99 protein-coding genes (1 of these 99 only partly in view) are annotated in these 114,945 nt (G+C 66.0%); 67 read left to right on the top strand and 32 right to left on the bottom strand.

Features of this window, described 5'->3' with window-relative positions:
• From DFP89_RS07645 to DFP89_RS07635, 3 genes are all read left to right on the top strand, one after another.
• Positions 1-130 carry the 3' end of an ABC transporter ATP-binding protein gene (locus tag DFP89_RS07645; RefSeq protein ID WP_114348836.1) on the top strand. It extends 905 nt beyond the left edge of the window, so the window shows 130 of its 1,035 coding nt (coding positions 906-1,035); the start codon falls outside the window, past its left edge; the stop codon is at positions 128-130.
• A gap of 164 nt (positions 131-294) precedes the next feature.
• On the top strand, positions 295-2,232 hold the full coding sequence (locus tag DFP89_RS07640) for a Hint domain-containing protein (protein WP_114348835.1): 1,938 nt from the start codon (positions 295-297) through the stop codon (positions 2,230-2,232).
• 176 nt (positions 2,233-2,408) lie between these two features.
• The gene (locus DFP89_RS07635) at positions 2,409-4,019 is read left to right on the top strand and encodes a calcium-binding protein (protein WP_114348834.1); all 1,611 of its coding nucleotides are present in this window, start codon (positions 2,409-2,411) and stop codon (positions 4,017-4,019) included.
• A gap of 119 nt (positions 4,020-4,138) precedes the next feature.
• On the opposite strand, the gene DFP89_RS07630 is transcribed toward DFP89_RS07635, so the two are convergent.
• On the bottom strand, positions 4,139-4,912 hold the full coding sequence (locus tag DFP89_RS07630) for a WecB/TagA/CpsF family glycosyltransferase (protein WP_114348833.1): 774 nt from the start codon (positions 4,910-4,912) through the stop codon (positions 4,139-4,141).
• Between the two features lie 115 nt (positions 4,913-5,027).
• On the opposite strand from DFP89_RS07630, the gene DFP89_RS07625 reads away from it, so the two are divergent.
• From DFP89_RS07625 to DFP89_RS07605, 5 genes are all read left to right on the top strand, one after another.
• Positions 5,028-6,449 carry a hypothetical protein gene (locus DFP89_RS07625; protein ID WP_114348832.1) on the top strand — a complete coding sequence of 474 codons (1,422 nt, stop codon included), beginning with the start codon at positions 5,028-5,030 and terminating at the stop codon, positions 6,447-6,449.
• A gap of 98 nt (positions 6,450-6,547) precedes the next feature.
• Entirely contained in the window at positions 6,548-12,850 is a 6,303-nt protein-coding gene (locus DFP89_RS07620; RefSeq protein ID WP_114348831.1) for a type I polyketide synthase, read from the top strand.
• Positions 12,851-12,870: 20 nt separating this feature from the next.
• The gene (locus DFP89_RS07615) at positions 12,871-13,896 is read left to right on the top strand and encodes a glycosyltransferase (protein WP_114348919.1); all 1,026 of its coding nucleotides are present in this window, start codon (positions 12,871-12,873) and stop codon (positions 13,894-13,896) included.
• Complete coding sequence (locus DFP89_RS07610; RefSeq protein ID WP_114348830.1) at positions 13,893-18,575, top strand: MupA/Atu3671 family FMN-dependent luciferase-like monooxygenase; 4,683 nt, start codon at positions 13,893-13,895, stop codon at positions 18,573-18,575. Before DFP89_RS07615 ends, DFP89_RS07610 begins: the two co-directional genes overlap by 4 nt.
• Positions 18,572-19,198: a 4'-phosphopantetheinyl transferase family protein gene (locus tag DFP89_RS07605; RefSeq protein ID WP_114348829.1), complete on the top strand. Its 627-nt coding sequence runs from the start codon at positions 18,572-18,574 to the stop codon at positions 19,196-19,198. Before DFP89_RS07610 ends, DFP89_RS07605 begins: the two co-directional genes overlap by 4 nt.
• Here the strand turns inward: DFP89_RS07605 and DFP89_RS07600 are convergent.
• The 3 genes from DFP89_RS07600 to DFP89_RS07585 all read right to left on the bottom strand — a co-directional run bounded on the left by DFP89_RS07600 (position 19,179) and on the right by DFP89_RS07585 (position 22,726).
• The gene (locus DFP89_RS07600) at positions 19,179-20,384 is read right to left on the bottom strand and encodes a glycosyltransferase (protein ID WP_114348918.1); all 1,206 of its coding nucleotides are present in this window, start codon (positions 20,382-20,384) and stop codon (positions 19,179-19,181) included. The two genes, DFP89_RS07605 and DFP89_RS07600, sit on opposite strands and share 20 nt — an antisense overlap.
• A 388-nt stretch (positions 20,385-20,772) precedes the next feature.
• Entirely contained in the window at positions 20,773-21,483 is a 711-nt protein-coding gene (locus DFP89_RS07590) for a sugar transferase (RefSeq protein WP_245948619.1), read from the bottom strand.
• 415 nt (positions 21,484-21,898) lie between these two features.
• Complete coding sequence (locus DFP89_RS07585; RefSeq protein ID WP_114348827.1) at positions 21,899-22,726, bottom strand: glycosyltransferase family 2 protein; 828 nt, start codon at positions 22,724-22,726, stop codon at positions 21,899-21,901.
• A gap of 212 nt (positions 22,727-22,938) precedes the next feature.
• Here DFP89_RS07585 and DFP89_RS07580 point away from each other — a divergent pair, with 212 nt between their 5' ends.
• The 4 genes from DFP89_RS07580 (at position 22,939) to DFP89_RS07565 (ending at position 28,940) form a co-directional block, all read left to right on the top strand.
• Positions 22,939-23,676, top strand: a complete 738-nt coding sequence (locus DFP89_RS07580; protein ID WP_114348826.1) for a P-loop NTPase family protein — start codon at positions 22,939-22,941, stop codon at positions 23,674-23,676.
• A gap of 58 nt (positions 23,677-23,734) precedes the next feature.
• Positions 23,735-25,201, top strand: coding sequence for a GumC family protein (locus tag DFP89_RS07575; protein ID WP_114348825.1), 1,467 nt, complete (start codon positions 23,735-23,737; stop codon positions 25,199-25,201).
• A 1-nt stretch (position 25,202) separates the two neighbouring features.
• Positions 25,203-26,573 (top strand): oligosaccharide flippase family protein, encoded by a 1,371-nt coding sequence (locus tag DFP89_RS07570; protein ID WP_114348824.1) that lies wholly within the window; start codon positions 25,203-25,205, stop codon positions 26,571-26,573.
• A gap of 84 nt (positions 26,574-26,657) precedes the next feature.
• On the top strand, positions 26,658-28,940 hold the full coding sequence (locus tag DFP89_RS07565) for an NADP-dependent malic enzyme (RefSeq protein ID WP_114348823.1): 2,283 nt from the start codon (positions 26,658-26,660) through the stop codon (positions 28,938-28,940).
• Here DFP89_RS07565 and DFP89_RS07560 read toward each other — a convergent pair.
• The 3 genes from DFP89_RS07560 to DFP89_RS07550 are packed head-to-tail and all read right to left on the bottom strand — an operon-like array spanning position 28,933 to position 32,321.
• Positions 28,933-29,781 (bottom strand): hypothetical protein, encoded by an 849-nt coding sequence (locus DFP89_RS07560; protein WP_114348822.1) that lies wholly within the window; start codon positions 29,779-29,781, stop codon positions 28,933-28,935. The two genes, DFP89_RS07565 and DFP89_RS07560, sit on opposite strands and share 8 nt — an antisense overlap.
• Complete coding sequence (gene trhO / locus DFP89_RS07555; RefSeq protein WP_114348821.1) at positions 29,778-30,680, bottom strand: oxygen-dependent tRNA uridine(34) hydroxylase TrhO; 903 nt, start codon at positions 30,678-30,680, stop codon at positions 29,778-29,780. The genes DFP89_RS07560 and trhO overlap by 4 nt, the downstream gene beginning before the upstream one ends.
• A gap of 36 nt (positions 30,681-30,716) precedes the next feature.
• Entirely contained in the window at positions 30,717-32,321 is a 1,605-nt protein-coding gene (locus DFP89_RS07550) for an SLC13 family permease (protein WP_220269822.1), read from the bottom strand.
• Between the two features lie 148 nt (positions 32,322-32,469).
• Here DFP89_RS07550 and pncA point away from each other — a divergent pair, with 148 nt between their 5' ends.
• Positions 32,470-33,066 (top strand): bifunctional nicotinamidase/pyrazinamidase, encoded by a 597-nt coding sequence (pncA, locus tag DFP89_RS07545; protein WP_114348820.1) that lies wholly within the window; start codon positions 32,470-32,472, stop codon positions 33,064-33,066.
• A complete protein-coding gene (pncB, locus tag DFP89_RS07540) occupies positions 33,063-34,373 on the top strand; it encodes a nicotinate phosphoribosyltransferase (protein WP_181870282.1) in 1,311 nt (436 codons plus the stop codon). Before pncA ends, pncB begins: the two co-directional genes overlap by 4 nt.
• A 61-nt stretch (positions 34,374-34,434) precedes the next feature.
• On the opposite strand, the gene DFP89_RS07535 is transcribed toward pncB, so the two are convergent.
• A complete protein-coding gene (locus DFP89_RS07535) occupies positions 34,435-35,571 on the bottom strand; it encodes a Hint domain-containing protein (protein ID WP_114348819.1) in 1,137 nt (378 codons plus the stop codon).
• Positions 35,572-35,868: 297 nt separating this feature from the next.
• Positions 35,869-37,539: an NAD+ synthase gene (locus DFP89_RS07530; protein ID WP_114348818.1), complete on the bottom strand. Its 1,671-nt coding sequence runs from the start codon at positions 37,537-37,539 to the stop codon at positions 35,869-35,871.
• 130 nt (positions 37,540-37,669) lie between these two features.
• Between DFP89_RS07530 and DFP89_RS07525 the strand changes: the two genes are divergently transcribed.
• Positions 37,670-39,127 carry an MORN repeat-containing protein gene (locus tag DFP89_RS07525; RefSeq protein ID WP_114348817.1) on the top strand — a complete coding sequence of 486 codons (1,458 nt, stop codon included), beginning with the start codon at positions 37,670-37,672 and terminating at the stop codon, positions 39,125-39,127.
• Positions 39,128-39,251: 124 nt separating this feature from the next.
• Here DFP89_RS07525 and DFP89_RS07520 read toward each other — a convergent pair whose 3' ends face one another.
• The 4 genes from DFP89_RS07520 to DFP89_RS07505 all read right to left on the bottom strand — a co-directional run bounded on the left by DFP89_RS07520 (position 39,252) and on the right by DFP89_RS07505 (position 42,319).
• Positions 39,252-40,325, bottom strand: a complete 1,074-nt coding sequence (locus DFP89_RS07520; protein WP_114348816.1) for an RES family NAD+ phosphorylase — start codon at positions 40,323-40,325, stop codon at positions 39,252-39,254.
• Between the two features lie 148 nt (positions 40,326-40,473).
• Positions 40,474-41,343: a carbon-nitrogen hydrolase family protein gene (locus tag DFP89_RS07515; RefSeq protein WP_114348815.1), complete on the bottom strand. Its 870-nt coding sequence runs from the start codon at positions 41,341-41,343 to the stop codon at positions 40,474-40,476.
• Complete coding sequence (locus tag DFP89_RS07510) at positions 41,340-41,921, bottom strand: GNAT family N-acetyltransferase (protein WP_114348814.1); 582 nt, start codon at positions 41,919-41,921, stop codon at positions 41,340-41,342. The genes DFP89_RS07515 and DFP89_RS07510 overlap by 4 nt, the downstream gene beginning before the upstream one ends.
• Positions 41,918-42,319 (bottom strand): ketosteroid isomerase-related protein, encoded by a 402-nt coding sequence (locus DFP89_RS07505; protein WP_114348813.1) that lies wholly within the window; start codon positions 42,317-42,319, stop codon positions 41,918-41,920. Before DFP89_RS07505 ends, DFP89_RS07510 begins: the two co-directional genes overlap by 4 nt.
• A 150-nt stretch (positions 42,320-42,469) precedes the next feature.
• Between DFP89_RS07505 and DFP89_RS07500 the strand changes: the two genes are divergently transcribed.
• Both DFP89_RS07500 and DFP89_RS07495 read left to right on the top strand, forming a co-directional pair.
• Positions 42,470-43,864, top strand: coding sequence for a phosphohexomutase domain-containing protein (locus DFP89_RS07500; protein WP_281271201.1), 1,395 nt, complete (start codon positions 42,470-42,472; stop codon positions 43,862-43,864).
• A 98-nt stretch (positions 43,865-43,962) separates the two neighbouring features.
• Positions 43,963-44,142, top strand: a complete 180-nt coding sequence (locus DFP89_RS07495) for a hypothetical protein (protein WP_114348812.1) — start codon at positions 43,963-43,965, stop codon at positions 44,140-44,142.
• A gap of 2 nt (positions 44,143-44,144) precedes the next feature.
• Here the strand turns inward: DFP89_RS07495 and DFP89_RS07490 are convergent, their stop codons facing one another.
• Together DFP89_RS07490 and DFP89_RS07485 are read right to left on the bottom strand one after the other, a co-directional pair.
• Positions 44,145-44,822 (bottom strand): ABC transporter ATP-binding protein, encoded by a 678-nt coding sequence (locus tag DFP89_RS07490; protein ID WP_114348811.1) that lies wholly within the window; start codon positions 44,820-44,822, stop codon positions 44,145-44,147.
• A 3-nt stretch (positions 44,823-44,825) separates the two neighbouring features.
• Positions 44,826-46,394 (bottom strand): KpsE/RkpR family capsule polysaccharide export protein, encoded by a 1,569-nt coding sequence (locus tag DFP89_RS07485; protein ID WP_114348810.1) that lies wholly within the window; start codon positions 46,392-46,394, stop codon positions 44,826-44,828.
• Positions 46,395-46,541: 147 nt separating this feature from the next.
• Between DFP89_RS07485 and DFP89_RS07480 the strand changes: the two genes are divergently transcribed.
• From DFP89_RS07480 to DFP89_RS07450, 7 genes are all read left to right on the top strand, one after another.
• Entirely contained in the window at positions 46,542-47,294 is a 753-nt protein-coding gene (locus tag DFP89_RS07480) for an ABC transporter permease (RefSeq protein ID WP_114348809.1), read from the top strand.
• A gap of 247 nt (positions 47,295-47,541) precedes the next feature.
• Entirely contained in the window at positions 47,542-49,170 is a 1,629-nt protein-coding gene (locus DFP89_RS07475) for an ABC transporter ATP-binding protein/permease (RefSeq protein ID WP_181870281.1), read from the top strand.
• The gene (locus DFP89_RS07470) at positions 49,170-50,732 is read left to right on the top strand and encodes an amino acid ABC transporter ATP-binding/permease protein (protein ID WP_114348807.1); all 1,563 of its coding nucleotides are present in this window, start codon (positions 49,170-49,172) and stop codon (positions 50,730-50,732) included. The genes DFP89_RS07475 and DFP89_RS07470 overlap by 1 nt, the downstream gene beginning before the upstream one ends.
• A gap of 30 nt (positions 50,733-50,762) precedes the next feature.
• The gene (locus tag DFP89_RS07465) at positions 50,763-52,358 is read left to right on the top strand and encodes a cytochrome ubiquinol oxidase subunit I (protein ID WP_114348806.1); all 1,596 of its coding nucleotides are present in this window, start codon (positions 50,763-50,765) and stop codon (positions 52,356-52,358) included.
• Positions 52,355-53,518, top strand: a complete 1,164-nt coding sequence (gene cydB / locus DFP89_RS07460) for a cytochrome d ubiquinol oxidase subunit II (protein ID WP_114348805.1) — start codon at positions 52,355-52,357, stop codon at positions 53,516-53,518. The genes DFP89_RS07465 and cydB overlap by 4 nt, the downstream gene beginning before the upstream one ends.
• A 12-nt stretch (positions 53,519-53,530) precedes the next feature.
• Positions 53,531-53,653 carry a cytochrome bd-I oxidase subunit CydX gene (cydX, locus tag DFP89_RS07455; protein ID WP_114348804.1) on the top strand — a complete coding sequence of 41 codons (123 nt, stop codon included), beginning with the start codon at positions 53,531-53,533 and terminating at the stop codon, positions 53,651-53,653.
• Between the two features lie 57 nt (positions 53,654-53,710).
• Positions 53,711-54,814, top strand: a complete 1,104-nt coding sequence (locus tag DFP89_RS07450; RefSeq protein WP_114348913.1) for a pyridoxal phosphate-dependent aminotransferase — start codon at positions 53,711-53,713, stop codon at positions 54,812-54,814.
• 51 nt (positions 54,815-54,865) lie between these two features.
• On the opposite strand, the gene DFP89_RS07445 is transcribed toward DFP89_RS07450, so the two are convergent.
• Entirely contained in the window at positions 54,866-55,348 is a 483-nt protein-coding gene (locus DFP89_RS07445; RefSeq protein WP_114348803.1) for an Lrp/AsnC family transcriptional regulator, read from the bottom strand.
• A 123-nt stretch (positions 55,349-55,471) separates the two neighbouring features.
• On the opposite strand from DFP89_RS07445, the gene DFP89_RS07440 reads away from it, so the two are divergent.
• The 7 genes from DFP89_RS07440 to ggt all read left to right on the top strand — a co-directional run bounded on the left by DFP89_RS07440 (position 55,472) and on the right by ggt (position 63,982).
• Positions 55,472-55,801, top strand: coding sequence for a DUF2849 domain-containing protein (locus DFP89_RS07440; protein ID WP_114348802.1), 330 nt, complete (start codon positions 55,472-55,474; stop codon positions 55,799-55,801).
• Positions 55,794-57,449, top strand: a complete 1,656-nt coding sequence (locus tag DFP89_RS07435; protein ID WP_114348801.1) for a nitrite/sulfite reductase — start codon at positions 55,794-55,796, stop codon at positions 57,447-57,449. The genes DFP89_RS07440 and DFP89_RS07435 overlap by 8 nt, the downstream gene beginning before the upstream one ends.
• Positions 57,442-58,173: a phosphoadenylyl-sulfate reductase gene (locus tag DFP89_RS07430; RefSeq protein ID WP_114348800.1), complete on the top strand. Its 732-nt coding sequence runs from the start codon at positions 57,442-57,444 to the stop codon at positions 58,171-58,173. The genes DFP89_RS07435 and DFP89_RS07430 overlap by 8 nt, the downstream gene beginning before the upstream one ends.
• On the top strand, positions 58,170-58,541 hold the full coding sequence (locus DFP89_RS07425; protein WP_114348799.1) for a DUF934 domain-containing protein: 372 nt from the start codon (positions 58,170-58,172) through the stop codon (positions 58,539-58,541). Before DFP89_RS07430 ends, DFP89_RS07425 begins: the two co-directional genes overlap by 4 nt.
• A 63-nt stretch (positions 58,542-58,604) precedes the next feature.
• Positions 58,605-59,444 carry a ferredoxin--NADP reductase gene (locus DFP89_RS07420; protein ID WP_114348798.1) on the top strand — a complete coding sequence of 280 codons (840 nt, stop codon included), beginning with the start codon at positions 58,605-58,607 and terminating at the stop codon, positions 59,442-59,444.
• Between the two features lie 126 nt (positions 59,445-59,570).
• Positions 59,571-62,171: a type I DNA topoisomerase gene (gene topA / locus DFP89_RS07415; protein ID WP_114348797.1), complete on the top strand. Its 2,601-nt coding sequence runs from the start codon at positions 59,571-59,573 to the stop codon at positions 62,169-62,171.
• A 74-nt stretch (positions 62,172-62,245) separates the two neighbouring features.
• A complete protein-coding gene (gene ggt, locus DFP89_RS07410; protein WP_220269821.1) occupies positions 62,246-63,982 on the top strand; it encodes a gamma-glutamyltransferase in 1,737 nt (578 codons plus the stop codon).
• Here the strand turns inward: ggt and DFP89_RS07405 are convergent.
• Entirely contained in the window at positions 63,976-64,326 is a 351-nt protein-coding gene (locus DFP89_RS07405) for a DUF488 domain-containing protein (RefSeq protein ID WP_181870280.1), read from the bottom strand. The genes ggt and DFP89_RS07405 overlap by 7 nt on opposite strands.
• 111 nt (positions 64,327-64,437) lie before the next feature.
• Here DFP89_RS07405 and DFP89_RS07400 point away from each other — a divergent pair, with 111 nt between their 5' ends.
• The 13 genes from DFP89_RS07400 to DFP89_RS07340 all read left to right on the top strand — a co-directional run bounded on the left by DFP89_RS07400 (position 64,438) and on the right by DFP89_RS07340 (position 76,599).
• Complete coding sequence (locus DFP89_RS07400; RefSeq protein ID WP_114348794.1) at positions 64,438-65,142, top strand: CoA transferase subunit A; 705 nt, start codon at positions 64,438-64,440, stop codon at positions 65,140-65,142.
• 3 nt (positions 65,143-65,145) lie between these two features.
• The gene (locus DFP89_RS07395; RefSeq protein WP_114348793.1) at positions 65,146-65,775 is read left to right on the top strand and encodes a CoA transferase subunit B; all 630 of its coding nucleotides are present in this window, start codon (positions 65,146-65,148) and stop codon (positions 65,773-65,775) included.
• A gap of 74 nt (positions 65,776-65,849) precedes the next feature.
• Entirely contained in the window at positions 65,850-66,440 is a 591-nt protein-coding gene (locus DFP89_RS07390; RefSeq protein ID WP_114348792.1) for a hypothetical protein, read from the top strand.
• Between the two features lie 99 nt (positions 66,441-66,539).
• Positions 66,540-66,944, top strand: a complete 405-nt coding sequence (gene ybgC / locus DFP89_RS07385) for a tol-pal system-associated acyl-CoA thioesterase (protein WP_114348791.1) — start codon at positions 66,540-66,542, stop codon at positions 66,942-66,944.
• 102 nt (positions 66,945-67,046) lie between these two features.
• Complete coding sequence (gene tolQ / locus DFP89_RS07380) at positions 67,047-67,742, top strand: protein TolQ (protein ID WP_114348790.1); 696 nt, start codon at positions 67,047-67,049, stop codon at positions 67,740-67,742.
• Positions 67,743-68,201 carry an ExbD/TolR family protein gene (locus DFP89_RS07375; protein ID WP_114348789.1) on the top strand — a complete coding sequence of 153 codons (459 nt, stop codon included), beginning with the start codon at positions 67,743-67,745 and terminating at the stop codon, positions 68,199-68,201.
• 3 nt (positions 68,202-68,204) lie between these two features.
• Positions 68,205-69,758 carry a protein TolA gene (locus DFP89_RS07370; protein ID WP_114348788.1) on the top strand — a complete coding sequence of 518 codons (1,554 nt, stop codon included), beginning with the start codon at positions 68,205-68,207 and terminating at the stop codon, positions 69,756-69,758.
• An 83-nt stretch (positions 69,759-69,841) separates the two neighbouring features.
• Positions 69,842-71,146: a Tol-Pal system beta propeller repeat protein TolB gene (tolB, locus tag DFP89_RS07365; RefSeq protein WP_425452649.1), complete on the top strand. Its 1,305-nt coding sequence runs from the start codon at positions 69,842-69,844 to the stop codon at positions 71,144-71,146.
• A 27-nt stretch (positions 71,147-71,173) separates the two neighbouring features.
• The gene (pal, locus tag DFP89_RS07360; protein ID WP_114348786.1) at positions 71,174-71,683 is read left to right on the top strand and encodes a peptidoglycan-associated lipoprotein Pal; all 510 of its coding nucleotides are present in this window, start codon (positions 71,174-71,176) and stop codon (positions 71,681-71,683) included.
• Positions 71,683-72,630, top strand: a complete 948-nt coding sequence (locus tag DFP89_RS07355; RefSeq protein ID WP_114348785.1) for a tol-pal system YbgF family protein — start codon at positions 71,683-71,685, stop codon at positions 72,628-72,630. Before pal ends, DFP89_RS07355 begins: the two co-directional genes overlap by 1 nt.
• On the top strand, positions 72,620-73,888 hold the full coding sequence (gene tilS / locus DFP89_RS07350) for a tRNA lysidine(34) synthetase TilS (protein ID WP_114348784.1): 1,269 nt from the start codon (positions 72,620-72,622) through the stop codon (positions 73,886-73,888). Before DFP89_RS07355 ends, tilS begins: the two co-directional genes overlap by 11 nt.
• A 58-nt stretch (positions 73,889-73,946) precedes the next feature.
• Positions 73,947-75,845, top strand: coding sequence for an ATP-dependent zinc metalloprotease FtsH (gene ftsH / locus DFP89_RS07345; protein ID WP_114348783.1), 1,899 nt, complete (start codon positions 73,947-73,949; stop codon positions 75,843-75,845).
• 436 nt (positions 75,846-76,281) lie between these two features.
• Positions 76,282-76,599, top strand: a complete 318-nt coding sequence (locus DFP89_RS07340; protein ID WP_114348912.1) for a chorismate mutase — start codon at positions 76,282-76,284, stop codon at positions 76,597-76,599.
• Between the two features lie 171 nt (positions 76,600-76,770).
• Here DFP89_RS07340 and DFP89_RS07335 read toward each other — a convergent pair whose 3' ends face one another.
• The 5 genes from DFP89_RS07335 to ruvC are packed head-to-tail and all read right to left on the bottom strand — an operon-like array spanning position 76,771 to position 80,240.
• On the bottom strand, positions 76,771-77,181 hold the full coding sequence (locus tag DFP89_RS07335; RefSeq protein WP_114348782.1) for a PaaI family thioesterase: 411 nt from the start codon (positions 77,179-77,181) through the stop codon (positions 76,771-76,773).
• Positions 77,174-78,199, bottom strand: coding sequence for a Holliday junction branch migration DNA helicase RuvB (ruvB, locus tag DFP89_RS07330; protein WP_114348781.1), 1,026 nt, complete (start codon positions 78,197-78,199; stop codon positions 77,174-77,176). Before ruvB ends, DFP89_RS07335 begins: the two co-directional genes overlap by 8 nt.
• Positions 78,196-79,059: a zinc metalloprotease HtpX gene (gene htpX / locus DFP89_RS07325; RefSeq protein ID WP_114348780.1), complete on the bottom strand. Its 864-nt coding sequence runs from the start codon at positions 79,057-79,059 to the stop codon at positions 78,196-78,198. Before htpX ends, ruvB begins: the two co-directional genes overlap by 4 nt.
• 4 nt (positions 79,060-79,063) lie before the next feature.
• Positions 79,064-79,735: a Holliday junction branch migration protein RuvA gene (ruvA, locus tag DFP89_RS07320; RefSeq protein WP_114348779.1), complete on the bottom strand. Its 672-nt coding sequence runs from the start codon at positions 79,733-79,735 to the stop codon at positions 79,064-79,066.
• A gap of 10 nt (positions 79,736-79,745) precedes the next feature.
• On the bottom strand, positions 79,746-80,240 hold the full coding sequence (gene ruvC / locus DFP89_RS07315) for a crossover junction endodeoxyribonuclease RuvC (protein ID WP_114348778.1): 495 nt from the start codon (positions 80,238-80,240) through the stop codon (positions 79,746-79,748).
• Between the two features lie 121 nt (positions 80,241-80,361).
• On the opposite strand from ruvC, the gene DFP89_RS07310 reads away from it, so the two are divergent.
• From DFP89_RS07310 to DFP89_RS21010, 8 genes are read left to right on the top strand one after another with little or no spacing between them, the layout of a single operon-like run.
• Positions 80,362-83,205 carry a monovalent cation/H+ antiporter subunit A gene (locus DFP89_RS07310; RefSeq protein WP_114348777.1) on the top strand — a complete coding sequence of 948 codons (2,844 nt, stop codon included), beginning with the start codon at positions 80,362-80,364 and terminating at the stop codon, positions 83,203-83,205.
• Entirely contained in the window at positions 83,205-83,570 is a 366-nt protein-coding gene (locus DFP89_RS07305) for a Na+/H+ antiporter subunit C (protein ID WP_114348776.1), read from the top strand. Before DFP89_RS07310 ends, DFP89_RS07305 begins: the two co-directional genes overlap by 1 nt.
• Positions 83,567-85,159, top strand: coding sequence for a monovalent cation/H+ antiporter subunit D (locus DFP89_RS07300; protein ID WP_114348775.1), 1,593 nt, complete (start codon positions 83,567-83,569; stop codon positions 85,157-85,159). Before DFP89_RS07305 ends, DFP89_RS07300 begins: the two co-directional genes overlap by 4 nt.
• On the top strand, positions 85,156-85,647 hold the full coding sequence (locus DFP89_RS07295; protein WP_114348774.1) for a Na+/H+ antiporter subunit E: 492 nt from the start codon (positions 85,156-85,158) through the stop codon (positions 85,645-85,647). Before DFP89_RS07300 ends, DFP89_RS07295 begins: the two co-directional genes overlap by 4 nt.
• On the top strand, positions 85,644-85,913 hold the full coding sequence (locus DFP89_RS07290) for a K+/H+ antiporter subunit F (protein WP_114348773.1): 270 nt from the start codon (positions 85,644-85,646) through the stop codon (positions 85,911-85,913). The genes DFP89_RS07295 and DFP89_RS07290 overlap by 4 nt, the downstream gene beginning before the upstream one ends.
• A 28-nt stretch (positions 85,914-85,941) precedes the next feature.
• Positions 85,942-86,334 carry a Na+/H+ antiporter subunit G gene (locus DFP89_RS07285; protein ID WP_114348911.1) on the top strand — a complete coding sequence of 131 codons (393 nt, stop codon included), beginning with the start codon at positions 85,942-85,944 and terminating at the stop codon, positions 86,332-86,334.
• Between the two features lie 6 nt (positions 86,335-86,340).
• Positions 86,341-86,619 (top strand): hypothetical protein, encoded by a 279-nt coding sequence (locus DFP89_RS07280; protein ID WP_147273284.1) that lies wholly within the window; start codon positions 86,341-86,343, stop codon positions 86,617-86,619.
• Positions 86,601-86,735: a hypothetical protein gene (locus tag DFP89_RS21010; protein ID WP_281271200.1), complete on the top strand. Its 135-nt coding sequence runs from the start codon at positions 86,601-86,603 to the stop codon at positions 86,733-86,735. The genes DFP89_RS07280 and DFP89_RS21010 overlap by 19 nt, the downstream gene beginning before the upstream one ends.
• Positions 86,736-86,778: 43 nt before the next feature.
• Here DFP89_RS21010 and dapA read toward each other — a convergent pair whose 3' ends face one another.
• Positions 86,779-87,654, bottom strand: coding sequence for a 4-hydroxy-tetrahydrodipicolinate synthase (gene dapA, locus DFP89_RS07275; RefSeq protein WP_114348771.1), 876 nt, complete (start codon positions 87,652-87,654; stop codon positions 86,779-86,781).
• A 104-nt stretch (positions 87,655-87,758) separates the two neighbouring features.
• On the opposite strand from dapA, the gene DFP89_RS07270 reads away from it, so the two are divergent.
• Positions 87,759-89,942 (top strand): lytic transglycosylase domain-containing protein, encoded by a 2,184-nt coding sequence (locus DFP89_RS07270; RefSeq protein ID WP_114348770.1) that lies wholly within the window; start codon positions 87,759-87,761, stop codon positions 89,940-89,942.
• On the opposite strand, the gene DFP89_RS07265 is transcribed toward DFP89_RS07270, so the two are convergent.
• The 4 genes from DFP89_RS07265 to DFP89_RS07250 form a co-directional block, all read right to left on the bottom strand.
• Positions 89,896-90,858 carry a DMT family transporter gene (locus DFP89_RS07265; RefSeq protein WP_114348769.1) on the bottom strand — a complete coding sequence of 321 codons (963 nt, stop codon included), beginning with the start codon at positions 90,856-90,858 and terminating at the stop codon, positions 89,896-89,898. The two genes, DFP89_RS07270 and DFP89_RS07265, sit on opposite strands and share 47 nt — an antisense overlap.
• 61 nt (positions 90,859-90,919) lie before the next feature.
• Positions 90,920-91,708, bottom strand: a complete 789-nt coding sequence (locus DFP89_RS07260; RefSeq protein WP_114348768.1) for an inositol monophosphatase family protein — start codon at positions 91,706-91,708, stop codon at positions 90,920-90,922.
• A 62-nt stretch (positions 91,709-91,770) separates the two neighbouring features.
• Positions 91,771-92,478 carry a histidine utilization transcriptional repressor HutC gene (locus DFP89_RS07255; RefSeq protein ID WP_114348767.1) on the bottom strand — a complete coding sequence of 236 codons (708 nt, stop codon included), beginning with the start codon at positions 92,476-92,478 and terminating at the stop codon, positions 91,771-91,773.
• Complete coding sequence (locus DFP89_RS07250) at positions 92,475-93,836, bottom strand: formimidoylglutamate deiminase (RefSeq protein ID WP_114348766.1); 1,362 nt, start codon at positions 93,834-93,836, stop codon at positions 92,475-92,477. The genes DFP89_RS07255 and DFP89_RS07250 overlap by 4 nt, the downstream gene beginning before the upstream one ends.
• 95 nt (positions 93,837-93,931) lie before the next feature.
• Between DFP89_RS07250 and hutI the strand changes: the two genes are divergently transcribed.
• The 11 genes from hutI to DFP89_RS07195 all read left to right on the top strand — a co-directional run bounded on the left by hutI (position 93,932) and on the right by DFP89_RS07195 (position 105,661).
• Complete coding sequence (gene hutI / locus DFP89_RS07245; RefSeq protein ID WP_114348765.1) at positions 93,932-95,134, top strand: imidazolonepropionase; 1,203 nt, start codon at positions 93,932-93,934, stop codon at positions 95,132-95,134.
• Positions 95,103-96,668 (top strand): histidine ammonia-lyase, encoded by a 1,566-nt coding sequence (hutH, locus tag DFP89_RS07240; protein ID WP_220269820.1) that lies wholly within the window; start codon positions 95,103-95,105, stop codon positions 96,666-96,668. Before hutI ends, hutH begins: the two co-directional genes overlap by 32 nt.
• Positions 96,665-97,456: an N-formylglutamate deformylase gene (hutG, locus tag DFP89_RS07235; protein ID WP_114348764.1), complete on the top strand. Its 792-nt coding sequence runs from the start codon at positions 96,665-96,667 to the stop codon at positions 97,454-97,456. The genes hutH and hutG overlap by 4 nt, the downstream gene beginning before the upstream one ends.
• A complete protein-coding gene (locus DFP89_RS07230; protein ID WP_114348763.1) occupies positions 97,453-98,601 on the top strand; it encodes a CaiB/BaiF CoA transferase family protein in 1,149 nt (382 codons plus the stop codon). Before hutG ends, DFP89_RS07230 begins: the two co-directional genes overlap by 4 nt.
• Positions 98,598-99,755, top strand: a complete 1,158-nt coding sequence (locus tag DFP89_RS07225) for an acyl-CoA dehydrogenase family protein (protein WP_114348762.1) — start codon at positions 98,598-98,600, stop codon at positions 99,753-99,755. Before DFP89_RS07230 ends, DFP89_RS07225 begins: the two co-directional genes overlap by 4 nt.
• A 12-nt stretch (positions 99,756-99,767) precedes the next feature.
• A complete protein-coding gene (hutU, locus tag DFP89_RS07220; RefSeq protein ID WP_114348761.1) occupies positions 99,768-101,444 on the top strand; it encodes a urocanate hydratase in 1,677 nt (558 codons plus the stop codon).
• A 71-nt stretch (positions 101,445-101,515) separates the two neighbouring features.
• Complete coding sequence (locus tag DFP89_RS07215) at positions 101,516-102,334, top strand: transporter substrate-binding domain-containing protein (protein ID WP_114348760.1); 819 nt, start codon at positions 101,516-101,518, stop codon at positions 102,332-102,334.
• Positions 102,335-102,406: 72 nt separating this feature from the next.
• Positions 102,407-103,054: an amino acid ABC transporter permease gene (locus DFP89_RS07210; RefSeq protein ID WP_114348759.1), complete on the top strand. Its 648-nt coding sequence runs from the start codon at positions 102,407-102,409 to the stop codon at positions 103,052-103,054.
• Positions 103,054-103,719 carry an amino acid ABC transporter permease gene (locus DFP89_RS07205; protein WP_114348758.1) on the top strand — a complete coding sequence of 222 codons (666 nt, stop codon included), beginning with the start codon at positions 103,054-103,056 and terminating at the stop codon, positions 103,717-103,719. Before DFP89_RS07210 ends, DFP89_RS07205 begins: the two co-directional genes overlap by 1 nt.
• A gap of 2 nt (positions 103,720-103,721) precedes the next feature.
• Positions 103,722-104,492, top strand: a complete 771-nt coding sequence (locus DFP89_RS07200) for an amino acid ABC transporter ATP-binding protein (protein ID WP_114348757.1) — start codon at positions 103,722-103,724, stop codon at positions 104,490-104,492.
• A gap of 62 nt (positions 104,493-104,554) precedes the next feature.
• Complete coding sequence (locus tag DFP89_RS07195) at positions 104,555-105,661, top strand: NADH:flavin oxidoreductase/NADH oxidase (protein ID WP_114348756.1); 1,107 nt, start codon at positions 104,555-104,557, stop codon at positions 105,659-105,661.
• Between the two features lie 50 nt (positions 105,662-105,711).
• Here the strand turns inward: DFP89_RS07195 and DFP89_RS07190 are convergent, their stop codons facing one another.
• On the bottom strand, positions 105,712-106,860 hold the full coding sequence (locus DFP89_RS07190) for a DUF3734 domain-containing protein (protein WP_114348755.1): 1,149 nt from the start codon (positions 106,858-106,860) through the stop codon (positions 105,712-105,714).
• A 300-nt stretch (positions 106,861-107,160) separates the two neighbouring features.
• On the opposite strand from DFP89_RS07190, the gene DFP89_RS07185 reads away from it, so the two are divergent.
• Positions 107,161-108,438, top strand: a complete 1,278-nt coding sequence (locus DFP89_RS07185) for a hemolysin family protein (RefSeq protein ID WP_114348754.1) — start codon at positions 107,161-107,163, stop codon at positions 108,436-108,438.
• Positions 108,439-108,474: 36 nt separating this feature from the next.
• Here DFP89_RS07185 and DFP89_RS20295 read toward each other — a convergent pair whose 3' ends face one another.
• From DFP89_RS20295 to DFP89_RS07160, 4 genes are all read right to left on the bottom strand, one after another.
• Positions 108,475-109,347, bottom strand: a complete 873-nt coding sequence (locus DFP89_RS20295; protein ID WP_181870279.1) for an energy transducer TonB — start codon at positions 109,345-109,347, stop codon at positions 108,475-108,477.
• Entirely contained in the window at positions 109,344-109,844 is a 501-nt protein-coding gene (gene exbD, locus DFP89_RS07170; protein WP_114348752.1) for a TonB system transport protein ExbD, read from the bottom strand. Before exbD ends, DFP89_RS20295 begins: the two co-directional genes overlap by 4 nt.
• A gap of 3 nt (positions 109,845-109,847) precedes the next feature.
• Entirely contained in the window at positions 109,848-110,846 is a 999-nt protein-coding gene (gene exbB, locus DFP89_RS07165; RefSeq protein WP_114348751.1) for a tonB-system energizer ExbB, read from the bottom strand.
• Between the two features lie 189 nt (positions 110,847-111,035).
• Entirely contained in the window at positions 111,036-112,208 is a 1,173-nt protein-coding gene (locus DFP89_RS07160) for a pyridoxal-phosphate-dependent aminotransferase family protein (protein ID WP_114348750.1), read from the bottom strand.
• A gap of 136 nt (positions 112,209-112,344) precedes the next feature.
• Between DFP89_RS07160 and DFP89_RS07155 the strand changes: the two genes are divergently transcribed.
• Positions 112,345-114,084 carry an ABC transporter ATP-binding protein gene (locus DFP89_RS07155; protein ID WP_114348909.1) on the top strand — a complete coding sequence of 580 codons (1,740 nt, stop codon included), beginning with the start codon at positions 112,345-112,347 and terminating at the stop codon, positions 114,082-114,084.
• Positions 114,084-114,803: a CAF17-like 4Fe-4S cluster assembly/insertion protein YgfZ gene (gene ygfZ / locus DFP89_RS07150; protein ID WP_114348749.1), complete on the top strand. Its 720-nt coding sequence runs from the start codon at positions 114,084-114,086 to the stop codon at positions 114,801-114,803. The genes DFP89_RS07155 and ygfZ overlap by 1 nt, the downstream gene beginning before the upstream one ends.
• Positions 114,804-114,945 lie beyond the last annotated feature (142 nt).

The raw sequence follows: 114,945 nt of genomic DNA, 5'->3' as shown, positions 1-114,945 counted from the left end.
GCGCGCGCGCGTGGACGGGGCCGAGGTGGTGCTTGATCGTTTCAACGCCCCGGGCGAGGAATTGCCGCGTCCCGGCGCCCGCGTCCATCTGGCGGCGGCGCGTGCAAGCTGGCTGGTGTTGCCCGAATAACGCAACCCGGCCGCCCTTTGGCGCATTGACCTGTCCAAAAGAACATCTGACCCCTAACCCATACATTCGCTTAAATCGGCGACAACCCGCCGATTCGGTTTGTGGCCATGTGCGGAGTTCCGCGCGAGTCGTCGCGCAAAGGTGTTTGTTAAACAGGGGTGATCATGGCGACGATACCCGGGGGCGTAGGCAACGATACGCTGAACGGCACGAGCGATCCGGACCTAATTACAGGTGACGCCGGCAATGATGTGCTGAACGGAGGCGCCGGCGCCGATACGGTCGAAGGCGGCGCGGGTGCCGATGTCCTGCTGTGGGATGCCGACTCGACCGCCACCGGCGTGCATGATGTCTATCATGGCGGCGCGGGTGACGAGGGTTTCAATTCCAGCGCCTATTCGCAAAGCGGCGGCGACACGCTTGGTCTGGGTCTGGGCGGATCGGCGACGGACGGGTTCAATGTCGTCCTGAGCGCATCGAACAGCGGCTCGGCCACGGATGCCTATGGCAATACCCTGTCCTTTGACGGGGTCGAGCGGTTGCGGACCGGCGATGGCGCCGATTCGATCGATGCTTCGGGTGCGGTGCCGGTCGACGGCGAGGGCATCCGCCTCCATACCGGCGGCGGCGCAGACTCGATCACCGGCAGCGCTGCGACCGATTATCTTCATTCCGGTGACGGCAATGACGTGATCCATGCCGGTGACGGCAATGACGTGATCGAAGCCGGGTCCGGCAATGACACCGTCTATGGCGAAGGTGGCAATGACGGGATCCGCTGGGGCGACGGCGGCTATGACGGCGCCATCGGCAATGATGTCTATTATGGCGGCAGCGGCTTCAACACGTTGAACGCGTGGCAGAATGATTCCGCCGGGCATGGCGTGAACATGGTGCTGACCGGCGCGGACAGCGGCACCGTCGACGCGCTTGGCGGCACCGCCAGCGGCCATCTGGAGTTTCATCAGTTCCAGAATCTTCTGACCGGCGGCGGCGATGACACGATCGACGGCCGGGGCGCGGGGGCAAGCGGTTTCCGCCTTTATGCGAACTGGGGCGATGACTCGATCCTTGGCAGCATCGGCAACGACCAGCTCGAGGGCGGCTTCGGGGCCGACACGATCGATGCCGGCGCCGGCAATGATGCGATTTCGATGACCGGGGATCTGTATTCGTCGGGTCACGCCTGGCCGGATACGGAATCCGATCTTCTGGTGCTGCGGGACGGCTTCGGCCAGGACACCGTGCGCGCCTTCAACATCACGCCATATACCGACGAATGGGGCAATATCTTCCCGACGGATCGGCTGGATGTCAGCGGTTTGCATGATGCCGACGGCAACCCGATCCGTCTGAGTGACGTGACCGTCGGCACATTCACCGATCAGAATGGCAATCCGCATGCCCAGCTGACCTTCCCGAATGGCGAGACGCTGATCCTCTGGGGGGTCGACCCCGCCGATCTGGATCGCGGCACTTTGTATGAAATGGGGATCCCCTGCTTCTGCCGGGGCACGCTGATCGCGACAAATCGCGGTGAGATCCCGGTTGAACAACTTAAGGTCGATGACCTCGTGGTCACTCGCGACCACGGATTGAGCCCCGTCCGCTGGATCGGCAGCCGCCTTCTGGATGCGGTCGATCTGGCCGCGGCGCCCCGGTTGCGGCCGATCCGCATCCGCGCCGGCGCGCTGGGTCCCGGCCTGCCGCGGCTTGATCTTCTGGTTTCGCCCCAGCACCGGATTCTGGTGCGCTCGACCATCGCGCAGCGCATGTTCGGCTGTCCCGAGGTTCTGGTCGCAGCAAAGCAATTGCTGGCAATTGACGGGTTCGATCAGGTCGACAGCCCGGAAGTCGAGTATTTCCACATCCTGTTCGACCAGCATGAGATCGTGCGCTCGAACGGTGCGGAAACCGAGTCGCTTTACACCGGGGCACAGGCTCTGAAGGCGGTTGGTGCGGCCGCGCGGGAAGAAATCCTGACGATTTTTCCGCAACTGCGCGACGCCCCCGCCGAGGCTGCCCGGCCCCTGATTCCCGCTGCGCGTGGACGGCAACTTGCCCAGCGTCACGCCCGAAACAGAAAGGATCTCGTCTGCTGATTTAACAACCACAAGCTGAAATCCAGATAAATAGCCGGCTGTTCTCTGCCCGAAAGGACAGGTAACAGTGCGTTAACCATTTTCCTTTAATCCCGGCCGATGAGTCGACTAGATTCGGACGGGCTGTCATGCAGTGCGCCCCGGAGGCTAGTCAGATAGCAATTCGAGGGACTGTAATGGCCTTATTTTCTGGAACCGCAGGCGCCAACAACCTGCAGGGAACAACCAGTCGTGACACGCTTGCGGGATATTCCGGGGATGACTGGATCGACGGGCACCGTGGTGCCGATGTGGCGGTCGGAGGTCCTGGTGCCGATACCTTCATCTGGGACGAAGATCGCAACGCGGGCCGCCCGACGCTGGATATCTACAGCGGCAGCGACTGGGGCGACAATTACGACAGCAACATCTATGGCGATCTCTCGGGCGGCGACAAGCTGATCCTGGGCGCGGCATCGGGTGCTGGCGGCTTCCGCGTCTTTTTCACCGACACGGAATCGGGCGCGGCCATTGATGCCTATGGCAACAAGGTGAGTTTCTCGGGGATCGAGCGGCTCGAGTCCGGCTCGGGCGATGATTACATCAACGGTTCGGGGGCCACGGTCCTGCCCGGGCGCCACGCAGGCACCGCGCACCATGTTCCGACGCATGGACTGACCGCGCTGGGCGGCGGCGGCAATGACACCGTCATCGGCACCAGAACGGTCGACGTTCTCGATGGCGGCGAAGGGGACGATCACGTCTATGGCGGTGCCGGGAACGACCTGCTGATGTCCTCGGCAGGCAGTGATTACGGCCATGCCGGCGCCGGTGACGACAATGTGCGCTGGGGCAACAATGGCGGCACCGCGCCGATCTACGATATCGGCCATGACACGCTGATCGGTGGCGACGGTTCGGATCTGATAAATCTCTGGGGCAAGGGCGACGGCGACAACAGCATCGGCACCGTGGTGAATTTCTACACCGCCAGCTCGGGTTACGCGACCTTTGCGCGCGACAACGGCAGCGTTGTCTTCAGCGAGTTCGAACAGTTCTGGACCCATGAGGGCAAGGACACGGTCAGCGCCGCCAATGCCGATGTTGCCGTGAACGGCGGCGGCATCAACTTCAACACCCGCTGGGGCGACGACCTTCTGACCGGCAGCAATGGCCGCGATACGCTGGAAGGCGGCAACCACGCGGACACCATCAATGGCGGTCAGGGCGACGACATCATCTCGATGTTCGAAGAGGCCTATCACGCCGATGGTTCCGGGGTGCTGCCGGACGACTATCGCGACGTTCTGGTGCTCGAGGACAATTTCGGCACCGACCGCGTGCGTGCCTTCCAGGTCGGCAATGACAGCGGACGTCCGGCCGACCGGCTGAACGTCGCGAACCTGCATGACCAATACGGCAACAGCGTTGACGTGAACGACGTCGTGGTCAGCTCGCAGGGCAGCAATGCCATGCTGATCTTCCCGAATGGCGAGCGTCTTATTCTGGAGGGTGTCAGCCCGTCCAGCCTGACCGAGGCGACGCTGATCGGGATGGGCATTCCCGCCTCGGGCGCGCAATCGACCGGGCAGGCCGTTCGCGCGGCGGACAGCTCGGAAAGCACCTCCAGCACCGCGACCGCCGTGGCGGCAAGCGACGCTTCGGCGGCGGTTTCGGCCGATGCGGATGCGGCGACCGACTCGGGTCGTGTGCTGCTGGGCATCTACTCGTCGGAGACCTTTGCCGCCAACGCGGCCGCGGATGATGCCAGCTTTGCCGGCAGCTTCATGGACGTCTTTCTGGGCTGATCCGACGGCGTGGTGATACGGCCGGAAAACCAATACGGCGCCCGCAACTTCTGGTTGCGGGCGCCGTTCTGTAACGACCCGGTCCCGCGTGAGCGGTCGCGGGATGAATGGCCGGGCGATCAGCCGCGCCGGGGGCGGTCGCCGGCGCGAATCGCCATCGCCTTGCGGATATGGCCGGGCAGAATGGTGAACCCCTTGGCGTAGCGCATGAACAGGCGGCGCGGATTCGACAGCATCCGCCAGGCCCATTCCATCTTGATCTGCCGCACAAGCTGCGGCGCGCGGCGCTGATGCCCGGACAGGAAGTCGAGCCCCGCCCCGATCGAGGTAAACCCGACATTGCCCAGCGCATCGCGGGCATGGATGGCGAAACGCTCTTGCCGGGGGGCACCCAGCGCCAGAAAGCACAGCCGCGCCCCGCTTTCGCGGATGCGGCTGATGATCTGCGCCGCCTCGTCACCGACCGGATCAAAGGGAAAGCCCGGCGCATGGGTCAGCGCGACCGTCAGGCCCGGCACGCGGGCGCGCATGCTGTCGGCGGCCAGCGCCAGCGAGGCCTCGCTGCTGCCGATCAGAGCCACCGGCAGCTCCTGTGCCGCCGCCTCGGCGGCCAAGGGCAGGACCAGATCCGAGCCCGGCGCCAGCGCCACCGGCCGTCCGGCGATCCGCGAAAGCCAGACGATCGGATTGCCGTCGGCACAGACCAGGTCATGCGCGGCATAGGCGCGGCGGAACTCGGCTTCTTCGGCCAGCCGTTGCAGGTGATCGACATTGATCGTGGCGATGGCAAAGCCGCGCCCATCCCGCAGGCGCTGCCGGACCTCGGCCAGCAGTGCTGCGGAATCGTGACAATTGATGCGGACAGCATTGCCGTCCGGAAAGCTGAAATGCATGATACGCCTCGGTCCGGCCGGGTTTGTGGCAGGATGGGTTGATGGCCCGGGGATTGCAACCGCCCCTTCCGGGTCGGTTGGCAGGCGGATGCGCCGCGAGACAGGAGTCACGGCATTGCCGATATTCGCGCTGTTGGTTTTGTTGTCCTGGCCGGTGGTGGTCGCCGTGCTGTTTTCGCGGCTCGATCCGCAACGGGCGCTGATCTGGTCGATCCTGGCGGGTTATCTGCTGTTGCCGCCCGTGGTCGAGATCGATCTGCCGGTCTTTCCCGGCCTGAACAAGGCGATGGTGCCGGCATTGGCGGCGGCCGTGATGGTCTATTTCGTGATCCGCGACCGTGACGCGGCGACCCCGCCGCCGATGGGGGCATTTGTCTCGTTCCTGCTGGCGGTCAATTTCATCTCGCCGATGGCGACGGCGCTGACCAATCCCGATCCGCTGATCGACGGCGTCAACTATCGCCCGGGCATGAACTTTGCCGAAGGGTTTTCCAACGTCATGCTGCAAGGCATGCAGATCCTGCCCTTTCTTCTGGGATACAAGCTGTTGTGGAATGTCGAGGGGGCGCGGGTCTGGATGCGGGCCCTGGTGCTGGGGGTGCTGTGCTATACCGTCCCGATGCTGATCGAGCTGCGGATGAGCCCGCAAATCAACGTCTGGGTCTACGGCTATTTCCAGCACGACTTCATCCAGACCATTCGCTATGGCGGCTATCGTCCCATCGTTTTCTTGCAGCATCCGCTTTGGGTGGCGCTGATAGCGATGATGGCTTTTCTTGCGGCTATCGCCATCGCGCGCAATGACCGCACCCGCCGCAATATCCTGATCGCGGTCTATCTTGGCGTGATCGTGGTGCTGTGCAAATCGGCCGGGGCGCTGTTGCAAGCGATGATGGCTGCGCCGCTGGTGCTGCTCGCGCGGCCGCGCCAGATGGTGCTGGCGGCGGTTCTGGTCGCGACCTTCGCCTTTTCCTATCCGACGCTGCGCACCACCAGCTGGATGCCCCTGCAGGGGATCGTCGATCTGGCCATGTCGATCTCGCCCGAGCGGGGGCGGTCGCTGGAATTCCGGCTGATGAACGAAGAGCTTCTGGTCGAACGCGCGCTGGAGCGGCCGGTCTTTGGCTGGGGCAATTGGGGGCGCTCGCTGTTTTATGATCCTTATGATGGCCGAATGTCCGCGGTGCCGGACGGGCAATGGGTGATCTGGGTCGGCGCGCGCGGGATCGTGGGCTATCTGGGGTATTTCCTGCTGCTGCTGACGCCGATCTTTGCGCTGTGGCGTGTCATGCCAAAGGGGCGTGATGCCGCCGCACAAAGCCCCGCACTGGTCGCGCTGGGGACGATGGCGCTGATGCTGGCGATGAATCTGCTGGATCTGATCCCCAATGCGACGGTGACACCGCTGACCTGGCTGATGGCCGGATCGCTGCTGGGGAATGCCAACAGGTTGCGAAATAACGTCCCGGATACCGGCGACAGACCCGAAACCGCCGAAGTTCTGCCGAAAAAGGCAGGCATTCAAACGGTTTTATAGGTTGGTCCGACAGGCCGGATTCGCTATGCCGAATGTGCCTGCATGTTGTTAAATTATTGAACCCCCCCGGGTATTATTCCAGTTGAAGAGGGATCGTCATGGCCTTCGACCTGAACGACGTTGAAGATACCGATATCGCCATCGTGGGCATGGCGGCTCAGCTGCCGGGTGCTGCCGGCGTGGCGCAATATTGGGACAATCTGTGTCGCGGTGTCGAATCGATCCAGCCGGTTCCGCAAGCCGATCTGATCGCGCGGGGCGAGTCGCGGGCGCGGCTTGCCGATCCGAATTACGTTCCCTCGGCCGCGATCTTGCAGCAATTCGATGAATTCGATGCCGAGTTCTTTGGCCTGTCGCCGAAAGAGGCGGCGATCATGGACCCCCAGCACCGCAAGTTCATGGAAACCTGCTGGCACGCGCTGGAGGATGCCGCCCATCCGCCGGAACGCTTTGACGGCAATATCGGCGTCTGGGCCGGTTGCGGCATGGGCAGCTATTTCTATTGGAATGTCTGCTCGAACCGCGATCTGGTCGATGGCGTCGGGCATTTCCTGCTGCGCCATACCGGCAATGACAAGGATTTCCTGTCCACCCGCGTCAGCCATGTCTTTGATCTGAAAGGCCCCAGCGTCAATGTGCAGACGGCCTGTTCGACCTCGCTGGTGGCGATCCACATGGCCTGCCAGTCGCTGCAATCGCGCGAATGCGACATGGCGCTGGCCGGTGGCGTGACCATCGAGATGCCGCATGGCGTCGGCTATCTTTACAAGGAAAACGAGATCCTGTCGCCGGACGGGCATTGCCATGCCTTCGACCATCGCGCGCAGGGCACGGTCTTTGGCAGCGGCGCGGCGGTGGTGGCGCTGCGGCGATTGAAGGACGCGATTGCGGATGGCGACCATATCTGGGCGGTGATCAAGGGCTCGGCCATCAACAATGACGGCGCCGCCAAGGCCGGCTATCTGGCCCCCAGCGTCGAGGGGCAGGCCCAGGCCGTGGCCGAGGCGCTGGTCATGGCCGGCGTCAGCCCCGACGATATGGGCTATGTCGAATGCCACGGCACCGGCACGGCGCTGGGCGATCCGATCGAGGTCGCGGCGCTGAACCAGGCCTATGCGCGCCTGTCCGAAGGCACGCGTCAGGGGCCTTGCCGCATCGGCTCGGTCAAGACCAATATCGGCCATCTGGATACGGCGGCGGGCAGCGCCGGGCTGATCAAATCGGCGCTGGCTGTGCATCACGGCCAGATCCCGCCCAGCCTTGGCTATGAAAAACCGAACCCGGCCATCGATTTCGAGGGCGGGCCGTTTCAGGTCAATGACCGGCTGGGCGGTTGGCCCGTGCCGGGGCCGCGTCTGGCAGGCGTGAACTCGCTGGGCGTGGGCGGCACTAATGCGCATGTTATCCTGCAGCAGCCGCTGGCGCTGCCGGGGGCCGAGGATTCCGACTGGCCGTTCCATATCCTGACCGTGTCCGGGCGCAGCAAGGCGGCGCTGGACGCCAATAGCGCGGCGCTGGCCGAATGGCTGCGCGCGCATCCCGATGTGGATATGGCCGATCTCAGTTTCACGCTGACGCAGGGGCGGCGGCAGTTCGACCGGCGCCGGGTGCTGGTCGCGGGCGATGCCGCGCAGGCGGCCGAATTGCTGTCGCATCCCGATCCGCTGCTGGTCTTTGACCACCAGCCGGTGGGCGATCCGGCGGATGCGGTCTTCATGCTGCCCGGCGGCGGCGCGCAATATGCCGGTATGGCGCGCGGGCTTTACCAGACCGAGCCGGTCTTCCGCGAATGGATGGATCGGGGCCTGGATCACATGGCGCAGGCGCATGGCACCGAGTTGCGCGCGCTGTGGCTGCCCGAGCCGGGCACTGAGGCCGAGGCCGACAAGCGCCTGTTGCAGCCCTCGTTGCAATTGCCGCTGCTGATGATCACCGAATATGCGCTGGCGCAGCTTTGGATCAGTTGGGGCGTGCGGCCCGCCGCGCTGATCGGGCATTCGATGGGCGAAAACACCGCCGCCTGCATCGCCGGGGTCATGTCCTTTGAGGATTGCATCGGCCTTGTGCGGCTGCGCGGGCTCTTGATGGACCGCGTGCCTGCGGGCGGCATGCTCAGCGTGCCGCTGGAGCCGCATGAATTTGAAATCGAACTGACCGAGCTGGGGCTGGATCTGGCCGCCGTCAACGGGCCTTCGATGTCGGTGGTCTCTGGCCCTGATGCGGTTCTGGACCAGTTCGCCGCCCGCATGAAGGCGCGCGAGATCGAATGCCAGCGCATCGCCATCTCCATCGCCGCGCATTCGCGGCTGCTGGATGGGATCATGGCCGAGTTCCGCGCCTATCTGGCCAGCATCGCGCTGCATGCGCCGCAGATCCCGATCATCTCGAACCGGACCGGCCAGCCGATGACGGCGGATCAGGCGACCAGCCCGGACTATTGGACCGCCCATCTGCGCGGCACCGTGCGCTTTGCCGATGGCATCGCATGGCTGGCGCAGCAACCGGGGCGGGTCTTTCTTGAGGTCGGGCCGGGCCGCGCCATGCAGGCCATGGCCAAGGCCAATCCGGGTGTCGCGGCGCATCAGGTTGTCTCGACCCTGCGCCATCGCGACCATGCGACCGGGGATGACACCTATTTCATGGCCGCGCTTGGCCGTTTCTGGGCCTGTGGCGGGCAGATCGACTGGGATCAGATCTGGGGCGGCGTGACACGCCGGCGCCTGTCGCTGCCCGGCTATGCCTTTCAGCGCAAACGCTACTTCATCGAACGCTCGGCCAGCATTGCGACCGAGGCGGCGGATGAACTGGCCCGGATCGAAGAGCCCGCAGAATGGGGCTGGCGTCCAGCATGGCGTCTGGCCTCGCCCGCGATCGAGATCGGCCCGAACGGCCCGGTCACGGGTGCGGCGCAGAACTGGTTGATCTTTGCCGACGATCTGGGGCTGGGCGCGCGTCTGGCCGACAGGCTGCGGGGTCTTGGCCAAAGCGTGGCCTTGGTCACGCCGGGCGACACTTTCGCCGACAAGGGGCAGGGCCAGTTCACCCTGCCGCTGGAATCCGACCGCGAGGGGTATGAAATCCTGCTGGCGGCACTGGCCGGGCAGAACATGGTGCCGCGCCGCATCCTGCATCTGTGGTCGGTCACGCAGGGCGCGCAGTTCCGCGCCGGCTCCAGTCTTTTGAACAGCCAGCTTGAACGCGGTTTCTTTGGCCTGTTGCATCTGGCGCAGGCCATCGGCGCCGAAATCCCCGACGCGGCGCTTGAGGTGATCGCGGTCTGCAATGACGCGCTGCGCATCGCCGATGAACCCGCGCCGGTGCCGGAAAAGGCCACCGCCGCCGGTCCGATCCGCGTCATGCCGCATGAAATGCCCAATGTCACCGCCCGGCTGGTCGATATCCGCGTGCCCGAGGGGCGCGCCAAAAATCTGGACGCGCTGGCCGCGAACCTGCTGGAGGAGGCGCTGGCGCCCTCGGGTGCGGCCATTGCCGCATGGCGCGACGGCCGCCGCTTTGAACAGGGGCTTGAGCGGGTGGCACTGGCGGATGACGGCATGGCCGCGATCCCGCAGGGCGCGGTCTGCCTGATCACCGGCGGCTTTGGCGGCATCGGTCAGGCCATCGCGCGCGAACTGGCGCAGCGCGGCGGCGCGAAACTGGCGCTGACCACGCGCGGGCGGGTGGATGCGCCCGGCATTCTGGCCTCGATCCGGCAGCTTGAATCGCTGGGGGCCGAGGTGCTGCCCCTGCGCGCCGACGTGACAAGCCCCGAGGACATGGCCCGCGCCGTCGCGGATGTGCGCGCCCGCTTTGGCGGCATCGACGTGGTCCTGCATGCGGCGGGCGTCATCCGCGACAGCCTGATCGCGGCCAAGACCGATGACGACGCCTGGGACGTGCTGGCGCCGAAACTGCTGGGCACGCGCGCCCTGATCGAGGCGCTGGCACCCAATCCCGCCGGGCTGACGGTGCTGTTTGCCTCGACCTCATCGGTGATCGCGCCGGCGGGGCAGGCCGATTATGTCGCGGCCAACGAATATCTGAACGCGGTGGCGCGCAGTGCGCCCGCCGCGCTTGGCCGGGTGGTCGCGGTGAACTGGGGCGTCTGGGCCGATGCCGGCATGGCCGCGCGGGCCATGGGGCTGGACACCGCCTCGGCCATCGCCACGCCCGAGGGGCGGCCTTTGCTGAACGAAAGCCTGCCCATGCCGGGCGGGCGCGAATTCCGCAGCGCGCTCAGCACCGCCGACTGGATCATCGGCGGCCACCGCACCGCCGCCGGTCAGGCGCTGATGCCGGGCACCGGCTGGATCGAACTGATCGCCGAGGCGGCGATGGAATCGGGCCTGAGCCTGCCCTTTGTCATCCGCGAGCTGGAATTCCAGCGCCCGCTTCTGATCAATGACACCGCGCTGGTCACCACCCGCATCGGTCCCGAGGGGGACGCGATGCGCGTCCAGATCCTTGACGACCCGCAGGGCGAGGGCAATGTCTCGGCGCTGGTCGCGCCCTTGCAGGAACCCGCGCCCGCGCCCCTCAGGCTGTCGGGTGGCTGGGATCAGGACGGGCAGGGCGCGGCGCTGGCCTCGGCGCAGGAACGCCAGATGGATTTCGGCCCGCGCTGGAAGGTGCTGCGGCGCTTCCGCATCGCCGGGGATGAGGGCGTGGCGGAACTGTCGTTGCCCCCCGAATTCGGCCCCGATCTGGATCAGGGTTGGCTGACGCACCCCGCGCTTCTGGACATTGCGACCGGCTGGGCCATGGCGCTGATCCGGGGCTGGACCCCGGACAATCTGTGGGTGCCGATGGGCTACCGCTCGATCCGGATCTACCGTCCGCTGCCGGCGCAGATCGTCAGCCGCATCCGCAATGCCGGCGACAACAGCGATGCGCAGGGCATGGCGCAGTTCGACATCACGCTGGCCGCGCCCGATGGCACGGTCTGCGCTGAAATCCGCGGATTTGCGCTGCGCAAGCTGCAGGCCGCGATCTCGGCCAAGCCGCAGGGCCGGGTGCAACCCCCTCGCAGCCTGTCCCCGGCCGAGCGTCGCCTGCATCACAATATCAGCCAGGGCATCCCCGCCGCCATCGGTCCGGCGATGATGTCGCGGGCCATCTCGACCGGGTTGGCGCAGGTCTATGTCTCGTCGCTGGATCTGAAATCGCTGATTGCCGAGGCCGGTGCCGTCGAGGATGCCGCCCCTGCCGAAGGCGGCTTCGAGCGGCCCGATCTGGACAGCGATTTCGTCGAGCCGGCGCCGGGCACGCAGGCCGAACTTGCCGCGATCTGGTCGGAGCTGCTGGGCATTGCGCAGGTCGGCGCGGCGGACAGCTTTTTTGATCTGGGTGGGCATTCGCTGATCGCGGTGCGCATGTTCGGGCAGGTGCGCAAGAAATTCGGCGCCGACCTGCCGATCTCGACCCTGTTCGAGGCGCCGACCATCGCCGAGCTGGCCGCCCTGATCGAGGAACGCACCGGCCCGCGCGAAATCGCCGCCGCCGAGAATATCCGCACCCTGCCGGGCACTGATCGTCCCAAGCGTCGCTTTATCGTCGATATGGGCGGGCGCGGCGACGGCACGCCCTTCTTCATGGTCGCGGGCATGTTCGGCAACGTGATGAACCTGCGCCAGCTGGCGCAGCGGCTGGGCGGCGACCGCCGCTTCTATGGCATTCAGGCGCGCGGATTGCTGGGCGATGACGTCCCGCATGAAACCTTCACTGATGCCGCCCGCGACTATATCGAGGAGCTGCGCGAGGTGCAGCCCGAGGGGCCCTACCTGCTGGGCGGTTTCTCGGGGGGTGGGTTGACCGCCTATGAGATGGCGCGGCAATTGCGCGCCGAAGGGCAAGAGGTGGCGATGCTGGTCATGCTCGACACGCCCTTGCCGCTGCGCGAGCCGGTCAGCCGTCAGGACCGGCTGATGATCCGGCTTGGCGAATTGCGCGAGGGCGGGCCGGGCTTTGCCTGGAAATGGTTGCGCGACCGCGTCGGCTATGAGTTCCAGCGCCGCAGCAAAGCCAAGGCCGTCGAGGCCGAGGTTGCCGCCGAGGCGACCGGCGCCTTCCACGATCTGGCAATCGAGGCGGCTTTCTATGCCGCGCTGCCCAGTCTGGAACTGTCGGTCTGGGACGGGCCGGTGGCGATGTTCCGCCCGCCCTTGGACAAGCGCTGGAAGGCGACGGGCGGGCGCTGGATCAATTCCGGCCGCGATTATGTCGTTGCCGACAATGGCTGGACGCCGTGGATGCCGAAATTGCAGGTGATCGAGGTGCCGGGCGACCACGATTCGATGGTGCTTGAGCCGAACGTGCGGCGGCTGACCTCGATCCTGCGGGAAATCCTGCGCGAGGCGGACGCCGAAAACGACGCCCCCGCGCGGGTCAAGGCGGCCGAGTGACGATGACGGGGACTGCGCATATGACTGCCCCCGCCAATGGCTCCGTGATCGGCCCCGAAACCGGCGCCGCGCCCAGCATCAACGTGATCTTGCTGAACTGGCGCACGCCGGACATGACCCTTGAGGCCGCCGAGGCGGCGCTTGCCGAAATGGCGGGTCTCGATGCCGGGCTGACCATCGTCGACAACGATTCCGGCGATGGCTCGTTCGAAAAGCTCAGCGCGGCGGCGCAAAAGCGGGGCTGGCTGGACACGGGCCGTGTCGCGGTGGTGCAGTCGGGCTGGAATGGCGGCTTCGGGGCCGGCAACAATTACGGCATCCGGCAGGGGATGCCCGACGGGCGCCGGGCCGATCTGGTCTATCTGCTGAATTCGGACGCGCTGCCGCAGCCCGGTTCGATCCGGGCACTGGCTGATTATCTGGGCGCGCATGCGCAGGTGGGCATCGCCTGTTCGCGCCTGCGCGGCACCGATGACGTGCCCCACAGCACCGCCTTTCGCTTTCCCGGCATCGCCAGCGAATTCGAGCAGACCAGCCGCACCGGCCCGGTCACGAAGCTTTTGCGCAAATATGTGGTGGCGCTGCCCCAGCCCGTGACATCGGGTCGCGTGGACTGGTCGGCCGGGGCCTCCATGATGATCCGCATGGATGTTCTGGACCGGATCGGCCTCTTCGACGAAGGATTCTTCCTCTATTACGAGGAAACGGACCTGTGCCGTCGCGCCGCCGATGCGGGCTGGCAGACCCATTACATCGTCGAAAGTCTGGTGCTGCATATCGGCTCGGTCAGCACCGGGATGAAGGGTTGGAAGCGGCCGCCGGATTACTGGTATGACAGCCGGCGGCGCTATTACGAAAAACACCACGGCCGGATCGGTGCGCTGCTGGCGACTGCGGCCCATCTGGGGGGCGCGGGGCTGTTTCAGCTGCGCTGCCTGCTTGCGCGGCGCAAATCCGACATGCCGCCGGGCCATCTTTCATATCTGACCCGCCATGCGCTACGTGCGCAGCCGGGTCCTGTTCATGTTGAAAAGGGTAAGCCATGACGCAGTTCTCCGCGATTCTGGTGGGCAATGAATCCTTGCTGCGCCACGCGGCGCAGACCTTGATGACGCGCGGGCACCGGATCACCGCCATCGTGACCCGCAACCCGGAACTGCGCGACTGGGCGCAGGGCGCGGGCCTGACGGTCGAGGATCAGGACGCGCCGATCCCCGCAGATGCGCCGGTGGCGGACTGGCTGTTCAGCGTGGCAAACCTGTCGATCCTGTCGCCGGCGATGCTGGCGCGCGGGCAAAAGGGCGCGATCAATTTCCATGACGGCCCGCTGCCCAAGCTGGCCGGGCTGAACGCGCCGGTCTGGGCGATCATCGGCGGTGAGCCTCAGCACGGCATCAGCTGGCACATGATCGAGGGCGGCGTCGATGAGGGCGACATCCTGACCCAGCGCCTGTTCGAGATCCGCCCCGACGACACCGCGCTGACGCTGAACGCGCGCTGCTTTGCGCGCGGCGCCGAAAGCTTTGCAGATGTCGTGGCGCAACTTGAAGCTGGCGGCCCGCAGCGGGTCAAGCAGGACCTGAGCCTGCGCAGCTATGTCGGCAAGGACAAGCGCCCCGAGGCGGCCTCGGTTCTGGATTTCACCCAATCCGCGGCGCAGATCGGTGCGCTGGTGCGCGGTCTGGACCATGGCGGTTATTGGAACCCGCTGGCGGCGCCCAAGGTCGTGTCGGGGGATCGCCTGCTGACCGTCCTGGCCTATCTGGGCAGCGAAGCCGCGCAGGCCGCGCCCGGCACTGTGCTGTCCCATGACGGCGATACCGCGCTGATCGCCGCGACGGATGCGGCGGTCCGGCTGCAATTTCTGGGCGAATTGCCGCTGGTCGGCACGGTGATCGCGGCGCTTTCGGCGCAGGATCGCGCGCGGCTGACCGGGCTTGCCGACGGGGCCGCGAAGCATGACGGCTGGTGGCGCAAGCGTCTGGCGGCGATGAACCCGGCGGTTCTGCCGGGCGAGGGCTCGGGCGAAAGCCTGCGCGTGCAGCTGATCCCCGGCGCCGCGCCGGAACGGATCGCGCTGGCGGCATCCTTGCTGGCGCGGCTGGCGGGGCAGGTCGAGTTCGATCTGGCCCTGCGCCCGGCCGGACAGCCGGAACTGGCCGGGCTTGCGGCGGGGATCATCGCCGACTGGCAGCCGCTGGCGATTGACGCGCGCAGCGACCGCAGCCTGTCGGATCTGGGCACCGAGCTGGCCGCGCGGATCGAGGCGCAGGCGAAACGCGGGACCTTTACGCAGGACCTGATCCATCGCGCCCCCGAACTGCGCGAGGCGGCGACCCCCGATCTGGCGATCAGCCTTGCGCCGCGCGGCCCGGTTCCGGGTGCGGCGCTGACCGTGACCCTGACCGATGGCGGGGCCTATCTGGACCATGATCCGGCGCGGATCAGCGCCGCGCAGGCGCAACGTCTGGCCCGTGCGCTGGACGGCGGCTTGGCGCTGTCGGGAACGGTGCTGCTGCGCGACATCCCCCTGATGGACGCCGCCGAGCGCGAGGAACTGCTGGTCGCCCGCAACGCCACCCGGTCCGATTTCCCGCAGAGCTGCATCCATGACCTGATCGCCGATATGGCGGCCGAAAACCCCGATGCCGTGGCGCTGGCCTTTGAGGATCGCAGCCTGACCCGCGCGCAACTGGACCGCGCCGCGAATGCATTGGCGGCGAAGCTGGCGCAGATGGGCGTCGGGCCGGACCAGCCGGTCGGGCTGTTCGCCAAGCGCTCGCCCGAGCTGGTCATCGGCGCGCTGGCGATCTGGAAGGCGGGCGGCGCCTATGTGCCCTTGGACCCCGATTATCCCGCCGACCGGATCGAGCTTTACATTCAGGACAGCGGCGCGAAAATCGTGCTGGTCCAAGACGGTCTGGCCGATCGGCTGCCCGCGCATCAGGCGCAGGTCGTGACCATCCCGACCGATCTGCCTCATGGGCTGGTCGCGGGGCCCGATAGCCATGTCGCGCCGGAGAATCTGGCCTATCTGATCTATACCTCGGGTTCGACCGGGCGGCCCAAGGGGGTCATGGTCGAACATCGCAATGTCGCCAATTTCTTTGCCGGCATGGATGCGGTGATCCCGTATCAACAGGGCGACGCCTGGCTTGCGGTCACCAGCCTGTCCTTTGACATCTCGGTTCTGGAAATCTTCTGGTCGCTGGCGCGCGGCGTGACGCTGGTCATCGCTGGCGAGGAATCGCGGCTTGCCGTCTCAAGCACGCCGACGGCAACCGCCCCGCGCCGCGAGGTTCAGGGGGGCATGCAGTTCAGCCTGTTCTATTGGGGCAATGACGACGGCCCCGGCCCGCGGAAATACCAGCTTTTGCTGGAGGGCGCGCGCTTTGCCGACCAGAACGGTTTTGTCGCCGTCTATACGCCGGAACGCCATTTCCACGCCTTTGGCGGCCCCTATCCGAACCCTTCGGTTTCGGGTGCTGCCGTGGCGGCGGTCACCAAGAACATCTCGGTCCGCGCCGGCAGTTGCGTGCTGCCCCTGCACCATCCCGCCCGCGTGGCCGAGGAATGGGCGATGATCGACAACCTGACGGCGGGGCGTGCCGGGCTGGCCATCGCCTCGGGCTGGCAGCCGGATGATTTCGTGCTGCGCCCCGAAAACGCGCCGCCCAACAACAAGACGGCGATGATCGCGGGCATCGACCAGTTGCGCCGGCTGTGGCGCGGCGAAAAGGTCGATCTCCCCCGCGCGGGGGGCGGCAGCTTTGGCGTCGTGACCCAGCCGCGCCCGGTGCAAAAGGAACTGCCGCTGTGGATGACCGTCGCCGGCAATCCCGACACCTGGGTCGAGGCCGGGCGTCTGGGCATGAACGTGCTGACCCATCTTCTGGGCCAGAGCATCGACGTGGTCGAACAGCGCATCAAGGAATATCACGCGGCGCTGCGCTCGGTCGGGCATGACCCGGCGCATTTCACCGTCACGCTGATGCTGCATACCTGTCTGGCCGAGGACCGCGAGACCGCGCGCGAGATCGCCCGCGAGCCGATGAAGAACTACCTGCGCAGCGCGGCCGCGCTGGTCAAGCAATATGCCTGGGATTTCCCGGCCTTCCGCCGTCCTGCCGGCATGACCAATCCGATGGCCATCGACCTTGGTTCGCTGTCCGAGGAAGAGCTGGACGGCATCCTTGAATTCGCCTTCCTGCGCTATTTCGAGGATTCGGGCCTGTTCGGCACCGTTGCCGATGGGATCGCCCGGGTCGAGCATCTCAAGACCATTGGCGTGGGCGAGATTGCCTGCCTGATCGATTACGGCATCGCGCCCGAACAGGTCATGGCCGGCTTCCCGCTGCTGGCGCGGCTGCGGGCCGAGGTGAACCCCCATTCCGAGGCGCCCGAGGACGGCGATTTCTCGATTGCGGCGCAGATCCGGCGCTGGGGCGTCACCCATCTGCAATGCACGCCCAGCATGGGGCGGATTCTGGTCTCGGACCCGCAGGTGGCCTCGGCCATGGCCGGGCTGAAATGCGTGATGCTGGGCGGCGAGGCGCTGCCGCCCTCGCTTCTGGCGGAAATCAGGGCGGTCACGCGGGCCAAGGTCCTGAACATGTATGGCCCGACCGAGACCACGATCTGGTCCACCATCGCCGATCTTTCGGACGGGGGTGAGGTCACTCTGGGTCGGCCCATCGCCAATACGCAGGTCTATGTTCTGGACGCCGACGGCATTCCCGTGCCCCCCGGCGCGCAGGGCGAGCTGTGGATCGGCGGCCATGGCGTCACGCGCGGCTATTGGCAGCGCGAGGACCTGACCGCTGCGGCCTTCCGCCCCGATCCTTTCGTCCCGGCGGATCGCGCCGCGCCCTGGGGCGCGCGCATGTACCGGACCGGCGATCTGGTGCGCTGGCGCGAGGATGGCGGGCTGGACTATATCGGCCGCGCCGATCACCAGATCAAGCTGCGCGGCTTCCGCATCGAGCTGGGCGAGATCGAGGCGGCGCTGGCCAATGAACCCGGCGTGCGCGAGGCGGTCGCCTTGGTGCGCGAGGATGCGCCCGGCGACAAGCGGCTGGTCGGCTATGTGACCGGCACGCCGGACCTGTGCGAAAAGAAACTGCGCGAGGCGCTGCTGGCGCATCTGCCGGCGCATATGGTGCCGGGCCGCATTTTGCGGCTGGACCACATGCCGCTGACCCCGAACCGCAAGATCGACCGCAAGCAATTGCCGGTCCCAGGCGCGGTGGTCATGGCGGCGGTGACGACGCTGGGCGGGGCCGCGGCGGCACCGGCCATCGAGGCCGGCCCCGCCGCCTCGGCCGCTGCGCCGACCGAGGATCTGGCGCAGGCGGTGCAAGCGCTTTGGTCCGAGGTTCTGGGCGTCCAGCAGATCGCCCCGCGCGACAATTTCTTCGCGCTTGGCGGGCATTCGCTGCTGGCGATCCAGCTGCACCGGACCATGCGCGACCGGCTGGCGCTGCCGCGTCTGGGGGTGACGGATATCTTCCGCTTCCCGGTCATGGCCGATTTCCTGAAACATGTCGCGACCCTGGCACCAGCGGGGGCTAGCCCCGCGCCAGTTGCCGCCGCCCCCACAGCCGCCCCGGCCGCGCCCCGCCCGGCTACTCAGGTTGCGACAGCCCCGGCTGCTGCTGCGGCGCAGGCGGATGACGCCATGGCCAAGCGCCGCGCGCTCCGCGCACAGCTTCGCGGCGGGAAATGAGTTCAGACGCTCAGGCGCTGCGCGATCTTGCGCGGCGCCTGCTGCCGCCCGGCCATGGCTGCGCGGTGCTGCCCATGACGCAGGACCCCGCGCCGCTCCTCCCCGAGGAGGAGATCGCGATTGAGCGCGCCGTCCCCAAGCGGCGGCGTGAATTCGCCCTTGGCCGCATGGCGCTGCGCGCCGCAATCCGCGAGGCCGGGCATGACCTTTCGGAGGCGCAGCCGATTGCCGCGCGACCTGACCGGCAGCCGGACCTGCCGCCGGGCCTCCATGCCAGCCTGTCCCATAGCGGCGATTATTGCATTGCCGTCGCCAGTCCGCCCGGCGGCGCCAGCATCGGCGTCGATCTGGAGCCGGTGACGCGCCCGCTGCCTGACGGCTTGGCCGAGACGGTGATGCCCTTTCGCCTGCTGGGTCCGGGCGACCCGCTGCTGGCCTTTTGCGTCAAAGAGGCGATGTTCAAGGCGCAATATCCACTGACCCGGCGCATGCTGGATTTCAGCGCCGTGCCTGCCGTGATCGGCCCGGCACGGTTTCGCGGCTGCCTTGGCCCCCGCCTGATCAGCGGTCGTTGGGGGCAGATGGTAGGGTATTACCTTGCAATCAGCCTGTGGCGCGGCTGAACAGCGCCTTGAGCTTTTGGGCGGAAACGCGGATGTCGTGGCGCGCGGTGACGCGGGCGCGGGCCGATGCGCTCATGCGGGCCAGTGTCTCAGCGTCGGTCGCGGCAGCGGCCAGCATGGTTTCGGCCAGCGCATCGGCGTCGCCCGCGGGGATCAGCCAACCCTCTTGCCCGGGACGGACCAGCTCGGGGATGCCGGCGATATAGGTGGCGATGACGGGCCGGGCGCAGGCCATGGCCTCCATGATCACCACCGGCAGCCCTTCGGCAAAGCTGGGGGTGACCAGCGCATGGGCGGCATTCATCGCCGCGCGGACGCCGGATTCGTCCTGCCAGCCCAGCAGGTTCACGGCATTCTCCATACCCTCGGCGGCAACCAGCGCCTCGATCTGCGGGCGTAACTCGCCGTCGCCGACCAGTGACAGGCGCAGGCTCGGGTCACGGCGCCAGGCCTTGGCAAAGGCGCGGATCAGCAGGCCAAAGCCCTTTTGCTCGGCGAAACGGCCGACCGCGACCATATGGAACGGGCCTTGGGGCAGGGGGGCAGACGTGTCCCAACGGCTGAGGTCCAGCCCGCAATGCACGACCTGCACCTTGTCCCAATCGCCCGTTTGGGCCCAGCGGCACATCTGCGAGCGGCCATAGCTGCTGACCGTGGCGCAGAATTCGGCCCCGGCCAGCTTGCCGCCCAGATCCAGCGCGGCGGTATTGTCGAACTCCTCGGGGCCGTGAACGGTAAAGCTGAAGCGCGGGCCACCCATCAGGCGCGCATAGGCGGCGACGCGGGTCGAATTGGTGCCGAAATGCGCGTGGATATGGTCGATCTGCAAGTCGCGGGCGCGGGCGGCGATATGCGCACCCTCGGCAAGATAGATGATCTGCCGGGCCAGACTGGATTCGCCGGCGGCGGCGCGGCGGCGGGCCAATTGCAAGGCAGCCGCGAATTGTCGTGGCTTCGCGGCCCCTTGGCGAAGAAGGCCGATCAGGAGCCGCCGGCCGCCAGCATTCAGAACATGCTCGGTGCGGGCATCTTCGGCCAGGTCTGCCGGATCAGACAGCTCTGCCCGGTTGCTGCGCATGGCGAAGCGATGGATTTCGACCCCCTCGGCCTCAAGCGCGGCGATCTCGCGGCGGATGAAACTGTGTGACGGACGTGGGTAAGTATTGACCAGATAGCCGATTCGCAGGGTCTTGCTCCGTAAATTCAACAAAATCTGTAAGACTTAGTGGTGTCATACTACCTTTTCGGCTGGTTTACGCTTACTTTATGGATAAGAATGGGCGGATAAGCAGCGGATATCGATTCAACCGAAAAGTTTAAGTAGCGATTCGTTAATTCTTCGGCACCAATGTGAGTAACACCAAAGGGATTGAGGAGGCACTCTCTGACCGGGATTCTGTCCATAGGCATTGTCGTCGCAGCCAGCTGTGCGGCTTTCGGGGTGATTGCCCTGGATTTGTCGCTGTGGTTTGGGTTGCTGCTCTACTCGCTCAGCGGGACGGCCGCCACGCTTTTCATCGCATGGCGGCGCTATCGCTGTATGTTGCATCACGAGATGCAAGGGGCGAGCTAGTTCAGTAGCCGGTGCACCGCAGGACGACGCCAATCGTTTTGGCGACGATCTTGGCGTCTTCGTGCAGGCTGAGATCCTTCGCATAGCTCGCGTCGAACGTCGCCCGGGCAGCGAAGCTGCTGTCGTTGCGGTCCGAAATCTGCCAGAGGCCGGTGACGCCGGGACGCAAATGGTAATAGTCCGATCCCGGATATAGCGTTTGCTGATCCAGCATCATGGGCCGGGGGCCGACCAGGCTCATATCTCCGCGCAAGACATTCCAGAGCTGCGGCAACTCATCCAGTGATGTCTTGCGCAGGAACGTTCCGGTCGAGGTGATCCGAGGATCCTTCTTCAGTTTCTGGGTCAGGTCCCATTCGGCCTTCGCCTCGGGATTCGAGGCAAGGTAGTCTGCGAGGCAAGCATCCGCATTCGCGACCATCGTACGCAGTTTCCACAGGCGGAAGCTGCGGCCAGAGCGGCCGACGCGAAGCTGGGTGTAGAACGGCTTGTCGCCATTGTACCAAATCACCAACGCCAGAACGAGAACCACCGGCAGCACGAACGGTGCCGCCATGACGACCAGCAGGACATCCAGCGGACGCTTCACGAAGCGCGCATAGAAGGACTTGATACCGGCGGGGCTATTGTTGGTTTCGTCCTTTGACGCTTGCAGCACCGAGACCATCGTGTCGATGTCGAAATCAGTGATGTGCCGCATTTCAAAACCCATTCTAATCATTACTTCGCCAGTATAGCTTTGCATTTGAATAAAACTAGAACGAATCCACAGACTGCCGAAAAGTATAGGTTTCAATGTTATCAACAAGTTGCCAGCCGAAATCGGGCCTTGAAATTGGGCGCAGAGCAGGTTTGCAGGATCGAGATAGAGGCGTCCGGTTGACCGCTTGACGTAGAGACAACCTAGAGTTGTTTAAAATGAGCTTGAAAATCAAGGCTCGTCTTCTGGAATAATAGCGAAAGCAATCTCGGGTTGAAAAACTGATCCGTTTATTACATCAAAAACAGAAGATCCAGCGGCGATATCCAATAGCGCGGATCTGCCACACCCTCGGCCATGATCGGTGCAGTCCAGAGGGGGTGAGAGCCGCCGATTCCGGGCGATCCGGTACGGAATCGGTGTCGGATCAGCGCCCGCGCGCCCATTCCTGCGTGTTCCTGCCGGTGCGCACGGCCAGCGCCACCGCCGCATAGGCGGCAAAGCCGATCGGGTCGCGGGCCGCAAGCCGCATGAGCTCGCGGCGATCCGGCCGGACCTGTCCCTGACGCTGCGGAAGCTCGGGGTAAAGCCGCGCGATCTCGGCCACGCCCTGATCCTGCCTGCGGCGCACCCGGACCAGAGGCGAGAAGCCCTCGACCAGCGGCCATTCATAGGGGGCGTCGACCAGAAAACGTTCGTTTTCATCGAATTGCAGCCGCACGAAGGTGTCATCCGAGATCACCTGCGGAAAATCCCCCCAGCGCGCGCGCCCCGCCGCGTTCACGGCAAACAGTCCGGCGCCGGTGACGCCCCGCGCGACGAAGGGCAGTTTTTGCCAGAAGCGCGCATAGGCCCGCGAGACGGGGCTGCGGGCCGGGGCGACGACCAGCTTGCCGCCGGCATAGCGCGGTTTTTCGGTTTCCAGCACGCGGACCAGGCCCGACAGCAGGTGCGGGCTCATCCGGATATCGGCGTCCAGATAGATGCGGATGCCGTGGCTGGCGCAACGATCGCCGTGGTTCAGCGCGCCGATCTTGCCGCCCTGGGCCAGGTCCTCGACCCGCAGCACCCAGCCGCGTGCCGCAAAGGCCGGCGCGTGCGCGCGTGCACGGTCAGCGGTGTCATCGCTGCAACCATTGGCGATCAGGACGATTTCGGCCGGGCCGGCATGGTCCTGGGCCAGGATCGTCTCCAGACAGGCATCGATATAGTCGGCCTCGTCATGGGCGGGAATGAGAATGCTGCAGGGCGTCATCTGACAAAGGGACAGGTTGCGGAACGCGCGCGATGCGCTACGAAGGATTGGAACCGCAGCACAGGGAAATGCGGCGCATTGTCAGTATTCGGCCTGTTTTCGGTTGTCGCAATCATGGCCGTGACGCTAGCATGCCGGCGCCGGACAAGTCATTGGCAATTGGCTGCCCCGCGGGGCGGCACGATTTAAGCAGAGGCAGAGAGGCCACAGGTTTGAAGCCCGCAACGGCAAAGGAACCGGACAAGAATCCGGGAGACAAGGTTGCGCCCGACAAGGTCCGCGGCAACGTTTCAAGCAAGTTCATCCGGCGTGAGGCGGCCTATGCGGCCGAGGATGCCGAACACGCGCAGACCATCACGCAGCGCTTTTCGCTGCTGCGGACGCGCATCCTGCGCGAGATGCGCGGCCGCGACTGGACGAAGCTGGCGGTTGTGCCGGTGACGCCAGGTGCCGGCGGCACATTCACCGCCGTCAACCTGTCGCTTGCGCTGGCGCGTCAGCCGCATACGCGCGTGATGCTGATCGATCTGGATCTGGGCAAGCCCTCGGTCGCCGAGCGTCTTGCCGTGCCCGGATGCGGCAGGGTTTCGACCGTGCTGCGCGAGCAGGGGGATCTGGACCGGCTGGTGGTCACTGTCAGCGAGGCGCCCAATCTGTCGGTACTGGCCCCCGCGCATGCCGAGCCGGCGGCGGCCGAGCTGCTGCAGGACCGTGTCTTCGTGGCTGCGATGGACGCGCTGCATAAGGCGCATTCGGCCGAGATCGCGATCCTCGATACCGCCGCGCTGCTGGGGCAGGATTCGGCGCTGGCCACCCTGCCGCTGGCCGACGCCATTTTGCTGGTGGCGGATGCGCGCGCCGGGACGGCGGCCCATATGGCCGAATGCGAGCGCCTTTTGATCGGCATGCCGCCGGTCATGGGCGTGATCCTGAACAAATCCGAAGACTGAGCAACAAGGCAGGGTTCAACAGTTGGGGCCGATCCAATCCTTTCAAGACCTGATAAGCATGATCTGGCGGCGCCTGCCGCTGGTCATGACGATCGGCGTCCTTGGCGTACTGATTTCATTTTATCTGATCGTTTCCGAGCCGCGCAGCTACGAGGCTTCGGCGGTGATCCAGCTGGACATGCCGGCGGCGATCGATCCGGCCAGCGACAGCTCTTTGCCGGCGTCGCGCCGGGTGCAACTGATCGAACAGCGCCTGATGGCGCGCCAGAACCTGAATGACGTCATCGAGCGGCTGGATCTTTTCGCCGATACGCCCGGGCTCAGCGAAAGCCAGAAACAGGTCGCGCTGCGCAGCTCGACCCGGATCGAAAGCATCTCGGCGCCCGGTGTCTCGGTCGATTCCCGCCTGTCTCTGGCCGCCATCGTCATCACCTCGCGCGCCGAGACGGCGGCGACCGCCGCCGCCATAGCCAATGATTTCGCCGACAGTCTGGTCAACCGCGACCGCGACAACCGCGAATTGCGGATCAGGGAAACCCGCGACTTCCTGACCGAGGAAGAGGGTCGCCTGAGCGAGGCCCTGTCCGTGCAGGAACGCAAGGTGGTCGAGTTCAGCGCCCGGAACGAGGATTCGCTGCCGACCTCGCAAGAGTTCCTGCAGACCGAACTTGGCCAGCTGACCGAGATGGAAACCGCGCTGGACCGCGACATCATGACCTTGCAGCGCGACCGGCTGGCGCTTGAGGCGGGGGGGGCGGCGGATATGCGGCCCTCGGCCTCGCTGGTCCAGCAGATCCGCGCCGCCGAGGTCGAACTGGCGCAGGCGCGCCGGACGCTGGATCCCGAGCACCCCGAGATCAAGCGGCTTGAAGATGAGCTCATAAGGTTGAACAGCGGCGGTGGCAGCGGTGGCTCTGACGTGGTTCGCCGCCAGATCGAGCTGATCAACGCCCAGCTCAAGCAGCTTGATCAGGAAAAGCTGACGCTGGACAGCCGGCGGGCGGAAATCGGCCGGTCCCGGGCCCGCGCCCCGCAGGTCGCGCGCGAACTTGAGGAGATGACCCGCGAGCAGACCCGGATGCGGGACCGCTACAGCGAGATCTCGCGCCAGCTGGCGCAGGTCGAGGCCCAGCAGCTGCTGATGGACAATGATCAGGCGGAGCGCTTCGTCCTGCTGGAGAGCGCAGTGGCGCCGGAATATCCGGTGCTGTCGAATCGCAAGAAAAGCGCCGTTCTGGGGGTGGGCATCAGCGGTGCGCTGGCCCTGTTGGTCGCCTTCGTGCTGGAGCTGATGAACCCGATCCTGCGCAACAGCAAGCAATTCGCGCGGGCGACGAAGACGCTTCCGGTGATTTCGCTGCCCTATCGCCTGACACCGCAGGATCTGGCCCGCCGCCGCCGGCGCAACATCTATCTGGTCTGCCTGCTGCTGGTCGGCGCCTTGGTGGCGATGTGGCTGGTGGGCATGATCCCCGGCATGCCATCGCCGGGTGTTGTGGCCGCGCCCACCGACGGAATGGGCTGACATGAACGACGAACAGGTCGAAGAGACGGGCAAGGCGCCGCAAAAGGGCCTTGCCTCGCGGGCCTTGGGCAGCGGTGCCCTGTCGATGGTCAATTTCGGTCTGGGCCAGACCATGCGGCTGGCCTCAAACCTGATCCTGACCCGCATCCTCAGCCCCGAGGATTTCGGGTTGATGACGCTGGTCACCAGCTTCCTGATCGGCCTGACCATGTTCAGCGACATGGGCTTTGGCCCCTCGATCATGCAAAGCAAGCGCGGCGACGATCCGGTCTTTCTGGACACGATCTGGACGCTGAAGATCATGCGCGGCTTCGTGATCTTCTTCGTGGCGCTGGCGATGTCCTGGCCGCTGTCGGTCTTCTACGACGCGCCGCAATTCGCCTGGGTGTTCCCGGTCGCGGCCAGCTCGCTGTTGATCGGCGGCTTTTTCCCGACCCGGATCGACTCGGCCGCGCGGCATCTGCAACTGGGCCGCCTGACCGTCATCGAGCTGTGCAACCAGCTGATCGGCGTTCTCATCACCATTGCCGCCGCGCTGATCCTGCAATCGGTCTGGGCGCTGGTCTGGGGCAATGTGCTGGGCGCGGTGATGCAATTGCTGATGTTCCGCTTTTTCCTGCCCGGCCATCGCAACCACCTGCGGATGGAGCCCGCGGCCCGCGCCGAGGTGATGAAATTCGGCAAATGGATCTTTTTCAGCACCATCTGCGGCTTTTTGCTGTTTCAGGGCGACCGGATCATCCTCGGCCGGGTGCTGACGCTGGACCAGCTGGGCATCTACAATATCGGGCTGTTCCTGGCCACGGTGCCGATGATGCTGGGCAATTCCATCGCGGTGCGGCTTTTCATTCCGATGTATCGCCAGCACCCGCCGGGCAACAGTGCCGAGGATCGCCGCATCCTTGCCCGGACGCGGGCGGGGCTGACCGCGCTGTTGCTGGCGGCGGCGGTGACGCTGGCCTGGGCCGGCCCGCCCTTGGTCGAGGCGCTTTACGATCCGCGCTATTCCACGGCGGGCGGGATTCTGGTGGTGATCGCCTGCATCCAGATGATTCAGGTCATTCCCATCAGCTATGAATATTCGGCGCTGGCCGCGTCGGATTCGCGCGGTTTCTTCATCATGCAATCCACCCGCGCCGTCATCTATACGCTGCTGGTGACGCTGGGCGCGTGGTTTTACGGGCTGGCGGGGCTGCTGGCCGGGCAGGCGCTGTCGCAGGTCCTGTGCTATCCGGTGACGGTCTGGCTGGCGCGCCAGCACCAGGCCTGGGACCCGCGCCATGACCTGATCGCCGCGGTTCTCGCGCTGACCGCCGCCGGCTTCTCGTTCACGCTGCACGGCGACGCGATCCGCGCGGCCCTGCTGCCCTAGGTGCCGGGGCCTGCGTTTTTCCCCTTTCGATCCCACTCCGCATGGTTCTATCCATAGGGGTAGGATCGGAGGGAGCGAAACGACATGAGCGACGACAACACACCCCGCAAATCCCGCATCACGCGCGAAGAGGCACTGGCCTATCATCTTGAGCCGCGACCCGGGAAATATGACATCGTGGCCTCGACCCCCATGGCGACCCAGCGCGACCTGTCGCTGGCCTATTCGCCCGGCGTGGCGGTGCCGGTCGAAGCCATCGCCGAGCGCCCCGAGACCGCCTATGACTATACCGTCAAGGGCAACATGGTCGCCGTGATCTCGAACGGGACGGCGATTCTGGGCTTGGGCAATCTGGGGGCGCTGGCCTCCAAGCCGGTGATGGAGGGCAAGGCGGTGCTCTTCAAGCGCTTCGCCGATGTGAACGCCATCGATATCGAGCTGGACACCGAGGACCCCGAGGAAATCATCAACGCCGTCAAGCTGATGGGCCCGACCTTTGGCGGCATCAACCTTGAGGACATCAAGGCCCCGGAATGCTTCATCATCGAGCAGCGGCTGAAAGAGCTGATGGATATTCCGGTCTTTCACGACGACCAGCACGGCACGGCGGTGATCTGCGCCGCCGGTCTGATCAACGCGCTGGAGCTGTCGGGCAAGAAGATCGAGGATGTCCGCATCGTCCTGAACGGCGCCGGTGCGGCCGGCATCGCCTGTCTGGAACTGCTCAAATCCATGGGCGCGCGGCATGAAAACTGCATCATGTGCGACACCAAGGGCGTGATCTATCAGGGCCGCACCGAGGGCATGAACCAGTGGAAATCGGCCCATGCGGTGAAAACCGACCTGCGCACGCTGGAAGAGGCGATGAAGGGCTGCGACGTTTTCCTGGGCGTCTCGGCCAAGGGGGCGGTGACGCAGGCCATGGTGATGGGCATGGCCGAGAACCCGGTCATCTTCGCCATGGCCAACCCCGACCCCGAAATCACCCCCGAGGATGCCCATGCCGTCCGCCCCGACGCCATCGTCGCCACCGGCCGCAGCGATTATCCCAATCAGGTCAACAACGTCCTGGGCTTTCCCTATCTGTTCCGGGGCGCGCTGGATATCCACGCCCGCGCCATCAATGACGAGATGAAGATCGCCTGCGCCAATGCGCTGGCGGAACTTGCGCGCGAGGACGTGCCCGACGAGGTTGCCGTGGCTTACGGGCGCAAGCTGCAATTCGGCCGCGACTACATCATTCCGACGCCGTTCGACCCGCGCCTGATCCATGTCATCCCGCCCGCCGTGGCCAAGGCGGGCATGGATACCGGCGTTGCCCGCCGCCCGATCATCGACATGGAGGGCTATGTCCAGTCGCTGAAGGCGCGCATGGACCCGACCGCCGCCATCCTGCAGGGCATCCATGCCCGCGCCCGTCAGGCGCAGGCCCGGATGATCTTTGCCGAGGGGGACGATCTGCGCGTGTTGCGTGCCGCCGTGGCGTGGCAGCGCGGCGGCATGGGCCAGTCGCTGGTCGTCGGCCGCGAGGCCGAGGTCAAGGAGGCGCTGGAATCCGCCGGTCTGGGCGATGCGGTGCGCGAGTTGACCGTGGTCAATTCCAGCAACAGCCGGCATCTGGAGACCTATCAGAACGCGCTTTACGCGCGGTTGCAGCGCAAGGGTTTCGACCGCGACGACGCCTTCAAGCTGGCGGCGCGCGACCGCCACGTCTTTGCGGCGCTGATGCTGATGCATGGCCATGGCGACGGGCTGGTGACCGGGGCCACGCGCAAGAACGCGCCGACGCTCTCGCAGATCGGCAAGGTCTTTGACGTGACCCCGGCGGATGGCGCCGTGGGCCTGACGGCGGTTCTGCACAATGGCCGCATCATCGTCATCGGCGACACGCTGGTCCATGAATGGCCCGAGGCCGAGGATCTGGCCGATATCGCCACCCGCGGCGCCCATGTCGCCCGCGGGCTGGGGCTTGAGCCGCGCGTGGCCTTCCTGTCGTTTTCGAACTTCGGCTATCCGCTGAGCGAGCGGGCGGTGAAGATGGCCCATGCGACCGAGGTTCTGGACGCGCGCGGCGTCGACTTCGAATATGAGGGCGAGATGACGGTGGACGTGGCGCTGAACCCGGTTCAGGCGGCGAAATACCCGTTCTCGCGCCTGACGGGGCCGGCGAATGTGCTGGTGGTGCCGGCGCGGCATTCGGCCTCGATCTCGGTCAAGCTGCTGCAAGAGGTGGCGGGCGCGACGGTGATCGGTCCGATCCTGACCGGGGTGCCGCAGGCGATCCAGATCTGTTCGACCAACTCGACGGTGAACGACATCCTGAACATGGCCGCCATCGCGGCGGGCCGTCTGGGGCAGGTCAAGTAGCGGCCCGCGCCGAAGGCTCTGGCAGCGGCAACCCCGTTGCCGGGGCCGTGGTCGGATCGATTCCGTGCCGCTCTGCCATGCGGGCAAGCCAGCTTCCCGGTGGCGGCTGGCCGTGCCAATGGCCTGCCAGGACCCGCTTGGTAAAGCCGAAGATATGGACCGAGAGGGTTTCGGGCGAGGGCGCGACCTCATCGGCCAGCCAGGGCGTCCATAGCCGCCCAAGCGCATGCTGCATCAGCGGATAGAACACCGCTTGCGGCTGGGCATGGCGATCCTCGCCGCTCTGGCGCAGGGCATGGGTCAGAAGCTTTGGGCCGGTATCGCCCCAGGACAGATCGGCGGGCCCGAGCATGCCCATCTGTCCCCGCCGTTCGATCCAGACCGGGCTGGCCCAGGGCGGCTCAAGCCGGTCATGGGCCAGGAATTCGGCCATCCAGCGCAGCGCCGGCGAGTCTTGCGGCAGCGCCAGAATGCCGGACAGGATATTGTCCGAGACGCTTGTGCCGAAAACGTATCCGCCCGGGAAATCATAGGGGCGCAGGCAATAGGCATCCAGATCCGCCCAGATCACCCGGCGCCGGGTCAGCAGGCGAATGCGGAACAGATCGGACCAGACCGCAAGCTGCTTGCGCGTGGGTGCCTCGCCCGCAAAGGCCGGGCGGGGCATGATCTCGGCAGCGTCGCGCACCGGCGTGCCGTCGGGAATGCCGCCGACCGGATGGCCCAGATACAGAGTGAAATCGCAGCCCTGATCCAGATATGAGCGGATCACCATCTGTTCGACAAAGGACAGGTCCTCGCCCGCCCAGAAGCTTGCGACGGGATGGGACCAGCGGCTCATCCGCCGAAATGTTCCTCGCCGCGCGCGGCGGCCAGCTCGGTCTGGTGCTGGCGTTCGCGAAAGCGGGCGCGGTCGGCATCGGAATATTCGCCCGCGCAGCGGTGGCAGGCGACGCCCGGCTCATATTCGGGGCGCGCGCGGTCCTCGGGGGCAAGGGGGCGGCGGCAGGCGTGGCACAGGTCGTAATGCCCTTGCCGCAGCCCGTGGCCAAGGCTGACGCGCTTGTCAAAGACGAAGCATTCGCCCTGCCACAGGCTTTCCGCCTCGGGGATGTCCTCGAGGTATTTCAGGATGCCGCCTTGCAGGTGAAAGACATTCTCGACGCCCTCGCCCAGCAGGAAGTTCGTCGATTTCTCGCAGCGGATGCCGCCGGTGCAGAACATGGCGATGCGTTTGTTGTGGAAGCGATGCGCGTTCTCGCGCCACCATGCCGGAAAGTCGCGAAAGCTGCGCGTTTCTGGATCGACGGCGCCGGCGAAGGTGCCGATCTGGACCTCGTAATCGTTGCGGGTGTCGATCACCGCGACATCGGGGGCCGAGATCAGCGCGTTCCAGTCGGTCGGCGCGACATAGCGCCCGACAGCGGCGGTCGGATCGACATCGGGCTGGCCCATGGTGACGATCTCGCGTTTCAGGCGCACCTTCATGCGGCCAAAGGGCATGGTCTCGGCGGTGCTTTCCTTCCAGATCAGGTCGGCGCAGCCGGGCAGGGCGCGGATATGGGCCAGCACCGCGTCGATCCCCGCGCGTGGTCCGGCGATGGTGCCGTTGATCCCCTCGCGCGCCAGCAAAAGCGTGCCGCGCACGCCATGGGCGCAGGCGACACTGGCCAGCGGGCCCTTCAGCGCCTGAGGGTCGGGAAAGGGGGTAAAGTGGTAAAGCGCGGCGACGGTCAGCATGTCTTGGCCATAGCCGCCGCGCGGAGTGCCGTCAAATCATCCGAAGGTGATCCCCAGCGCGATCCCCCCCAGAAGATAGATGAACATGGTGATCAGGACGATACCGACAAGGTTCAGCACGAACCCGCCCCGCGCCATCTGCCCGATGGTGACGGCCCCGGTGCCAAAGACGATGGCATTCGGCGGCGTGCCCACCGGCAGCATGAAGGCGCAGGTCGCCGCGAAGGCTGCCGGGATCAGCAGCGCCATCGGATCGGCGCCGATCCCCAGCGCCACCCCGCCCAGAATCGGGATGAAGGTTGCCGCCGTCGCGGTGTTCGAGGTGATTTCGGTCAGGAACAGGATCAGCGTCGTCACCGCCATGATCAGCAGGATCGGCGGCAGCGCGCCAAGGCCCTGCACCTGCTGGCCGAACCAATCGTCCAGCCCGCTGGCCGCGACCGCGCCCGCAAGGCTGAGCCCGCCCCCGAACAGCAAAAGCACCCCCCATGGCAGCCCGTCCTCGGCATCTTTCCAGTTCAGGACCATGGTGGTGCGGCCCTGACCGGGCAGGATGAACAGCGCGATGCCGGCGGAAATGGCGATGGCGGTATCGTCAAGGCTGCCCAGAAAGCCCAGCTCGGACCCGGTGACGCTGGTCAGCAGACCCGGCACCACCCATAGAAACGCGGCCGAGCCAAAGACGATCATCACCATCCGCTCGCCCTGACTGACCGGGCCAAGCTCGGCGATCTGCTCGTCGATCATGCGCTTGCCGCCGGGCACCTCGCTGAGGTCAAAGCGAAAGATGACCCGGGTCATCAGGAACCATGCAACCAGAATGAAGACCAGGGACAGCGGCAGGCCGATCATCATCCATTCCAGAAAGCCGATCTTGCGCCCCAGCTCGTCCGAGACATAGCCCGCGACAATGGCATTGGGCGGGCTGCCCAGAAGCGTGCCCAGGCCTCCGATGGTCGCGGACCAGGCAATCGACAGGATCAGGCAGATGCCGAAACGCTTGATGTTCTCGTCATGGACGACCTCGCTGATCTTGCCGCCGGCCGCCAGATCTTCGGCGGCATGACCGTCGCCGGGGCGGTGGCTGCGTTCGATCACAAGGGTCAGGATCGACAGGCCGATGGGCAGCATCATCAGCGTGGTGGCGGTGTTCGAGACCCACATCGACAGAAAGCCCGTGGCCAGCATCATGCCCAGCACGATGCGCCTTGGCTCGACCCCGACCCGTTGCAGGGTCAACAGCGCGATGCGGCGATGCAGGTTCCATTTTTCCATGGCGATGGCGATCAGGAAACCGCCAAGGAACAGAAACACGATGGAACTGGCATAGGGGGCGGTGGCCTCGCTGACGGTGCGCTCGGTCAACATCGGGATCAGGACGATGGGCAAGAGCGAGGTGGCCGAGAGCGGGATCGACTCGCTCATCCACCAGATCGCCATCAGCGTGCCGATGGCGGCGACGGCGCGGGCGTCCGGGGACAGTCCCTCGGAACTGCCCAGAAGCAGCCAGACGGTGCCTGCGGCGATCAGCCCTGTGGCGCGCAGGCCCCAGACCATGGCCGCCGAACGGCCCGGCCCGCTGTCATATTCATCATACTCGCCCTGCTGGCGTGGTTCGATCGGCAGGTTCTCCTGTGCCATGGTCGTGCGCCTCCCCTCGCAATGATTACCTTGGGTCAGCCTAAACGCAGGCCGCGTTTTGTCGCAATAGACTGCCGGCATTGACGCTTGTGCGGCCCCGTCCTAGCGTTAGCGCCAGCAACCTGCCCCAAGCACCCCGAGGCCCAACATGGCTCGTGCCCTGATCGTCATCGACATGCAGCCGGATTTCTGCCCCGGCGGCGCTCTGCCCGTCGCCGGCGGGGATGAAATCGTCGGTCCGATCAATGACATGATGGCGGAATTTGACGCGGTGGTGCTGACGCAGGACTGGCACCCGCCCGGGCATATGAGCTTTGCCGAGAACCATCCCGGCGCCGTGGCATTTTCGGAGATCCAGATGCCATACGGCCCGCAGGTTCTTTGGCCCGCCCATTGCGTGATCGGGACGGCGGGGGCGGAATTTCACCCGAATCTGGCCGTCGACCGCGCCGACCTGGTGATCCGCAAGGGCTTTCGGCCCCAGATCGACAGCTATTCGGCCTTTTACGAGAACGACCACCAGACGCCCACCGGCCTTGCCGGCTATCTGCGCGACCGCGGCCTGTCGGACCTGACCTTTGTCGGGCTGGCGCATGATTTCTGCGTGGCATGGTCGGCCATCGACGCCGCCAATCTGGGCTTTCGCGCCACCGTCATCGAGACGGCGACGCGGGCCATCGACCTGAACGGCTCGCGCGAGGGCGCCCGCCAGTCCATGCGCACGTCAGGAGTGATACTGGCATGATGATCCCGACCGTCGATATCGCGGCCCGCGTCTATAACCACAAATGGAAGATCGACCCGATCGTGCGCTCGCTGATCGACACCGACTTCTACAAGCTGCTGATGTGCCAGTCGGTGTTCCGCAACCGCCCCGACACGCAGGTGGCCTTCAGCCTGATCAACCGCACCTCCCGCATCCGTCTGGCCGACCTGATCGACGAGGGCGAGCTGCGCGAGCAGCTTGACCATGTGCGCGGCCTGACGCTGGCGCGCGGCGAAAGCACCTGGCTGCGCGGCAATACGTTTTACGGCAAGCGGCAGATGTTCCGCCCGGATTTCATGGAGTTTCTCGAGAATCTGCGGCTGCCCGCCTATCATCTGGAAAAGCGCGACGGCCAGTATGAGCTGATCTTTGAAGGCCGCTGGCCCGAGGTCATGATGTGGGAAATCCCGGCTTTGGCGATCATCATGGAGCTGCGCTCGCGCGCTGTCTTGAAGGACATGGGCCGGTTCGAATTGCAGGTGCTCTATGCCCGCGCCATGGCCCGGCTTTGGGAAAAGATCGAAGGCCTGCGCGAGCTTGGCCCCGACCTGCGCATGGCCGATTTCGGCACCCGGCGACGGCACAGCTTTCTGTGGCAGGACTGGTGCGTGCAGGCCCTGGTCGAGGGGCTGGGGGATGAGCGCTTCATCGGCACCTCGAACTGCCTGATCGCCATGCGCCGCGACATCGAGGCCATCGGCACCAATGCCCATGAGCTACCGATGGTCTATGCCGCGCTGGCCGATACGGATGAGGAGCTGCGCCAAGCCCCCTATCGCGTCCTTGCCGACTGGCAAGAGGAACACGAAGGGATGCTGCGCATCATCCTGCCCGACACCTATGGCAGCAAGGGGTTTCTGGACCACGCGCCGGACTGGCTGGCGGGCTGGACCGGCATCCGCGTGGACAGCGGCGATCCCGCCGAGGGCGCCGAAATGGCGATCCGCTGGTGGCAGGACCGGGGCGAGGATCCGCGCGACAAGCTGATCATCTTTTCCGACGGGCTGGATGTCGCCAAGGTCGGCGAGCTGTTCGCCCGCTTTCACGGAAGGGTCAAGGTCAGCTTCGGCTGGGGGACATTGCTGACCAATGATTTCCGCGGCCTGGTGCCGGGCGACGGGCTGGCGCCATTTTCGCTGGTCTGCAAGGCGGTGGCAGCGAATGGCCGCCCGACGGTCAAGCTGTCCGACAATCCTGAAAAGGCGACCGGCCCCAAGGATGAAATCGCGCGTTACCGCCGCGTGTTCGGGGTGGGTCAGCAGGATCGGTTCGAGGTCGTGGTCTGACGGCTGCCGCGCCGGGCGGGAAAATCAGGCCCCGGCATGTGGTGGTCCGGGGCCTGAAGCTTCAGCGCATTTGCGCCATTTGCAGCTCGTGTCGGTTTTGCGAATGGCGCTTCGCGAGCTGCCGTCCCACGCGTCCGGTGCCGATCGGGCGCGCCGGTTCGGGCGCGTCATCTGCGGCAAGGAGTTCGGGGAACAGCGCCATGATTTCCGCCCGTGCGGCCGGATCGACGGATTTCAAGGCCTCGGGGCCGGTGAACAGGGATTCCGTCTGTGCGCCTTCGGAGCAGATGATTTCGTGGCGGTCGAACAGAAGGTGGAAATAGTCCAGCGACTCGCGGCTGTCGTCGATCTCGATCCCCTCGATCCCGGTCAGATGCTTGGCGGCGACAAGGATCTCGGGGGTGCCGAACATGCGCTGCGCGATCTTCGAGTCGATCAGGATGCGATGCTGCTGCGAGACATAGAGGTCGCGTTCCGGCAGGTTGCGGCCCAGCACACCGGCGCGGATGCGGACCGGGCGCAGCGTGTCGAAGGCCTGCAGCAGCGTCTCGTCGATCTGTTTCGAGCCGATCCAGCGCAGGGGCTGCGGGCCGTGGTCGCGGGTGATGACCATGTCGCCGGGGCGCAGATCCTCGACCGCGACATTGCCGCGTTCGGTCAGGATCAGCGTGCCGTTGCGGAAACAGATGAAGGTCGGCGCGTCCTGAAGCCCGTAGCGCGAGCTGTTGAGCGAGCCGAAATTGTTCTGCAGGACGCCGTTCAGGGTGATCGACTGAATCGGCCGCGTGGTCAGCGCGCTGATTTCCAGCGTCGATGCGCCGGAGGGCGGCGGCACCAGCACCAGATTACCGGACGTGTCCTGCAACACGCGCAGCGGAATACCGGTCGCCGTGGTGCCGTCCATATAGGTGATCGAGCCGGTATAGAGAACGCCGGAATCCAGATAGTGTGCTGTTCCGTCGATGCTGGCATATTCGCCCGCCGGACTGCCGTTCGGGCCGTTGAACGCGATACTGCCGTTGTCATTGCCGTCGCGCAGCGTGGACGAAAAGATATTGCGGGCCAGCGGATTGTCGGCACTGCCGAACGTGGTTCCCACCAGCTCGCCCGCGCGCTCGGCGCCCAGCTGGAATTCGTTGTTGTCGAGATCGCGATGGGATCCCAGAGCGATGGCGCGGACATTCGTCAATGTTGGCATACAGAAGACCCCAGTTACTCAAGACCCTGTGGCCAGGGCAGCGGACGTGACAGCGAAGCGCGACCAGTGAGATGATTGCAGCCACGCGGCCCCCCAGTCAGAATCGCAAACAGAAGAGGCTGACAATTTAGACAAATAGATAGGTCTTTTTCAATGGTTTTTGAACCTATCTAAAACGACAGGTTTGTGGACATCTTTATCATATTTTTCATTTTGAATCATTAAGATGTATTAAACTGCCGCGCCCGAAAATTGCGCGCGGAAAGGACGATTCATCCTACGCGATTTGCCCGCTCCCTAAAGTTGATCGCGCCAGCGGTTGACCAGCGGATAGCGGCGGTCCAGCCAGAATGCCTTGGTCGAGATGCGCGGGCCGGGCGCGGCCTGATAACGCTTCCATTCACTGCCATAAAGCAGGCGCTCGACATGCTTGACGGTTTCGACGTCAAAACCCTGCGCGACCAGATCCTTAAGGGCCAGGTCCTTTTCGACCAGCCCCTCGAGGATGGCGTCCAGCACCTCATAGGGGGGCAGGCTGTCCTGATCCTTCTGGTTGGGGCGCAGCTCGGCCGAGGGGGGCTTGGTGATGATCTGGGGCGGGATCACCTCGCCCGCCGGGCCCATCATCCAGTCGCGGTGATTCTGGTTGCGCCAGCGGCAGGTCTGAAACACCCGGGTTTTATACAGGTCCTTGATCGGGTTATAGCCGCCCGCCATGTCGCCATAGATCGTGGCATAGCCGACCGCGACCTCGGATTTGTTGCCGGTGGTCAGCAGCAGCTCGCCGAACTTGTTGGAAATCGCCATCAGCATGACGCCGCGCAGGCGGGACTGGATGTTTTCCTCGGTGGTGTCGGGCTTGGTGCCCTCCATCAGATGCGCGAGCGCTTTGGTCACCGCGTCGCGCGGGCCTTCGATGCCCACGGTATCCAGCCGCGTGCCCAGCCGAGCCGCACAATCGGCGGCATCGTCCAGACTGGCCTGCGAGGTATATTCGCTGGGCAGCATCACGCAGCGCACGTTTTCGGGGCCGATCGCATCGTTGGCGATGGTGGCGACCAGCGCGGAATCGATGCCGCCCGACAGGCCCAGCACCACCTTCTTGAAGCCTGACTTGCGCATATAGTCGCGCAAGCCCTCGGTCATGGCGCGGTAATCCTGTTCCCATTCGTCGGGCTGATCGGCCATCACGCCGGGCGCCGCGCGCCAGCCATCGGGCGTGCGCTGGAAATCGACATGCACGACCGCCTCGTCAAAGGGCGGCAGTTGCACGACCTTGGTCGCGCCGCCGGTCTCGCCGGGGTTCAGCACGAAACTGGCGCCGTCGTAAAGCTGGTCATCCTGCCCACCGACCGAGTTCAGATAGACCGCCGGCAGGCCGGTCTCGACCACGCGGGCGACCATATGGCCCATGCGCAGGTCCAGCTTGTGGCGGTGATAGGGGCTGCCATTGGGGACGATCAGGATTTCGGCGCCGCTTTCGGCCAGCGTCTCGGCCACGTCCGGCCACCAGGCATCCTCGCAGATCGGGCTGCCGATGCGGATGCCGTTCACGCTATAGGGGCCCTGCAATGGCCCCTGATCGAACAGCCGCAATTCGTCGAAAAGCTGCTTGTGCGGCAGATCGTGTTTCAGCACCCGGGTCAGCACCTTGCCGTGCTGCAGGATCCAGAAGGCGTTATAAAGCTTCTTGCCCTCGGCATAGGGGCCGCCGATGCCGATCACGGGGCCGTCCGCGCAATCCTGCGCCAGCTTTTCGATCTCGGCCATGGCGTCCTCGGTAAAGGCGCGCTTCAGCACCAGATCCTGCGTCTGATAGCCGGTGACGAACATTTCCGGCAGCACCAGCATCGCCGCGCCCGCATCGCGCGCCTCATCCCATGCGGCGCGCGCCTTGGCGGCATTGCCGGGCAGGTCGCCGACCGTGGGGTTCAACTGGGCAAGGGTGATGCGGAAAGTCTCGGGCATTGCGCGCTCCTTCACGAATGTCGCCCAAGTGATAGGCGAGGATGGGGCCAAGGGAAAGTCGGGCTTTGCGCAAGACCGGGTGTTGCGGTAAACCCTAGGCAAAAGAATTACGAGGCAGGGGGCAGGACCCATGAAAGCAGCCATTTTCGCTTGTGCGCTCGTCATGGCCGGCGCGGGCATGGCCGGGGCTCAGGCCGTCGTGACCAAGCAATATGACGATGGCGGGGTCTATGAAGGGACATTCCGCAACGGCAAGCAGCATGGCCGCGGCACCTACAGGCTGCCCTCGGGCTATGAGTATACCGGCGACTGGGTCGAAGGCGAAATCCTGGGCCAGGGCGTGGCGAAATTCCCCAATGGCTCGGTCTATGAGGGGGCCTTCGCCAAGGGCAAGCCCAGCGGCAAGGGCAAGATCACCTATGCCGATGGCGGCACCTATGAGGGGGACTGGCTGGACGGCCAGATCACCGGGCAGGGCGTCGCGCATTACGCCAATGGCTCGGTCTATGAGGGGGGCTTCCTGAATGCGCTGCATGACGGCAAGGGCCTGCTGACCCAGCCCAACGGCTATCGCTATGAGGGCGGCTGGAAACAGGGCGTCAAGGACGGTGCCGGCAAGATCACCTATCCCGATGGCGCCGCCTATGACGGCCAGATGAAGGACAACCAGCGCGCCGGGCAGGGCAAGCTGACCATGCCGGACGGGCTGACCTATGAGGGCGGCTGGGCCGCCGGGCAGATGTCGGGGCAGGGCAAGCTGACCCAGCCCTCGGGCGATGCCTATGAGGGGCGCTTTGCCAATGGCCGCCGCGAGGGGCGCGGCATCGCCACCTATGCCAATGGCGACCGCTATGAGGGCGATTTCCGCGCCGACAAGCGCTGGGGCGTCGGCACCTTCACCGGCACGGACGGCTATGTCTATGCCGGCGACTGGGCCGAGGGTCGCATGGAGGGGCTTGGCCGCATCACCTATCCCGACGGTTCCGTCTATGAGGGGGCGTTGCGCAACGACCTGCCCGACGGGCGCGGGCTGATCACCTATCCCGACAAGGCCAGCTATGACGGCGACTGGGTCGCGGGCGTGATCGACGGGCAGGGCGTTGCCAGATACGCCAATGGCCTGACCTATGAGGGCGGCTTCAAGCGCGGCCGCAACGAGGGTCAGGGCCGCATGACCTATCCCGACGGCTATGTCTATAACGGCGCTTGGCGCGACGGCCAGCGCCACGGCGAGGGGCAGGCCACCTATGCCGATGGCACCACCTATGACGGCTCATTCGTGGACGGGTTGCGCCATGGCAAGGGCCGGCTGATCACCCCCGACGGCTTCCGCTATGAGGGCAACTGGAAAGCCGGCGAGATCGACGGCGAGGGTGTCGCCACCTATGCCAATGGCGATGTCTATACCGGCCATTTCGTGATGGGCAAACGTCAGGGCACCGGCGTCATGCGCTACGCCACCGGCGAGGTCGCCGCCGGCGAATGGGAGGACAATCGTCTTGCGGTCCCGGCGCCCGACAGCGCGGCCCCGGCCGAGGACGCTGGGCCGGAGGTGGCGGTGCCGGTGGAGCCGAGCGAGGGGAGGTAGGGGGGCACAGTTGGCCCGCTTTGGGAATTTCCGTGGGCCTCTATAGGAGGCAAGATCTGCTTTGCATATGCAGCGCGTTTCAGTGAGACAAGAAAATGTGGCTGCCAATCATGATGAGGTCTCGTTAGTATCGGTGGTCTGGCTTCTCGCACACCTGTTCCACTGTGTTGCGTAGGGTGGCGAAAGTTGAGAAATCAAGCGGTGGGTCTAGGATTACAATGTTGTTGCCGATGACGCGCTTCGTCGAACCAAAGCGGATTGCGTTGAAGCCGGCAGAGATGGCGCAGTCGGCGACAAATCGGGAGAAGACATATTGCGGCTTCATCCAACCCTCTCCGGTACGCGGCTCAAGTAGTAGCGCGGAGGATGCAAGTGCTTCCAACAGCTCATACCCTGGGGCATTCTCGTCGAAATCAATGAGCTCCAATATTTTTAACTCGGCCGCAATATATAGTTCGGCTACGTTGCAAAGATCACCTGGACGGCCAAGTTCGGCTGCGGCAACGGCTGGAGAACTAGCTACGTAAAGCATAGGATGGCCGGCATGATTGAAGCGGCCTTCGCCAACAGAGGCTGCTGGCGGTGGCGCATAAGTGCTGAGTTCGTCTTTATTTTGTGCCAGTTTGATGATATCAGCCGCCAGACGGGCGCGGTAGAGCCGCATGTCAAGCTGTTTGCGTGTAGCCACCGTAGCCAAAGTGCGGATTTGCTCCAGCACGCTCTTGGCAAACGGATGTTCGAGCATCAGGAATGGGGTCTTGCTACCAAGCTCAAGTAGCTCTCCAATGGCTTTTTCGACTGTGTCGGCGCCACTAAACCGGTGCTCATAGAGCCATAGATTCCAAGAATCAAATCGGTTGCAACGAGAACAGCAGACGCAATGCCGTAAGGTTGAAATTTCGGCAGCGGTATATAGATCGATCACTCGAGAGCTTTCGAGAAACCACCAAGATTCTATTGATTTAGTTTGGAACTCTATCTTTCGAAAAGGCACCTCTGGCCAATGCCTCTTGAAATCATCGTAGCAAAAATCGCAGCAGCAGATTGTCGATGCAAATACCGAATCAATCTCCTCATTCAATATGTCATTGAAAATATCTATATCTTCCTCGGATATGGGTAAAAATGGTCCAATCCGATCTTCGGGAAAGAATCTAAAATCGTCGGCTGTGTCATTGGTTAGTTTACGTAGGGACATAATGCAAAACTCGACTGCTTAGCGTATCGTGTATGACGCCTATGCCATTGATCTGCAAAGCTATGGCTTGGCCCCGTGATTGCGTGTCGCGATTATAGAGCGGATACGGTGAACGGATAAAGGTGCGGTCTCGAGAGGCTCAAACTCCTCACCCCGCCAACCCACTCCCTTCACTCTCCGCCCAATGCAAGAACGGCAGCACCCGCCCGTTCCTGCGGCTCTCGGCCACCAGTCCCAGATCAGCCGTAGCCTTGACCCAGCCGGGCGCATCCATGCCGCCCTCGGCCACCACGCCGCTTTCCGGCCAAAACCCGTCCGCGGGCGCATATATCGCCGCCGCGCCCCGGTTCTCGTCGATTGCGGGGCTCCAGTCCACATCCCCCACGGTGGGCGATTGCACGACCACGCATTGGCTTTCCAGCGCGCGGGCCATGGCGCCGATCCGCACCCGGTTATAGCCCGCGACCGTATCGGTGCAGGAGGGGGTCAGGATGATCTGCACTCCGGCCTCGGCCAGAATGCGGCCCAGCAGCGGGAACTCGGCGTCATAGCAGATCAGCACGCCAAGGCGTCCAACAGCGGTGTCGAACACCTTCAGGCCGGGGGCGCCGATGACATTCCAGTCCTCGCGCTCGAACCGGGTCATGATCTGCTTGTCCTGATGGCCGATGCGGCCTTGCGGGCCGTAAAGCACGGCGCGGTTGACCGGGCGCGGGCCGGAAAAATGCGGCCCCGAGGCGGCAAGGATATGGACGCCGTGGCGCGCGGCCAGTTCCGCATGCAGGGCGTCGCGGGCGGGCTCATGGCGGGCGACCTCGTGCAGGGATGCCTCAAGATCGGCGGCGACCGCGCGGCCGCCCAGCGAGGCAAGCTCCATCGCGCCATATTCGGGGAAGACCAGCAGGTCGCAATCGGCGGCATCCGCGACCCATTCCGTGATCTTGGCGCGATAGGCGTCGAAATCGTCAAGCCAGTCAAAGGGATAGGCGGCGGCAGCGATCCTGACGAGATGTGTCATAGCGGTTTCATCCAGAATTGCAGGTGCTTGCGGGTCTGGGCGGGCGCGCCGATATCCTTCCAGTCAAAGCCCGCGATCACGCCGGGCAGGGGGGCATAGCCGCGCTTCCTCCAGAACCCGTCGAGGGGGCGATAATCGGCAGGGCGCAAGGGGTGATCCGCCGGGCGGATGACGCTGCAAAAGGCGCTGTAGCGGCGCCCCAGCGCGCGGCCCTGGGCCTCGCGCCCGTCGAAAAACGCATGGCCCAGACCGTGGCCGCGATAGTCAGACAGCAGCACGGATTCGGCGCAGTAGAAGATCTGCTCCAGCGGCTCGGGGCGGGCGGCAAAGGCGGCGGCGAAGTCCTTGGCGTGATCCTCCATCGGGGCGCCGGTGGCGGCGCCGACCATGCGCGCGCCGTCATAGGCCGCGATCACCACCGCGGCGGGCGACTGATAGGCGGTCAGGTAGTCGCGCTCATAGGCGACATCGCCGTCATAGAGATAGGGCCAGTCGCGAAACACCGCGATCCGCAGCCGGGCCAGATCGTCCAGCACCTCGCCGACGGCATTGCCGGTCAGGATGCGCGTCTGGATCACGCGCCGACCTGCCGCATCCAGTCGGCAAGGTTGTAATAGGTCGTCACCCGCGCGATCTTGCCGTCGCGGATGCTGAAGAAAGTCCCGGCGGGCAGGACATAGGTCTGGCCGCGCGCCTCGGGCAGGCCCTCGTCGGTGGCCAGATAGGTGCCGTTGACCACGAATTCCGCCGCCGCCCGGTCGCCGGCCTCATTGGCGAAGATGACGATATCGGTCAGCGTCTCGCGATAGCTGCGGGTCATATGGGCGTTGAATTCGGCGAATTTTTCCTTGCCGCGCCGGATGCCACCTTCGTTGACGTGATGCTCGATCTGGTCATGCAGATAGGTCAGCATCTCGTCGGTGCGCCCGGCATTGAAGGCGTCGTAATAGGCGGCGATCAGGGCTTTGGTATCCATCGGCGGCTCCTTGCTTTGGTCCGATTTAGCGCGGGGCGGGGCTTGCGTCACCCCGGCGCTTGGTCTGGGGTGGGAAGCCTGCCGTGAAACTGACGCATTGTTTCCATCGGGCAGCGGCTGGTGTAGCCAAGGGCGAACAAGGAAAGGGACATGGCGATGACGACCGACCCGCTGCCCGCGCGGCAGATCGACTGCTTTAAGGCCTATGATGTGCGCGGCAGGCTGGGCACCGAACTGGATGCCGATGTCGCCTATCGCATCGGCCGCGCCTTTGCCGAGGTGCTGGGCGCGCGCGATGTGGTGGTCGGGCGCGATACGCGCGAAACCTCGCCCGAGCTGGCGCAGGCGCTGATCCGGGGGCTGAACGATGCCGGCGCCGATGTCCGTGACCTAGGCCTTGCCGGTACCGAAGAGATGTATTTCGCCACCGCCCATTACGGCGCCGATGGCGGGATCGAGGTGACGGCCTCGCATAACCCCATCGACTATAACGGCATGAAGCTGGTCGGGCGCGGCGCGGCGCCCCTTGACCCCGAGGGGGATTTCGCCCGGCTGGCGGCGCTGGCGCGCTCGGGGGCTTTTGCCCCGGCCGAACGGCAGGGGACCCGCCGCGATTTCACCGAGGCGCGCGCCACCTATGCCCGCGCCATGGCCGATTTTATCGATGTCGCGGCGCTGCGCCCGCTGACGGTGCTGGTCAATGCCGGGAATGGCACGGCCGGGCCGACATTCGACGCCATTGCCGACGAACTGGAACGGCGCGGCGCGGCCCTGCGGTTCATCCGCATCAACCACCAGCCGGATTCCAGCTTTCCGAACGGCATCCCGAATCCGCTTTTACCGGAAAACCAGCCGATGACGGCGGATGCGGTGCGCCAGCATGGCGCCGATCTGGGCGTGGCCTGGGATGGCGATTTCGACCGCTGCTTCTTCTTTGACGAGAATGGCGGCTTCATTCCCGGCGAATATATCGTCGGGCTGCTGGCCACGGCATTCCTGGAAAAGCATCCCGGCGAAAAGATCGTCCATGATCCGCGCGTGGTGCTGAACAGCCGCGACATGATCGCGCAAGCGGGCGGGCAGGCGGTGCAGGCCCGCACCGGCCATGCCTATGTCAAGCGCGCCATGCGCGAATCCGGCGCCATCTATGGCGGCGAGATGTCGGCGCATCACTATTTCCGCGATTTTCACTATGCCGACAGCGGCATGGTGCCCTGGCTTCTGGTGGCCGAGCTGGTCTCGCGCCAGAGGACCAGCCTTGGCGCCCTGCTGGCCGAGCGGATGCTGGCCTTTCCTTCGTCGGGCGAGATCAATTTCCGGCTTGATGATCCCGGTGCGGCCATCGACCGGGTGGTGGCGCGCTTTGCCCCGCAGGCGCTGCGGCGCGACGATACCGACGGCATCAGTCTGGAATTCGACGACTGGCGCTTCAACCTGCGCAGCTCGAATACCGAGCCGGTGGTGCGTCTGAACGTCGAATCAAGGGGCGATGCGGCGCTGGTCGCGGCAAAACGGGCCGAGATCGAGGCGCTGCTGACCGCCTGATACCCGCGCCGGGTCGGGCGCGGCTGGACGGTCCTCTCTGGAAATGCAAGCCTTGCGCAAGCCGCGTGTATCAAGCGCGGCGATCAGGAGGGTATTTCATGAGTGGTTTGTTTTCGGCTTTTGCATTCCTGGGCTTTGGTGCCGGGCTTGTCGCGATGCTGTTGGTGATCGTGATGCGGCAGAATCCCAATGGCCAGCTGGCGCAGGCCGGGCTGGTCGCGATGCTGCTGGGCTTTGTCGGGCTGATCGGACTGATCGCCACCAGCCTTGCCAGCTGATCCTAGTCGCCCACCGTGCCGCTGGGCACGCGCAGAACCGCCTCGTGATAGGCGATGGCCTCGTCCAGGTCGTCGAATACGGTCAGATGGGCGCGGTCCAGCACTGCGCCCATATTGCACATGTTGCGGATCATCGGCATCGAGTGGCTGACCACGACGGCGCTGGATGTGGCCATGCGGTCGCTGAACACGCGTTGCGACTTGGCACGGAAATCGGCATCGCCGACGCTGGTCACCTCATCGACCAGATAGGTGTCGAAATGGATGCCCATGCTGGTGCCCATGGCCAGCCGCGATTTCATCCCCGAGGAATAGCTGGCGAAAGGCTGGTGGTAATGCTGGCCCAGCTCGGCGAAATCGGCGACGTAATCGACCAGCTCGTCGGTATCGACACCATAGATGCGGGCAACGAAGCGCACGTTCTGTGCCCCCGTCAACTCGCCATGAAAGCTGCCGGCAAAGCCGACCGGCCATGAGATCGATCCGTCCGAGACCACCCGCCCCCGCGTGGGCGAGACCGTGCCCGCGATCATCTTGAGCAAGGTCGATTTCCCGGCCCCGTTGCGGCCCAGAAGTGCCACCGAGGCGCCGGTCGGAAACACCGCGTTCAACTGGTCGGCGACCAGCGTCTTGCGGCCGTTGAGCCGATAGATCTTGGTCAGGTTCTCCAGCCGGATCATGGCTCAGCGACGGTCACGGACGCTGTAATAGATCAGGACCAGGATCGACCAGCCGGTCAGCAGCATCCCCGCCACCATGATCAGCAGCCAGGGCCGGTCCGGCTCGGTCGAGCTTTGCGCGACCTTGGGCTGGATATGCGCGGCCAGATAGCGCGATTTGCGCTGTGCCTCGGTCAGCGCGGCCTCATAGGCGATCCGCGCACCGCGATAGGCGCCCTCGGCGAATTCGCGGTCGACGGCCAGCTTTTCATATTCGGCCATCAGCTGGGCATAGCTTTCGCCTTCCGGGCCCTGGCCCTCGGCGCCGAACTTGCCGCGCTCGGCGTCGATCAGGCGGCGCAGGGCGTCGATCTTTTGCTGGGACTGGGTCACGCGGTGGTCGGTCGGGCGCGCATTCTCGATCAGCAGGTCATGGGCGATCAGCGCCTCGGCCAGTTGCGCCTGAAGTCCGCTCAGCACGCCCATCTGCCCGGCCAGATCGGCCTCGGGATCGACGATCTGCGACTTCATCCGGAACGCCGTCATCGCCTGGCGGGTCGTGGTCAGTTCCTCGCGCGTCTTGTCCAGTTCCGCCTTGGCCAGGCGCGTCGCGTCGTCGCGGGCGATGGCAGACAATTCGTTGATCTTGTCCGAGCTTTCCTGGAACACCGCCGCGGCGATGATCTGCGCGTCCTCGGGGGTAAAGGCGCTGACCTTCAGCGTGATCAGGTCGCTGGTGGTGTCGTAAAGCACCTTGACCTGGCGTTGCCAGTATTCGGTCATGTCCTCGATATGGTCTTCGGGATCCAGGGCAAAGACGAAATCGCGGGGCCATTCGCGCGAGAAGCGCGCATGCAGGTCCAGCTGGCCGTCGATCTTCTCGACCATGTCCTGGCTGCGGATGTATTCGTAAAGGATATCCGTATCCGAAGCCCCCGAGCTGCCGGCCAGGGGCGCCAGCCCGCCCAGCAGATCGATCGAGGGCGTCGCCTCTTCCTTGCGGACCGAGAAGCCGACGGTCGAGACATATTGATCGCTGGCGCGGGTCCACAGATACCAGGCCCAAAGCACCGTTGGCAGCGCCACCATCAGCAGGAACGAGATCAGCAGCAGCCAGTGCCGGCGGCGCGGATGGGCGATGCTGACCGTCGGGCGCAGCGGTGTGGCCGGAGGCAGGGCCGGCTGGGCGGGCAGCGGACGTATGGCGGGCTGGGCGACAGCCTGGGCCATGGGCTTGACCGGGATCGGCTGCGCCTGCGGCCGGGCGGCCGGGGGCGGCGCGGCCGCAGCAGTTGCCGCTGCCGGCGTGGCCACCGGGGCTGCGGGCTTTTGCGGGATGGCGCGCAAGGGCTCGGCTGCGGCTGGCGCTGCGGGTTGAACTGTGGCGGCCGCCGGCTGCGGCCGGGGCGGCTGGCCCGCCGCAAGCCCCGTTTCGGTCTGGAAGGGGCGATTCGGCGCCGCGGCAGCGGCCTGCGCCGGGCGACCTGCCGGCTGCGCGGCGGGCGGAGTCGCGCGTGCGGGGCCCTGCGGACCCGTGGCCGGCTGCGCCGGCTGACCGGCCTTGTCGCCGGCCGGATTTGAAGACGTGGTCACCGCAATTGCGCTTTCGCTGGTTTACCTTTTCGCAGCAGTTGATACATACTGCCGCTCGCCAAGGCCAGCGTTTGCGTTCACATGTCCGATATCACCCCTGAAATTCGTGTGCCGCAGCGGCCATACCGGACCGGTCCGCGGTTTCGTATGGCGCGCACTGTGGTGGCGCTGATGCTGCGCGAGATGGCCACGACCTATGGCCGCTCGGCGGGCGGCTATATCTGGGCCATTCTCGAACCGGTGCTGGGTGTGACGCTGCTGGCGATCATCTTCAGCATGGCGCTGGCGCATCCGGGGCTGGGAACGAACTTTCCGCTGTTCTACGCCACCGGTTTCTTGCCGTTCACGATGTTCAACGACCTGACCAACAAGGTCGCGACCTCGATCCGCTTTTCGCGCCCCTTCCTTGCCTATCCCAGCGTGACCTTCATCGACACCATGGTCGCGCGCGTGGTGCTGAACGCCCTGACCCATGCCACCGTCATCGGCATCGTCATTTCCGGTATTTTCATTATCTATCAGCTTCCTGTGGTGGTCGATCTGGTCTCGGTCTTCGAGGCGCTGCTGATGATCACCATCTTCGGGGTCGGGGTCGGCACGCTCAATTGCTATCTGCTGACCGCCTTCCCGATATGGGAGCGGACCTGGCAGATCGTCACCCGGCCGCTGTTCCTGATGTCAGGGGTGTTCTTCCTCTATGAGCTGATGCCGGCCAAGGCGCAGGCGTTCCTGTGGTACAATCCGGTGCTGCATTGCGTGGGCATGTTGCGGCACGGAATCTATCCGACCTACGAAGCCAGCTATGTCAGCCCGATCTATGTGGTCAGCATCTCGGTCATCTTGCTGTTCTTTGGCCTGCTGTTGCTGGCGCGCAACCATCGCAATCTGCTCGAGCGCTAGGCGGCACCGGCATTCGGGCGATTCCGGGGCCGTTTCCGGCGATCGAGCAAGCTTCGCCGCCGAATCTCCGGGCCGCGGATCGCCCCGCTTTGCCGCAAGACCCGGATGACGGCCCCCTGCGGCTGCTCGTCCTCCGAGGCCAATTGCAAATCCCGGACTTCGCCGCCAGACATATCGACGCGCCATCCCGTCCGTCACATGCCGGGCGGGAACGGCCGGGATGCGTCGATGCGCAGGGATTTGGATCATGACCGAGACGCTGGCCGGGGCCGATTCCGGCGCCGCTAAGCGGGCTTTGGCACCGGAATGGCCGCTTCTGCGGCGGGCGGCGCTGATCTCGACGCTGTCGGGGCTGCTGTGGCTGCCGCTGGCGGGTTCTGCCGCGCTGGCCCTGGCCGGGCTGCTTGAGGGGCGGTTGCCCGCGCTGGCGCTGGCGAGTTTTCTGCTGTTCGGCGCCCTGCGCGCGGTTCTGGCGATGCTGGCCGAGGCGGTCGCGCAGCGCGCCGCGCTGGCGGCCACGTCGCGGTTGCGCGGCGGGGTGCTGGCGCAGGTGGCGCGCCGGGCCGCGCTGCCCCGCGCGGGGGGCTTTGCCTCGTTGGTCGGTGAACAGGCGGCGCTGATCCGGCCCTATGCCGCGCGCTATGTGCTGGCGCAGATGCGGGTCACGGTGCTGCCGGTCGCGGTTTTCCTGTGCGCCTTTTCCACCTCCTGGGCGGCCGGGCTGATCCTGTTGATTGCGGGGCCGGCGATCCCGGTCTTCATGGCGCTGATCGGCCATGCCGCCGGCCGCGCCAGCCGAGAGCAATTGCAGGACATGGGCAGTCTCAGCGCGCTTTTGGCTGATCGCATCGGCGCCTTGCCCGATATCCGGCTGCTGGGGGCCTCGGCGGCGCTGGGGCGCGACTTTGCCCGCGCGGCCGAGGGGCTGCGCCGGGCCAGCATGCGGGTGCTGGGCATCGCCTTTCTGTCCTCGACGGTGCTGGAGTTTTTTGCGGCGCTGGGCATCGCCATGATGGCGGTGTTTTGCGGGTTTTCGCTGCTGGGCGAGATCGGCTTTGGCACCTGGGGCGCGCCGCTTTCGCCCGCGCAGGCGCTGTTCTTGCTGCTGATCGCGCCGGAATTCTTTCAGCCCCTGCGCGATCTGGCGGCGGCCTGGCATGACCGCGCCTCGGCTGATGCGGCGGCGCTGGCCCTGGACCAGGCTACAGCCCCGCAGGCCCGGATGGCGGGGCAGGGCGCGCGGGCCCCGGCGTTGCCGCATAGCGTGCTTGTGCTGCAGGGTGTCGTCAGTCGCGGCGTCAGTTTCCCGGATCTGGACCTGCCGGCGGGCGCGGCGCTGGCCGTCACCGGCCCCAGCGGTGCCGGCAAGTCGACGCTGCTGCGGCTGATCGCGGGGCTTGAGCAAGCGGATGCCGGCGTGATCCTGCTGGACGGGATGCCGCTGGGTGATGGCAATGCCGATGCCTGGCGCGCGGCTCTGGGCTGGATGCCGCAGGGGGTACATTTCGTTGACGATACGCTTGAGGCCAATCTGCGCATGGGGCGGCCGGGTGATCTGACCCCGGCGCTGAGCGGCGCTGCCGCCGCGCATCTGATCGCCGCCCTGCCCGAAGGGCTGGCGACCCGTCTGGGCGAGCGTGGCGCGGGCCTTTCCGGCGGCGAGGGGCGGCGGCTGACGTTGGCCCGGGCGCTGCACGCCGCGCCGCGCCTGATCGTTGCCGATGAGCCGACGGCCGATCTGGACGCGGCCACGGCGGCCGAGGTGACGCGCGGGCTGCTGGCGGCGCATCGCGCCGGTGCGGGCCTGATCGTCGCCACCCATGATCCGGCGCTGGTTGCGACCATCGGTCGCGAATACCGGCTGGGCGCGGGCTGATGCGGCGGGTCTGGCAGGTCATGGCCGCGGGCGGCGGCATGGGCCGGGCCGCTGCGCTGGCGGCGCTGGTCTTGCTGGCTGGCAGCGGCCTTCTGGCGCTGTCGGGCTGGTTCATCACCGCCTCGGCCATCGCCGGGATGACGGCGGGGGTGATGTTTGACGTGTTCCGCCCGGCGGCCTCGGTCCGGGGGCTGGCGCTGATTCGCACCGGCGCACGCTATGCCGAACGGATGCTGGGCCATGACGCCACCCTGCGTGCCGTCGCCGGCTTGCGCGGCGCGGTGCTGGCGGGGCTGGCGGGCCTGCCCTGGGACGCAATGCAGCGCCTGCGCCGGGGACCTGCGCTGGCGCGGGTGGTCGCCGATACCGATGCGCTGGACGGGTTGCCGCTGCGCATCGTGCTGCCGGCACTGGCGGCGCTGCTGGCATTCGCCGGGGCATTCGCGCTGATCGCCTGGCTGGCAGGCTGGCAGATGGCGGTCTGGATCTGCGGCGCGCATCTGGGGCCGGCGTTGGCGGCGGGGGGTTGGGGCTTGCGGCACGCCTCCGGGCTGGCCCGGCAGGCGCTGCGGGCCGAGCGGGATTTTCGCAGCCATGCGCTGGACCTGATCGCCGCGCGTGACGATCTGGCCGTGCATGGCCGCCTGCCCGCGCAGATCGCCCGCGCCATGGCGGCCGAGGCCGAGGCCGCGCGCTTGACCGCCCGGCTTGAGACGACCGAGCGGGCCGTCGCCCTGACGCAGGAACTGGCCCGCATCATTGCCATGGCCGGGGCGCTGGGGCTGGGCGCGACCGGCATCCGGCTGGGGATGTTTGGCCCCGCCATCGCCGCCATGTGCTTTTTCGCCGCCATGGCGCTGGCCGAGGCGACCGCTCCCCTGCGCCGCGCCGTCGCCGATTGGGGCCGCATCCGTGACGCGGCTGATCGGGTGGCGCCGATGCTGGAGCAGGCGATGCCGCCCCCGGTCCCCGCTGTCCCGGCCCTGCCACTGCGCGTCGCGGATCTGCTGGTCCCGGCGGGTGGAGTGTTGGCGATTTCCGGCCCCAGCGGTGCGGGCAAATCGACGCTGCTAAGCCAGATCGCCGGCCTGATCCCGCCCGCGCCCGAGCAAAAAATCACGCTGGCCGGCCGCCCCATTTCCGACTGGCCCGAGCCGGAGCTGCGCGCCGGCCTGGTCCTTGTGCCGCAGCGCGTGGCGCTGATCGCGGGCAGCCTGCGCGAGAATCTGGCGCTGGCCCGCCCCGAGGCCAGCGATGACGACATGCGCGAGATACTTGCCGCGATGCGGCTGGATCATTTGCGCGGCGGCCTCGATCTGCGGCTGGGCGATGGCGGCCTGGGTCTTTCAGGGGGCGAGATGCGGCGAGTCGCGCTGGCCCGCGCGCTGCTGCGCAAGCCGCGGATTCTGCTTCTGGATGAACCGACCGAAGGGCTGGACGAGGCCATGGCCTGCCACGTGATGGGGCAGATCACCCGGCGATCCGACGGGGCTGCGCTGGTTTTCGCCTCGCATCGCGCGTCAGATCTGATGCGGGCTGTATTGCATATCAGGCTGGATTAGTCTGATCTTTAGGACAGGTTGGGGGTGCTCATGGAAATAGGTGTGGTCGAGCTGTCGCGTCTGCAATTTGCAACCACGGCGCTGTTTCATTTTCTGTTCGTTCCCCTGACCCTGGGGCTTTCCGTCATCTGCGCCATCATGGAGACGGTCTATGTCATGACCGACCGCCCGATCTGGCGGCAGATGACCAAGTTCTGGGGCGCGCTGTTCGGGATCAACTTCGCCATCGGTGTCGCCACCGGCATCACCATGGAATTCCAGTTCGGCATGAACTGGGCCTATTATTCGCATTATGTCGGCGACATCTTCGGCGCGCCACTGGCGATGGAGGGGCTGATGGCCTTCTTCATGGAGGCGACCTTTGTCGGCCTGTGGTTCTTTGGCTGGGACCGGCTCAGCAAGCGCGCGCATCTGATGGTGGGCTGGCTGGTGGCGATCGCCACGAACTTCTCGGCGCTGTGGATCCTGATCGCCAATGGCTGGATGCAGTTCCCGGTCGGCGCGCAGTTCAACCCCATCACCATGCGGATGGAACTGACCAGCTTTTTCGATGTCGCCCTGAACCCGGTGGCGCAGGCGAAATTCGTCCATACAGTCAGCGCGGGATATGTCTGCGGCTCGGTTTTCGTGCTGGGGGTCTCGTCGTGGTATCTGCTCAAGGGGCGGCATATCCAGCTGGCGCGGCGCTCGATCGCAGTGGCCTCGGCCTTTGGGCTGGCAGGGGTCATGTCGGTGATCGTTCTGGGCGACGAATCCGGCTATGACGCGAGCGAAAACCAGAAGATGAAGATGGCCGCCATCGAGGCCATGTGGGAAACCGAACCCGCCCCCGCCAGCTTTACCCTGTTCGGATTTCCCGATCAGACCACGCATGAGACGAAATGGGCGATCCATATCCCCTATGTGATGGGCCTGATCGGCACCCGCTCGCTGACGCAGGAAATCGCCGGCATCGACCAGTTGGTGACGCGCGCCCATGACCGGGTGCGCAATGGCATCGTCGCCTATGACCTGATGATGCAGATCCAGGCGCAGCGCGACAGCGGCGTCGATCCCGCGCTGATCGCCCGCTTTCGTCGGCATGAACACGACCTTGGCTATGCGCTTTTGCTGAAAACCCGGGTCGAGGACCCCCGTCAGGCGACCGAGGAACAGATCTCGCAGGCCGCCGCCGATACCGTCCCGCATGTCTGGCCGATTTTTTGGGCCTTCCGCATCATGGTCGGTCTGGGCTTTGGCATGCTCTGCATGATGGGCTATTTCTTCTGGCGCGCCTCGTTCCGCCGGATGAGCTTTCCCAGATGGGCGCTGTGGCTGGCGGTGATCGCGACGCCCGCGCCATGGATCGCCATCGAAATGGGCTGGATCGTCGCCGAATATGGCCGCCAGCCCTGGACCGTGGCCGAGGTCCTGCCCACCGCGCTATCCGTCAGCCACCTGAGCGTGGCCGAGGTGGCGGTGACGCTGGCGGGCTTTGTGCTGCTGTATTCGGCGCTGTTCGTGGTCGAGATGGGCTTGATGTTCAAATACATCCGCAAGGGCCCGCATGAGGATGTCGCCCTGACCGAGGACTGGATGCAACGGCATGAAAACCGGCTTTCCGGCCGGGCGGAGGTGGCGAAATGATCCTGTTCGAGCTGGTTCCCTTTGAGTTCCTGCGCGTGGTCTGGTGGCTGCTGATCGGGGTCATGCTGATCGCATTCGCGCTGACCGATGGTTTCGACATGGGCACGGGGATGCTTTTGCCCTTTGTCGCCCGCACCGATCTGGAACGCCGCGTGGTCATCAACACCGTCGGCCCGGTCTGGGAGGGCAATCAGGTCTGGTTCATTCTGGGCGGCGGCTCGATCTTTGCGGCATGGCCGCCGCTTTATGCGATCAGTTTCTCGGGCTTTTATATGGCCATGTTCCTGATCCTGACGGCGCTGATCCTGCGGCCGGTGGCCTTCAAGTATCGCAGCAAGCGCGAGGGGACGCGCTGGCGGGCAATGTGGGACCGGGCGCTGTTCATCGGCGGCTTTGTCCCGGCGCTTTTGTTCGGGGTGGCGGTGGGCAATGTCCTTCTGGGGGTGCCCTTTCACCTGACCCCCGACCTGATGCCGGTCTATGAGGGCGGGCTTTTCGGCAAGCTTTTCGGCCTCTTGCGGCCCTTCGCGCTGCTTTGCGGGCTGGTCTCGCTGGCGATGGCGGTGATGCTGGGCGCCGGCTGGCTGGTCCTGAAGACCGAGGGCGTCATTCAGGACCGTGCCCGCGCCATCGGCCGTCCGGCGGCATTGCTGGCGCTGGCGGGCTATCTGCTGGCCGGGATCTGGCTGGCCTATGGCATTCAGGGCTACGGCTTCGTGACCGAGCCGCCCCATGACGGCCCCTCGAACCCCTTGCTGCATCAGGTCACGCATGGCGGCAGCTGGCTGACCGCCTATGCCGAACGCCCGTGGATCGCGATTGCGCCGGTGCTGGGGGTGCTTGGCACGCTCATGGCATGGCGCGCCATCGGCCGGCGGGGGGAATTGTCGCCTCTGGGCTGGGCGCAACTGGGCGGCTTTGGCATGATCGCCTCGGTCGGGCTGGTGATGTTTCCCTTCATCCTGCCCTCGAACACCCATCCCGACAGCTCGCTTTCGGTTTGGGATGCCTCGTCCTCGCATCTGACGCTGTTCGTGATGCTGGTGGGCGGCGCGATCTTCTTGCCGCTGATCATGGTCTATACGGCCTGGGTTTACCGCGTTCTCTGGGGCAAGGTGACCCCGGACGAGGTCGAGAACCCCGACACGCACGCCTACTGAAAGGACACGCGCATGTGGTATTTCGCATGGATGCTGGGACTGCCGCTGGCGGCGGGTTTCGCGGTGCTGAACGCGATGTGGCTGGAACTGGACGAGGACCGCCGCATGCTGGAAGGCCGCGACAAGGACGCCTGAGCCCCGCATGGCGCAGGGGGCTTGCGCGCATGCCCCGAATGGGATTTTCCTGCGCATATGACCCGCTTTCGCTTCGCCCCGATCCCTGCCGCGCTGCCCGCGACGGTCCCCTTCACCGGCCCCGAGACGCTTGAGGCGCGGCGCGGCGCGCCCTTCCGCGCCCGGCTTGGCGCCAATGAGAACGGCTTTGGCCCCTCACCCCTCGCCATCGCGGCGATGGCCAGGGCGGCAAGCGAGGTCTGGAAATACGGCGATCCCGACAGCCACGACCTGCGCCACGCGCTGGCCCGCCATCACGGCACCGCCCCCGAAAACATCATGCTGGGCGAGGGGATCGACGGGCTTCTGGGCCTCTTGGTGCGGCTGATGGTGGCGCCGGGGCAGGGGGTGGTGACCTCGGACGGCGCCTATCCGACCTTCAACTATCACGTCGCGGGCTTTGGGGGCGTCCTCCACAAGGTCCCTTATCTGGACGATGCCGAGGATCCTTCCGCCCTGACCCGCGCCGCGCGGGAAACCGGCGCAAGGCTGGTCTATCTGGCCAATCCCGACAACCCGATGGGCAGCTGGCATCCGGGCACGCGCATCACCGCGATGCTGGACGACCTGCCCGCATCCAGCCTTCTGGTCCTCGACGAGGCTTACGCCGAATTCGCCCCCGATGATGCCATCCCCCGGATCGACCCCGAGGATGCCCGCGCCATCCGCTTTCGCACCTTCTCGAAAGCCTATGCCATGGCGGGCGCGCGCGTCGGCTATGCCATCGGCCCGGCGGAACTGATCGCGGGCTTTGACCGCATCCGCAACCATTTCGGCCTGAACCGCATCGGACAGGCCGGCGCGCTGGCCGCGCTCGAGGATCAGGACTGGCTGGCCCATATCCGCGCGCAAGTCGCCCATGCCCGCACCCGCATCGGCGCAATCGCACAGGAAAACGGCCTGACGCCGCTGCCCTCGGCCACGAATTTCGTTGCCATCGATTGCGGGCGCGACGGCGCCCATGCCCGCCGCGTCCTTGCCGCACTGGACGCCGAGGGCATCTTCGCCCGCATGCCGGGCGTCGCGCCCATGGATCGCTGCATCCGCGTCTCCTGCGGACCCGGGGCGGAACTCGACGCCTTCGCCGAAGCCCTGCCACGCGCCCTGAAGGCCGCAGGCTAAACGCCGCGCCTGACTTTCTTCTTCATCCAAATATCCATGCCGCCCGCGCCGTCAGCCCAAAGGCAGCATGGTTGTCGCCTTCAGCTCCTCCATGGACAAAAGCGCGGTGACATTGTGGATCTTCACCTCGGAAATCAGCGCCTGATAGAAGCGGTCATAGGCGCGGGCATTGCTGACCCGGACCTTCAGGATATAGTCGATATCCCCGGCCAGCCGATGCGCCTCCAGCACTTCGGGGCGCGCCCGCACCGCGGACAGGAAGCGCCGCGCCCAGTCGGGATCGTGCTCGCTGGTGCGGATCAGCACGAAGAAACAGGCATCCAGCCCCAGCGCGTCCGGGTCCAGCAGAGCCACCTGCGCCCGGATCACGCCGGCCTCGCGCAGCTTGCGAATCCGGTTCCAGACCGGGGTCTTGGAGGCCCCCACCCGCGCCGCGATATCGTCAAGCGACAGGGTCGCGTCCTCCTGCAGCAGGGACAGGATTTTCCGGTCGGTCTCGTCCAGCCGGATCGGTGTTTGTCGGTCTGCGGTCATTTTGAAATATGGTCCTGTCTCGCGACGCTTGGCTTGGAAGATGTTTCTTATTTTTTCCCCCTACTCGTCAATATGGGGGATTTTTTCCTATATTCCCTTACGAGAAAACGAAAGGCAAAGGTCATGTCCAAAGGCTTCACCCCCTCCGCCGCAACCCCCGCTGTCATTACCGCCAATGACCTGCGCATGGGCCATTGCGTGTGGATGCAGGATGGTGGCTGGACCTCTGATCCGCGCGAGGCCCAGCTTTACGAAGACGAGGCCATTGCCGAAATCGCGCTGCTTGAGGCGATCGCACAGGGCAATATCGTCGTCGGCCCCTATCTGGCCGAGGCCCGCCGGGGCGCGGATGGCCGCCCCGAGCCCACCCATTTCCGCGAGGCCTTCCGTCGTCGGGGCCCCTCCAACTATTTCCATGGCAAGCAAGCCGATCTCGAGGCCAGCAATGTTTGATGCCCGTCCCCAGCATAACGAATATCTGCGCCATCGCTCGGCCCAGTTCCGCAGTCAGGTCGAACGCCGCCTGAACGGCAGCCTGACCGAGGACGAATTCCGTCCGCTGCGGCTGATGAACGGCGTCTATCTGCAATTGCATGCCTATATGCTGCGCGTGGCCATTCCTTACGGCACGATCAGCCCTGACCAGATGCGCACGCTGGCGCTTTTGGCCAGCAAATGGGACAAGGGCTACGGCCATTGGACCACGCGCCAGAACATCCAGTTCAACTGGCCGAAACTGGTGGATATTCCCGATATGCTGGACGCGCTGGCCGATGTGGGCCTGCATGCCATCCAGACCTCGGGGAACACGATCCGCAACGTGACCACCGATGCCTTCGCCGGTGCCGCTGCCGATGAGGTGACGGACCCGCGCCCCTATGCCGAACTGCTGCGCCAATGGTCCACCGATCACGGCGAATTCCAGTTCCTGCCGCGCAAGTTCAAGATCGCCATTTCGGGCGGCAAGCAGGACCGCGCGGTCATCGCCGCCCATGATATCGGGCTGCGTCTGGTCACCAATGACGCGGGTGAGCTGGGCTTTCAGGTCTGGATCGGCGGCGGGCTGGGCCGCACGCCGCTTTTGGGCAAGGTCGTGCGCGAGTTCCTGCCCGAGGCGGACCTGCTGCCCTATGTCGAGGCGATCATCTCGACCTATAACCTCGCCGGGCGGCGCGACAACAAATACAAGGCGCGCATCAAGATCACCGTGGCCGAGCGCGGTCTGGACGTCATGCGCGAGGAAATCGAGGCCGAGTTCCTGAACCGCCGCGCGGTCTTTACCGGCGTCGATCAGGCGCTGCTGAACGATCTCAAGAACGTCTATGCCCCGCCCGCCTTCCGCGACGCGCCCGAGGGTGACTATGAGGCGCAGCGCGCCCGTCATCCGGCCTTCCGCAGCTGGACCGACACCAACCTGCTGGCGCATCGCGTCGCGGGCTATGCCAGCGTGACCGTGACCTTCAAGGCGCCGGGCCAGACGCCGGGCGATGCCAGCGCCGAACAGATGCTGCTTCTGGCCGATCTGGCCGAGCGTTTCGGCCATAGCGACCTGCGCATCGCCCATGACCAGAACGTGGTCCTGCCGCATGTCCACAAGTCGGACCTTTACGCGCTTTACGAGGCGCTGCGCGAGGCCGGTCTTGCCACCGCCAATGCCGGGCTGATCAGCGACATCATCGCCTGCCCGGGCATGGATTATTGCGCGCTGGCGACGGCGCGCTCGATCCCGGTGGCGCAGGACATCGCCGACCATTTCCGCGCCCGCGGCCTCGAGGACGAGATCGGCAAGTTCAACATCCGCATCTCGGGCTGCATCAACGCCTGCGGCCATCACCACTTGGGCCATATCGGCATTCTGGGGCTGGATCGCGCGGGTGTCGAAAACTACCAGATCACGCTGGGCGGTGACGGCTATGACATTCCCGCCATTGGCGAGCGTGCCGGCGCCGGTTTCCCCGGCGAAGAGGTGGTCCCGGCCATCGACCGGGTGATCGACGCCTATCTGGAACTGCGCGAATCGCCGGATGAGCGCTTCATCGACACCTATCGCCGACTGGGGGTAGCGCCGTTCAAGGCGGCGCTGTATCCGGCCAATGCTTGATCAGACGCTGGACGCCCGCGCCGCGCGCCTGAACGAGCGCTACAAGCACCACGCCGCGACCGAGGTCCTGCGCCGCGCGTTGAACGACCCCGATCTGGGGCGGGTGACGCTGGTGTCGTCCTTTGGATCTGAATCGGTCGTGCTTTTGCACATGGTCTCGGTCGTGGCGCCGGGCACGCCGGTCCTGTTCATCGACACGCAGATGCTGTTTCAGGAAACCCTGGACTATCAGGTCGAGGTTGCCGAAAAGCTGAAGCTGACCAATGTCCGCGTCGTGCGCGCGACCGAACGCGAGGTGGCGCTGAACGATCCGGACGGGACGCTGCACCAGTTCAACACCGATGCCTGCTGCGATCTGCGCAAGACCATCCCGCTGGAACGCGAGCTGTCGCAGTTCGACGCGTGGATCACCGGGCGCAAGCGCTTTCAGGGCGGGCAGCGGACCGAGCTGCAATTCTTTGAATCCGAGGCCCCCTCGCGGTTGCGGATCAATCCGCTGGCCCATTGGCGTTCGCAGGACGTTCAGGACTATCTGGCCGAAAACAACTTGCCCCGGCATCCGCTGGTCGCCAAGGGCTATGCCTCGATCGGCTGCGCGCCCTGCACCTCGCCCGTCAAGCCGGGCGAGGACCCCCGCGCCGGGCGCTGGCGCGGCAGCCAGAAGACCGAATGCGGCATCCATTTCATCGGCGGCAAGATGGTCCGCACAGGAGCGAATGCATGAGCGAATTTTTCCTTGTCCGCGATGACGGCTTTCACCCCGATGATGGCGCGGATCCGGTCGTGCTGGCGCCTGATACCGACCCGGCGACGCTGGGGGACCATCTGGACCGCGAGCTGATCGCGGTGGACTTCCCCTCGATGACCGATGGGCGCGGTTTCACGCTGGCGCGGCTCTTGCGCGAAAAGGGCTATCAGGGCCGGCTGCGCGCCGTGGGCGGGCTGATCGCCGATCAATACGCCATGGCCCGCCGCGTCGGCTTTGACGAGGTGCGCATTCCCGCCGCCCTTGCCGCCCGCCAGCCGCAGGACCAGTGGCTTTTCCGCGCCGACTGGCAGAACTGGGACCATCGGTCGCGTCTTGCCGGCTGAATACCGGGATCGTCGGGCTTTCGCCTGACCCCCTTAATGGAATAGATAACACGGGACCCTGACATGACACTGGATCTTTCCGTGGCTGACGCTGCTGTAAAACCCGCCAAGACCCTGCCCGACGCGCAGACCGTGACCTCGGTCAGGCATTGGACCGACAGCCTGTTCTCGTTCCGCGTGACGCGGCCGGCCAGCCTGCGATTCCGCTCGGGCGAATTCGTGATGATCGGCCTGCCCGGTGAGAACGGCAAGCCGATCCTGCGCGCCTATTCCATCGCCTCGCCCAATTGGGACGAAGAGCTGGAATTCTATTCGATCAAGGTGCCGGACGGGCCGCTGACCTCGAAGCTGCAACTGATCCAGCCGGGGGACGAGATCATCCTGCGCCCCAAGCCCGTGGGAACGCTGGTTCTGGACGCGCTTCTGCCCGGCAAGCGCATGTGGTTTCTGGCCACCGGCACCGGGATCGCGCCCTTTGCCTCGCTGATGCGCGACCCCGAGACCTATGAGCGTTACGAGCAGGTCATCATGATGCATACCTGCCGCACCGCCGAAGAGCTGACCTATGGCCGCGAGCTGGTCGAGAACCTGAAGCACGATCCGCTTCTGGCCGAGCTTTACGGCGAGGATTTCGCCAAGCGGCTGCTGTACTACCCGACGACGACGCGGGAAGAGGGGCCGTTCATGGGCCGGATCACCGATAACCTGACCTCGGGCAAGGTCTTTGCCGATCTGGACCTGCCGGCCATGGATGCGGCGAATGATCGCGCCATGATCTGTGGCAGTCTTGCCTTCAACACCGACGTCAAGGAAGTGCTGGAAGGCTTTGGTCTGCGCGAGGGCGCCAACAGCGATCCCAAGGAATTCGTGGTCGAAAAGGCCTTTGTCGGCGACGGGGTCTGAGCTGCCGGACCGGGGGTTTCACACCCCCGGACCCCCGTGGGATATTTGCCCATGAAAGAAAGGCGCCGTTGACAGTCCGCTGAGGGATGCCCATGTTCCCGGGCCGAATCATGCGAAGGAATTTTCATGCCTGTCGTCGTCGTCGAATCCCCTGCCAAAGCCAAGACGATCAACAAATATCTTGGCGATGACTATACGGTTCTGGCGTCCTTTGGGCATGTCCGTGACCTGCCGCCCAAGGATGGCAGCGTCGATCCCGACGACGAATTCGCGATGAAATGGGAAGTCGCGGCGGATTCCAAAAAGCACATCAAGGCGATCAAGGATGCTCTGAGCGCCGATCCCAATCTTGTGCTGGCCACCGACCCCGATCGCGAGGGCGAGGCGATTTCCTGGCATCTGAAAGAGGCGCTGGAGCCGGTGCTGAAAAAGGGCGCCGCCGTCAGCCGCGTCACCTTCAACGCCATCACCAAATCCGCCGTGACCGAGGCCATGGCCAATCCGCGCCAGATCGACCAGCCGCTGGTCGATGCCTATCTGGCGCGCCGGGCGCTGGATTATCTGGTCGGCTTCAACCTGTCGCCGGTCTTGTGGCGCAAGCTGCCGGGTGCGAAATCGGCCGGGCGCGTGCAATCTGTCGCCTTGCGCATCATTGTCGACCGCGAGATGGAGATCGAGGCCTTCAAGGCCCGCGAATACTGGTCGGTCCATGCCCGGCTGGCGACGCCGCGCGGCGATCAGTATGACGCAACGCTGGTCACCTATGGCGGCAAGAAGCTGGAGCGCTTTGACATCGCCACCGAAAAGGATGCGATGCTGGCGGTCTCGGCCATTGCAAGCCGCGATCTGAAGGTCGTCAGCGTTGCCGCCAAGCCCGCGAGCCGCAATCCCTGGCCGCCCTTCATGACCTCGACCCTGCAGCAGGAGGCCAGCCGCAAGCTGGGTCTTGGCGCTCGGGCCTGCATGTCGGCGGCGCAGCGGCTTTATGAGGCCGGCCACATCACCTATATGCGGACCGACGGCATCGACATGGCCCCCGAGGCGGTGATGGCCGCCCGCGATGCGATCAAGAAGCGTTTCGGCGAGGAATACCTGCCGAAAAGCCCGCGCATGTACAAGAACAAGGCCAAGAATGCGCAGGAAGCGCATGAATGTATCCGTCCGACCGACATGATGCTGTCGCCCGACCGGCTGCCCGTGTCCGACAAGGATCAGAAGGCGCTTTATGACCTGATCTGGAAGCGCACCATCGCATCCCAGATGGAATCGGCGCGGATGGAGCGCACGACCGTCGAGATCGGCTCGGCCGATACCCAGATCGGGCTGCGCGCCAATGGGCAGGTCATGCTGTTTGACGGCTTCCTGAAGGTTTACGATCAAGGTCGCGACGATGAGGAAGACGAGGACAGCCGCCGCCTGCCGCTGATCGAGGAGGGCGAGGCGGCATCAAAACGCGGCATCACCCCCGAGCAGCATTTCACTCAGGCGCCCCCCCGCTATACCGAAGCCACGCTGGTCAAGCGCATGGAAGAGCTGGGGATCGGGCGTCCCTCGACCTATGCCAGCATCGTCACGACCATTCAGGACCGCGATTACGTCCGCAAGGAACAGAACCGTCTGATCCCCGAGGACAAGGGCCGGCTGGTCACGATCTTTCTGCTGAAATATTTCCCGCGCTATGTCAGCTACGACTTCACCGCCCATCTTGAGGGCGAGCTGGACGATATCAGCGCCGGCGATCTGGCATGGCGCGAGGTGCTGCGCCGCTTCTGGCGGGATTTCACCGTCGCGCTGGAGGGCACGAGCGAGCTGCGCATCGGCGAAGTGCTGGAGGCGATCGACGACGCCCTTGCCCCGCATCTTTACCCGCCGCGCGCCGATGGCTCGGATCCGCGGGAATGCCCGCTCTGCCATATCGGGCGGCTGCATTTGAAGACTGCGCGTTCGGGCGGGGCCTTTATCGGTTGCACCAATTACCCCGAATGCCGCTTTACCCGGCCGATCAGCAGCCCCGATGCCGAAGTGGTCGGCGACGCGGTCCTGGGCGAGGATCAGGGCGACCAGATCAGCCTGAAGAACGGCCGCTTTGGCCCCTATGTCCAGCGCGGCGAGGCGACGGCCGAGGTGCCGAAACCGCCGCGCGCCTCGGTGCCCAAGGGCTGGGAACTGGCCTCGGTCGATCTGGAACGGGCGCTGGCGCTTTTGGCCCTGCCGCGCGAGATCGGCCCCCATCCCGAGGATGGCGTGGCCGTCGAGGCCGGGATCGGGCGCTATGGTCCCTATGTGAAGCATGGCCCGAAATATGTGAACCTGCCCGAGGTCGATGAGGTCTTTACCATCGGCATGAACCGCGCGGTCGAGGTGCTGGCCAGCAAGCAGATGCGGGGCCGGGCGGCGCCGGTCGCGGCGCTGGCCGAACTGGGCGAGCATCCCGATGGTGGGGCGGTTCAGGTGATGAACGGGCGCTATGGACCCTATGTCAAATGGGGCAAGGTCAATGCCACGCTGCCGCGCGACATGGAGCCGGGCGCCATCACCATGGAACAGGCGCTGGAGTTGATCACCGCCAAGGCCTCGAAATCGGGCAAGAAGCCGGCAAAGAAGCCTGCCGCCAAGACGGCGGCCAAGGCCGAGAAGGCCCCGGCGAAAAAGGCGGCTGCCAAGAAGCCGGCGGCCAAGAAGCCCGCCGCCAGGAAAGCCGCCAAGCCCAAGGCTGCTGAGGAATGACGACCCGGGCGCTTCGCGTTTGACGCGAGCGCCGGGGGTGCTAGCCTGACCTTGCGTAATTGAAAGGTGAGGCCATGATCAGAATGACATTGCGGGCCGGCGCGACTGCGCTGGCCATCTTTCCGCTGCTCGCCCCGGCAAGCTGGGCAAAGGATGCGGCAATATTCGACACATTGGACCGCATTCATCCGGTCTGGGCCGCGAATGGCATGGTCTCGGCGCAGGAGCGCCTTGCCGCCGAGATCGGCCGCGACATCATGGAAAAGGGCGGCAATGCCGTCGATGCCGGTGTCGCCGTGGCCTTCGCGCTGGCGGTGACGCTGCCGCGGGCGGGCAATATCGGCGGCGGCGGCTTCATGCTGGTCCATGACGCCAAGACCGGCCAGACCCATGCCATCGATTACCGCGAAATGGCGCCCTCGGGCGCATCGCGGGACATGTTCCTGAACGCGGCGGGCGATGCCGACAGCGACAAGTCGCTTTACAGCGGCTCGGCCTCGGGCGTGCCGGGCACGGTTGCGGGGATGAAGCTGGCACTGGACAAATACGGCACCATGCCCTGGGCCGATGTCATCGCCCCCGCGATCAAGCTGGCCGAAGAGGGCATCATCGTCACCCCCGAACTGGTCGACAGCATCGAGGCCGAGCGTGAATACCTGACGAAATATCCCGCGACGGTAAAAGTGTTCTTCAAGGAGGGCGGCGCGGGCTATCGCCCCGGCGACAGGCTGGTGCAGGCCGATCTGGCAAAGACGCTGAAGAAGATCGCGGCCGAAGGCCCGGACGGCTTTTACAAGGGCGAGGTGGCCGAGGCGATCTCCAAGGCCGTGCAGGCTGATGGCGGGCTGATCACGCCCGAGGACATGGCCGCCTATAAGGTCATCGAGCGCGAGCCGGTCAGGGGCAGCTATCGCGGCCATGAGATCGTCTCGATGCCGCCGCCCTCGTCCGGGGGTGTCCACCTGATCCAGATCCTGAACACGCTGGAGGGCTATCCCATCGGCGCGCTTGGCCAGAACTCGGCCGAGACGATCCACCTGATGGCCGAGACGATGAAGCTGGCCTATGCCGACCGCTCGGAATATCTGGGCGCCCCAGATTTCGTCGATGTGCCGGTGGCCGCGCTGACCAGCAAGGAATATGCCGCTGACATGCGCGCCAAGATCGACGCCGATTTCGCTCGCCCCGCCGCGCAGATCGCGCCGGCGGATCTGGCGCCCTACGAATCCGACCAGACCACGCATTTCTCGGTCGCGGACAAGGACGGCAATGCGGTCTCGAACACCTATACGATCAACATGAATTACGGCTCGGGGCTGGTCGCGGATGGCACCGGCGTGTTGATGAACAACGAGATGGACGATTTTTCCGCCAAGCCCGGCACACCCAACGGCTTTGGCCTGATCGGGGGCGACGCCAATGCCGTTCAGGCGGGCAAGCGGCCGCTATCCTCGATGACGCCGACCATTGTGCTGAAGGATGGCAAGGTCTGGCTGGTCACCGGCTCGCCCGGCGGGGCGCGGATCATCACCACGGTCCTGCAGGTGGTGATGAACGTGATCGATCACGGCATGAACGTGGCCGAGGCCTCGACCGCGCCGCGTGTCCATCACCAGTGGTTGCCCGATGAATTGCGGGTCGAAGAGGGGATCAGCCTGGATACGGTGCGGATCTTGCAGGCCAAGGGCCACACCATCGCGCTGAAGGACGCCATGGGCTCGACCCAGTCGATCCTGCGCGACCCGGCGACCGGGGCGCTTTACGGCGCCTCGGACCCGCGCCGGCCGGATGCGGCGACGCTGGGCTATTGAAGCAGGTAATCGCGCAGCGCGACGGCGTTGTTGTGCTGCGCGTCCTTTGCCGCGAAGAGCAGCGTGACCGGGCCGCGGGCGATCATTGCCCGCAATTCGGCCACCGGGCCGGGATTGGCGTCCAGTTCCGCAGCGTAACGGCGGCGGAATTCGGGCCATTTCGCCGGATCATGGTCAAACCAGTGCCGCAATTCCTCCGAGGGGGCGATGTCCTTGAGCCACGGCGTATCCGCGCCCAGCCGCGCGTGGCTGATGCCGCGCGGCCAAAGCCGGTCCACCAGCACCTTTTGCCCCTCATTCTCGGGGGCGGGGTCATAGACGCGGCGAAGGGAAATCTGCCTCATGATTCATCCTTTTGCCGGATCGCCCTCCGGTCGCGCTAACAGCGGGGCCGCCGCGTTGACTTTGGTTTCCGAATCGGACCACAACGGCCTCGTCCAACTGTGGAGGAAGGTATGAAGAAGGTCTATGCGAGCGCGGATGCCGCGCTGGACGGCCTGTTGCAGGACGGCATGCTGATCGCGGCCGGCGGCTTTGGCCTTTGCGGCATTCCCGAGCTGCTGATCGACGCCATTCTCAAGGCGGGCACCAAGGATCTGACCGTCGCCAGCAACAATTGCGGCGTCGATCATTTCGGTCTGGGCAAGCTTCTGGACAGCCGCCAGATCAGGAAGATGATCTCCTCCTATGTGGGCGAGAATGCCGAGTTCATGCGCCAGTATCTGTCGGGCGAGCTGGAGCTGGAATTCAACCCGCAGGGCACGCTGGCCGAGCGGATGCGGGCGGGCGGCGCCGGCATTCCCGGCTTCTACACCCAGACCGGCGTTGGTACGGTGATCGCCGAGGGCAAGCCGGTCATGGAATTCGACGGCCGGGAATATATCCTTGAGCGCGGGATCGTCGCCGATCTCTCGATCGTCAAGGCATGGAAGGCCGACGCCACTGGCAATGCGATTTTCCGCAAGACCGCCCGCAACTTCAACGTGCCGGCAGCCAAATGCGGCAAGGTCTGCGTGCTGGAGGTCGAGGAAATCGTCCCGGTCGGCAGCCTTGACCCCGATCACATCCACCTGCCGGGCATCTATGTGCATCGCCTGATCCAGGGCCAACATGAAAAGCGCATCGAACAGCGCACCACCCGCAAGCGTGAGGAGGCCTGAGCCATGGGATGGGACCGCAATCAAATGGCCGCCCGCGCCGCGCAGGAACTGCAGGACGGCTGGTATGTGAACCTTGGCATCGGCATCCCGACGCTGGTCGCGAACTATATCCCCGAGGGCGTCGAGGTGACGTTGCAATCGGAAAACGGCATGCTGGGTATCGGCCCCTTTCCCTATGAGGGCGAAGAGGATCCAGACCTTATCAATGCCGGCAAGCAGACGGTGACGGCGCTGCCACAGACCTCGTTCTTCGACAGTGCCGAAAGCTTTGCCATGATCCGCGGCGGCAAGATCGCCATGGCGATCCTGGGTGCGATGGAGGTGGCCGAAAACGGCGATCTGGCGAACTGGATGATCCCCGGCAAGCTGGTCAAGGGCATGGGCGGGGCGATGGATCTGGTCGCCGGCGTCGGCCGCGTGGTGGTGGTGATGGACCACACCAACAAGGCCGGTGAATCGAAGGTGCTGAAGGCCTGCACCCTGCCGCTGACCGGCCAGAAAGTGGTGGACCGCATCATCACCAACCTTGGCGTGCTGGACGTGGTCGAGGGCGGTCTGAAAATCGTCGAACTGGCCGATGGCGTCAGTGAGGACGAGTTGCGCGCCTCGACCGAGGCGACGATCGTCGGCTGATCTGCGAAGGCAGAGGGGGCTGTCTGCCCCCTCTTGCGGCGGACGCCGCAATTCACCCCCGAGGATATTTCGACATGAAAGAAAGCGGCGGGCCGCTGGACGCGGAAGCGATTGCACTGCTCTTTACCCGTGACGGCCAGTATCTGTGCGCGCGTTGGGGCAGGCCGATTGCGCCGGTGATCTTTGGACTGGCCGATGAAAGTCTCGCGGTGTTTCGCGATGCGACCCGGGCGGTGATCGCCGATACTCGCCATCCGCTGGCCGAGACCGATCCCGAGATGGGCGCGAACATGATGAGCTTTTTCGTCCGCGATTGGGACGAACTGGCAGAGTTGCCCGATCTGGACCGGTTGACCGGGCAGGAGGGGCTGGCGGATCGGCTCAAGGATCGGGATGCGGACCAATACCGGCTGTTTCGCTTTGACCCCGATGGCACCATTCGCGCCTGCATGAAATTCGTCAACATGGGCGGCAAGCTGGCCGAGGCGCATCCCGCGCAACTGGCCGAGGCGCTCGCCGTCAATTCGATGCTGACCTTTGCCCATGAGGTGACGCCGACCCCGCAACTGGCCGCGCTGATCCGCGCCGCCTATGACCCGGTCATGCCCGCGGTCGCCCGCGATCCCTCGCATGCCTTGCGGCTGGCGGCGCGATTGCCGCATTAGCCCTTTGCGCTTCTTTCATGTCCAAATATCCTCCGGGGGAGTCGCGCATCGCGCGACGGGGGTGGAAAACCCCCAGCCCCCCTATCCGTCAGGACCGCCATGCACCGTTTCCCGATTCGCGTCTATTACGAGGACACCGACCTTGCCGGGATCGTCTATTACGCCAACTATCTGAAATTCATTGAGCGCGCGCGCTCGGAATGGCTGCGCGAACTGGGCGTGGACCAGTTGCGGATGAAGGCCGAGGGGCTGGTCTTTGCCGTCCGCCGCATCGAGGCCGATTACCTGTCCCCCGCGCGTTTCGACGATCTGCTGGCGGTTGAAACCGGGCTGAGTGCGCTAAGCCCGGCGCGGATCGTGCTGGATCAGCGCGTCTTGCGCGACGGCAAGGTGCTGTTTGCCGCGCAGGTGACGGTGGTCTGCGTCAATGACGCCGGACGCCCGGCGCGCATCCCGGCCGAGGTTGCGGCGCGGGTGCAGGGTGCCGATCTCGCGCCGAAGTGACGCAGAATTGACGTTTGCGGGGCTTTGTCCCGGCAAGTGCTTCTGCTAACTGGCCGGTCAGAAGCCGCCCAGCACGCGGACCCAAAGGACAGGCCATCATTCATGGAACAACTCGCCGCAGCCGGGCAGCCGGTCGATTTCTCGCTGATCGCGCTTTTCGTGCGCGCATCATTCACGGTGCAGATCGTCATGGTGCTGCTGGTCGTGGCCTCGTCCTGGGCCTGGTCGATCATCATCCAGAAATTCGTGACCTATGCGCAGGTCCGGCGCGAGGCCGATCGCTTTGACCGCGCCTTCTGGTCGGGCCAGCCCTTGGACGATCTTTACGACCGCGTTGGCGAGACGCCCTCGGGCCCGTCCGAGCGCATCTTTGCCGCCGGCATGACCGAATGGCGCCGCAGCCACCGCGATGACGGCAACCTCATTGCCGGGGTCACCGCCCGGATCGAGCGGGCGATGAACGTGGCGATCAGCCGCGAAAACGACCGCCTGACGCGCGGGCTGCCGTTCCTGGCCACCGTCGGCTCGACCGCGCCTTTCATCGGGCTTTTCGGCACCGTCTGGGGCATCAAGACCGCCTTCGAGGAAATCGCGATCTCGCAGAACACCTCGCTGGCCGTGGTCGCGCCCGGCATTGCCGAGGCGCTGGTCGCCACCGCGCTTGGCCTTCTGGCCGCGATCCCTGCGGTCATCTTCTACAACAAGCTCAGCGCCGATTCCGACCGGCTGATCAGCAATCAGGAAGCCTTTGCCGACGAGTTCTCGACCATCCTGTCGCGCCAGCTGGACGACGAATAAATGGGGGCCGGGGTCGTCAAGCGCAGCCACAAGGGCCGGGGCCGCCGCCGCAGCCAGCCCATGTCGGAAATCAACGTCACGCCCTTTGTGGACGTGATGCTGGTCCTGCTGATCATCTTCATGGTCGCGGCGCCGCTGTTGACCGTGGGCGTGCCGCTGGAGCTGCCCAAGACCGCCGCCCAGGCCGTCCCGGCCGAACCCGAAGAGCCGCTGAGCGTCTCGGTCACCACCGACGGGCCGATCATGGTCATGACCACCGAGGTCCCCGAGGCAGAACTGGTCACGCGCCTGCGCGCCGTGGCCGAGGAACGTCAAAGCGACAAGATCTATCTGCGCGCCGACGGCGCCATCCCCTATGCCCGGATCATGGAGGTCATGGGGGCGCTGAACGCCGCCGGCTTCAACAATATCGTGCTGGTCACCGAGGCTGGCGGCCCGCGCATGGATGCGGACGGCTAGGCCATGGACCGTGCGGATCGCATCGGCTACTGGGTCTCGGGCGTGGCGCATGCGGGGCTGATCGGCGCGGCGCTGGCCGGCGGCGCGCTGTTCCGCCCGCAGCCGCTTGAGGCCGTGCGCATGGCCGAGGTCGCCACCATGTCCGAGGCCGAATTCCAGTCGCTGGCCAGTGCCGCGGCCGGGCGCGGGCCGGTTTCTAATGTGGCCTCCAGCACGCCGGCCCAGCCGCGTCCGCCGGTGAATGAAAACCGCCTTGGCCCGCCCGAGGCGACCAGCCCGCCCGATCCCGATGCGCAGGCGGCCGAGCTGACGACGCCCTCGGATCAGGCCGAGGCGCGGCCGGACCTGTCGGATTTCCAGACCCCGAACCCGCCGGTGACGGTGGCGACGGATGCCCCGCAGCCGGCCCAGCCCTCGGATGCGGTCGAGATCGCGGCACTGCCCCGTGACGCCGACCGGCCCGATCCGGCGCGCAACCCCGCGCAGCCGCAATCGCCGGCGCCGATCCCGCAACGCTCGGCGTTGGCACCGCAGGATTCGGCGCGCCCGCGCGGCCGCCCCGAAGGTCTGGCCGAGGCCGTGCAGGCCCGCCGCGAGGCCGCAGCCGCTGCCCGCCAGCGCGAACAGGTGCTGGCGCGCGAGGCCGAGGAGGCCGCCGCCGAGGAAGCCGCCGCCGCCAAGCGGCAGGAGGCCGCCGCCCGCCGCGCCGCTGACGAACGCGCCCGCGAGGAGCGGCGCGAGAATGAGCGCCGCGAGGCCGAGGCGGAAACCGCCCGCAAGTCCGAGGAAGCCGCCGCCCGCGCCCGCCGTCAGGCCGATGCCGAGGCCGCCGCGCAGGAAGCCGCCGCCGAGGACGCCGCAGCCGAAAAGCGGGCGGCTGAAAAGGCCGCTGCCGAGAAGAAGGCCGCCGAAAAGAAGGAGGCCGCGCGCAAGGCCGCCGCAGCCGAGGCCGCTGCTGCCGAAAAGGCCGCTGCCCCTGAAAAAGCTGCTGCGGAAAAGAAAGCCGCCGCGCGCCGTGCCGCTGAAAAGAAAGAGGCAGAAGAGAAAGAAGCCGCCGAAAAGGCTGCAGCCGAGAAAAAGGCCGCCGATGCCAAGGCCGCCGCCAAGGCCAAGGAACAGGCCGAGGCCGAGCGCAAGGCCAGCGAGGCCGCCAAGCGCGCCGCGCTGGAAGAGGCGATGCAGGACGAGGGCTCGGGCGGTTCGGGCGGCGGAGGTGCTGCGACCAATGGCCCGCCGCTCAGCCAGGGCGAAAAGGACGGCTTCCGCGTCGCGGTGGAACAGTGCTGGAACCGTGGCTCGCTTTCGACCGAGGCCAGCCGCACCACGGTGTCGGTCAGCTTCTCGATGGCGCCGGATGGCACCGTGGAAAAGGGCTCGCTGAAGATGATCGGCCATGATGGCGGATCAGATGCGGCGGCGAAACAGGCCTATGAGGCGGCGCGCCGCGCCATCCTGATGTGCGAAAAGGGCGGCTACAAGCTGCCGGCCGAGAAATACAACCGCTGGAAGGATGTCATCATCGACTTCAATGCCAGCGGTAGCGCGCGGGTTAAGTAGTGCTGCCCATGGCATCCGCGCGCTTGACCCTATATCCTGCAGCCAAGACCTCATGAGAGCGATACATGTTGCGTAACTTTCTTCTGACTTCGGTGATGGCCCTTGCGGGTCTTGGACTGGCCGCGCCGGTTCAGGCGCAGGACGGCCCCCTGCGGATCGAGATCACCAATGGCGTGATCGAGCCGATGCCCTTTGCCATCGCGGCCTTCCATGACGAGGGGGGCGCGGGCGAATATCTGGCGCAGGTCCAGAACCTGATCGCCGCCGACCTGACCGGCACCGGGCTCTTTCGTGAAATTCCGGCCAGTGCCCATATCGCGCGGCCCGAAAGCTTTGACGCGCCGGTCTCTTATGAGGACTGGAAGGCGATCAACGCGCAGGCACTGGTCACCGGCGCCGTCCGGGTCGAGGGCGGCAAGGTTCTGGTCAAGTTCCGCCTGTTCGACGTCTTTGCCGGCCAGCCTCTGGGCGACGGCATGCAGTTCGATGCCGGCACCGGCAACTGGCGCCGCGCCGCGCACAAGGCTGCCGATCAGGTCTATGCCCGGCTGACCGGCGAAGGCCCCTACTTCGACAGCCGCGTGGCCTTTGTGCAGGAAAGCGGTCCCAAGGACGCGCGCCGCAAGCGCATCGGCATCATGGATTACGACGGCGCCAACGTGAAATGGCTGACCGACGATTCCGCGCTGGTGCTGAAGCCGCGCTTTTCGCCCGATGGCTCGCGCCTGCTTTACACCAGCTATGCCAGCGGCTTCCCGCAGGCGATGGTGATGGACGTGAACTCGCTTGCCGCGCGCTCGCTGGGGCAGCAGCAGGGGATGAGCTTTTCGCCGCGTTTCTCGCCGGACGGGCGCTGGATCCTGTATTCGCTGGAACAGGGCGGCAATACCGACATCTACCAGATGGACGCGGCAAGTGGCGCGCAGCGGGCGCTGACCAACGCCCCCTCGATCGAGACCTCGCCCAGCTACAGCCCGGATGGCCGCCAGATCGTCTTTGAAAGCGACCGCTCGGGGACGCCGCAGCTTTACATCATGGGCGCCAATGGCGGTGAGCCCAAGCGCATCAGCTTTGGCGATGGCCGCTATGGCACGCCGGTCTGGTCGCCGCGCGGCGACATGATCGCCTTTACCCGGCAGGTGAACGGCAAGTTCCATATCGGCGTGATGCGCACCGACGGTTCCGAGGAAAAAATGCTGACGGAATCGTTCCTTGACGAGGGCCCGACTTGGGCCCCCAATGGGCGCGTGGTGATGTTCACGCGGGTGACGCCGGGCGGCAACGGCCAGCCGTTCCTGCATTCGGTGGATATTACGGGGCGCAACATGCGCCCGGTCAAGATCAGTGGCGCAGCCTCGGACCCCGATTGGGGCCCGTTGCTGCCCTAACGCGTGGACGGGACAGGATCAGTCAGAATGAAGAGCTTTGTGAAAATCGCCGCCATCGGCGCCATCCTTGGGCTGGCGGCCTGTGCCCGCCCGGCGCAGGACATGCAGGTGCAGGACCCCTATGCGGGCGGCGCGGGCGCCGGCACCGTGGGCTCCAGCGCGCTGCCGGGCACGGCCGAGTATTTCAAGGCCAATGTCGGTGATACCGTGCTGTTTGCGGTCGACCAGTCGACGCTCTCGCCCGATGCGCGCACGGTTCTGGCCAATCAGGCCGGCTGGCTGAACCAGAACCAGGCCTTTTCGGCCGTGGTCGAGGGCCATGCCGACGAACAGGGCACCCGCGAATACAACATCGCGCTGGGGGCACGCCGCGCCAATTCGGTTCAGGAATACCTGATCTCGCAGGGCGTGGCGCCGGGCCGGCTGCGCACCGTCAGCTATGGCAAGGAACGCCCGCTGGCGATCTGCTCGACCGAGGATTGCTATTCCAAGAACCGCCGCGCCGTGACCGTGGTCAGCCCCGGGGCGGGCATGTGATGGCGTTTGCGGGCATCAGGGCGCTGGCCGTCGCGGCCGGGCTGGTGCTGGGCGCCGCGCTGCCGGTGGCGGCGCAGGACGCCCAGACGCTTGCCGATATCCGGACCGAGCTGAACCAGCTGACCGCCGATCTGCAATCCCTGCGCGGCCAGCTTGTCGCCTCGGGTTCGGCGGGTTTTGCGGCGGCGGGGGGCGACAGTGCCATCGACCGCATGAACGCGATGGAGGCGCGGCTGGCGCAGCTGACCGGCCAGACCGAAAAGCTGCAAAACCAGATCGACCGCGTCGTGCGCGACGGCACCACCCGCATCGGCGATATCGAGTTTCGCCTGTGCGAGATGGAGGAGGACTGCGATCTGGGCAGCCTGACCACGCCCACGCTGGGCGAGCAGGGCGGCGGCGCAAGCCCGATGCCCGGGTCCGACCAGCAGGGCGCTTTGGCGCCCGCGAGCCCTTCGCCCGCAGTTTCCTCGCCCCTGGCCGGGCCTGCCGTGACCGCGGCGGAAAAGGCCGATTTCGACCGGGCCCAGGAGGTGCTCGGTCAGGGTGACTTTCGTCGTGCTGCGGACCTCTTCGCGGCCATCGCCCAGACCCATGCCGGCGGTCCGCTGACCGCCCACGCGCTGTTCCTGCGCGGTGCCGCTCTGGATGCGGCAGGCGATCTGGAAGGCGCGGGCATCGCCTGGCTGGAAAGCTTTGCCGCCAATCCGAACGGGCCGCAGGCCGCCGACGCGCTTCTGGGCCTGTCGCGGGCCATGTCGGCCAAGGGCGGCCCGCAAGAGGGCTGCTTCTATCTGCAGGAAATCACCAGCCGCTTTCCGGGCACGCCGCAGGCGGCCGAGGCGGAAAAGCGCATGGCTGCCTCGGACTGCGTGGGGCTGAGCGGCGACGGGGCGATCGAGGGCATGGACCCCGAAGCGGCGGCGGATCTGGCGGATGAGGGCTGAGGCCCCGACGCCGACGGCCCCCGACGCCATCGTCCATGCCGCGCTGGATCGTCTGGCCGGCGATATGCCCCGGCTGGGCATCGCGCTGTCCGGCGGCGGCGATTCCACCGCATTGATGCATCTGGCCCATGGCTGGGCGCGGGAACGCGGCCGTGTGCTGATGGCCGCGACCGTCGATCACGGCCTGCGCCCCGGATCAGATGCCGAGGCGCGGCAGGCCGGCCTTGACGCGCAGGGGCTTGGCATTGCGCATGAAACCCTGCTTTGGCGGCGCGAGGGTGAGCGCGCGGGCAACCTGATGGCCGCCGCGCGTGCGGCTCGGCTGTGGCTGCTGTCCGATTGGGCGCATCGGCACGGGCTGGATGCGGTGCTTTTGGGCCATACCCGGGACGATCAGGCCGAGACGCTGATGATGCGCCTGAACCGGGGCGCAGGCGTCGACGGGCTGGCGGCGATGGCGCCGCGCCGCGAGGCATTCGGCCTTTCATGGCTGCGCCCGATGCTGGATCTGTCCCGGGCCGATCTGCGCCAGTGGCTGGCCGCGCGCGGGATCGGCTGGGTCGATGACCCCAGCAACCAGAACGCGGATTATGAACGTATCCGCGCCCGCAAGGCGCTGGTGGCGCTGGACCTGCCCATGGCGCAGCTGGCGCAGTCGGCGGCGAATCTGGCCATGGCGCGCGAGGCCTTGCAGGTCTTTGCCGCGCATGTGGCCGAGGGCGCGACGGCAAGGGCAGGGGCACTGAGCCTGCCCTTGGCGGCATTTCGCGCGGCTCCTCTGGAGATTCGTCGGCGGCTTCTTGTCGCGGGGCTGCGTTTTGTCACCGGCGCCGATTATTCGCCCCGGCGCGCCCCGCTGCTGGCAGCGCTTGCCGCGCTAGAGGGCGAGGCGCGGCTGACGCTGGACGGCGCCATCCTTGAGGTGCGGGGGGCTGCGCTTTGTCTGATCCGCGAACCTGCCGCCGCCCTGCGCGGCCCGCCCGGCCTGCCCGACGCGACTGGTGCGGCGCTGTGGGACGGGCGCTGGCGGGTCCAGGGCCTTGGTGCCGGGCAAGAGGTGCGGGCGCTGGGATACGATCCCTTGCCGGAACTTGACTGGCGCGCCTCGGGGCTGACGCGGGACGAGGCGGCGGCCAGTCCCGGCATTTGGGCAGGCCCCGTGCTGATCGCCGCGCCGGTGCTGCAAGTCGCCCCCAAAGCGATCGGCGAAGCCTTGCGCAACCTCGCCGATTTCCGCGCCATGCTCTATACGCATTGAACCTGACGCCGGAATCCCTATTTTCACATCAAAGCTTTTACCCGCGGAGGACCTGCCTTTGGGCAATGCGCGCAATATCGCCTTCTGGGTGGTTCTGTTTCTGATGATCCTGACGCTGTTCAACCTGTTCAGCGACGGTTCCGCCCAGATGAACAGCCGCCAGATCAGCTATTCCGATTTCATCCAGCGGGTGGAAAAGGATGAGGTCACCGCCGTCACCATCGACGGCGAGAACATCGCCATCACCGCCAAGGACGGCAAGTCTTACGCGACCGTCCGTCCGCAGGGCGAGGAAATCGCCGACCGCCTGATCGCCGACGGGGTCGAGGTCAAGGTCGAACGCCAGCAGCAATCGGGCTTCATGTCGCTTTTGGGCGTCTGGCTGCCCTTCATCCTGCTGATCGGGGTCTGGATCTTCTTCATGAACCGGATGCAGGGCGGCGGCAAAGGCGGGGCCATGGGCTTTGGCAAGTCGCGCGCGAAACTCTTGACCGAAAAGCATGGCCGCGTGACCTTTGACGACGTGGCCGGCATCGACGAGGCCAAGGAAGAACTGGAAGAGATCGTCGAATTCCTGCGCAACCCGCAGAAATTCAGCCGCCTTGGCGGCAAGATCCCCAAAGGCGCGCTGCTGGTCGGCCCTCCGGGCACCGGTAAGACCCTGCTCGCGCGCGCCATCGCGGGCGAGGCGGGCGTGCCCTTCTTTACCATCTCGGGTTCGGATTTCGTCGAGATGTTCGTGGGCGTCGGCGCAAGCCGGGTGCGCGACATGTTCGAGCAGGCCAAGAAATCGGCGCCCTGCATCGTCTTCATCGACGAAATCGACGCGGTGGGACGCGCGCGCGGCGTTGGCATCGGCGGCGGCAATGACGAGCGCGAGCAGACGCTGAACCAGCTTCTGGTGGAAATGGACGGCTTTGACGCCAATGAAGGCGTCATCATCATCGCCGCCACGAACCGCAAGGACGTGCTGGACCCGGCGCTGTTGCGTCCCGGCCGTTTCGATCGCCAGATCCATGTGCCGAATCCCGATATCAAGGGCCGCGAAAAGATCCTTGGCGTGCATTCGCGCAAGGTGCCGACCGGCCCCGATGTCGATCTGCGCATCATCGCCCGCGGCACGCCCGGTTTCTCGGGCGCGGACCTGATGAACCTGGTGAACGAGGCCGCGCTGATGGCCGCGCGCATTGGCCGTCGCTTTGTCACCATGGAAGATTTCGAGAATGCCAAGGACAAGGTCATGCTGGGCGTCGAGCGCCGCAGCATGGTGCTGACCCCCGAGCAAAAGGAAAAGACCGCCTATCACGAGGCCGGGCATGCTATCGTCGGGCTGTCCCTGCCGAAATGCGATCCGGTCTACAAGGCCACGATCATTCCGCGCGGCGGCGCCCTTGGCATGGTCGTCAGCCTGCCCGAGATGGACCGGCTGAACTATCACAAGGACGAGGCCAAGCAGCGTCTGGCGATGACCATGGCAGGCAAGGCCGCCGAGATCATCAAATACGGCGAAGAGGGCGTCTCGAACGGTCCCGCCGGCGATATCCAGCAGGCCAGCCAGCTCGCGCGCGCCATGGTGATGCGTTGGGGCATGTCCGACAAGGTCGGCAATATCGACTATGCCGAGGCGCATGAAGGCTATTCCGGCAATACCGGCGGCTTCTCGGTCTCGGCTGCAACCAAGGAGCTTATCGAGCAGGAGGTCCATGACCTGATCGAGGAAGGCTATCAGGTTGCCCATCGCATCCTGCTGGAAAAGGACGAGGAATTCGAGCGTCTGGCTCAGGGCCTCCTGGAATACGAGACCCTGACCGGCGAGGATATCGGCAAGGTTATCCGGGGCGAAGCTCTGGGCGGTGATGATGACACGCCCGGCTCGTCGATCCCCTCGGTCAGCACGATCCCGCGTGCGGGTGGCACCAAGCCCGCCGCTGACCCCACCCCGCAGCCGCAGGGCTAAGGCTGACCTCTTCGACGGCAACGGGCGCGGCCCCGGCGTGACCGGCGCCGCGCCTTGCCGTTTCCGGCGCGGCCGCCTGCGGTATTTCCCATCTGCTTGGATCAAATAAAAAAACCCCGGGTCGCGCGAGACCCGGGGGATTTTTTCTGATCCTTGAAGGAAGGGCTCGTAACCGGTTACAGCAGCAAAAGCGCAGTGGCGCCAAGTGCCAGACCCAGGCCGAAGCCAAGATTGATGACAAAGCTGGCTGCACTCATTCGCAATGACCTTTCAACAATGACGGGGACATCCCCTGTGACGATCTGACGCCAAAACGCCGATTCTCACCATGGAGTTCCGCTTTCGGCGAAAAATCGCCGATGACTTGCGGCATATCGGCCACATACCGCCGATCTCGGCGCTTGCCTTGGCGGCGGTGTCGGGGCATGGCTCGCACATGAGCGAATACGATCCCGACCTGCCCCCCGACTCGGCCATGCCGGCACTGCGCGCCCGTATCGATGCGCTGGACGCGCGGTTGGTGGCGCTGCTGGCCGAGCGTTCGGCGCTGATCGACGAGGCGGCGCGGATCAAGACACGCGAGCATTTGCCCGCTCGCATCCATTCCCGCGTCGAGGAGGTCGCGGCCAATGCCCGCCGTCTGGCCAGCGGGCAGGGCCTTGACCCCGATCTGGCCGAACGGCTCTGGCGGGTGATGATGGATCACTTCATCGCGCAGGAAGACAAGATCCTGTCCGCCCGCAAGGACGACTAGGCCCTATTGCAGGATGGGGGCTTTGCCCCCGCGCGTTCCGCGCTCCCCCAGGATATTTAAGCATGAAAGAAGCGAGGGGCTTGCGGCTCGGGCATCTTCTTTCATGTCCAAATATCCCGGGGGCCCGGGGGCAGCGCCCCCGGTCCGGCAGGGCATCAAAGCGGTGAGGCTTCAGACCGGGATCATGGTGCCTTGCAGCATGGCGACATGCTTGCGCGTGTCGCCAGTCTCGGCCCAGACATCAACCGCGACAACCATGATGCGGCGGCCGGGGCGGATGACGCGCCCCTCGGCGACCAGCCGTTCGCCGATGGCGGGGGACATCAGGTTGATCTTCATCTCGACCGTCATCACCTCGGCACCCTCGGGCATGAGCGAAAGCGCCGAATAGCCCGCTGCGGAATCGCCGATACTGAAGGCAAGGCCGGCATGGCCCGCGCCGTGCTGTTGCAGCACCGTGGGCAGGATCGGGGCGGTGATTGTGACCTGGCCGGGGGTGACGCTGGCCAGGCTTGCCCCCAGCGTCTGCATCATCGTCTGGCGGTCAAAGCTGGCGCGGATGCGGGCATCCAGATCATTCATCGAAAAGACTTTCCTGTTGGCGCGGGGCCTCCAGCCCCAGATGCCGCCAGCCAAGCCGGGCCAGCATGCGCCCGCGCGGGGTGCGGCTGACAAGGCCCTGCTGCATCAGATAGGGCTCGATGACCTCTTCGATGGCGTCGCGGCTTTCGGACAGCGCGGCGGACAGGGTTTCGACGCCCACCGGGCCGCCGCCGTAATGTTCGGCGATCAGCGTCAGATAGCGGCGGTCGGCGCCATCAAGCCCGAGATGATCGACCCCCAGCCGGGTCAGGGCGCTGTCGGCGATTTCGCGGGTCAGGCGGCCGTCGCCCTCGACCAGCGCGAAGTCGATCACGCGGCGCAGAAGCCGGCCGGCGATGCGCGGTGTGCCCCGGGCGCGGCGGGCGATTTCGCGGGTGCCGGCGGGTTCCGAGGGGATGTTCATCAGCCGCGCGCCCCGGGTGACGATCAGGTCCAGTTCCTCGATCGTATAAAATTGCAGCCGGGTCGGGATGCCGAAGCGGTCGCGCAGGGGTGTGGTCAGAAGACCCAGCCGCGTTGTCGCGCCGACCAGCGTGAAGGGCTGCAATTCGATCCGCACGGTGCGGGCGGCAGGGCCTTCGCCGATCACCAGATCCAGCTCGAAATCCTCCATCGCCGGATAGAGGATTTCCTCGACCGCCGGGTTCATGCGGTGGATCTCGTCGATGAACAGGACGTCGCGGGATTCCAGATTGGTCAGGATCGCGGCCAGATCGCCGGCGCGGGCCAGAACCGGGCCCGAGGTCATCTTGAAATTCACCCCCAGCTCGCGCGCCATGATCTGCGCCAGCGTCGTCTTGCCCAGACCGGGCGGGCCGTGAAACAGCGTATGATCCATGGCCTGACCGCGCATCCGGGCACTTTCGATGAAGACGCGCAGATTGGAACGGGCCTCGGCCTGACCGACGAAATCGGCCAGAAGCTGCGGGCGCAGGGCGCGGTCCTCGGTGTCGGCCTCTTGCGTTTCGGGGCGCAGCATGGGGTCGGGCTGCGTCATTGGCTGCCCCATGGGCCGGCGGCCATGGCTTGCAGACGTGCGATGCGTTCCTCGGTCGGGGGGTGGGTGGCGAACAGCCGGTCCATGCGCAGCGCATGCAGCGGGTTGATGATGAACATGCTGGCCGAGGCGGGGTTTCGTTCCGCAGGGATATTGACCACGCGACCGGCCATGCGGGCGATTTTCGCCAGCGCCGATGCCAGGGCCAGCGGCTGGCCGCTGATTTCGGCGCCCAGCCGGTCGGCCTCGTATTCGCGGGTGCGCGAGATCGCCATCTGCACCATGCCGGCGGCGATGGGCGCAAAGATCATCGCCAGCAGCGTCGCCAGCCCGCCGCCGCGATTGTCGTCACGTCCGCCGAACATGCTGGAAAACATCAGCATATTGCCCAGCATGGCAATGGCGCCGGCCATGGTTGCGGTGACCGTCATGGTCAGGGTGTCGCGGTTCCTGATATGGGCCAGCTCATGGGCGATGACGCCCGCGAGTTCCTCGCGGCTCAGCGCTTGCAGGATGCCCTGCGTCACCGCCACCGCCGAATTTTCGGGATTGCGCCCGGTGGCGAAGGCATTGGGCTGCTCGGAGGCCAGCACATAGACCGCCGGCATCGGCAGGCCCGCGCGCTCGGCCAGCGCGGCCACCATATCGACCAGTTCGGGCGCCTGCTGGCGGGTGACCGGCATCGCGCCCTGCTGGTTCAGCACCGCCTTGTCGCTGTTCCACCACGCCCAGATATTCCCGGCCCCGGCAAGGACCAGCGCGATCACCGCGCCGCCCTGTCCGCCGATCAGGTAACCCATGCCCATGACCAGCGCGGTCATGGCGGCCATCAGGATGAAGGTGCGGATATTGCCGGTCATTGCGTCACTCCCTGGGGGCCAGCAGCCGCAGGGCTGCGCGGATCAACGCGGGTGTGGCCGCGCCGGGTTCCGCGCCGGCGGCCTCGGCCACGGCGCGGGCCGCCTCGGAGGGGTTATAGCCCAGATTTCCCAAGGCCGAGAGCGCATCCGCCGTCGCCTGCGCGCTGTTATCGGGGGCCCTTGCCGCGCGCGGGGCGGGAATGGGGGCCTCGATCACCTCGGCATCGGGCAGGGGACCGGGATCGACGGTCAGCGCGCCCCCCAGCGCCATGACGGCGGGGGCCTTGTCCTTGAGTTCCATGGTCACGCGCTGCGCGAGCTTGGGGCCGACGCCGGGCGCCTTGCGCAGTGCCGACCAGTCGCCAAGCGCCAGCGCGCGGGCCAGCCCCTCGGGGCCAAGCGTGCCAAGGATCGCCAGCGCCACCTTGGCCCCCACACCCTGGACCGAGGTCAGAAGCCGGTGCCATTCCTTTTCCAGGAGCGTCGGAAAACCGAAAAGCTGCAACAGGTCCTCGCGCACCAGCAGCTCGGTATAAAGCGCGGTCGCCTGCCCGGCGGGGGGCAGGCTGGCGGCGGTGCGTTCGCTGACATGGACGATATAGCCCACGCCGCGCACGTCGATCAGCACATGGTCCTGTGCCCGGTGCAGGATGATGCCCGCGATACGTCCGATCATGTCTGCGCCCTCATGCAGATGCCTTGATGCGCAGGGCGCGGCCCTGCAGGTGATGGGCGTGGCAGATCGCCACCGCCAGCGCATCCGCCGCGTCCGGCCCGGCAAAGCTGACGCCCGGCAGCATGAAGCGCACCATGTGCTGGATCTGTTCCTTGGCGGCGTGACCCACGCCGACCACGGTCTTTTTCACCGTGTTCGGGGAATATTCGCCGATCTCCAGCCCGGCCTCGGCCGGGGCGAGCAGCGCGATGCCGCGTGCCTGACCCAGTTTCAGCGTGCCCGCCGCGTCCTTGTTGACGAAGGTCTGCTCGACCGCCGCCGCATCGGGGCCGTGTTCGGCGATCACCGCGCAAAGCCCGCGATAGAGCATCGCCAGCCGCGGCCCCAGATCGGCCCCCTCGGAATGGACGATGCCATTCGCCAGATGCCGCAGGCGCGGGCCGTCGGTCTCGATCACGCCCCAGCCCATGTTTCGCAGGCCCGGGTCTATGCCGATGATCTTCATGCCTGTTCCCTTTTTCGTTTTGGTTAGCACGAAAGGCGAACATCGCCTAGTCGCTTTGTCATCGGCTTGACATTCCCGGCGCCCATCGCGGACACAGGAGGTTAACGGGGGAAAGAGGTCCATGTCGCCAGCGCTGATTGCCGTCCTGCCATTCATCGGGGCCTTGTTGCCGGGCCTTCTGATCCGTTCAGGTCGCGATGTGGCGGCAATCAGTTGTGGCGCGGCGACATTCATCGCACTTTTGGGCCTGTGCCTGCACATCCCCGCCATCATGGCCGGAGAGGTCATCACCTCGCGGATCGAATGGCTGCCCTCGCTGGGGCTGAACGCGAATTTCCGCATCGACGGGCTGGGGCTGCTGTTCGGCATCCTGATCCTGGGGATCGGGCTGCTGATCATCACCTATGCGCGCTATTACCTGTCGCGCAACGATCCGGTGGGGGTGTTCTATACCTATCTGATGCTGTTCCAAGGCGCGATGATGGGCATCGTGCTGTCGGACAATATCCTGCTGCTTCTGGTGTTCTGGGAACTGACCTCGCTGTCTTCGTTCCTGCTGATCGGCTATTGGAAGCACCTGCCCGAGGGGCGGCAGGGCGCGCGCATGGCGCTGACCGTGACCGGTATGGGCGGGCTTGCAATGATCGCGGGCATGCTGATCCTTGGCAGTATCGCCGGCAGCTATGAGATCAGCGACATCCTGCTGGCGCGCGAGGCCATTCAGGCCAGCCCGCTTTACCTGCCGGCGCTGATCCTGATCCTGATCGGTGCCTTTACCAAATCGGCGCAGTTCCCGTTCCATTTCTGGCTGCCCCATGCCATGGCCGCGCCGACCCCGGTTTCGGCCTATCTGCATTCCGCGACCATGGTCAAAGCCGGGCTGTTTTTGATGGCACGGCTATGGCCGGTGCTGTCCGGCACGCCCGAATGGTTCTATATCGTCGCCACCACCGGGCTGGTGACCATGGTCATGGCGGCCTGGATCGGGATGTTCCGCGACGATCTGAAATCGCTTCTGGCCTTCTCGACCGTCTCGCATCTGGGCCTGATCACCATGCTTCTGGGCTTTGGCACCGAGGCGGCGGCGGTGGCGGCGGTGTTTCACATCATCAACCACGCCACCTTCAAGGCCGCGCTGTTCATGACTGCCGGGATCATCGACCATGAGGCCGGCACGCGCTCGATCCGGCGGCTGGGGGGATTGCGCAAGCTGATGCCGATCACCTTCATCATCGGCACCATCGCCGCGCTGTCCATGGCCGGTGTCGCGCCGCTGAACGGGTTCCTCTCCAAGGAGCTGATGCTCGAGGAGGCCAGCCATATGGTCTGGATGGGCCATCCGGCGCTGATCGTGACCATGGCGACCATCGGGGCGTGTTTCTCGGTCTGCTATTCGCTGCGCTTCATCTGGCAGGTGTTTTTCGGGCCGGAACGGCACGACTATCCCCACCATCCCCATGATCCGGGCTTTGGCATGTGGGTGGGGCCGGCGCTGCTGGTGGTGCTGGTGGTCCTGATCGGGCTGTTTCCGAACCAGATGGCCGGCTGGCTGGTCGAGGCCTCGGCCAGCGCGGTCACGGGCGCGCATCCGCATCCGCATTTCGCGCTGTGGCACGGGCTGACGCTGGCGCTGAAACTGTCGGTCACGGCGCTTCTGGTCGGGGTCGTGCTGCTGAACCTCAATCACCGCATGATCGCGCTGCGCGACATGGTCTGGCGACCCGATGGCAAGCGCAGCTTTGACGCCATCACCCGCGCCTGCACCTGCGTGGCCGCGTGGATCACGCCGCGCCTGACCAATGGCTCGATGTCGCGGGCCTTGGCGGCGCTGTCGCTGACCATCGTGCTGTGCGGGCTGTGGGCGTTCTCGACCGGCGGCTATCAGGGGGCCACGCGGCCGATGCTGGAAATCACCGCCGTGCCCTTTATCGGCTGGCTGCTTTTGATCGTGGCGACGGCCTGCATGGTCATGTTCCACCGGCTGCGGATCATGGCCCTGGTGCTGGTGGGCATCATCGGGCTGATCGTGTCCTGCAGCTTCCTTTACCTTTCGGCGCCGGATCTGGCGCTGACCCAGATCTCGGTTGAGGTGGTCACCGTCATCCTGCTGCTGCTGGCGCTGAATTTCCTGCCCAAGTACACGGTTCTCGACAGCCGCGACCGCAAGCGCGGCATGGATGCCTTTGTCGCCACGGTGTCGGGGCTGGGCTTCGGGGCGCTGGCCTATATCATCATGCGCAGCGATTTCGCCTTTCCGTCGATCGCGGGCTACATGCTGGAAAACAGCCACAAGCTGGGCGGCGGCGACAATGTCGTCAACGTCATTCTGGTGGACTTCCGCGGCTATGATACTTTTGGCGAGATCACCGTGCTGGGCATCGCCGCGCTGACCATCTTTGCCCTGACCGAGACGCTGCTGATGGGCTCAAGCGGCAAGCGGCTGCGCAACTGGGTCCATGACAGCCTGCGCGCCGGCGACCGCCACCCGCAGATGCTGGTGGTGGCGACGCGGCTGATCCTGCCGATCTCGCTGGTGGTGGGGCTGTATATCTTCCTGCGCGGGCACAACCAGCCGGGCGGCGGCTTCATCGCCGGTCTGGTCGTGGCCATCGCGCTGGTCTCGCAATACATGGCCTCGGGCTATGCCTGGGCGCAGGAGCGGCAAAAGATCAACTATCACGCCCTGATCGGCGCCGGCGTCATCGCCGCCGGCATCACCGGCATCGGTGCGTGGTTCGCGGGGCTGCCCTTCCTGACCTCGACCTATGGCTATGTGAAGCTGCCGGGGCTCGAGAAATTCGAGCTGGCCTCGGCCATGGGCTTTGACCTTGGCGTGTTCCTGTGCGTGGTGGGGGCGGTCATGCTGGCGCTGAACTCGCTGTCGCGGATCGCGCGGCAGGCGGGTGAGACGGTCAATCTGCACCCGATGGATATCGACCCGAGCAAGGAGGCCGAGCGTCCCTGATGGAACTTCTCGTATCAAGCGCAATCGGGGTGCTGACCGCGGCGGGGGTCTATCTGATCCTGCGGCTGCGGACCTTTGCCGTGGTCCTTGGCATGACCATGCTGAGCTATGCCATCAACGTCTTCCTGTTCGCCACCGGCCGGCTGATCGTCGACGCGCCGCCGATCCTGCACGAGGGGACCACGGTCTATACCGACCCCTTGCCGCAGGCGCTGGTGCTGACCGCCATCGTGATTTCATTCGGCATGACGGCGGTGGTGGTGATGATGGCGCTTGGCGCCTTTCTGGAGGGGGGGGATGACCGCGTCGACATGCCGCGTTCCGACCGCCTGCCCGACAGCCGCCCGGGGGACAAAGGCGCATGAGCCATCTGATCATTGCCCCGGTCATCCTGCCCGCCGTCATCGGTGCGCTTATCATCCTGTGGATGCGCAACGACCTGCTGTTGCAGCGCGTCTTTTCGGTCATCGGCACGGCGCTGCTGGTCGGGGTCGGGATCTATCTGAACTGGCACGCCGCCTCGGATCAGGTCTATGTCTATCGGCTGGGCAACTGGGCCGCGCCCTTCGGCATCGTGCTGGTGCTGGACCGGCTGGCGGCGCTGATGGTGCTGCTGACCGCGGTGCTGGCGCTGGTGGTGCAGCTTTATGCCGTCGGCTCGGGCTGGGACCGCAAGGGCTGGCATTTCCACGCGCTGTGGCAGTTCCAGCTGATGGGGGTCTGCGGCGCATTCCTGACCGGCGACGCCTTCAACCTGTTCGTGTTCTTCGAGGTGCTGCTGATCGCCAGCTACGGGCTGATGATCCATGGCGGCGGCGAGATGCGGCTGCGCGCGGGCGTGCAATACATCGCCTATAACCTTGCCGGCTCGACGCTGTTTCTGGCGGCGCTGGGGGTGCTTTATTCGGTCACCGGCACGCTGAACATGGCCGATATGGCGATCCGCATCTCGCAGATGCCGGCCGAGGATACGGCGCTTTTGCGCACCGGCGCGGTGCTGTTGATCCTGGTCTTCGCGATCAAGGCGGCGCTGGTGCCGCTGCATTTCTGGCTGCCCTCGACCTATGCCAATGCGCCGGGGCCGGTGGCGGCGCTGTTTGCGATCATGACCAAGGTCGGGGTCTATGCGATCATCCGCTTCTTTACGTTGGTCTTCCCGCAGGATTCGGTGATCGAAAGCGTGGTCGCGGACCTGTTGCTGCCGGCGGCGCTGTTCACGCTGGTCATCGGCCAGATCGGCATATTGGGGTCGCGCAATCTGGGGCGGATGGCGGCCTTCGCGGCCATCGGCTCGATCGGGACGCTGATGATCGCGGTGTCGCAATATACCCCGCAGGCGACGGCGGCGGCGATCTATTACATGATCCATTCGACGCTGGCGGCGGCATCGCTGTTTCTGATCGTGGACATGATCGGGGCGCGGCGCGGCGATCTGTGGCTGCGCCTGGCGCCGATCATGCCCGGAAACGGCATCATCGCGGCGCTGTATTTCGTCACCGCCATCGCCATTGCCGGCATGCCGCCCCTGTCGGGCTTTATCGGCAAGCTTTTGATCCTGCAGGCCACGGCCGGGGCGCCGGATGCGATCTGGATCTGGTCGATCATCCTTGCCACCTCGCTGATCGCCATCTACGGGCTGGCGCGCGCGGGCTCGCTGGTGTTCTGGAAATGCTACGAGGTGCAGGGCCCATATGCCCCCGAGGACGAGGACGCCCCCGCCCATGCCGGGCCGATCCCGCCCAAGCTGGAACCCGATGAGCATATTCAGGATCTGGGTGACGCGGCCTCGCCGGGGCTGACCTTTGCCGCGACCGGGCTGTTGCTGGCGGGGATCGTGGCGCTGACGGTCTTTGCCGGGCCGGTCATGCGCTTTGCCGATGCCACCGCGCATCAGCTCCATGATGCCGGGGCCTATCTTGGCGCGGTGCTGAACATGCAGGAGGGCACGAAATGATCCGTCGCCTTTATCCGCATCCATGGCTGTCGGTGACGCTGATCCTGGTCTGGATGCTGCTGGTGAACCGCTGGGCCGTCGGCTCGCTGGTATTTGCGGTCATCGTGGGCACGGTGGTGCCGCTGATGACCGCGCCCTATTGGCCCGAGGCGCGCGGCTATAGCCGCCCCGAAAAGATCCCCGCCTATCTGGCCATTGTCATCTGGGACATCCTCAAGGCCAATTTCGCGGTGGCGCAGATCGTCATCTTCATGCCGCGCCGGGCGCTGCGTCCGGCCTGGGTGGTGATCCCGCTGCAATTGCGCCGCCCCGAGGCGATCACCACTCTGGCCGCCACCATCACCCTGACCCCCGGCACGGTCAGCTGCGATCTGGCCGAGGACGGCCGCGCCCTGCTGGTGCATTGTCTGCATGCGCCCGACCCCGATTCCGTCCGCGACGAGATCCAGACCCGCTACGAGGCCCGGCTGAAGGAGATCTTCGAATGATCGAATATGCCATCTATTTCGCCTATGGCTGTTTCGGGCTGGCGCTGCTGTTCTGCCTGTTCCGCGTCGTCTTCGCGCCGGGGCTGGCCGACCGTGTGCTGGCCTTGGACACGATGGCGGTGAACATGATCGCGCTGCTGACGCTGTTTGGCCTGCATCGCGGCACCGGCATGTATTTCGAGGCCTCGCTGCTGTTTGCCATGGTCGGTTTCATCTCGACCGTGGCCTATGCCAAGTTCGTCCTGCGCGGGGACATCATCGAATGACAGGAGGCGAATGATGGGGGATGGGGCCATGATCTGGGAATTCATCGTCTCGGGCCTGCTGGTTGTGGGGGGCTTTTTCGGGCTGGTCGGCTCATACGGGCTGGTCAAGCTGCCCGACCCGATGACGCGGCTGCATGCGCCGACGAAATCGGCGACGCTGGGCGTCGGGGGTGTGCTGCTGGCCTCGATGATCTGGTTTCCGGTCCATCACGGGCATTTCAGCTGGCACGAGCTGCTGATCACGCTGTTTCTGTTCCTGACCGCGCCGGTCACCGGCTTTTTCATCGCCAAGGCGCATATGCATCTGGGCTGGGACGCGCATGAACTGCCGCGCCCGGCGCCCGACAAGCATTGGGCGACATTCGCCGCGCCCGATCAGGAAAGTCTGGTCGACAGGGTCGAGGCGGCCCGCAAAGGCTAAGGCGCGATGACTGATAGACCCGCTGCCCCGATGCCGTGGCGCGCCTATGGCGTGGCATATCTGGCCGGGTTTGGGATTGCGTGGTTCATGGCGAATATGACGGCGATCAGCCTTGTCGATCCCGAGCGCCCCGATGGCTTTGTGGCGGCGATGATGGCGGCGGTCGCGGTGATGGGCGGCCTTAGCGGGCTTGCGGCCTTTCAGGCAATCTCTTTGGGCTGGCGACCGGCCGCTGGCAGGGATTGCGGTTCTGGCTGGTCGCGCCTGTGCTGGTCTTTGCCGTGATCGGTCCGGTGACCTATGCCTGTGTGTTCGCCATCATCCTGCTGCTCGAAGGCGGGGTCGTTATTATTGTGCTGCCCTTTGTCATCGGCCTGTTGGCTCTGCGCCTGACGCGCTGACAGGGGTTGCCGCCCGTGCCAAAGCCGGGCGGCAGATGGGCCCTCAGATCAGGCTGGCATGCTTCATCGCCGCGTCGATGGCGGCCTTGGTCGCGTCGGTCAGCCCGACCAGCGGCAGGCGCACGCGGTCGCTGCAAAGCCCCAGCCGCGACATGGCGTATTTCGCCCCCGCGACGCCCGGCTCAAGGAAGATCGCCACATGCAGCGGCATCAGCTTGTCCTGATAGGTCAGGGCAAGGGCGAAATCGCCCGCCAGCATGGCATTCTGGAATTCGGCGCAAAGCCGCGGCGCGACGTTCGCGGTGACCGAGATGCAGCCCACACCGCCATGGGCGTTGAAGCCAAGCGCGGTGTCGTCATTGCCCGACAACTGGATGAAATCCGTGCCGCAGGTCATGCGCTGCAGGCTGACCCGCTCCAGCTTGCCGGTCGCGTCCTTGACACCGGCGATGCGCGGCAGTTTCGCCAGCTCGCCCATGGTCTCGGGCGTCATGTCGATGACCGAGCGGCCGGGGATATTGTAGATGATGATCGGCAGGTCGCTGGCGTCATGCAGCGCGGTGTAATGCGCGATCAGGCCGGGCTGGGTCGGCTTGTTGTAATAGGGCGTCACCACCAGCGCCGCATCGGCGCCCGCGGCCTGCGCGTGCTGGATCAGGCCGATCCCCTCGCGCGTCGAATTCGATCCCGCGCCGGCAATCACCGGGACGCGGCCGGCGGTGACGCGGATCACCTCTTCGACGACCTTGCGATGTTCGTCATGGCTCAGCGTCGGGCTTTCGCCGGTGGTGCCCACGGGCACCAGACCGTGGCTACCCTCGGCGATATGCCATTCGACCAGCTTTTCCAACGCCGGGAGATCCAGCTCCCCGTCGGGGGTGAAGGGCGTGACCAACGCGGGCATCGAGCCTTTGAACATGGGGATATCCTGACATTTGCGGTTAATAGGGGCTTACATCCCGAAGCCGCGATTGCCAAGGATGTGAGTTGCACCCCCCGGCAGAGTTTCGCACAAGTGAAATCATGACGTCTTCTCTCCGCGACAGGATCATCGGGCCGCTGGCCGCTGCGCTGCTGGCGCTTTCGACGGCCCCGGCCTTGGCCGAGGATGCCGCGCAGATCGGCCGGGCGCTGGCGGCGGCCTCGATGCGGGACTGGCCGGTGGCCGAGGCCGAGGCGGCGCGATCCGGCCCGATGGCGCTGGATCTGGTCCTGTGGCAGCGGCTGCGTGCGGGGCAGGGGACATGGCCAGAATATCGCGACTTTGCCGCCCGCCATGGCGACTGGCCGGGGCTGGCGCTGTTCTACAAGCGGGGCGATGCGGTCCTGCGCGCCGACCTGCCGCCCGCCGAGGTGATCGGCTGGTTCGGTGCCCGCCGTCCCGACACGCTGAACGGTGCCCTGGCGCTGATCGGGGCCTTGCAGGCCACCGACCCCGCCGCCGCCAAGGCCGAGATCGCGCGCTTCTGGACCGAGCAGGCGCTGAACAAGGCCGAAGCCGACATCTTTGTTGCCGCTTATGGGGCCGATATCGCCGGGCTGCATGACGCGCGGCTGGCGCGGCTTCTGGATCTGGGCGAATGGCAGGCGGCGCAGGTGGCGCTGCCCTTGGCGACGCCCGCCGGGCAAGCCCTTGGCAAGGCGCGGCTGGCGCTGCAATCGGGGCAGGGGGGCGTTGACAAGCTGATCCTGTCGCTGCCAGAGGCGCAGCAGCAGGATGCCGGGCTGGCCCTGGACCGCTTTCGCTGGCGGGTCTGGGCCAAGATGCCGGAACTGGCGCGGGACCTGATGCTGGAACGCTCGACCAGCCCTGAGGCGCTACGCGATCCCGCCGCATGGGCCGGAAAGCGCGCCGATTACGCCCGGCTTGCGCTGCGGCAGGGCGATTGGGCGCTGGCCGAGAAACTGGCCGCCGGGCATTTCATGCTGCCGGGCAGCGATGAATTTATAGATCTGGAATGGCTGGCCGGCTATGCCGCCCTGCGCGGTGGTGCGCCCGACCGAGCGCTTGCGCGCTTCAAGGCGCTTGAGGCGGGGGTGACCAGCCCGATCTCGGTCTCGCGGGCGCTTTATTGGCAGGGCCGCGCGCTTGAGGCGCAAGGTCATGCCGCGCGGGCCGAGGCCGCCTATCGCCGGGCGGCGGATTACAAATCGGCGTGGTATGGGCAATTGGCCGGCGAAAAGCTGGGCCAGCCGCTGGATTTCGCCACGCTTGGCGGCCAGCGGGCGGGGGGCAGCTTGCCGGAATGGCGCGGATCAAGCCTGCGCGAAAACCCGGTCTGGCAGGCCGGCGTCTGGCTGATCGCGGCGGGCGAGCCCGATCAGGGCCAGCGTTTCCTGCTGCATCTTGCCGAGACCGCCACGCCCGAGGATATCGGCCGCATGGCGCGGATGATGCTGGACATGCGCCTGCCATGGCACGCACTGCGTCTGGCCAAGGCGGCGGCGGCCAAGGGCGCGGTCTATCCCGATGCCTATTTCCCGCTGACCGGGCTTGAGACCGATGACCTGGGCCTGCCGCCCGAACTGGTCATGGCCATCGCCCGGCGCGAAAGCGAGTTCAATCACACGGTTTCGTCCCATGCCGGGGCGCTGGGGCTGATGCAGGTCATGCCCGACACCGCGCGCTCGATGGCGCGCAAGATCGGCGAGCCCTTTGATCAAAGGCGGCTGACCCGCGACGCGGCCTATAATGCGCGTCTGGGCGCGGCCTATCTGGCGGGCCTGCGCGAACGCTTCGGCCCCTCGGTCGCGCTGGTCGCGGCGGGCTACAATGCCGGGCCGGGGCGCTCGGCCCGCTGGCTGGGCGAGTTCGGCGACCTGCGCGGCGAGGTCGATCCGGTCGATTGGGTCGAGATGATCCCCTTTGACGAGACCCGCAATTACGTCATGCGCGTGGCCGAGGCGCTGCCCGTCTATCGCGCCCGCATTCAGGGCAGGCCGGTGCCTTTGGTGCCGACATGGGACCTGACCGGGGGCGGGGTGAAGCCGGCACCCGAGGCGCTGCGTATCCAGCTGGCCCGCTCGGCCCGGCCGCTGCCGGGGCCACGCGCGCTGGCCTATTTCGCGGCGGGCGGCGTTCTGGCCGAGGTGCTGGGGCCGGTGCCGGCCGTTCCGCTCGATCAGGCCGCCGCCGATCCGGCGGCAGCGGGTGGCGCGATCACTCCAACCCGGCCCGCGCGCGCTGGTGCGAGCGCCACCAGGTAAACATGCCCGCGCCGACGACGATGGCGCCGCCAAGCGCCACGTTCGGGGCCAGCGTCTCGCCAAAGATGGTCACGCCGAACAGGCTGACCCAGACAAGCTGCGTATAGGAAAAGGGTTGCAGGGCGGATGCTTCGGCCAGTTCATAGGCCTTGATCAGCATGAAATGCGCGCAGGCGGCGCCAAGGCACAGCAGCAAAAGCCACGGGATGTCGCGGACGGCGATCGGCTCCCAATGCCAGATGCCGATCAGCGTCATCGCCACGGCGCCCGAAATCCCGGTCCAGAAAAAGCTGACCATGGCGCTGTCGTCGCGCCCGACCAGCCGCGTCAGCAACCCGTAGACCGCGAACATCACCGCGCCCAGAAAGGGCAGGATGGCATCGGTGCTGAAGACGCCGCTGCCGGGTTTCAGCACGATCAGGATGCCCAGAAACCCCGCCGCGACCGCCGCCCAGCGGCGCCAGCCGACCTTTTCGCCCAGAACCGGCCCCGACAGCGCCGAGATCAGCAGCGGATAGCAGGCAAAGATCGCATGGGTGTTGATCAGGCCCAGCCGGATGAAGGCCTCGACGGTGACAATGACCTCAAGCGCCAGCAGGATGCCGCGGAATATCTGGATGGCCGGCCGCTTGCTGCGCACGGCGCGCGACAGCCCGCCCGGCGCGCGGGCGCAAAGCAGGATCACGAAGACCGCAAAGAACCAATAGCGCAGCATGATCACGAAGACGGGCGAATAGGTCGCGCCCAGATAGCGCGAGATCCCGTCCTGTGCGGCAAAGATGAAGGCCGAGCCGCAGATCAGCAGGATCGCGGTGCCTTGCCGGTCCCGCCGTGGCGGCTGGGCCAGCGGCGGCGGCACGGCAGGATGCTGGGCCGAAGGGGCCATCATCGGCCCCGTCTGGGGATTGTCTGGCATCGCGCATGTTCCGGTTTGGTATACCGGCCATGCGCCCGCCATCGGCAAAGGTCAAGCCGGGTCAGTCGCGCTGACGTATAATTCCTGCGAATTCGTCAAAAAGCTGCGTGTTGCCGGCCACGATCGAACCAGATTCGACGGGGTTTTCATCAGGGCGGATCGATTCGACAAAGCCGCCCGCCTCTTTGACCAGCAGGATGCCGGCAGCGACGTCCCATGAGTTCACGCCGCGTTCCCAGTAGCCATCAAAGCGGCCGGCGGCGACATAGGCCAGATCCAGCGCGGCGGCGCCCCAGCGGCGCACGCCCGCAGTCAGCGGCATCAGCCGCGCCATATCGCGCAGCGTCGCGGGCAGGGTGCCGCGCCCGCCAAAGGGCACGCCGGTGGCAAAGATCGATTCGATCATCTGGCGGCGGGCCGAAACCCGGATGCGGCGGTCGTTCAGAAAGGCGCCGTCGCCACGCTCGGCGGTGAACATCTCGTCCTTGGCGGCGTCATAGACCACGGCGGCGACGATCTCGCCCTTGTGCTCCAGCGCGATGCTGACGGCCCAATGCGGCAGCCCGTGCAGAAAGTTGGTGGTGCCGTCCAAGGGATCGACCAGCCAGCGCCGGGTCGGGTCCTCGCCCGCCTCGGTACCGGTTTCCTCGCCCAGCCAGCCATAGTTCGGACGCGCGCCGCGCAGCTCTTCCTTGATGATGCGTTCGGACTCGCGGTCGGCGCGGCTGACGAAATCGCCCGCGCCCTTGACCGAGACCTGAAGGTTTTCGACCTCGCGGAAGTCCTTCACGAGGCTGCGGCCCGCCTTGCGCGCGGCCTTGATCATGATGTTGAGATTGGCGCTGGCCATGGCTTTTCCTTTTTGGGATTGGCCGTCCTATTAGGCGAAGGCCGCTCGAAAGCCAAGCGGGACTAGGGCGTGGCGATCAGCTGATAGCCGGGGTGAAAGGCCAGCCGCACCGTGGTGATGGCGCCAAGGTCGTTGAAGGTCGTCCGCTGCAGGATCAAAAGCGCCGTGCCCTGCCGGGCTTCCAGCAGCCGCGCGTCGCGGGCATTGGCGTTTTCGGCCGAGAACGCCATGTCGGCATGCAGCCATGGGAAATTGCGCACCAGCCATTCATTGGCATTGATGCGGTGAAAGTCGATCCGCTCGACGCCGGGGGCGGCGCCGGGATTGATCCAGCGGTCCTCGACCTGAAAGGGCTGGCTGTCGCCGTAATGGACGGTGCGCAGGTGGATCAGTTCCGCCCCTTCGGGCAGGGACATGCGCAGGGCCACATCCGCCGGGATCGGGCTGAGCTTCTGCGCCACGACCCGGTGGCTGTATTCCAGACCCGCGCCCTCGATCTGTTCGCGCACGATGGGGATGGTCAGCGTGGCCTTGCGCGCCGGGTTCACGGTGACATGGGTCCCGGCGCGGCGCTTGCGGTCCAGAAGTCCTTCCTCGGCCAGCATTTGCAGGGCCTTGTTCACCGTGGCGCGGGCGACGCCGAATTCGACCGCCAGTTCCGCCTCGTCGGGGATGCGGTCGCCCTGACGCCATTCGCGGTCGACGATGCGGCGGCGCACCTCGCTGGTGATGGCCTGAGCCTTGGAAAGCTGGGCGGTCTTTTCGGTCACATGCGGTCCTGAACGCGGGCGATGGTCGCCAGATAATCGGAAACAATACGGTCGTGGTCGATATGACGGCCATTCTTGACCAGATGACGCCCGGCTGACCAGACCTCGCGCACCAGACCGTCATGACCGGCGAAGATCAGGCTGTCCAGCATCTGATCGCCCTTGCGCCCGGCCATGACCGGATTGTCCAGATCGACGGCCAGCAGATCGGCCCAGTTTCCGGGGGCGATGGCGCCGGTCTCGCGCCCCGCCGCCGTGGCGCCTCCATCCAGCCCCGCCTCATAGATCACCCGCCCGGTCGAGCGTTCCGGCGTCGCCAGAATCGCCCGGCCACGGTCGCGCAGGCGCTGGCTGTATTCCAGCGTCCTGAGTTCCTCGGTCAGCGAGATACGGATATTGCTGTCCGAGCCAAAGCCCAGCCGCCCGCCGGCCTCGGCCCAGATGGTGCCGTTGAAGATGCCGTCGCCAAGGCTTGATTCGGTGATCGGGCACAGGCCCGCGACGGCGCCGGTGGCGGCAAGGCGGCGGGTCTCGTCCTCGGTCATGTGGGTCAGGTGGATCAGCGTCCAGCGCCGGTCGGGGGCGAAGTTCTCCAGCACCCATTCGACCGGGCGCAGGCCATAGGCGGCGCTGATTTCCTCGATCTCGGGGATCTGCTCGGCCAGATGCATGTGCAGGGGGCGGTCGGGACGCAGTTCGGTGCAAAGCCGCAGCCCCTCGGGCGAGACGGCGCGCAGGGAATGCGGCGCGATACCGATGCCCGCATCCGGGGGCAGCGCGGTCAGGGCGGCCTCGGCGCCGTCCAGCAGGCGCTGGAAGTCCTCGGGCGTGGTGCCGAAACGGTTCTGGCCCGGCGCAAGCGCGCGGCGGTCCACGCCGCCGAACTGGTAATGCACCGGCAGCAGCGTCAGCCCGATGCCGGTGCGGGCGCTGGCGGCGGCGATGCGCGCCGACATCTCGGCGATATTGTCGTAATGCCCGCCGCCGGGGCGGTGATGCAGATAGTGGAACTCGACATTGGTGGCATAGCCGGCCTCGAGCATCTCCATCTGCACGAGGCTGGCGATGGCCTCGATATCGTCGGGCGTCAGGTGGTCCAGAAAGCGGTACATGATCTGGCGCCAGGTCCAGAAGGTGTCGCGCGGCTCGGGGCCTTTGGCCTCGGAAAGGCCGGCCATGGCGCGCTGGAAGGCGTGGCTGTGCAGGTTGGCCATCGCCGGCAGCAGCAGGCCGACGCGTTGGCCTGCGGCCGCGGCGCCCGGCTCGACCCGGGCGATTCGGCCCTGATCCAGCGTCACGCCGACATGTTCCGCCCAGCCACCCGGCAACAAGGCCCGTTCCGCCCAGATCTGCACCATCGCCTTGTCCCTCTGTATGCAAAAATAAGTTTAGACATAGAGTTTCATTAAGTATAGACATAGAGCAGCCAAGAAATCAATCCGGAGCTTTGCCGATGCTGGTCCTGACCGATGCGCAAATCGCCAGAATGGACGCGGAATCAGGCGGATACGGCCTGATCGAGCGTGGCGCGCTGGTCATCAGCGGGGATCGAATCGTCTGGACCGGCGTCGAATCGGAATTGCCGGCGGCATATGCCCATGCGGCGCGCCACGATCTGGGCGGGCGGCTGGTGACGCCGGGGCTGATCGACTGCCACACCCATATCGTCTTTGGCGGCGACCGCGCCCGCGAATTCGAGATGCGGCTGGAAGGCGCCAGCTATGAAGAGATCTCGCGCGCCGGGGGCGGCATCCTGTCCTCGGTTCGCGCCACCCGCGATGCGGATGAGGCGGTGCTGCTGGCCGCCGCCTTGAAGCGCGTCGATCAGCTGCTGGCCGAAGGCGTGACCACGCTGGAAATCAAGTCGGGCTATGGGCTGGACGTGGCCTCCGAGCTGAAGATGCTGCGCGTCGCCCGCCTGATCGGCGAAATGCGCCCGGTCCATGTCCGCACAAGCTGGCTGGCCGCCCATGCCCTGCCGCCCGAATACAAGGATGACCGCGCCGGCTATATCCGCGATGTGGTGATCGCCGGCATGCAGGCCGGCCATGCCGAGGACCTGATCGACGCGGTTGACGGCTTTTGCGAGGGGATCGCCTTTTCCCGCGACGAGATGGCGGCGATATTCGACCATGCCGAGACGCTGGGCATCCCGGTCAAGCTGCATGCCGAACAGCTTTCCGATCTGGGCGGTGCGGCGATGGCCGCGCAGCATGGCGCCATGTCCGCCGACCATCTGGAATGGCTGGGACAGGACGGCATCGACGCCATGGCGGCATCCGGCACGGTGGCGGTGCTGCTGCCCGGTGCCTTTTATACGCTGCGCGAGACGAAATATCCGCCGGTGCAGGCCCTGCGCGACGCCGGCGTGCCGATCGCGCTGGCCACGGATTGCAACCCCGGCACCTCGCCGCTGACCTCGATCCTGCTGACGATGAACATGGGCGCGACGCTGTTCCGCCTGACCCCCAGCGAATGCCTGACCGGCGTGACCCGCCACGCGGCCACGGCGCTGGGGCTGAATGATCGCGGCCAGATCGCCCCCGGCCTGCGCGCCGATCTGGCGATCTGGGACGTCAAACACCCGGCCGAGCTGACCTATCGCATCGGCTTCAATCCCCTTCATGCCCGCATCGTCGGAGGCGAATTTGTCTGAACTGATCCTGATCCCCGGTGAAACCACTCTGGCCCAGCTTGAACAGGTCTGGCGCAAGGGGCTGGCCGTGCGGCTGGCCGACAGCGCCCGGCCGGGCATCGCGGCCTCGGCCGCGCGCATTCAGGCCGCTGTCGATGGCGACGCGGCGGTTTACGGCGTCAATACCGGCTTTGGCAAGCTGGCCTCGATCAAGATCGCGGCGGGCGATACCGCGACGCTGCAAAGAAACCTGATCCTGTCGCATTGCTGCGGCGTGGGCGAGCCGGTCGAGCCGGAAACCGTGCGCCTGATCATGGTGCTGAAACTGCTGTCGCTGGGCCGTGGCGCATCCGGCGTCCGCCCCGAGGTGATCGGGCTGATCGAGGACATGCTGGCCAAGGGCGTCCTGCCGGTCATTCCGGCGCAGGGCTCGGTCGGGGCCTCGGGGGACCTCGCGCCGCTGGCACATATGGCCGCGACCCTGCTGGGCGAGGGCCGCGCCATCTATCAGGGTCGCGAAATGTCCTCGGCGCAGGCGCTGAAGTCGGCGGGCCTGACCCCGGTGGTGCTGGCTGCGAAAGAGGGGCTGGCGCTGATCAACGGCACGCAGGTTTCGACCGCTTTCGCCCTGGCGGGGCTGTTTGACGCCTTTGCCTCGGCGCGGGCGGCGCTGGTCATCTCGTCGCTCTCGACCGATGCGATCATGGGCTCGACCGCGCCCTTCCTTGAGGAAATCCACACGCTGCGCGGCCATCGCGGCCAGATCACCGCCGCCCGCGCCATTCGCGACCTGATGGCCGGATCCGAGATCCGCGAAAGCCACCGCGAGGGCGATACCCGCGTGCAGGACCCCTATTGCATCCGCTGCCAGCCGCAGGTGACCGGGGCCTGCATCGACCTGCTGTGGCAGGCCGCCCGCACGCTGGAAATCGAAGCGAACGCCGCCACCGACAACCCGCTGGTGCTGGTGGGCGCCGATCAGATCGTCTCGGGCGGGAACTTCCATGCCGAGCCGGTGGCCTTTGCCGCCGACCAGATCGCGCTGGCCATTGCCGAGATCGGCGCGATCTCGCAGCGGCGCATCGCGCTGATGGTGGACCCGGCACTGTCGCATGACCTGCCGCCCTTCCTGACCCCCGACCCGGGGCTGAACAGCGGGCTGATGATCGCCGAAGTCACCAGCGCCGCATTGATGAGCGAAAACAAGCATCTTGCGACGCCTTGCTCGACGGATTCTACCCCCACCAGCGCCAATCAGGAGGACCATGTCAGCATGGCCGCCCATGGCGCGCGGCGGCTCAAGCGCATGAACGCGAACCTTGCCCAGATCATCGGCATCGAGGCGCTTTGCGCCGCCGCCGGTGTCGAATTCCGCGCGCCGCTGAAAACCTCGGACACCTTGCAGGCGGTGATCGCGCGACTGCGCGAAACGGTGCCGCCGCTGGAACAGGACCGCTATCTGGCCCCCGATCTGGCCGAGGCCGCGAACCTGATCCGCGAGGGCGAGCTGGTCGCCGCCGTCGCCCCCGAATTGCTGGCCGAGGTGGCTCCGTGATCCCGGTCGAGGTCGTCCCCGGCGACAGCCCGGTCATTCTGGGCCTGCCCCATACCGGAACCTGGCTGCCCGACGACATCCGCGCCCGGCTGAACCCGCGCGGGCAGGTGCTGGCCGATACCGACTGGCATATCGAACGGCTTTACGACGGGCTGCTGCCCGGCGCGACTACGGTGCGGGCGACCTTTCACCGCTATGTCATCGACGCCAATCGCGGCGCCGATGATGCGAGCCTTTATCCCGGCCAGAACACCACCGGGCTGGTGCCATTGACCGATTTCGATGGCGAGCCGATCTGGACCTCGGAACCGGACGCCGATGACATCGCCCATCGCAAGCACCAGTTCCACGGCCCCTATCACGCCGCCTTGGCGGATGAGATCGCGCGAGTGCGGGCGCGGCACGGGGTGGCGATCCTTTATGATTGCCACTCGATCCGCAGCCATATCCCGTTCCTGTTCCAAGGCACGCTGCCCGATTTCAACATCGGCACCAACAGCGGTGCGTCCTGCGATCCGCGGCTTGAGGCGGCGGTGTTCGAGCTTTGCGCCGCGACCGGGCGCAGCCATGTGCTGAACGGCCGTTTCAAGGGCGGCTGGACGACGCGCCATTACGGCCAGCCGGGCACGGGCGTTCACGCCATCCAGATGGAGCTGGCGCAATCGACGCATCTGGCGACCGAGACCCCGCCCTTTGCCTATGACCCCGCCAAGGCGGATGCGCTGCGGGTGACGCTGAAGGCGATCCTTGAGCGGCTGGCCGCCCTTGCGTCCGAGGTCCGCGCATGAAGCCCCTGGCCGGGATCAGGGTGCTGGACCTGTCCCGCGTGCTGGCGGGGCCTTACTGCACGGCGCTGATGGCCGATCTGGGGGCCGAGATCATCAAGATTGAGCCGCCGCAAGGCGACGATTACCGCCATATCGGCCCGTTCAAGGATGGCGAAAGCGCGCTCTTCACGCTGAACAATCGCGGCAAGCAAAGCGTGGTGCTGGACCTGAAAAACCCCGCCGATCTGGAGCTTGCGCAAGGGATCGCGGCCCGCGTCGATGTGGTCGTGGAAAACTTCCGTCCCGGCGTGGCCGAGCGGCTGGGTCTCGGGGCGGACGCGCTGCGGGCGGCCAATCCGGGGCTGGTCTATTGCTCGATTTCCGGCTTTGGGCAGCAGGGGCCGTTTCGCGATCTGCCGGCCTATGATCTGGTCGTGCAGGCCATGTCCGGGCTGATGGCGGGAACCGGAGAAGAGGGCGGCGCGCCCCTGAAAACCGGCGAAAGCGTGGCCGACCTGATCGCCGGGCTGTTTGCTAGCTGGTCGATCATGGCGGCCTTGGTGCAGCGGGGCCGGACCGGGCAAGGCGCGACGCTGGACGTCGCCATGTATGACGCGCTGTTTTCCATGCTGACCACCAGCCACGCGCTGCATTTCTATGCCGGGCAGGCGCCGCAGCGGGTCGGCAATCGCCACCCCTTGTCCACGCCCTTTGGTTGCTATGCGACCCGCGACGGGCAGGTGGTGATCGCGGTCCTCAGCTCCAAGCAATTCGCCGCGCTGGCTGCGCTGATCGGCGCGCCCGAGGCGGCGGACGATCCCCGTTTCGCCAGCGACGAAAGCCGCACCACGCATGAGCCTGCCGTCAAGGGGCTGATCGAGGCGTGGTCCAGTGGCCTGACCACGGAACAGGCCGTGGCGGCGCTGACTGGCGTGGGTATCCCAACGGCGCCGATCTGGGATATCGCCAAGGCGGCGGGTAACGAGCACAGCCATGCGCGCGGTCTGGTCAGCCAGTTGCCCCATGCCACGCTGGGCACGGCGCCCAGCGTCGGCCAGCCGGTGCGCTTTGACGGCGAAAAGCCGGTGGCTGCGCATTCCGCCCCGCAGCTTGGCGGCGACTTGCAGGCCGTCTTGCGCCAACTTGGACTGGAGGATCGCGCATGAACGACGACTGGCACATGCTGGCCGAGGAAGAGCGGCTGTTTTGCGACGTGCTGACCCGCATCTGCGCGGAACAGATCGCGCCCAAGGCGGCCCATACCGACGAGGCGGCGGCCTTTGTCCATGACCAGCTTGCCGTGCTGGGACAGGCGGGCATGATGGGCGCGAACCTGCCCGAGGACTATGACGGCAGCGGCATCTCGGCCCCGGCGCTTTTGCGCGCGGTGGCGATCGTGGCGGGGGCCTGCGGCTCGACCGCCTCGGCGCTGACGGCGCATTATCTGGCGACGGATTCGATCCTGATCGGCGGGACCGAGGCGCAGAAACGCGCATGGCTGCCCCGCGCCGCGACGGGCGAGGCTTTGGGGGCCTTCGCGCTGACCGAACCCACCGCCGGATCGGACCCCGCCGACATGAAGACCCGCGCCCGGCGCGCGGGTGACGGCTGGCATCTCAAGGGCACGAAATGCTTCATCTCGAACGGAGGGGTGGCGGATTTCATCGTGGTCTATGCGGTGACCGACCCCGACAAGGGCCATCGCGGCATCTCGGCCTTTATCCTGCCCAAGCACACGCCCGGGCTGGATGCCGGCCCGGCCGAGCGCACGATGGGCCTGAAAGGCGGCCACGTCTTTACCCTCAACATCGACTGCCATCTGCCCGAGGACGCCCTGCTGGGCGACGAGGGCAAGGGTTTCCGCACCGCCATGCAGGTTCTGGACAATGGCCGGATCGAGGTCGCGGCGCAGTGCCTTGGCCTTGCGGGTGCGGCCATGGATGCCGCCATCGCCTATGCAAAGGACCGCGTGATCGGCGGAGAGGCGCTGAGCGACAAGCAGGGCATCCGCTGGATGATCGCCGATATGGGCCTTGCCTACCGGCAGGCGCTGCTGATCGCACAGGATGCCGCGCGCCAGCGGCAGGCCGCGCATGAAGGCGCGGGCGGGCGTTTCTCGCTGGCCTCGGCCATGGCCAAGCTGGCGGCCTCCGAGGCGGCGGGCAAGGTCGCCGACACCGCGCTGCAACTGCATGGCGGCTATGGCTATACCCGCGATTTTCCCATCGAACGGATCAACCGCGATCTGCGCATCATGCGGATCTACGAAGGTTCCAGCGAAATTCAACGTATCATCATTTCCGGCAATATGCTGGCCTGAACGGAGCGAGACATGGACAATCCCCGTCACAACACCCGCGACATCTACCCGGCCACCGGCCCCGAGATCACCGCGAAAAGCTGGCTGACCGAGGCGCCGATGCGGATGCTGATGAACAACCTGCATCCTGACGTGGCCGAAAACCCGCATGAACTGGTGGTCTATGGCGGCATCGGCCGCGCCGCCCGGACATGGAAGGATTTCGACCTGATCGTCGACAGCCTGAAGGCGCTGGAAGAGGACCAGACCCTGCTGGTGCAATCCGGCAAGCCCGTGGGCGTTTTCCGCACCCACAAGGACGCGCCGCGGGTGCTGATCGCCAACTCGAACCTTGTGCCGCATTGGGCGAACTGGGACCATTTCAACGAGCTGGATAAGAAAGGTCTGGCCATGTACGGTCAGATGACCGCCGGCTCCTGGATCTATATCGGCAGCCAGGGCATCGTTCAGGGCACCTATGAAACCTTCGTCGAGGCCGGGCGCCAGCATTACGGCGGCAGCCTGAAAGGCAAATGGATACTGACCGGCGGGCTTGGCGGCATGGGCGGCGCCCAGCCCTTGGCCGCCGTGATGGCCGGGGCCTGCTGTCTCGCGGTCGAATGCAACGAGGTCAGCGCCGATTTCCGCCTGCGCACCCGCTATGTCGATGAAAAAACCCACAGCCTTGACGAGGCGCTGGAGATGATCGACCGCTGGACCAAGGCCGGCGAGGCGAAATCCGTGGCGCTGATCGGCAACGCGGCCGAGGTGTTCCCCGAACTTGTGCGCCGGATGCAGGCGGGCGGCATGCGCCCCGATATCGTCACCGACCAGACCAGCGCCCATGACCCGGTGCATGGCTATCTGCCCGAGGGCTGGACGGTCGCGGAATGGCGCGCGCGTCAGGAAACCGACCCCAAGGCGGTGGAACGCGCCGCCCGCAAGTCGATGCGCAAGCAGGTCGAGGCCATGGTGGCCTTTGCCGATGCCGGCGTTCCGACCGTCGACTATGGCAACAACATCCGCCAGATGGCGCTGGAAGAAGGTTTCGAGCGCGCCTTTGCCTTTCCCGGCTTTGTCCCCGCCTATATCCGGCCGCTGTTTTGCCGGGGCATCGGGCCGTTCCGCTGGGCGGCGCTGTCGGGCGACCCCGAGGACATCTACAAGACCGACCAGAAGGTGAAAGAACTGATCGACGACCCGCATCTGCACAACTGGCTGGACATGGCGCGGGACCGCATCAGCTTTCAGGGCCTGCCGGCGCGGATCTGCTGGGTCGGCCTTGGCCTGCGCGACAAGCTGGGCCTTGCCTTCAACGAGATGGTCAGGAACGGCGAGCTGAAGGCCCCCATCGTCATTGGCCGCGACCATCTGGATAGTGGCTCGGTCGCCTCGCCCAACCGGGAAACCGAGGCGATGCAGGACGGCTCGGACGCGGTTTCCGACTGGCCGCTGCTGAACGCGCTTTTGAACACCGCATCCGGCGCGACCTGGGTCAGCCTGCATCACGGCGGCGGCGTCGGCATGGGCTTTTCCCAGCATTCGGGTATGGTGATCTGCTGCGACGGCAGCGAAGATGCCGACAGGCGCATCGCCCGCGTGCTGTGGAATGACCCCGCCACCGGCGTCATGCGCCATGCCGATGCGGGCTATCAGATCGCGCTGGACTGTGCGCGCGAGCATGGGTTGAATCTGCCCGGCATTCTCTGATCCTAAAGGGGCCGGTCGCGCAACGCATCGCGGCGGGCCCCGGATATCCCGACCAACAAGGAGAGAACGACATGACCTTCCAGACCAGCATCAAGGCCGCCCTGTTCGGCCTGGCCGCCATCGGCCTTGGCCATGCCGCGCAGGCCGACCAGCTTGCCGAAATCAAGGCCGCAGGCAAGATCGTCACCGCGACCGACATGCATTACGCGCCCTTCGACATGCTGACCAACGGCACCTATGAGGGCATCACCAAGGACCTCTTTGACGAGGTCAGCAAGGAAATCGGCGTCGAGCCGCTTTATCAGGACATTCCCTGGACCGCCGAGCTGCCGGGCCTTGAGGTGAAGAAATTCGACATCGTCATCGCCCCGGTGACCATCACCCCCGAGCGGCTTGAGCGTTACACCTTCACCCTGCCGATCGCCGATGCGACCGTGTCGCTGGTCAAGGCCGCCGGCAATACCGAGGTGACCAAGCCCGAGGACATCAAGGGCAAGACCGTCGGCGTCCAGCAGGGCACCGCGCAGTTCAAGCAGCTTGAGGCCTACGGCGCCACGCTGGGCGATGTGACCATCAAGGAATACGGCACCACCGACGAGGCCTATGCCGATCTGGCCGCCGGCCGTCTGGACGCGGTGGCGGGCTCGCTGCCGAACCTGACCTATCTGGTCAAGAACCGCCCCGAGACCTTTGCGCTGTTCGAGCCCGCTCAGTTCGGCGAGCCGAAATACTTCGCCTGGGTGCTGCGCAAGGAGGCCGACAGCGAAAGCTTTGCCAAGGCGATCAACGACGCGCTGCTGAAGATGACCGATGACGGCCGCGTCAAGGCGATCCAGGAAAAATGGCTGGGCGCCGCTGTCGAACTGCCGCGCGAAGTGCCGACGAAATAAGCCCCTTGCGGGCGGGGCCGCCCCCGCCCGCATCCCTTCCGCCCGCTCAATCCCCTGCCAGCCGAGGCGCGCATGTTCTCGATCCCGGTCTTTCTGGAAAGTTTCGGGCCGCTCTTCTGGGCGGCGCGCAATACGCTCTTGATCTCGGTCCTTGGGATCGGGTTGGGGCTGATCATCGGCACGCTGATCTGTGCCGCGCGGCTTTCGCCCTATGGGGCCTTGCGCCGCTTTGCCGCCATCTGGGTCAGCTTTCTGCGCGGCGTGCCGCTGCTGGTGCAATTGCTGGTCTTTTATTACACGCTGCCGGTCATCGGGTTGGACGTGCCGGCCTTTTTCGCCGCTATCGTGACGGTGGGTATCTGCGCCAGCGCCTATATTTCGGAAATCTGGCGTGGCGCCATCGCCGCCCTGCCCAAAGGTCAGGCCGAGGCCGCCATCGCCATCGGCATGAGCCCGGTCGATATCTGGCGCCGGGTGATCCTGCCGCAGGCGTTTTCGATGTCGCTGCCGGCGCTGGTCAATGAGCTGATCCTGCTGGTCAAGGCCTCGTCGCTGGTCTCGGTCGTGGGCATCATGGAGGTCACGCGCGCCAGTCAGGCGCAGGCCGCCACCACCTTTCGCCCGCTCGAGGTCTATCTGGCCGCCGCCTGCATCTATCTGCTGATCAACCTCTGCCTTGCGGTGCTGGGGCGTTACCTTGAACACAGGACGGCCGTGTGATGGATTTCGCGATCTTTGAACAATATGGCCCCTCGCTGCTGCGCGGCTTTGGCGTCACCGTCCTGTGCTGGCTGCTGGGCACCGTCTTCGGCATGGCGCTGGGGTTGGTGATCGCGCTGATCCAGCGCTATGCCCCGCGCTGGGTCGGCTGGATCATCCAGATCTATATCGAGGTGATCCGGGGCACGCCGTTTCTGGTCCAGCTTTTCGTCCTTTACTACGGCGGCCCGCTGATCGGGCTGCGGCTGGACGCGCTGCCTGCGGGCCTTTTGGGTCTGACCATCTATGGCAGCCCCTATTTCGCCGAGATCTTCCGCTCGGGCTTTCGCGCCGTGCCCCATGGCCAGATCGAGGCCGCCCGTGCCATCGGCATGGCCGAACCCGCGATCATCCGCCGCATCCTGTTGCCCCTTGGGCTGGTCTCGTCGCTGCCGGCGCTGGTCAACTTCTCGATCATCCTGACCAAGGAAACCGTGATCCTGTCCATCATCACCGTGCCCGAACTGATGTATCAGGTCAGCCGCATGTCCACCGAGACCTTTCGTTACCTCGAGGCGAACCTTGTGCTGGCGCTGTTCTTCTGGGCGCTCGTGGAAACCATTTCGCGCATCGGCCACCGGCTTGAGGCGCGCGTCACCAAACACCTGATCGAAGAAAGGACCTGAAGATGCAGGCCTCCTCCGTCGAGATTAGCAAGGTCAACAAGTTTTACGGTCCCTTTCACGCGCTCAAGGACGTGGATCTGTCGATCCCGCCCGGCAAGGTCACCTGCCTGATCGGGCCCTCCGGCTCGGGCAAGTCCACGCTGCTGCGCTGCATCAACTTTCTGGAAGCCTATGATTCCGGCGAAATCCGCATTGATGGCGACCTGATCGGCTATGAGGTGCCCGGCAAGCGGATGTCGGGCCGGCGCCTGCGCGAGATGCGGCGCGGCATTGGCATGGTGTTCCAGCAGTTCAATCTGTGGCCGCATATGACCGCCCGCGAAAACGTCGCCGAAGGACTGATCCGCGTGCGCGGCATGTCGAAATCCGAGGCCGAAAGCCGTGCCGGCGAGGCGCTGACCAAGGTCGGGCTGGCCGACAAGATGTCGAACCACCCCTCGCGCCTGTCGGGTGGCCAGCAGCAGCGCGTGGCGATCGCTCGCGCCATCGCCATGGAGCCGCGGCTGATGCTGTTCGACGAGCCGACCAGCGCCTTGGACCCCGAACTGGTGGGCGAGGTTCTGAACGTCATGAAGACGCTGGCAAGCGAAGGCATGACCATGGTCGTCGTCACCCATGAGATGGGCTTTGCCGCCCATGTCGCCGATCAGGTCGCCTTCATGGAAAAGGGCGAGCTGGTGGGCGTGGACAGCCCCGACCGCATCCTGCATCAGCCGCAGGACCCGCGCATTCAGGCCTTCCTGCGCACCTATCACGAAAGAAACAGTATCTAGAGGGGCTTGCGGAGCGGCGCGCGCTGCCTACCTGATAGCGGTAACGTCATCAGGAGGGGCGCATGCCCGAACCCAAGCTGTTCCAGCCCATCGCCATCGGCGACAAGACCGTTTCCAACCGCATCGTGATTGCCCCCATGTGCCAGTATTCGGCCACGGACGGGCAGATGACCGACTGGCACCTGATCCATCTGGGCGGGCTGGCGCTGTCGGGCGCCGGCATCCTGACCATCGAGGCGACGGGCGTCCTGCCCGAGGGCCGCATCACCTATGGCGATGTCGGGCTTTACGATGACGCGACCGAGGCCGCCATGGCCCGTGTGCTCAAGGGCATCCGGGCGTGGTCGAACATGCCCATCGCCATCCAGCTTGGCCATGCCGGGCGCAAGGCCTCGACCGAAAAGCCGTGGCTTGGTGGCCAGCAGATCGCGCCCGATGCGCCGAATGGCTGGCAGACGGTGGCGCCCTCGGCCCTGCCCATGCATGCGGGTGAAAACCCGCCGGTGGCGCTGGATGCGGCGGGGCTTTCGCGGGTGCGCGAGGGGTTTGTCGATGCCGCCCGCCGCGCCCTGCGGCTGGGGCTGGACGCGATCCAGATCCATGCCGCCCATGGCTATCTGCTGCATGAATTCCTGTCGCCGCTGTCGAACCGGCGCGATGACGAATATGGCGGCAGCCTTGAAAACCGCCTGCGTTTCCCGCTGGAAATCTTTGACGCGATCAAGGCCGTGGTGCCGGCGGGCTATCCGGTCTCGGTCCGGGTCTCGGGCACGGATTGGATCGAGGGCGGCTGGGACATTCAGGACACCATCGCCTTTGCCCGCGCGCTTGAGGCGCGGGGCTGCGCGGCCATCCATATCTCCAGCGGCGGGATTGATGCGACGGCGCGGATCCCGGTCGCGCCGGGCTATCAGGTGCCCCTGGCGCGCGCCGTCAAGCAGGCGGTCAGGATGCCGGTGATCGCCGTCGGGCTGATCACCTCGCCCGAGCAGGCCGAGGCCATCGTCGCCAATGGCGATGCCGACATGATCGCGCTGGCCCGGACCGCGCTTTACGATCCGCGCTGGCCCTGGCACGCGGCGGCGGCTTTGGGCGCGCGCGCGCAGGCGGCGCCGCAATACATGTTCTCGGCCCCACGCAGCGCGCCCGGGCTGTTCAGCAAGGGCTGAGACCCGGCCGGGCCGCTTCCGTTGCGGGGCGCGGCCCGGACATGGCGCCGTCAGGTTCTGTCCGCGCCCCGGTGCGGGTCATTGGCATCAAAGACCAGCAGGCCGTCCTCGGGCACCTTGCGGCCGGTCCAGCGCGGATCGGCCAGCGAGCGCGCCGCGTCGCGCTGCCCGTCGCGCCAGTGATCCAGCATCGACAGGCGCGAGAATTCGTAATCCTTGCTGCCGCTTTCGTAATCGGCGTGGCGATAGATCAGATGCATCAGGCTGACCGGATAGGCCGGCCCGGCCTCGACCAGCATCGCCAGATCGGGGTCGCCCTGCAATTCCGCCGGCAGGCGGCTGCGCAGCCGGCGGGCGGCACGCGACAGTGCGTGACGGCTGCGGAACTCGTCGGTGTTCATGCGGGTGCGGCTCGAGAAGCGGATCTCGCGTTCGCGCTGTTCGACCTGCGACATGGTCTGCGGCAGGCCGTCGCGCGACTGGTAAAGATCGACCTGATAGATGCAAAGCGGCCTCTGGTTCGGCGCGGCCAGCACCACCTGCAAGGGCGAGTTCGAGACCAGCCCGCCATCCCAGTAATGCCGCCCGTCGATCTCGACCGCCGGAAAGCCCGGCGGCAGCGCCCCCGAGGCCATGATGTGCTCGACGCTCAGCCGGGTTTCACGGCTGTCGAAACAGGTGAAGTTGCCGGTCTCGACATCGACGGCGCCGACGGTCAGGCGCGGCCCCTCGTCATGCAGATAGTTCCAGTCCACCAGCCGGTCCAGCGTCTCGCGCAGCGGCGAGGTGTCGTACCAGCTTGTCTGGCGCATCAGCCCGGGCAGAAAGGATGACAGATCCGGCAGCTTGGGACGGAAAAAACCCGGTGCGCCGAACAGTGTGCTCATGGTGGCGCGGCTTTCGTTCCACAGCGCGCGCATCTGTTCGGGCTGGGGCAGGGCCTCGAGCCAGCTGCCCATGAGCCAGGGCGCGCCGGTCACGCTTTCCCAGAATTTGCGCAGCGCCGGCAGCCTGCGGCCGGGCGGGTTTCCCGCGATCAGCGCACCATTGATCGATCCGATCGAGATCCCGGCCAGCCATTCCGGTTCGCGGCCGGCCTCGCTCAGGGCCTCATAGGCGCCGGCCTGATAGGCCCCCAGCGCGCCGCCGCCTTGCAGGACAAGGATGATTTGCTCGGCCGGGTCGGCACTGTCTTTCATCGGCTTTACACATCTACTCGGCAAGAATATGTCTGAATAGCAGGCAAAGACGCGCAAATGCATGGTTTATTTCTGAAAACCAATCATAAAGTCGTATATTGTTGCGCCATTGCCCGCTGGCGGCACGGCCCGATATGCGGCCGCGGCGATTGCCATGGCTGGCGACACGTCTATATTGGCGCATGACCCAGCCGGAGCATCCTGCCGATACCCGCATGATCGACGACATTCCCGCAAGCAGGGCGCCCCGGTGCGGCGCGCTGGCCGAGGCATTTTTCCCCTTCTTTCAGAGTCCGCCCGATGTGGTTTGAAATTGCGATCGTTCTGGTCCTGATCCTTGTGAACGGGCTGTTGGCCATGTCGGAAATGGCCATCGTCTCGGCCCGGCCGGCGCGGCTGAAGGTGGCGGCCGAACGCGGCGATCACGGCGCGACCATCGCCCTGCGCCTGGCCGAACAGCCGGGGCGCTTCCTGTCCTCGGTCCAGATCGGGATCACGCTGGTCGGCGTGCTGTCGGGCGCGTTCTCGGGCGCGACGCTGGGCGCGCGGCTGGCCGCCGCCCTGCCGGGACTGGGCGTTCCGGCGACGCTGGCGCAGCCCTTGGGCATGGGCGGCGTGGTCGTCGTCATCACCTATCTGTCGCTGATCGTGGGCGAGCTGGTTCCCAAGCAGCTGGCTTTGCGCGCGCCCGAACGCGTGGCCGCCCGCGTGGCGCCGCTGATGCTGGGGGTTTCGCGCGTGGCGGCGCCGCTGGTCTGGCTTCTGGACCGGTCGGGCAAACTGGTTCTGGCGCTTTTGGGCCAATCGGGCGACGACAAGCAATCGATCAGCGACGAGGAAATCCGGCTGGTGATTTCCGAGGCCGAAACCGCTGGCGTCATGCACCGCGCCGAAACCGAGATGATCGCCGGGGTCATGCGCATCGCCGACCGCAGCGCGCGGCGGCTGATGACCTCGCGCCGGGACATCGAGGTGCTGGATGTCGCCGACAGCTGGCAGGTGGTGGCGCGCAAGTTCCGCGACAGCCGCCGCACCCGGCTGCCGGTCGGCGATGGCGACCCCAACAATCTGATCGGCGTCGTGGCCAGCGTCGATCTGCTGTCGCAAAGCCGCAGCGCCTCGTTCGACCTGCGCAATGTCATGCAGCCCGCCCCGATCATCCCCGAGACCATGGACGCCCCCGAGGTCATCGCCCGGCTGCGCGCCTCGCCGGGGCAGATGCTGCTGGTCTATGACGAATACGGCCATTTCGAGGGCGTGGTGACGCCCATGGACGTGCTTGAGGCGATCACCGGCGAATTCGTCGGCTGGGACGATGACGAACCCAAGGTCGTCGAGCGCGACGACGGCAGCATGCTGGTCGCGGGCTGGATGCCGGCGGATGAGTTCGCCGACCGCCTGTCCGCGCCCCTGCCCGAGGATCACGACTATTCCACCGCCGCCGGGCTGGTTCTGGACCTGACCGGGCGGTTGCCGCAGGTGGGTGACCATGTGAACTGGCAGGGCTGGCGGATCGAGGTCGTGGACCTTGACGGCCGCCGCATCGACAAGCTTTTGGTCAGCCGCCTGCCGCGCTGATCACGGATCACCGCGCGGGCCGGGCCTTATGCCTGCTCAGCGCAGCTGCACCTTCACCGGCAGGGTCAGCGTCGTCGATCTGCCCGAGGGCGGCGTCGGCAGGCGCGGCAGGCTGGCGGCCTGACGGTTCAGCACCGCATCGTTCCTGGCATTCCCGGTCGAGCCGGCCAGCCCCGCACTGCTGACCCGGCCGCTGGCGTCGATGCTGAAGCGGATATTGACCGTGACCGAGCCGCGCCCGGACAGTTTGGATTGGGCGCGCTTCATGTGCCGGGCGACCGTCGCATTCACCTTGGACTGCCAGCTTGCCACCTGCTTCTTGCTGGGGGCGCCGGCCTGCGCCTGCGGTGCGGCGGTCCGCTCGCCCTTGGGCGCCTTGAGTTGGGTCGTGGCCTTGCGCGAGGGTTGGGCCTCTTCGGCCTTCTTCTCGCGTTTCTTCTTGGGCTCGGGTTCTTTTTCGGGCTTTTTCTCGCGCGGGGCTTCGGCCAGCTCTTCCTTGGGCGGTTCGGGGCGCTCTTTGGGGCGGGTGGATTTCTGCAGCACTACCGCATCGGGGGGCGGCGGGAACAGCGAATTCATGTCCGGCAGCGGCGCTAGCTCGGGCAGAGGCAGATCGGTGATCTGCTCTTCGGGGGCCTGCTCGGGTTCAGGCTCAGGCTCAGGCTCAGGCTCTGGCTCCGGTTCCGGCTGGGCTTCCTCCTGTTCTTCCTGCTCGACCTCGTCTGTGGGTGCGGCGGCAGTGGGCATCGGCGCCAGCTCGATGAAGATCGGATCGGGCAGGCCCGGCGGGGCCGCGGCCTGCGCCATGCGGCTTGCCCAGACCCCGCCGCCGATATGGGCGGCCAAAGCAATGGTCGCGGCACCGCACCAAAGCGCGCCGGTGGCCAGCCATGCCCTGCGCCGGCTCATGGCGCGCTGCCCGCGACCGGGGCCGGCGTCGTCGCCGTTCCGGGGATGGCTGCGGCATCGGCGGGCGTTTCGGGCGCGGGCGCGGCCTCAAGCCCGACCAGCGCGATCTTCAGGTATCCGGTCTCGCGCAGGCTGTTCATGACCCCCATCAGGTCGCCATAGGTCACGGCCGCATCGGCGCGCAGGAAGATGCGCTGCTCGCGGTCGCCATTGGTGGCGTGGGCCAGCGCCTCGGCCAGCTGGCCCGCGGGGATGTCCTCATTGCCCAAAGCCAGCGTCAGGTCGGGCTTGACGGTGACATAGACCGGCTGATCGGGGCGCTTGGCCGGTGTCGCGTTCGAGACCGGCAGGTCCACGTTCACATCGACCGTCGCCAGGGGCGCCGCCACCATGAAGATGATCAGCAGGACCAGCATGACGTCGATAAAGGGCGTGACATTGATTTCATGATTCTCGGCCAGATCGTCGCCAAGGTTGTCGCGGATGCCGCCGGCCATGGCCTATTCCCCCGGAACTTGCGCCGAGCCGCGGAAATCCAGATCGCGGCTGACCAAGCGGCGGATGCCGGCGGCGGCCTCGGCCAGACGCAGGCGGTAGCCGGTGATGGCGCGGGCAAAGACGTTGTAGATCACCACCGCCGGGATGGCCGCGATCAGGCCGATGGCGGTGGCCAGCAGCGCCTCGGCGATGCCGGGGGCGACGACGGCGAGGTTGGTGGTCTGGGCCTCGGAAATGCCGATAAAGCTGTTCATGATGCCCCAGACGGTGCCGAACAGCCCCACAAAAGGCGCGGTCGAGCCGATGGTGGCCAGAACCCCGGTGCCCCGGCTCATGCGCCGGCCGGCACCGGCCTCGATACGTTCCAGATGCGAATCGACCCGTTCCTTGACGCCGGTATCGCCGGCCTGATCCAGCGCGGCGGCCGAGCGGTCATATTCACCGGCGGCGGCGCGCACCATGCGCGAGACCGGATCGCTGCGGTCGCGGCTGGCGGCCAGTGCGGCGGGCAGGCTGGGGGCGTCCTCGACCCGGCGGATGCCAATCCTTGCCCGGTGCGAGGCGCCGAGCAGCTCAAGCACCTTCACGATCAGCACGGTCCAGGTGATGACCGAGGCAAAGGCCAGACCGATCATCACCGCCTTGACCACCCAGTCGGCGGCCAGGAACATGCCCATCGGCGACAGGTCATGCGGCAGATTCGGGTCGCGCACCATCGGTGCCAAAGCATCCTGAACCGATTGCGGCAGAAGGCTGGCGCCGGGAATGGCGGCAGGTTCCGCCGGGGCAGGGACCGTGACGACGGGTGCGGCAGTCCCGGCCGGTGCGGTCGCGGTCGCGGTGGGCAAGGCGGGTGCGGGCGTCGTGGCAACCGGTTCGGCGGGCTGCGGCGCGGGGGCTGAAGCGGTCGCGCCGGTCTCTTGGGCGCCGACGGGCGCAGAGAGCAGCAGGCAGGCAAGCGTCACGGTTGTCCCGGCGCGAAGGCGCGACAGAAAATTCATGCTGGTTCCTATGTTTCCACAGATTCGCCTGAAGCCGCAAAACAGAAAACAGGGCGTTACGCGATATCGCGCGCCTGCCTTGATGCGGCTCGTGTCGGGTCTGTATCCAGCACCAATGTAAAATTGTCAACTATTCGCAAGGCGATGCGCGGAGAGCCGCAAGGGCGACGAAGGGCGTTCCAGTTCGCCCTAGCTTGCGCCGGAAATCACCCGCGCCGCCGCGTCCAGCGCGCCCGGCCCATGCGGGATGCCAAGCGCGGTCATCCCGGCCTCGATCACCGCCAGCGTGCCCAGAAGCTGGGGGGCATTGGCATAGCCCATATGGGCTATGCGCAGCGCGTTGTCGGGATCCGCCGCGCCAAGGCCGATGCCCAGCGTGACGCCGGCCTCAGTGGCGGTCCATGCCCGCAGCCGCGCGGCGCCGGGCAGGATCGCGGCGGTGACCGCGCGTGCGCGCGCCGCCGGGACGGCCTGCACCGGCGCGATGCCGGTGCCGCCCTGACCCCATGCCTCAAGCGCGGCCCAGGTCGCGCGGGCCAGCCCCTCATGCCGGGCCCAGGCGCGGGGCAGGGTTTCCTCGTCCAGCAGCATGCGCAGGGCCTCGTTCATGCCATAGACATGCTGGACTGGCGGCGTACCGCCCCAATATTGCCACAATTCCTGCGCCTCGGTCCGGGGCGCCCAGTCCCAATAGGGCGTGGCCAGATCGGTCCGCCCCCGCGCCCGCAGCCGTTCGGAGACCCAGACAAAGGCCATGCCGGGCGGGGTCATCAGCCCCTTCTGGCTGGCCGAGACCAGCAGATCGACGCCCCAATCGTCCATATGCATCGGCTCGCAGCCCAGCGAGGCAATGGCATCGACGCAGAAGAATGCCGGGTGATCGCCCATGGCCCGCCGCAGCGCCGGGATATCGGCGCGGGCCGAGCTGGCGGTATCGACCTGGCAGACCAGAACGGCGGTGATCCGGCCTTCGCGGTCCTCGGCCAGCCGCTCGGTCAGACGCTGCGGATCGGGGGGGGCGGCGCCGAAATCCAGCTCTTCGACCGAAATGCCAAGCGCGCGGGCGGACCCCGCCCAGGCGCGCCCGAAATGGCCAGAGGTCAGCACCAAAGCGTGATCGCCCCGGTTCAGCAGGTTGGTATTTGCGGCCTCCCACCCGGCATGGCCATTGCCGATATAGACCGCCAGATGCGCCGAGGTGCCGGCCAGCCGCTTGAGCCCGGCGATCATGGCGCGGTTTTCCACGGCGATCGCCTCGCCATAGATGTCGGGCGAGGCGCGATGCATGGCGCGCAGCACCCGATCAGGCGTCGGCGAGGGGCCGGGAATGGCGATGACGGGGTGGCCCTGGGCGAAGCTCATGCGAAAAACCTTATGTCCTCGCGCCATCGGTAGGACGCCCCCCGAGGAAGGTCAACGTCACGCAGGCATCCTAGCCGCTTGCCCCGGCGGCCCATGCGGCTTATCCCTTTTTGCCAGACCGGGTATCGGGGACATGATGGCGGAACGACTAGAAAAGACGGCCAATCTGTTCGCCCGCATGTGGCGCGACTATCTGAACCCCTATTGGGCGCGCATCCTGCTGGCGCTGTTTTTTCTGGTCATCGAGGGCTCGACGCTGGGTGTGCTGAGCTGGATGCTGAAGCCGCTGTTCGACCGGGTCTTTGTCGGCGGCGATACCGATGCGATCTGGTGGGTGGGCGGCGTGATCTTTGCGCTGTTCCTGATCCGCGCCGCGACTTTCGTGATCAACCGCAGCCTGATGACCTCGGTGTCGCTGGCGGTGTCCACCAAGATGCAGATCGACATGCTGCGCCATATCATGACGCTGGACAGCAGCTTTTTCCAGAAGAACCCGCCCGGCGCGATGATCGAGCGGGTGCAGGGCGACAGCATCGCCGTGCAGGGCGTGTGGTCCACCTTCATTTCGGGGGCGGGGCGGGACGTGGTGTCCTTGGTCGCGCTGTTCGGGGTGGCGATTGCGGTCGATCCGGGCTGGACGCTGGCGGCGCTGATCGGCGCGCCGCTGCTGATCCTGCCCACGGTGCTGGTGCAGCGCTATATCCGGCGCAAGATGCGGCAGAACCGCGTCAACGCCAGCCAGCGCGCGACCCGGCTGGATGAGGTCCTGCACGGCATCAACGCCGTCAAGCTGAACCGGATGGAGGATTACCAGACCAGCCGTTTCGCCCAGATCGTCGACCGCATCCGGCAGGGCCAGATCAAGATGTCGGCGATTGGCGCGACGGTGCCGGCGCTGGTCGATATCGTCACCGGGCTGGGCTTTGTGGGCGTGCTGGCCCTTGGCGGCGCCGAGGTCACGCGGGGCGAGCGCACGGTCGGCGACTTCATGTCCTTTTTCACCGCCATGGCGCTGGCCTTTCAGCCGCTGCGCCGGCTGGGCAGTCTGGCGGGCACATGGCAGATCGCCGCCGCCAGCCTTGAGCGGATCTATGCGGTTCTGGACATGCGGCCCGCGATCACCTCGGGGCCGCGCACAGCGCCGCCGCCCGACACGACGATCCGGCTTGACGACGTGCGGCTGTCCTATGACAGCCATCCGGTGCTGAACGGGCTGACATTCACCGCCGAGGCCGGGCAGACCACGGCGCTGGTCGGCCCTTCGGGGGCCGGCAAATCCACGGTCTTCAACCTGCTGACGCGCATGATCGACCCCGATTCCGGCCAGATTACGCTGGGCGGCGTGGCCTTGCGCGAATTCAGCCTGACCACGCTGCGCGACCAGTTCTCGACCGTCAGCCAGGATGCGGCGCTGTTTGACGAAACCCTGCGCGAGAATATCCTGCTGGGCCACGATCAGGACGATGCGGCGCTGCGCCGGGCGGTCATCGCGGCCCATGTCGCCGATTTCACCGATGCCCTGCCGCAGGGGCTGGACACGCCCGCCGGCCCGCGCGGCTCGGCCCTGTCGGGGGGGCAGCGCCAGCGCGTGGCCATCGCCCGCGCCGTCTTGCGCGACGCGCCGATCCTGCTTCTGGACGAGGCGACCAGCGCGCTGGACGCCCAAAGCGAACGGCTGGTCCAGGAGGCGCTGGACGAGCTGTCGGCCGGGCGCACCACGCTGGTCATCGCGCACAGGCTTTCGACCGTGCGGCAGGCCGACAAGATCGTCGTCCTTGAGGCCGGGCGGGTTGTCGAAGAGGGCAATCATGACCAGCTTATGGCGCAGGGCGGGGTCTATGCGGCGCTGGTGCGGCTGCAATTCGGGGACAAGTGATGCGACGGATTCTTGCGCTTTCGGGACCGGACCGGGTGTCGTTTCTGCAGGGGCTGGTCACGAACAAGGTCGGCGATGCGCCCTGCTGGGCGGCGCTTTTGACGCCGCAGGGCAAGTATCTGGCCGATTTCCTGCTTATCCCCGATGGCGAGCGGCTGCTGATAGATGTCGATGAGGGGCTGGCGGGTGATCTGATCCGGCGGCTGTCGATGTACAAGCTGCGCTCGAACGTCACGCTTGAGCCGGTTTCGCTGGGCGTTTCGCGCGGCACCGGCCCCGCGCCACAAGGCGCCATCACCGACCCCCGGCATCAGGCGCTTGGCTGGCGGCTTTACGGCCCCGAGACCAGAGACGACGGCACGGATTTCGACGCCATCCGTGTCGCCCATTGCATCCCGGAATCGCTGATCGAGCTGATCCCGAACGAGACCTTTATCCTTGAGGCCGGGTTCGAGCGCCTGCACGGCGTCGATTTCCGCAAGGGCTGCTATGTCGGGCAAGAGGTCACCGCCCGGATGAAGCACAAGACCGAGCTGCGAAAGGGCCTTGTCACCCTGGGGATCGAGGGGGCGGCCCCCGTCGGCACCCCGATCCTGATGCCCGACGGGCGCGAGGCCGGGACGCTGTTCACCCAATCGGGCAACCGCGCCATCGCCCAGATGCGGTTCGATCGCATGGTCGATGGGCTGGTCGCGGGTGAGGCCCGCATCATCCCGTGACAGGCACGGTTCTTGTCGTCGCCGACCTGCATCTGGACCAGTGGAAGTGTTGATTGCCACTGAGATTTGACCCGGCAACAGCGGAAATTGTCATTGAGAATTGACCCATGTGCAACCTTGCCCCGGCTTGAACCAGCTGGGG

It is taken from the genome of Paracoccus lutimaris (assembly GCF_003337565.1).
GTDB classification, from domain to species: Bacteria; Pseudomonadota; Alphaproteobacteria; order Rhodobacterales; family Rhodobacteraceae; genus Paracoccus; species Paracoccus lutimaris.
Note: the sequence above shows the minus strand (reverse complement) of the source record. Positions and strands in the feature narration are given on the sequence as shown.

What these genes read in the sequence shown, in the direction of transcription:
- DFP89_RS07640 (WP_114348835.1), top strand. Translation starts at nt 295, where the DNA reads ATGGCGACGATACCCGGGGGCGTAGGCAACGATACGCTGAACGGCACG.
- DFP89_RS07635 (WP_114348834.1), top strand. Translation starts at nt 2,409, where the DNA reads ATGGCCTTATTTTCTGGAACCGCAGGCGCCAACAACCTGCAGGGAACA.
- DFP89_RS07630 (WP_114348833.1), bottom strand. Translation starts at nt 4,912, where the DNA reads ATGCATTTCAGCTTTCCGGACGGCAATGCTGTCCGCATCAATTGTCAC.
- DFP89_RS07620 (WP_114348831.1), top strand. Translation starts at nt 6,548, where the DNA reads ATGGCCTTCGACCTGAACGACGTTGAAGATACCGATATCGCCATCGTG.
- DFP89_RS07615 (WP_114348919.1), top strand. Translation starts at nt 12,871, where the DNA reads ATGACTGCCCCCGCCAATGGCTCCGTGATCGGCCCCGAAACCGGCGCC.
- DFP89_RS07610 (WP_114348830.1), top strand. Translation starts at nt 13,893, where the DNA reads ATGACGCAGTTCTCCGCGATTCTGGTGGGCAATGAATCCTTGCTGCGC.
- DFP89_RS07605 (WP_114348829.1), top strand. Translation starts at nt 18,572, where the DNA reads ATGAGTTCAGACGCTCAGGCGCTGCGCGATCTTGCGCGGCGCCTGCTG.
- DFP89_RS07590 (WP_245948619.1), bottom strand. Translation starts at nt 21,483, where the DNA reads ATGGGTTTTGAAATGCGGCACATCACTGATTTCGACATCGACACGATG.
- DFP89_RS07585 (WP_114348827.1), bottom strand. Translation starts at nt 22,726, where the DNA reads ATGACGCCCTGCAGCATTCTCATTCCCGCCCATGACGAGGCCGACTAT.
- DFP89_RS07575 (WP_114348825.1), top strand. Translation starts at nt 23,735, where the DNA reads ATGATCTGGCGGCGCCTGCCGCTGGTCATGACGATCGGCGTCCTTGGC.
- DFP89_RS07570 (WP_114348824.1), top strand. Translation starts at nt 25,203, where the DNA reads ATGAACGACGAACAGGTCGAAGAGACGGGCAAGGCGCCGCAAAAGGGC.
- DFP89_RS07565 (WP_114348823.1), top strand. Translation starts at nt 26,658, where the DNA reads ATGAGCGACGACAACACACCCCGCAAATCCCGCATCACGCGCGAAGAG.
- DFP89_RS07560 (WP_114348822.1), bottom strand. Translation starts at nt 29,781, where the DNA reads ATGAGCCGCTGGTCCCATCCCGTCGCAAGCTTCTGGGCGGGCGAGGAC.
- trhO (WP_114348821.1), bottom strand. Translation starts at nt 30,680, where the DNA reads ATGCTGACCGTCGCCGCGCTTTACCACTTTACCCCCTTTCCCGACCCT.
- DFP89_RS07550 (WP_220269822.1), bottom strand. Translation starts at nt 32,321, where the DNA reads ATGGCACAGGAGAACCTGCCGATCGAACCACGCCAGCAGGGCGAGTAT.
- pncA (WP_114348820.1), top strand. Translation starts at nt 32,470, where the DNA reads ATGGCTCGTGCCCTGATCGTCATCGACATGCAGCCGGATTTCTGCCCC.
- pncB (WP_181870282.1), top strand. Translation starts at nt 33,063, where the DNA reads ATGATGATCCCGACCGTCGATATCGCGGCCCGCGTCTATAACCACAAA.
- DFP89_RS07535 (WP_114348819.1), bottom strand. Translation starts at nt 35,571, where the DNA reads ATGCCAACATTGACGAATGTCCGCGCCATCGCTCTGGGATCCCATCGC.
- DFP89_RS07530 (WP_114348818.1), bottom strand. Translation starts at nt 37,539, where the DNA reads ATGCCCGAGACTTTCCGCATCACCCTTGCCCAGTTGAACCCCACGGTC.
- DFP89_RS07525 (WP_114348817.1), top strand. Translation starts at nt 37,670, where the DNA reads ATGAAAGCAGCCATTTTCGCTTGTGCGCTCGTCATGGCCGGCGCGGGC.
- DFP89_RS07520 (WP_114348816.1), bottom strand. Translation starts at nt 40,325, where the DNA reads ATGTCCCTACGTAAACTAACCAATGACACAGCCGACGATTTTAGATTC.
- DFP89_RS07515 (WP_114348815.1), bottom strand. Translation starts at nt 41,343, where the DNA reads ATGACACATCTCGTCAGGATCGCTGCCGCCGCCTATCCCTTTGACTGG.
- DFP89_RS07505 (WP_114348813.1), bottom strand. Translation starts at nt 42,319, where the DNA reads ATGGATACCAAAGCCCTGATCGCCGCCTATTACGACGCCTTCAATGCC.
- DFP89_RS07500 (WP_281271201.1), top strand. Translation starts at nt 42,470, where the DNA reads ATGGCGATGACGACCGACCCGCTGCCCGCGCGGCAGATCGACTGCTTT.
- DFP89_RS07495 (WP_114348812.1), top strand. Translation starts at nt 43,963, where the DNA reads ATGAGTGGTTTGTTTTCGGCTTTTGCATTCCTGGGCTTTGGTGCCGGG.
- DFP89_RS07490 (WP_114348811.1), bottom strand. Translation starts at nt 44,822, where the DNA reads ATGATCCGGCTGGAGAACCTGACCAAGATCTATCGGCTCAACGGCCGC.
- DFP89_RS07480 (WP_114348809.1), top strand. Translation starts at nt 46,542, where the DNA reads ATGGCGCGCACTGTGGTGGCGCTGATGCTGCGCGAGATGGCCACGACC.
- DFP89_RS07475 (WP_181870281.1), top strand. Translation starts at nt 47,542, where the DNA reads ATGACCGAGACGCTGGCCGGGGCCGATTCCGGCGCCGCTAAGCGGGCT.
- DFP89_RS07470 (WP_114348807.1), top strand. Translation starts at nt 49,170, where the DNA reads ATGCGGCGGGTCTGGCAGGTCATGGCCGCGGGCGGCGGCATGGGCCGG.
- DFP89_RS07465 (WP_114348806.1), top strand. Translation starts at nt 50,763, where the DNA reads ATGGAAATAGGTGTGGTCGAGCTGTCGCGTCTGCAATTTGCAACCACG.
- cydB (WP_114348805.1), top strand. Translation starts at nt 52,355, where the DNA reads ATGATCCTGTTCGAGCTGGTTCCCTTTGAGTTCCTGCGCGTGGTCTGG.
- cydX (WP_114348804.1), top strand. Translation starts at nt 53,531, where the DNA reads ATGTGGTATTTCGCATGGATGCTGGGACTGCCGCTGGCGGCGGGTTTC.
- DFP89_RS07450 (WP_114348913.1), top strand. Translation starts at nt 53,711, where the DNA reads ATGACCCGCTTTCGCTTCGCCCCGATCCCTGCCGCGCTGCCCGCGACG.
- DFP89_RS07445 (WP_114348803.1), bottom strand. Translation starts at nt 55,348, where the DNA reads ATGACCGCAGACCGACAAACACCGATCCGGCTGGACGAGACCGACCGG.
- DFP89_RS07440 (WP_114348802.1), top strand. Translation starts at nt 55,472, where the DNA reads ATGTCCAAAGGCTTCACCCCCTCCGCCGCAACCCCCGCTGTCATTACC.
- DFP89_RS07435 (WP_114348801.1), top strand. Translation starts at nt 55,794, where the DNA reads ATGTTTGATGCCCGTCCCCAGCATAACGAATATCTGCGCCATCGCTCG.
- DFP89_RS07430 (WP_114348800.1), top strand. Translation starts at nt 57,442, where the DNA reads ATGCTTGATCAGACGCTGGACGCCCGCGCCGCGCGCCTGAACGAGCGC.
- DFP89_RS07425 (WP_114348799.1), top strand. Translation starts at nt 58,170, where the DNA reads ATGAGCGAATTTTTCCTTGTCCGCGATGACGGCTTTCACCCCGATGAT.
- DFP89_RS07420 (WP_114348798.1), top strand. Translation starts at nt 58,605, where the DNA reads ATGACACTGGATCTTTCCGTGGCTGACGCTGCTGTAAAACCCGCCAAG.
- topA (WP_114348797.1), top strand. Translation starts at nt 59,571, where the DNA reads ATGCCTGTCGTCGTCGTCGAATCCCCTGCCAAAGCCAAGACGATCAAC.
- ggt (WP_220269821.1), top strand. Translation starts at nt 62,246, where the DNA reads ATGATCAGAATGACATTGCGGGCCGGCGCGACTGCGCTGGCCATCTTT.
- DFP89_RS07405 (WP_181870280.1), bottom strand. Translation starts at nt 64,326, where the DNA reads ATGAGGCAGATTTCCCTTCGCCGCGTCTATGACCCCGCCCCCGAGAAT.
- DFP89_RS07400 (WP_114348794.1), top strand. Translation starts at nt 64,438, where the DNA reads ATGAAGAAGGTCTATGCGAGCGCGGATGCCGCGCTGGACGGCCTGTTG.
- DFP89_RS07395 (WP_114348793.1), top strand. Translation starts at nt 65,146, where the DNA reads ATGGGATGGGACCGCAATCAAATGGCCGCCCGCGCCGCGCAGGAACTG.
- DFP89_RS07390 (WP_114348792.1), top strand. Translation starts at nt 65,850, where the DNA reads ATGAAAGAAAGCGGCGGGCCGCTGGACGCGGAAGCGATTGCACTGCTC.
- ybgC (WP_114348791.1), top strand. Translation starts at nt 66,540, where the DNA reads ATGCACCGTTTCCCGATTCGCGTCTATTACGAGGACACCGACCTTGCC.
- tolQ (WP_114348790.1), top strand. Translation starts at nt 67,047, where the DNA reads ATGGAACAACTCGCCGCAGCCGGGCAGCCGGTCGATTTCTCGCTGATC.
- DFP89_RS07375 (WP_114348789.1), top strand. Translation starts at nt 67,743, where the DNA reads ATGGGGGCCGGGGTCGTCAAGCGCAGCCACAAGGGCCGGGGCCGCCGC.
- DFP89_RS07370 (WP_114348788.1), top strand. Translation starts at nt 68,205, where the DNA reads ATGGACCGTGCGGATCGCATCGGCTACTGGGTCTCGGGCGTGGCGCAT.
- pal (WP_114348786.1), top strand. Translation starts at nt 71,174, where the DNA reads ATGAAGAGCTTTGTGAAAATCGCCGCCATCGGCGCCATCCTTGGGCTG.
- DFP89_RS07355 (WP_114348785.1), top strand. Translation starts at nt 71,683, where the DNA reads ATGGCGTTTGCGGGCATCAGGGCGCTGGCCGTCGCGGCCGGGCTGGTG.
- tilS (WP_114348784.1), top strand. Translation starts at nt 72,620, where the DNA reads ATGAGGGCTGAGGCCCCGACGCCGACGGCCCCCGACGCCATCGTCCAT.
- DFP89_RS07340 (WP_114348912.1), top strand. Translation starts at nt 76,282, where the DNA reads ATGAGCGAATACGATCCCGACCTGCCCCCCGACTCGGCCATGCCGGCA.
- DFP89_RS07335 (WP_114348782.1), bottom strand. Translation starts at nt 77,181, where the DNA reads ATGAATGATCTGGATGCCCGCATCCGCGCCAGCTTTGACCGCCAGACG.
- ruvB (WP_114348781.1), bottom strand. Translation starts at nt 78,199, where the DNA reads ATGACGCAGCCCGACCCCATGCTGCGCCCCGAAACGCAAGAGGCCGAC.
- htpX (WP_114348780.1), bottom strand. Translation starts at nt 79,059, where the DNA reads ATGACCGGCAATATCCGCACCTTCATCCTGATGGCCGCCATGACCGCG.
- ruvA (WP_114348779.1), bottom strand. Translation starts at nt 79,735, where the DNA reads ATGATCGGACGTATCGCGGGCATCATCCTGCACCGGGCACAGGACCAT.
- ruvC (WP_114348778.1), bottom strand. Translation starts at nt 80,240, where the DNA reads ATGAAGATCATCGGCATAGACCCGGGCCTGCGAAACATGGGCTGGGGC.
- DFP89_RS07310 (WP_114348777.1), top strand. Translation starts at nt 80,362, where the DNA reads ATGTCGCCAGCGCTGATTGCCGTCCTGCCATTCATCGGGGCCTTGTTG.
- DFP89_RS07305 (WP_114348776.1), top strand. Translation starts at nt 83,205, where the DNA reads ATGGAACTTCTCGTATCAAGCGCAATCGGGGTGCTGACCGCGGCGGGG.
- DFP89_RS07300 (WP_114348775.1), top strand. Translation starts at nt 83,567, where the DNA reads ATGAGCCATCTGATCATTGCCCCGGTCATCCTGCCCGCCGTCATCGGT.
- DFP89_RS07295 (WP_114348774.1), top strand. Translation starts at nt 85,156, where the DNA reads ATGATCCGTCGCCTTTATCCGCATCCATGGCTGTCGGTGACGCTGATC.
- DFP89_RS07290 (WP_114348773.1), top strand. Translation starts at nt 85,644, where the DNA reads ATGATCGAATATGCCATCTATTTCGCCTATGGCTGTTTCGGGCTGGCG.
- DFP89_RS07285 (WP_114348911.1), top strand. Translation starts at nt 85,942, where the DNA reads ATGATCTGGGAATTCATCGTCTCGGGCCTGCTGGTTGTGGGGGGCTTT.
- DFP89_RS07280 (WP_147273284.1), top strand. Translation starts at nt 86,341, where the DNA reads ATGACTGATAGACCCGCTGCCCCGATGCCGTGGCGCGCCTATGGCGTG.
- dapA (WP_114348771.1), bottom strand. Translation starts at nt 87,654, where the DNA reads ATGTTCAAAGGCTCGATGCCCGCGTTGGTCACGCCCTTCACCCCCGAC.
- DFP89_RS07270 (WP_114348770.1), top strand. Translation starts at nt 87,759, where the DNA reads ATGACGTCTTCTCTCCGCGACAGGATCATCGGGCCGCTGGCCGCTGCG.
- DFP89_RS07265 (WP_114348769.1), bottom strand. Translation starts at nt 90,858, where the DNA reads ATGCCAGACAATCCCCAGACGGGGCCGATGATGGCCCCTTCGGCCCAG.
- DFP89_RS07260 (WP_114348768.1), bottom strand. Translation starts at nt 91,708, where the DNA reads ATGGCCAGCGCCAATCTCAACATCATGATCAAGGCCGCGCGCAAGGCG.
- DFP89_RS07250 (WP_114348766.1), bottom strand. Translation starts at nt 93,836, where the DNA reads ATGGTGCAGATCTGGGCGGAACGGGCCTTGTTGCCGGGTGGCTGGGCG.
- hutI (WP_114348765.1), top strand. Translation starts at nt 93,932, where the DNA reads ATGCTGGTCCTGACCGATGCGCAAATCGCCAGAATGGACGCGGAATCA.
- hutH (WP_220269820.1), top strand. Translation starts at nt 95,103, where the DNA reads ATGCCCGCATCGTCGGAGGCGAATTTGTCTGAACTGATCCTGATCCCC.
- DFP89_RS07230 (WP_114348763.1), top strand. Translation starts at nt 97,453, where the DNA reads ATGAAGCCCCTGGCCGGGATCAGGGTGCTGGACCTGTCCCGCGTGCTG.
- DFP89_RS07225 (WP_114348762.1), top strand. Translation starts at nt 98,598, where the DNA reads ATGAACGACGACTGGCACATGCTGGCCGAGGAAGAGCGGCTGTTTTGC.
- hutU (WP_114348761.1), top strand. Translation starts at nt 99,768, where the DNA reads ATGGACAATCCCCGTCACAACACCCGCGACATCTACCCGGCCACCGGC.
- DFP89_RS07215 (WP_114348760.1), top strand. Translation starts at nt 101,516, where the DNA reads ATGACCTTCCAGACCAGCATCAAGGCCGCCCTGTTCGGCCTGGCCGCC.
- DFP89_RS07210 (WP_114348759.1), top strand. Translation starts at nt 102,407, where the DNA reads ATGTTCTCGATCCCGGTCTTTCTGGAAAGTTTCGGGCCGCTCTTCTGG.
- DFP89_RS07205 (WP_114348758.1), top strand. Translation starts at nt 103,054, where the DNA reads ATGGATTTCGCGATCTTTGAACAATATGGCCCCTCGCTGCTGCGCGGC.
- DFP89_RS07200 (WP_114348757.1), top strand. Translation starts at nt 103,722, where the DNA reads ATGCAGGCCTCCTCCGTCGAGATTAGCAAGGTCAACAAGTTTTACGGT.
- DFP89_RS07195 (WP_114348756.1), top strand. Translation starts at nt 104,555, where the DNA reads ATGCCCGAACCCAAGCTGTTCCAGCCCATCGCCATCGGCGACAAGACC.
- DFP89_RS07190 (WP_114348755.1), bottom strand. Translation starts at nt 106,860, where the DNA reads ATGAAAGACAGTGCCGACCCGGCCGAGCAAATCATCCTTGTCCTGCAA.
- DFP89_RS07185 (WP_114348754.1), top strand. Translation starts at nt 107,161, where the DNA reads ATGTGGTTTGAAATTGCGATCGTTCTGGTCCTGATCCTTGTGAACGGG.
- DFP89_RS20295 (WP_181870279.1), bottom strand. Translation starts at nt 109,347, where the DNA reads ATGAGCCGGCGCAGGGCATGGCTGGCCACCGGCGCGCTTTGGTGCGGT.
- exbD (WP_114348752.1), bottom strand. Translation starts at nt 109,844, where the DNA reads ATGGCCGGCGGCATCCGCGACAACCTTGGCGACGATCTGGCCGAGAAT.
- exbB (WP_114348751.1), bottom strand. Translation starts at nt 110,846, where the DNA reads ATGAATTTTCTGTCGCGCCTTCGCGCCGGGACAACCGTGACGCTTGCC.
- DFP89_RS07160 (WP_114348750.1), bottom strand. Translation starts at nt 112,208, where the DNA reads ATGAGCTTCGCCCAGGGCCACCCCGTCATCGCCATTCCCGGCCCCTCG.
- DFP89_RS07155 (WP_114348909.1), top strand. Translation starts at nt 112,345, where the DNA reads ATGGCGGAACGACTAGAAAAGACGGCCAATCTGTTCGCCCGCATGTGG.
- ygfZ (WP_114348749.1), top strand. Translation starts at nt 114,084, where the DNA reads ATGCGACGGATTCTTGCGCTTTCGGGACCGGACCGGGTGTCGTTTCTG.